The organism is Streptomyces sp. 2A115, assembly GCF_052245575.1.
GTDB lineage: Bacteria > Actinomycetota > Actinomycetes > Streptomycetales > Streptomycetaceae > Streptomyces.
The window spans coordinates 54,500-151,384 of record NZ_JBQQCG010000020.1 but is presented as its reverse complement, the minus strand read 5'-3'; the positions used below and the strand labels follow the sequence as shown (position 1 = coordinate 151,384).

The 96,885-nt window shown below is 69.7% G+C and carries 92 protein-coding genes, 1 tRNA gene and 1 riboswitch (1 of these 94 running past the window's edge); of the genes, 35 read left to right on the top strand and 58 right to left on the bottom strand.

Annotation, left to right across the window (positions count from 1 at the left end):
- The first annotated feature begins 84 nt into the window (after positions 1–84).
- The 4 genes from murQ to ACTWQR_RS19765 all read left to right on the top strand — a co-directional run bounded on the left by murQ (position 85) and on the right by ACTWQR_RS19765 (position 2,625).
- Positions 85–1,086, top strand: a complete 1,002-nt coding sequence (gene murQ, locus ACTWQR_RS19780; RefSeq protein WP_443228431.1) for an N-acetylmuramic acid 6-phosphate etherase — start codon at positions 85–87, stop codon at positions 1,084–1,086.
- Between the two features lie 163 nt (positions 1,087–1,249).
- Positions 1,250–1,837: a hypothetical protein gene (locus ACTWQR_RS19775; protein ID WP_443228424.1), complete on the top strand. Its 588-nt coding sequence runs from the start codon at positions 1,250–1,252 to the stop codon at positions 1,835–1,837.
- Positions 1,838–1,963: 126 nt separating this feature from the next.
- Complete coding sequence (locus ACTWQR_RS19770; RefSeq protein WP_443228423.1) at positions 1,964–2,236, top strand: hypothetical protein; 273 nt, start codon at positions 1,964–1,966, stop codon at positions 2,234–2,236.
- A complete protein-coding gene (locus ACTWQR_RS19765; RefSeq protein WP_443228422.1) occupies positions 2,233–2,625 on the top strand; it encodes a type II toxin-antitoxin system VapC family toxin in 393 nt (130 codons plus the stop codon). The genes ACTWQR_RS19770 and ACTWQR_RS19765 overlap by 4 nt, the downstream gene beginning before the upstream one ends.
- Positions 2,626–2,724: 99 nt before the next feature.
- On the opposite strand, the gene ACTWQR_RS19760 is transcribed toward ACTWQR_RS19765, so the two are convergent.
- A complete protein-coding gene (locus tag ACTWQR_RS19760; protein ID WP_443228421.1) occupies positions 2,725–3,291 on the bottom strand; it encodes a class I SAM-dependent methyltransferase in 567 nt (188 codons plus the stop codon).
- 214 nt (positions 3,292–3,505) lie between these two features.
- Here ACTWQR_RS19760 and ACTWQR_RS19755 point away from each other — a divergent pair, with 214 nt between their 5' ends.
- Positions 3,506–3,805 (top strand): Uma2 family endonuclease, encoded by a 300-nt coding sequence (locus ACTWQR_RS19755; protein WP_443228420.1) that lies wholly within the window; start codon positions 3,506–3,508, stop codon positions 3,803–3,805.
- A 95-nt stretch (positions 3,806–3,900) separates the two neighbouring features.
- Here the strand turns inward: ACTWQR_RS19755 and ACTWQR_RS19750 are convergent, their stop codons facing one another.
- From ACTWQR_RS19750 to thrC, 6 genes are all read right to left on the bottom strand, one after another.
- Positions 3,901–4,533 (bottom strand): hypothetical protein, encoded by a 633-nt coding sequence (locus ACTWQR_RS19750; protein WP_443228419.1) that lies wholly within the window; start codon positions 4,531–4,533, stop codon positions 3,901–3,903.
- A gap of 284 nt (positions 4,534–4,817) precedes the next feature.
- Positions 4,818–5,975, bottom strand: coding sequence for an NADH:flavin oxidoreductase (locus ACTWQR_RS19745; protein WP_443228418.1), 1,158 nt, complete (start codon positions 5,973–5,975; stop codon positions 4,818–4,820).
- Between the two features lie 204 nt (positions 5,976–6,179).
- Positions 6,180–7,808, bottom strand: coding sequence for a chaperonin GroEL (gene groL / locus ACTWQR_RS19740; protein ID WP_443228417.1), 1,629 nt, complete (start codon positions 7,806–7,808; stop codon positions 6,180–6,182).
- Positions 7,809–8,236: 428 nt separating this feature from the next.
- Positions 8,237–8,443 carry a cold-shock protein gene (locus tag ACTWQR_RS19735; RefSeq protein ID WP_007493268.1) on the bottom strand — a complete coding sequence of 69 codons (207 nt, stop codon included), beginning with the start codon at positions 8,441–8,443 and terminating at the stop codon, positions 8,237–8,239.
- A 456-nt stretch (positions 8,444–8,899) separates the two neighbouring features.
- On the bottom strand, positions 8,900–9,175 hold the full coding sequence (locus ACTWQR_RS19730) for a MoaD/ThiS family protein (RefSeq protein ID WP_362448042.1): 276 nt from the start codon (positions 9,173–9,175) through the stop codon (positions 8,900–8,902).
- A gap of 93 nt (positions 9,176–9,268) precedes the next feature.
- Positions 9,269–10,603 (bottom strand): threonine synthase, encoded by a 1,335-nt coding sequence (thrC, locus tag ACTWQR_RS19725; RefSeq protein ID WP_443228416.1) that lies wholly within the window; start codon positions 10,601–10,603, stop codon positions 9,269–9,271.
- 17 nt (positions 10,604–10,620) lie between these two features.
- A riboswitch (SAM riboswitch) is annotated at positions 10,621–10,777 on the bottom strand.
- Positions 10,778–10,976: 199 nt separating this feature from the next.
- On the opposite strand from thrC, the gene ACTWQR_RS19720 reads away from it, so the two are divergent.
- Together ACTWQR_RS19720 and ACTWQR_RS19715 are read left to right on the top strand one after the other, a co-directional pair.
- A complete protein-coding gene (locus tag ACTWQR_RS19720; protein ID WP_443228415.1) occupies positions 10,977–11,924 on the top strand; it encodes a glucosyl-3-phosphoglycerate synthase in 948 nt (315 codons plus the stop codon).
- Positions 11,925–12,075: 151 nt separating this feature from the next.
- Positions 12,076–13,482, top strand: coding sequence for an alpha,alpha-trehalose-phosphate synthase (UDP-forming) (locus ACTWQR_RS19715; protein WP_443228414.1), 1,407 nt, complete (start codon positions 12,076–12,078; stop codon positions 13,480–13,482).
- 74 nt (positions 13,483–13,556) lie between these two features.
- Here the strand turns inward: ACTWQR_RS19715 and otsB are convergent, their stop codons facing one another.
- From otsB to ACTWQR_RS19700, 3 genes are all read right to left on the bottom strand, one after another.
- Complete coding sequence (otsB, locus tag ACTWQR_RS19710; protein WP_443228413.1) at positions 13,557–14,411, bottom strand: trehalose-phosphatase; 855 nt, start codon at positions 14,409–14,411, stop codon at positions 13,557–13,559.
- Between the two features lie 60 nt (positions 14,412–14,471).
- Entirely contained in the window at positions 14,472–14,708 is a 237-nt protein-coding gene (locus tag ACTWQR_RS19705) for a DUF3263 domain-containing protein (protein WP_443228412.1), read from the bottom strand.
- Between the two features lie 64 nt (positions 14,709–14,772).
- Positions 14,773–16,044: an extracellular solute-binding protein gene (locus tag ACTWQR_RS19700; protein ID WP_443228430.1), complete on the bottom strand. Its 1,272-nt coding sequence runs from the start codon at positions 16,042–16,044 to the stop codon at positions 14,773–14,775.
- Positions 16,045–16,194: 150 nt separating this feature from the next.
- On the opposite strand from ACTWQR_RS19700, the gene ACTWQR_RS19695 reads away from it, so the two are divergent.
- The 3 genes from ACTWQR_RS19695 (at position 16,195) to ACTWQR_RS19685 (ending at position 19,401) form a co-directional block, all read left to right on the top strand.
- Positions 16,195–17,181, top strand: a complete 987-nt coding sequence (locus ACTWQR_RS19695; protein ID WP_443228411.1) for an ROK family protein — start codon at positions 16,195–16,197, stop codon at positions 17,179–17,181.
- Positions 17,181–18,329 carry an N-acetylglucosamine-6-phosphate deacetylase gene (gene nagA, locus ACTWQR_RS19690; RefSeq protein ID WP_443228410.1) on the top strand — a complete coding sequence of 383 codons (1,149 nt, stop codon included), beginning with the start codon at positions 17,181–17,183 and terminating at the stop codon, positions 18,327–18,329. Before ACTWQR_RS19695 ends, nagA begins: the two co-directional genes overlap by 1 nt.
- 142 nt (positions 18,330–18,471) lie before the next feature.
- Complete coding sequence (locus ACTWQR_RS19685; protein WP_443228409.1) at positions 18,472–19,401, top strand: 1-phosphofructokinase family hexose kinase; 930 nt, start codon at positions 18,472–18,474, stop codon at positions 19,399–19,401.
- 123 nt (positions 19,402–19,524) lie between these two features.
- On the opposite strand, the gene ACTWQR_RS19680 is transcribed toward ACTWQR_RS19685, so the two are convergent.
- Together ACTWQR_RS19680 and cdgB are read right to left on the bottom strand one after the other, a co-directional pair.
- Positions 19,525–20,496 carry a carbohydrate-binding protein gene (locus ACTWQR_RS19680; RefSeq protein WP_443228408.1) on the bottom strand — a complete coding sequence of 324 codons (972 nt, stop codon included), beginning with the start codon at positions 20,494–20,496 and terminating at the stop codon, positions 19,525–19,527.
- 119 nt (positions 20,497–20,615) lie between these two features.
- Positions 20,616–22,298, bottom strand: coding sequence for a diguanylate cyclase CdgB (cdgB, locus tag ACTWQR_RS19675; protein ID WP_443228407.1), 1,683 nt, complete (start codon positions 22,296–22,298; stop codon positions 20,616–20,618).
- A 367-nt stretch (positions 22,299–22,665) separates the two neighbouring features.
- Here cdgB and ACTWQR_RS19670 point away from each other — a divergent pair, with 367 nt between their 5' ends.
- Positions 22,666–23,235, top strand: coding sequence for a flavin reductase family protein (locus tag ACTWQR_RS19670; RefSeq protein WP_443228406.1), 570 nt, complete (start codon positions 22,666–22,668; stop codon positions 23,233–23,235).
- A gap of 174 nt (positions 23,236–23,409) precedes the next feature.
- Here the strand turns inward: ACTWQR_RS19670 and arfB are convergent, their stop codons facing one another.
- Positions 23,410–23,847, bottom strand: a complete 438-nt coding sequence (gene arfB / locus ACTWQR_RS19665) for an alternative ribosome rescue aminoacyl-tRNA hydrolase ArfB (RefSeq protein ID WP_443228405.1) — start codon at positions 23,845–23,847, stop codon at positions 23,410–23,412.
- A gap of 194 nt (positions 23,848–24,041) precedes the next feature.
- On the opposite strand from arfB, the gene ACTWQR_RS19660 reads away from it, so the two are divergent.
- Positions 24,042–24,617 (top strand): TerD family protein, encoded by a 576-nt coding sequence (locus ACTWQR_RS19660; RefSeq protein ID WP_363110851.1) that lies wholly within the window; start codon positions 24,042–24,044, stop codon positions 24,615–24,617.
- 295 nt (positions 24,618–24,912) lie between these two features.
- A complete protein-coding gene (locus ACTWQR_RS19655) occupies positions 24,913–25,425 on the top strand; it encodes a GNAT family N-acetyltransferase (RefSeq protein ID WP_443228404.1) in 513 nt (170 codons plus the stop codon).
- A gap of 24 nt (positions 25,426–25,449) precedes the next feature.
- Here ACTWQR_RS19655 and ACTWQR_RS19650 read toward each other — a convergent pair whose 3' ends face one another.
- Positions 25,450–26,907 carry a M1 family metallopeptidase gene (locus tag ACTWQR_RS19650; RefSeq protein WP_443228403.1) on the bottom strand — a complete coding sequence of 486 codons (1,458 nt, stop codon included), beginning with the start codon at positions 26,905–26,907 and terminating at the stop codon, positions 25,450–25,452.
- 7 nt (positions 26,908–26,914) lie between these two features.
- Between ACTWQR_RS19650 and ACTWQR_RS19645 the strand changes: the two genes are divergently transcribed.
- A complete protein-coding gene (locus ACTWQR_RS19645; protein ID WP_443228402.1) occupies positions 26,915–27,415 on the top strand; it encodes a hypothetical protein in 501 nt (166 codons plus the stop codon).
- 260 nt (positions 27,416–27,675) lie between these two features.
- Here ACTWQR_RS19645 and ACTWQR_RS19640 read toward each other — a convergent pair whose 3' ends face one another.
- A complete protein-coding gene (locus ACTWQR_RS19640) occupies positions 27,676–28,287 on the bottom strand; it encodes a dihydrofolate reductase family protein (protein ID WP_443228401.1) in 612 nt (203 codons plus the stop codon).
- Positions 28,288–28,480: 193 nt separating this feature from the next.
- On the bottom strand, positions 28,481–29,191 hold the full coding sequence (locus ACTWQR_RS19635) for a pentapeptide repeat-containing protein (protein WP_443228400.1): 711 nt from the start codon (positions 29,189–29,191) through the stop codon (positions 28,481–28,483).
- Positions 29,192–29,401: 210 nt separating this feature from the next.
- On the opposite strand from ACTWQR_RS19635, the gene ACTWQR_RS19630 reads away from it, so the two are divergent.
- On the top strand, positions 29,402–30,646 hold the full coding sequence (locus tag ACTWQR_RS19630; RefSeq protein ID WP_443228399.1) for an FAD-dependent oxidoreductase: 1,245 nt from the start codon (positions 29,402–29,404) through the stop codon (positions 30,644–30,646).
- A 195-nt stretch (positions 30,647–30,841) separates the two neighbouring features.
- Entirely contained in the window at positions 30,842–31,849 is a 1,008-nt protein-coding gene (locus ACTWQR_RS19625) for a zinc-binding dehydrogenase (protein WP_443228398.1), read from the top strand.
- Between the two features lie 67 nt (positions 31,850–31,916).
- On the opposite strand, the gene ACTWQR_RS19620 is transcribed toward ACTWQR_RS19625, so the two are convergent.
- On the bottom strand, positions 31,917–32,429 hold the full coding sequence (locus tag ACTWQR_RS19620) for a GNAT family N-acetyltransferase (protein WP_443228397.1): 513 nt from the start codon (positions 32,427–32,429) through the stop codon (positions 31,917–31,919).
- 97 nt (positions 32,430–32,526) lie between these two features.
- Here ACTWQR_RS19620 and ACTWQR_RS19615 point away from each other — a divergent pair, with 97 nt between their 5' ends.
- The 3 genes from ACTWQR_RS19615 (at position 32,527) to ACTWQR_RS19605 (ending at position 36,076) form a co-directional block, all read left to right on the top strand.
- Positions 32,527–34,038, top strand: coding sequence for an NAD(P)/FAD-dependent oxidoreductase (locus ACTWQR_RS19615; RefSeq protein ID WP_443228396.1), 1,512 nt, complete (start codon positions 32,527–32,529; stop codon positions 34,036–34,038).
- A 15-nt stretch (positions 34,039–34,053) separates the two neighbouring features.
- Complete coding sequence (locus ACTWQR_RS19610) at positions 34,054–34,782, top strand: alpha/beta hydrolase (protein ID WP_443228395.1); 729 nt, start codon at positions 34,054–34,056, stop codon at positions 34,780–34,782.
- A gap of 508 nt (positions 34,783–35,290) precedes the next feature.
- Positions 35,291–36,076, top strand: coding sequence for an AfsR/SARP family transcriptional regulator (locus ACTWQR_RS19605; protein ID WP_443228394.1), 786 nt, complete (start codon positions 35,291–35,293; stop codon positions 36,074–36,076).
- A gap of 166 nt (positions 36,077–36,242) precedes the next feature.
- Here the strand turns inward: ACTWQR_RS19605 and ACTWQR_RS19600 are convergent, their stop codons facing one another.
- The 22 genes from ACTWQR_RS19600 to ACTWQR_RS19495 form a co-directional block, all read right to left on the bottom strand.
- Positions 36,243–37,544: an acyltransferase domain-containing protein gene (locus tag ACTWQR_RS19600; protein WP_443228393.1), complete on the bottom strand. Its 1,302-nt coding sequence runs from the start codon at positions 37,542–37,544 to the stop codon at positions 36,243–36,245.
- Positions 37,545–37,593: 49 nt separating this feature from the next.
- On the bottom strand, positions 37,594–39,309 hold the full coding sequence (gene cydC / locus ACTWQR_RS19595) for a thiol reductant ABC exporter subunit CydC (RefSeq protein ID WP_443228392.1): 1,716 nt from the start codon (positions 39,307–39,309) through the stop codon (positions 37,594–37,596).
- The gene (gene cydD / locus ACTWQR_RS19590) at positions 39,306–41,042 is read right to left on the bottom strand and encodes a thiol reductant ABC exporter subunit CydD (protein ID WP_443228391.1); all 1,737 of its coding nucleotides are present in this window, start codon (positions 41,040–41,042) and stop codon (positions 39,306–39,308) included. Before cydD ends, cydC begins: the two co-directional genes overlap by 4 nt.
- Positions 41,043–41,124: 82 nt before the next feature.
- The gene (locus ACTWQR_RS19585; protein ID WP_443228390.1) at positions 41,125–42,144 is read right to left on the bottom strand and encodes a cytochrome d ubiquinol oxidase subunit II; all 1,020 of its coding nucleotides are present in this window, start codon (positions 42,142–42,144) and stop codon (positions 41,125–41,127) included.
- Positions 42,141–43,481 carry a cytochrome ubiquinol oxidase subunit I gene (locus ACTWQR_RS19580; RefSeq protein ID WP_443228389.1) on the bottom strand — a complete coding sequence of 447 codons (1,341 nt, stop codon included), beginning with the start codon at positions 43,479–43,481 and terminating at the stop codon, positions 42,141–42,143. Before ACTWQR_RS19580 ends, ACTWQR_RS19585 begins: the two co-directional genes overlap by 4 nt.
- A gap of 2 nt (positions 43,482–43,483) precedes the next feature.
- Positions 43,484–44,953 (bottom strand): acetyl-CoA carboxylase biotin carboxylase subunit, encoded by a 1,470-nt coding sequence (gene accC / locus ACTWQR_RS19575; RefSeq protein ID WP_443228388.1) that lies wholly within the window; start codon positions 44,951–44,953, stop codon positions 43,484–43,486.
- A 10-nt stretch (positions 44,954–44,963) separates the two neighbouring features.
- Positions 44,964–45,476, bottom strand: a complete 513-nt coding sequence (locus ACTWQR_RS19570; protein ID WP_443228387.1) for an acetyl-CoA carboxylase — start codon at positions 45,474–45,476, stop codon at positions 44,964–44,966.
- Positions 45,473–47,182, bottom strand: coding sequence for an acetyl-CoA carboxylase carboxyl transferase subunit alpha (accA, locus tag ACTWQR_RS19565; RefSeq protein WP_443228386.1), 1,710 nt, complete (start codon positions 47,180–47,182; stop codon positions 45,473–45,475). The genes ACTWQR_RS19570 and accA overlap by 4 nt, the downstream gene beginning before the upstream one ends.
- Positions 47,179–47,556 carry an antibiotic biosynthesis monooxygenase family protein gene (locus ACTWQR_RS19560; RefSeq protein WP_443228385.1) on the bottom strand — a complete coding sequence of 126 codons (378 nt, stop codon included), beginning with the start codon at positions 47,554–47,556 and terminating at the stop codon, positions 47,179–47,181. The genes accA and ACTWQR_RS19560 overlap by 4 nt, the downstream gene beginning before the upstream one ends.
- A 13-nt stretch (positions 47,557–47,569) precedes the next feature.
- On the bottom strand, positions 47,570–49,195 hold the full coding sequence (locus tag ACTWQR_RS19555; RefSeq protein WP_443228384.1) for an FAD-dependent oxidoreductase: 1,626 nt from the start codon (positions 49,193–49,195) through the stop codon (positions 47,570–47,572).
- Between the two features lie 25 nt (positions 49,196–49,220).
- Positions 49,221–50,456, bottom strand: a complete 1,236-nt coding sequence (locus ACTWQR_RS19550; RefSeq protein ID WP_443228429.1) for a ketosynthase chain-length factor — start codon at positions 50,454–50,456, stop codon at positions 49,221–49,223.
- Positions 50,447–51,712, bottom strand: coding sequence for a beta-ketoacyl-[acyl-carrier-protein] synthase family protein (locus tag ACTWQR_RS19545; protein WP_443228383.1), 1,266 nt, complete (start codon positions 51,710–51,712; stop codon positions 50,447–50,449). The genes ACTWQR_RS19550 and ACTWQR_RS19545 overlap by 10 nt, the downstream gene beginning before the upstream one ends.
- A complete protein-coding gene (locus ACTWQR_RS19540; protein ID WP_443228382.1) occupies positions 51,712–52,131 on the bottom strand; it encodes a cupin domain-containing protein in 420 nt (139 codons plus the stop codon). Before ACTWQR_RS19540 ends, ACTWQR_RS19545 begins: the two co-directional genes overlap by 1 nt.
- On the bottom strand, positions 52,128–53,150 hold the full coding sequence (locus tag ACTWQR_RS19535; protein ID WP_443228381.1) for a class I SAM-dependent methyltransferase: 1,023 nt from the start codon (positions 53,148–53,150) through the stop codon (positions 52,128–52,130). The genes ACTWQR_RS19540 and ACTWQR_RS19535 overlap by 4 nt, the downstream gene beginning before the upstream one ends.
- Before the next feature lie 49 nt (positions 53,151–53,199).
- Positions 53,200–53,532 (bottom strand): TcmI family type II polyketide cyclase, encoded by a 333-nt coding sequence (locus ACTWQR_RS19530; protein WP_443228380.1) that lies wholly within the window; start codon positions 53,530–53,532, stop codon positions 53,200–53,202.
- Positions 53,533–53,674: 142 nt separating this feature from the next.
- Positions 53,675–55,108: an amino acid adenylation domain-containing protein gene (locus tag ACTWQR_RS19525; RefSeq protein WP_443228379.1), complete on the bottom strand. Its 1,434-nt coding sequence runs from the start codon at positions 55,106–55,108 to the stop codon at positions 53,675–53,677.
- A gap of 357 nt (positions 55,109–55,465) precedes the next feature.
- Entirely contained in the window at positions 55,466–55,927 is a 462-nt protein-coding gene (locus ACTWQR_RS19520; RefSeq protein WP_443228378.1) for an SRPBCC family protein, read from the bottom strand.
- Positions 55,927–56,187 (bottom strand): acyl carrier protein, encoded by a 261-nt coding sequence (locus ACTWQR_RS19515; RefSeq protein ID WP_443228377.1) that lies wholly within the window; start codon positions 56,185–56,187, stop codon positions 55,927–55,929. The genes ACTWQR_RS19520 and ACTWQR_RS19515 overlap by 1 nt, the downstream gene beginning before the upstream one ends.
- Before the next feature lie 47 nt (positions 56,188–56,234).
- Positions 56,235–57,716, bottom strand: coding sequence for a methyltransferase (locus ACTWQR_RS19510; protein WP_443228376.1), 1,482 nt, complete (start codon positions 57,714–57,716; stop codon positions 56,235–56,237).
- A gap of 110 nt (positions 57,717–57,826) precedes the next feature.
- Positions 57,827–59,320, bottom strand: a complete 1,494-nt coding sequence (locus tag ACTWQR_RS19505; protein WP_443228375.1) for a DHA2 family efflux MFS transporter permease subunit — start codon at positions 59,318–59,320, stop codon at positions 57,827–57,829.
- A 187-nt stretch (positions 59,321–59,507) separates the two neighbouring features.
- Complete coding sequence (locus ACTWQR_RS19500; protein ID WP_443228374.1) at positions 59,508–60,089, bottom strand: PadR family transcriptional regulator; 582 nt, start codon at positions 60,087–60,089, stop codon at positions 59,508–59,510.
- Between the two features lie 170 nt (positions 60,090–60,259).
- Positions 60,260–60,333: transfer RNA gene (locus tag ACTWQR_RS19495), tRNA-Thr, on the bottom strand.
- A 252-nt stretch (positions 60,334–60,585) separates the two neighbouring features.
- Here ACTWQR_RS19495 and ACTWQR_RS19490 point away from each other — a divergent pair.
- From ACTWQR_RS19490 to ACTWQR_RS19480, 3 genes are all read left to right on the top strand, one after another.
- Positions 60,586–61,722, top strand: coding sequence for an ABC transporter ATP-binding protein (locus ACTWQR_RS19490; protein ID WP_443228373.1), 1,137 nt, complete (start codon positions 60,586–60,588; stop codon positions 61,720–61,722).
- A gap of 204 nt (positions 61,723–61,926) precedes the next feature.
- The gene (locus tag ACTWQR_RS19485) at positions 61,927–62,409 is read left to right on the top strand and encodes a hypothetical protein (protein ID WP_443228372.1); all 483 of its coding nucleotides are present in this window, start codon (positions 61,927–61,929) and stop codon (positions 62,407–62,409) included.
- 143 nt (positions 62,410–62,552) lie between these two features.
- Positions 62,553–63,284 carry a nucleotidyltransferase family protein gene (locus tag ACTWQR_RS19480; RefSeq protein ID WP_443228371.1) on the top strand — a complete coding sequence of 244 codons (732 nt, stop codon included), beginning with the start codon at positions 62,553–62,555 and terminating at the stop codon, positions 63,282–63,284.
- Between the two features lie 156 nt (positions 63,285–63,440).
- On the opposite strand, the gene ACTWQR_RS19475 is transcribed toward ACTWQR_RS19480, so the two are convergent.
- From ACTWQR_RS19475 to ACTWQR_RS19450, 6 genes are all read right to left on the bottom strand, one after another.
- Entirely contained in the window at positions 63,441–65,075 is a 1,635-nt protein-coding gene (locus ACTWQR_RS19475; RefSeq protein ID WP_443228370.1) for a DoxX family membrane protein, read from the bottom strand.
- 224 nt (positions 65,076–65,299) lie between these two features.
- Entirely contained in the window at positions 65,300–66,244 is a 945-nt protein-coding gene (gene rlmB / locus ACTWQR_RS19470) for a 23S rRNA (guanosine(2251)-2'-O)-methyltransferase RlmB (protein WP_443228369.1), read from the bottom strand.
- Between the two features lie 162 nt (positions 66,245–66,406).
- Positions 66,407–67,807: a cysteine--tRNA ligase gene (gene cysS / locus ACTWQR_RS19465; protein ID WP_443228368.1), complete on the bottom strand. Its 1,401-nt coding sequence runs from the start codon at positions 67,805–67,807 to the stop codon at positions 66,407–66,409.
- 121 nt (positions 67,808–67,928) lie between these two features.
- Positions 67,929–68,453, bottom strand: a complete 525-nt coding sequence (gene ispF, locus ACTWQR_RS19460; RefSeq protein ID WP_443228367.1) for a 2-C-methyl-D-erythritol 2,4-cyclodiphosphate synthase — start codon at positions 68,451–68,453, stop codon at positions 67,929–67,931.
- On the bottom strand, positions 68,443–69,195 hold the full coding sequence (ispD, locus tag ACTWQR_RS19455; protein ID WP_443228366.1) for a 2-C-methyl-D-erythritol 4-phosphate cytidylyltransferase: 753 nt from the start codon (positions 69,193–69,195) through the stop codon (positions 68,443–68,445). Before ispD ends, ispF begins: the two co-directional genes overlap by 11 nt.
- 389 nt (positions 69,196–69,584) lie before the next feature.
- Complete coding sequence (locus ACTWQR_RS19450) at positions 69,585–70,067, bottom strand: CarD family transcriptional regulator (RefSeq protein WP_003953493.1); 483 nt, start codon at positions 70,065–70,067, stop codon at positions 69,585–69,587.
- Between the two features lie 735 nt (positions 70,068–70,802).
- On the opposite strand from ACTWQR_RS19450, the gene ACTWQR_RS19445 reads away from it, so the two are divergent.
- On the top strand, positions 70,803–71,531 hold the full coding sequence (locus ACTWQR_RS19445) for a DUF461 domain-containing protein (RefSeq protein WP_443228365.1): 729 nt from the start codon (positions 70,803–70,805) through the stop codon (positions 71,529–71,531).
- A 92-nt stretch (positions 71,532–71,623) separates the two neighbouring features.
- Here ACTWQR_RS19445 and ACTWQR_RS19440 read toward each other — a convergent pair whose 3' ends face one another.
- Positions 71,624–72,304: a response regulator transcription factor gene (locus ACTWQR_RS19440; protein WP_033322296.1), complete on the bottom strand. Its 681-nt coding sequence runs from the start codon at positions 72,302–72,304 to the stop codon at positions 71,624–71,626.
- Entirely contained in the window at positions 72,301–73,626 is a 1,326-nt protein-coding gene (locus tag ACTWQR_RS19435) for a sensor histidine kinase (protein WP_443228364.1), read from the bottom strand. The genes ACTWQR_RS19440 and ACTWQR_RS19435 overlap by 4 nt, the downstream gene beginning before the upstream one ends.
- 289 nt (positions 73,627–73,915) lie before the next feature.
- On the opposite strand from ACTWQR_RS19435, the gene phoU reads away from it, so the two are divergent.
- Positions 73,916–74,593, top strand: coding sequence for a phosphate signaling complex protein PhoU (gene phoU / locus ACTWQR_RS19430; RefSeq protein ID WP_443228363.1), 678 nt, complete (start codon positions 73,916–73,918; stop codon positions 74,591–74,593).
- A gap of 229 nt (positions 74,594–74,822) precedes the next feature.
- Complete coding sequence (locus tag ACTWQR_RS19425; protein WP_443228362.1) at positions 74,823–74,975, top strand: hypothetical protein; 153 nt, start codon at positions 74,823–74,825, stop codon at positions 74,973–74,975.
- 217 nt (positions 74,976–75,192) lie between these two features.
- Here ACTWQR_RS19425 and ACTWQR_RS19420 read toward each other — a convergent pair whose 3' ends face one another.
- Together ACTWQR_RS19420 and ACTWQR_RS19415 are read right to left on the bottom strand one after the other, a co-directional pair.
- Positions 75,193–75,561 carry a hypothetical protein gene (locus tag ACTWQR_RS19420; protein WP_443228361.1) on the bottom strand — a complete coding sequence of 123 codons (369 nt, stop codon included), beginning with the start codon at positions 75,559–75,561 and terminating at the stop codon, positions 75,193–75,195.
- Positions 75,562–75,710: 149 nt separating this feature from the next.
- A complete protein-coding gene (locus ACTWQR_RS19415; protein ID WP_443228360.1) occupies positions 75,711–76,472 on the bottom strand; it encodes a phosphoglyceromutase in 762 nt (253 codons plus the stop codon).
- 198 nt (positions 76,473–76,670) lie between these two features.
- Here ACTWQR_RS19415 and ACTWQR_RS19410 point away from each other — a divergent pair, with 198 nt between their 5' ends.
- On the top strand, positions 76,671–77,924 hold the full coding sequence (locus tag ACTWQR_RS19410) for an MDR family MFS transporter (RefSeq protein WP_443228359.1): 1,254 nt from the start codon (positions 76,671–76,673) through the stop codon (positions 77,922–77,924).
- Between the two features lie 44 nt (positions 77,925–77,968).
- On the opposite strand, the gene ACTWQR_RS19405 is transcribed toward ACTWQR_RS19410, so the two are convergent.
- Complete coding sequence (locus ACTWQR_RS19405) at positions 77,969–78,436, bottom strand: DUF2000 family protein (protein WP_443228358.1); 468 nt, start codon at positions 78,434–78,436, stop codon at positions 77,969–77,971.
- 49 nt (positions 78,437–78,485) lie between these two features.
- Between ACTWQR_RS19405 and ACTWQR_RS19400 the strand changes: the two genes are divergently transcribed.
- On the top strand, positions 78,486–79,295 hold the full coding sequence (locus ACTWQR_RS19400) for an AraC family transcriptional regulator (RefSeq protein ID WP_443228357.1): 810 nt from the start codon (positions 78,486–78,488) through the stop codon (positions 79,293–79,295).
- Here ACTWQR_RS19400 and ACTWQR_RS19395 read toward each other — a convergent pair.
- The 3 genes from ACTWQR_RS19395 to mshA form a co-directional block, all read right to left on the bottom strand.
- Positions 79,274–81,022, bottom strand: a complete 1,749-nt coding sequence (locus ACTWQR_RS19395; RefSeq protein ID WP_443228356.1) for a glycosyl hydrolase family 28-related protein — start codon at positions 81,020–81,022, stop codon at positions 79,274–79,276. The genes ACTWQR_RS19400 and ACTWQR_RS19395 overlap by 22 nt on opposite strands.
- Positions 81,023–81,168: 146 nt before the next feature.
- Complete coding sequence (locus ACTWQR_RS19390) at positions 81,169–81,681, bottom strand: YbjN domain-containing protein (protein ID WP_443228355.1); 513 nt, start codon at positions 81,679–81,681, stop codon at positions 81,169–81,171.
- The gene (gene mshA / locus ACTWQR_RS19385; protein ID WP_443228354.1) at positions 81,674–83,011 is read right to left on the bottom strand and encodes a D-inositol-3-phosphate glycosyltransferase; all 1,338 of its coding nucleotides are present in this window, start codon (positions 83,009–83,011) and stop codon (positions 81,674–81,676) included. Before mshA ends, ACTWQR_RS19390 begins: the two co-directional genes overlap by 8 nt.
- A 369-nt stretch (positions 83,012–83,380) precedes the next feature.
- On the opposite strand from mshA, the gene ACTWQR_RS19380 reads away from it, so the two are divergent.
- From ACTWQR_RS19380 to ACTWQR_RS19370, 3 genes are all read left to right on the top strand, one after another.
- Positions 83,381–84,190 (top strand): class I SAM-dependent methyltransferase, encoded by an 810-nt coding sequence (locus ACTWQR_RS19380; protein ID WP_443228353.1) that lies wholly within the window; start codon positions 83,381–83,383, stop codon positions 84,188–84,190.
- A 389-nt stretch (positions 84,191–84,579) separates the two neighbouring features.
- On the top strand, positions 84,580–85,665 hold the full coding sequence (locus ACTWQR_RS19375) for an NlpC/P60 family protein (protein WP_443228352.1): 1,086 nt from the start codon (positions 84,580–84,582) through the stop codon (positions 85,663–85,665).
- A 638-nt stretch (positions 85,666–86,303) separates the two neighbouring features.
- Positions 86,304–87,695, top strand: coding sequence for a PP2C family protein-serine/threonine phosphatase (locus tag ACTWQR_RS19370; RefSeq protein WP_443228351.1), 1,392 nt, complete (start codon positions 86,304–86,306; stop codon positions 87,693–87,695).
- A gap of 122 nt (positions 87,696–87,817) precedes the next feature.
- Here ACTWQR_RS19370 and ACTWQR_RS19365 read toward each other — a convergent pair whose 3' ends face one another.
- The 4 genes from ACTWQR_RS19365 to ACTWQR_RS19350 all read right to left on the bottom strand — a co-directional run bounded on the left by ACTWQR_RS19365 (position 87,818) and on the right by ACTWQR_RS19350 (position 91,098).
- Entirely contained in the window at positions 87,818–88,159 is a 342-nt protein-coding gene (locus tag ACTWQR_RS19365) for a DUF2516 family protein (RefSeq protein ID WP_443228350.1), read from the bottom strand.
- 210 nt (positions 88,160–88,369) lie between these two features.
- On the bottom strand, positions 88,370–88,975 hold the full coding sequence (locus ACTWQR_RS19360; protein WP_443228349.1) for a hypothetical protein: 606 nt from the start codon (positions 88,973–88,975) through the stop codon (positions 88,370–88,372).
- A gap of 227 nt (positions 88,976–89,202) precedes the next feature.
- Complete coding sequence (locus ACTWQR_RS19355) at positions 89,203–89,784, bottom strand: helix-turn-helix domain-containing protein (protein WP_443228348.1); 582 nt, start codon at positions 89,782–89,784, stop codon at positions 89,203–89,205.
- A 525-nt stretch (positions 89,785–90,309) separates the two neighbouring features.
- On the bottom strand, positions 90,310–91,098 hold the full coding sequence (locus ACTWQR_RS19350) for a helix-turn-helix domain-containing protein (RefSeq protein ID WP_443228347.1): 789 nt from the start codon (positions 91,096–91,098) through the stop codon (positions 90,310–90,312).
- A 222-nt stretch (positions 91,099–91,320) separates the two neighbouring features.
- On the opposite strand from ACTWQR_RS19350, the gene ACTWQR_RS19345 reads away from it, so the two are divergent.
- The 5 genes from ACTWQR_RS19345 to ACTWQR_RS19325 all read left to right on the top strand — a co-directional run bounded on the left by ACTWQR_RS19345 (position 91,321) and on the right by ACTWQR_RS19325 (position 96,239).
- Positions 91,321–91,992, top strand: coding sequence for a DUF4097 family beta strand repeat-containing protein (locus tag ACTWQR_RS19345; RefSeq protein ID WP_443228346.1), 672 nt, complete (start codon positions 91,321–91,323; stop codon positions 91,990–91,992).
- Positions 91,993–92,061: 69 nt separating this feature from the next.
- Positions 92,062–93,096 (top strand): ATP-binding cassette domain-containing protein, encoded by a 1,035-nt coding sequence (locus ACTWQR_RS19340; RefSeq protein WP_443228345.1) that lies wholly within the window; start codon positions 92,062–92,064, stop codon positions 93,094–93,096.
- Positions 93,093–93,884, top strand: a complete 792-nt coding sequence (locus tag ACTWQR_RS19335; protein ID WP_443228344.1) for an ABC transporter permease — start codon at positions 93,093–93,095, stop codon at positions 93,882–93,884. Before ACTWQR_RS19340 ends, ACTWQR_RS19335 begins: the two co-directional genes overlap by 4 nt.
- A 118-nt stretch (positions 93,885–94,002) precedes the next feature.
- A complete protein-coding gene (locus ACTWQR_RS19330) occupies positions 94,003–94,158 on the top strand; it encodes a hypothetical protein (protein ID WP_443228343.1) in 156 nt (51 codons plus the stop codon).
- 1,136 nt (positions 94,159–95,294) lie between these two features.
- Positions 95,295–96,239 (top strand): nitroreductase/quinone reductase family protein, encoded by a 945-nt coding sequence (locus ACTWQR_RS19325; RefSeq protein ID WP_443228342.1) that lies wholly within the window; start codon positions 95,295–95,297, stop codon positions 96,237–96,239.
- A gap of 142 nt (positions 96,240–96,381) precedes the next feature.
- On the opposite strand, the gene ACTWQR_RS19320 is transcribed toward ACTWQR_RS19325, so the two are convergent.
- Positions 96,382–96,885 carry the end of a HelD family protein gene (locus tag ACTWQR_RS19320; protein WP_443228341.1) on the bottom strand. The gene runs 1,599 nt beyond the window's last position, so only the last 504 of its 2,103 coding nucleotides appear in the window; its start codon lies off the right edge, out of view; it ends in the stop codon at positions 96,382–96,384.

The window sequence follows — 96,885 nt, the reverse complement described above, 5'->3', positions numbered from 1 at the left end:
CGCGCCCCAAAAAGGCGGGGCGTGCTCACCCGCACCGGAGTATCCAGCACAGGAAATTTCCAGCACCAGAAAGAGCCACCGCACATGACCTCCAGCGCCGACGCCACCGACGCCTCAGCCCACTCCCCCTCCTCACCATCCGCCCCCGCCCCCTCTCCCTATCCCGACTACAGCGACCTGCGGGCCGAGTTGGAGACCCTGACCACCGAGGCGTTCCGTCCCGATCTCTCCGACATCGACCAGCTGCCCACGCTCGACATCGCGAAGATCATGAACGGTGAGGACGCGACCGTACCGGCCGCCGTCGCGGCGCGGCTCCCGCAGATCGCCGCCGCGATCGACGCGACCGCGGAGCGGATGGCGCGCGGCGGCCGCCTGATCTACGCGGGTGCCGGCACCGCCGGCCGCCTCGGTGTGCTGGACGCGTCCGAGTGCCCGCCCACCTTCAACACCGACCCGTCCGAGGTGGTCGGCCTGGTCGCGGGCGGACCGACCGCCATGACCACGTCGATCGAGGGCGCGGAGGACTCCAGCGAGCTGGCCACCGAGGACCTGTCCGCCCTGGACCTGAGCCCGGACGACGTGGTCGTCGGGATCTCCGCGTCCGGCCGCACCCCGTACGCGATCGGCGCGGTCGAGCACGCCCGCGCGCTCGGCGCCCTCACCATCGGCCTGTCCTGCAACGCGGACAGCGCCCTCGCCGCGGCGGCCGACCACGGCATCGAGGTCGTCGTCGGCCCGGAGCTGCTGACGGGCTCGACGCGCCTGAAGGCCGGTACGGCCCAGAAGCTCGTCCTCAACATGCTGTCGACGATCACGATGATCCGCCTGGGCAAGACGTACGGGAACCTGATGGTCGACGTACGCGCCTCGAACGAGAAGCTGCGGGCCCGCTCCCGCCGCATCGTCTCCCTCGCCACCGACGCCTCCGACGACGAGGTCGAGACGGCGCTCGCCGCGACCGACGGCGAGGTGAAGAACGCGATCCTCACGATCCTGGGCGACGTGGACGGCCCGACGGCCGCCCGCCTGCTGGAGGAGAGCGGCGGCCATCTGCGCGCGGCGCTGGCGGCGGCACTCCACTGACCGGACACGGCATGCGCGCTGCCCCGGCACCGCCGGTCCGTTGGCCGGGGGGACAGCGGCCCGCCCGTTGGCCGGAGGGACGGCGGCCCGCCCGTTGGCCGAAGCGTGGATGTCAGTGCGGCATGCGAGTCTGGGTAGGCCAACAGGAAGGGGTACGAGCACCGTGAACCACGCGCAATTGACCGCCCTGGGCCGCGCCCTGCGGGTGCTCGGCGAGCACGGCGACGCGTTGAACGGCGACACGCCCGACGCGAAGCTGCACGAGGTCAAGGCCGATCTGAAGCGGGCCCTGGATCTGCTGGAGGAGACCGTCACCAAGGCGGCGCCCACCACGCGCTGCGCCGAGCACCCCACTGGCCCGGTCGACGAGGACGCCCCCGACCTGTGCCTGCTCTGCGAGACCCGTCGCCGCATCGCCCGCCGCTCCAAGGTCAACGACTCGTTCCCGCAGGGCCGCCCGATGGCCCCGACCGAGGCCGTCGAGCGCACGAAGACCCGTTATGGCGTACGGGGCGACCGGCCCCAGCCCCAGCAGCGCTGGCTCCCCGAGATGTGGACCGGCCAGGCCTGGCAGCTCTGCGGCACGCCCCGCCGCGACAAGCAGGAAGCGGAGCTGTACCTCGCCGCGCAGCGCCGAAGCCCCCGCCCGAGCATGGCCTACCGCCTGGTCCACGAGTTCACGGACTACGAGGTGCTACGGATCTGGGGCACACCGGTGAAGATCGACATCGAGCCGATGGGGAACCTTTAGCTACGAACTCGTGACCCGCGGGCCAGCGGGCGGACCAGTCCTCTCCCACACCGCGCGGGTCACGAGCTCGTACGCACAGAATCACCCGGGCCCGCAAATAACAAACTTTTTGTTAAAGTGGGCGTCATGGCCACTTCCCCCGCGCCCGGCGAAGGCCCCGTCCGCCCGGTCTCCGTCTCGCTCCACGAAGGCACCATCGCGGCCCTCAAAGCACGTACCGGCAAGCGCGGCATGTCCGCCTACGTCGAAACCCTCATCCAGCGTCAGCTGGAACGCGACCGGCTGCGCGAACTCATCGAAGACGCGGAAGCCGAACACGGCCCGGTCGACCAGGCAGCGGTCGAAGCCAAGCGAGCGATCCTGCGCGGCGAAACGGCCAACTCCGCGGACGCCGCGTGAGCGGCACCCTCGTCCTGGACTGCGAGGGGCTGTCCAAACTCGTCCGACGAACACCCGAACTCACCGAGTGGCTGGCCGCGGCCGAGGCCGAGGACATCCGGGTCGTCACCAGCTCCGTCACCCTCGTCGAAGCCCGCGACCCGAAAACCAACCAGGCCCGGTTCGATCACGCTGTCTCCCGCGTGAACATCATCCCGCCCACCGAAGCCATCGCCCGCCAAGCGAGCAAGCTCCTCGCCGCAGCGGGACTGCACGGCCACAAGTACGCCCTCGACGCGATCGTGGCCGCCACCGCACTCGCTTCCCCCGCCCCAGCGACTGTCCTGACGTCGGACCCCGAAGATCTCCTCATACTGTGCGGCCCGGGAACCCGCGTCATCAAAATCTGACCCTCGAACGCCGAACCTCGCCATTCCGAACGAATCCCGGCCGGCGCACACGCCGCCCTCCGCCCGGGAGCGGAAGGTTTGGGACACGCGTCACTTCGATCAGGCCTGGTCACGGGCTGCGAGAGTTGTCCTGAAGCTTCCAATCACCTTTCTGGGCCAGGGCTGACGGCGCGCGAAAAGGACCGCACCCGGGACGCTCTCGTCGAGGTCGAGCAGCATGTGGGCCTTGACCGTGAACCCGGCATCGCGTAGCCAGGCCGCCACCTGGTCGGGGCGGCGGCGGTGGACGTGGACGTTCATCGGGTGACCGCCGTAGCCCTGCGTCTTCAGCGTCGGCTCGTCGCCGACGTGAAAGCCGAGCAGCAATGGTCCGCCGGGACGCAACACCCGGTGGAAGTGGCCGAAGACCGTGGGGACGGAGTCGTCGGGAATGTGGATCAACGACCAAAAGGCGAGCAGGCCGACGACCGAAGCGTCGGCGAGGTCGAGGTCCGTCATCGAGCCCACCTCGAACCGCGCGCCGGGGTGGTCACGCCGAGCCACGTCGATCATCACGGGTGAAAGGTCGACACCGAAAGCATCCACGCCCAACTCACGCAGGTGGGCGGTGACGTGTCCAGGTCCGCAGCCCACGTCCGCCACCGGCCCGCCGCCTGCGGCGTGCACCCTGACCGCAGGCCTCCCAACCCCGGTCCACAGCCCGGCCGCCCTCGTCCGCCGCCGCCTGACCAGCAAGCTCCCGCCAGAACGGGAGCCCGCTCCCCGCCCACCCCTCCGCGTACTGGAGTGCGCGAAGTGCGGCACGCCGGGGCGTCCGGAGGCCCTGCCGGGCGGCGTGTGCGGCCCGTGCCGGGGCGAGGCCGCACCACCCCCGCCTTCCGTGCCCCTGACCTCCACGGCGGCCGATCCCAAGGGCGTCCTCATGGTCGTCGAAGTCACCTCCCACGACCGCGACACCGACCGGCGCGACCGCATCGACAAAGTCCGCGGCCACGCGGAAGCAGGCATCCCCATTTATCTCCTCATCGACCGGGACAACGACACCGTCGTCGTGCACAACGACCTGAAGAACGGGACGTACCAGCAGAGCCCTTCATACCCGTACGGAGCCGTCGTCGAGCTCCCCGCCCCCGTGAACATCACCCTGGACACCGAGAAGCTCAAGGACTACGCGGACTGACAGCCCACGAGCCCGAAGGGTGCGCCCCCGGCCTCGGCCGGGACCACACCCTTCAGACCCTGCCGCCAGACCCGCCGCGTCGGTCAGTACAGCGCTCAGTACAGCTTGTCGACCGCCGTAACCGTGGTGGTCTTGAAGTCGGCGACCTGAGCGTGCTGGAAGTTGCCCATCTGTCCCCAGTCGACGACCGTCACGGTCCTGCCGTCCCGTCCGACCGAGAGCAGACCGATGTCGGAGGAGCCCCAGGAGGAAGCGGTGTGGACGCCGTAGACGTGGGCGCCCTCCTCGACGTTGAGCTTGCCGTAGTACTTCTGCGTCGCGGTGATGTCGGGGTCCTGCGCCATCAGCTTCTTGGCGCAGTCGGCGAGGTTCTTGCGCAGGAAGGCCGCGAATTCCTTGGCCCGCTGCTCGTCCCGCTCCACCACCGTGACCTGCACGGCGTTGGTGTCGTACTCGGTCCAGTAGCTGCGGTGGGAGGCGATGGACGGCAGCGCGTCGCCCACACAGATCGGCAGCGCCTCGGGCTGCCCGGCGGTGACCGGCCCGGCGTACCAAGGAGAGGTCGGGTGCGGCGGCAGCTCGCCCGGCTCCAGGAACCGGGGCGTGTCGGAGTCGGCGGCGGTGGTGGCAGCGGCAGCCGGGACGGCGGCCACGGCGACAGCGGCCAGGGCGGTCAGAGCGGTCACGGTGGCCAGGGCGAGTCGGTTACCACGAGTACGGACGTTCATGTTTCCCCCATGTCGGTCGTTCACAGCGTGCTGTCGGTCGAGTGAGGCGGTCGGCCCGTGCACTGCGCATCACGGGCACCTCACACCGGATAAGACCCCCGGCCACCCCCGCCCGTTGTACTCCGCCACGCCACGGATACGTCCCGAATGTCTCCGTCCGGCAACAGCGGCGCCCGCGCCCGGACGGCCTTCCGGCCTGCGTACGCCGAGGGCGGCACCCCTGCCGAAAAGGGGTGCCGCCCTCGGCGTACAGCGACGGTCAGCGGCCGTCAGCGGCCGTCACATCAGCTGAGCGAGCCCAGCGCCGTCGGCTCGTACGCCCCCAGCTCCCCGAACCGCCCGTCCAGCACCTTCGCCGCCCACTCCGGATCCTGAAGCAGTGCCCGCCCGACCGCCACCAGGTCGAACTCCTCGCCCTCCAGCCTGTCCAGCAGATCGTCGAGGCTCTTGACCTCGGCGCCCTCGCCCTGGAATGCCTTCATGAAGTCGCCGTTGAGGCCGACGGAGCCGACGGTGACGGTGGGCTTGCCGGTGAGCTTCTTCGTCCAGCCGGCCAGGTTGAGGTCCGAGCCGTCGAACTCGGGGAGCCAGTAGCGGCGCGTGGAGGCGTGGAAGGCGTCCACGCCGGCCGCGGCGAGCGGGGTCAGCAGGGCCTCCAGTTCCTCCGGGCTCTCGGCCAGCCGCGCCTTGTACACGGCCTGCTTCCACTGTGAGTACCGGAAGATGACGGGGAAGGTCGGCGAGACCGATGCCCGGACCGCGGCCACGATCTCCGCCGCGAACTTCGTCCGGGCGACGAGGTCCCCGCCGTACGCGTCCGTGCGGTGGTTCGTGCCCGACCACAGGAACTGGTCGATCAAGTAGCCGTGCGCGCCGTGCAGTTCGACTCCGTCGAAGCCGATCCGCTCGGCGGCGGCCGCGGCCTCGGCGAAGGCCTGGACGACGTCGTCCAGGTCGGCCGAGGTCATCTCCCTGCCCTCGCCCGCGGTGCCGTCGAGGCGCAGGCCGGACGGGCCGACCGCGGGCGCGTCCGCGAACGGCGGCTCCCCGGCGGACCGCACCATGCCGATGTGCCACAGCTGCGGCACGATCTTCCCGCCCGCCGCGTGCACGGCCTCGGCGACCTTCGCCCACCCGGCCAGCTGCTCCGCGCCGTGGAAGCGCGGGACCCGGTCACTCTGCCCGGCCGACTCATGCCCCACGTACGTGCCCTCGGTGACGATGAGACCGACGCCCGCGGCGGCACGGCGCGCGTAGTACGACGCCACGTCCTCCCCCGGAACACCACCCGGCGAGAAGTTCCGGGTCATCGGAGCCATCACGATCCGGTTCGGAACGGTCAGCCCGTTCAGGGAAACGGGCCGGGCCAGAATCCGGGCCGCGCGGGAGTCGGAGGCGATGACAGTCACGTAGGGGGCTCCTCGGAGAGATCGGTCAGGCATCGAGCGCAGAGGACATTCCGACAGGTATGTGCACATGCATCAACCTGTGCCTACGCGTCAACCGTCCTGCCTGTCCCGCGCATTCCACCGCCCCACCGCACACCTCTGTGACCCCGGACACGCCCGAGGGCGGCACCCCTGGATGGGGTGCCGCCCTCGGTCTGTCGTACTGAAGGACGAGCCTGATCCGTAAGACGAACGGGATCAGAAGTCCATGTCACCGCCCGGCATGCCGCCACCGGCACCCGCACCGGCCCCGGCCTTCTCAGGCTTGTCGGCGATGACGGCCTCGGTGGTGAGGAACAGCGCGGCGATGGACGCGGCGTTCTGCAGGGCAGAGCGCGTGACCTTCGCCGGGTCGATGATGCCCTCGGCGATCATGTCGACGTACTCACCGGTCGCGGCGTTCAGGCCGTGGCCGATGGGCAGGTTGCGGACCTTCTCGACGATGACGCCACCCTCGAGGCCACCGTTGACGGCGATCTGCTTGAGCGGGGCCTCCAGGGCGAGCCGCACGGCGTTGGCGCCGGTCGCCTCGTCACCCTCGAGGTCCAGCTTCTCGAAGACCGTGGAGGCCTGGAGCAGGGCCACGCCACCACCGGCGACGATGCCCTCCTCGACGGCCGCCTTCGCGTTGCGAACGGCGTCCTCGATGCGGTGCTTGCGCTCCTTGAGCTCGACCTCGGTGGCGGCACCGGCCTTGATGACGGCCACGCCGCCGGCCAGCTTCGCCAGGCGCTCCTGGAGCTTCTCGCGGTCGTAGTCCGAGTCCGAGTTCTCGATCTCGGCACGGATCTGGTTGACCCGGCCCGCGACCTGGTCGGCCGAACCGGCACCGTCCACGATCGTGGTCTCGTCCTTGGTGATGACGACCTTGCGAGCACGGCCGAGCAGGTCGACGGTCGCGTTCTCGAGCTTGAGGCCGACCTCCTCGGAGATGACCTCACCGCCCGTGAGGATGGCGATGTCGGCCAGCATGGCCTTGCGGCGGTCACCGAAGCCCGGGGCCTTGACGGCGACGGACTTGAAGGTGCCACGGATCTTGTTGACGACCAGGGTCGACAGGGCCTCGCCCTCGACGTCCTCGGCGATGATCAGCAGCGGCTTGCCCGACTGCATGACCTTCTCCAGGAGCGGGAGCAGGTCCTTGACGTTACCGATCTTGGAGTTGGCGATGAGGATGTAGGGGTCGTCGAGCGACGCCTCCATCCGCTCCATGTCGGTGGCGAAGTACGCCGAGATGTAGCCCTTGTCGAAGCGCATACCCTCGGTGAGCTCCAGCTCCAGACCGAAGGTCTGGGACTCCTCGACGGTGATGACGCCTTCCTTGCCGACCTTGTCCATCGCCTCGGCGATGAGCTCGCCGATCTGGGTGTCGGCGGCGGAGATGGAGGCCGTGGAAGCGATCTGCTCCTTGGTCTCGACATCCTTGGCCTGCTCCAGCAGGGCACCGGAGACGGCCTCGACGGCCTTCTCGATACCGCGCTTGAGAGCCATCGGGTTGGCACCGGCGGCTACGTTGCGAAGGCCCTCGCGGACCAGCGCCTGGGCCAGGACGGTCGCGGTCGTCGTGCCGTCACCGGCGACGTCGTCCGTCTTCTTCGCGACTTCCTTGACCAGCTCGGCGCCGATCTTCTCGTACGGGTCCTCGAGCTCGATCTCCTTGGCGATGGAGACACCGTCGTTGGTGATCGTGGGGGCGCCCCACTTCTTCTCGAGGACGACGTTGCGGCCCTTGGGGCCAAGGGTGACCTTGACGGCGTCGGCGAGCTGGTTCATCCCGCGCTCGAGACCGCGCCGTGCCTCCTCGTCGAACGCGATGATCTTGGCCATGTGAAGTGGTCCTCCCGGACTGGGGTGGAATCTCCAGGACCGCGCCCGCGCCCGCGACGGACGGCCTACCGACCTCGTGGTTCCTTGCCCCACCCGGCCTGCGGGCCTCACCGACCCGGTCCTCGTTATCACTCTCACCTTCAGAGTGCTAACGCCAATGATTAGCACTCGACCCATGCGAGTGCAAGCGGCTCACGATGATCCGCAGGTGGGAGTAGGGGCGCTCGTGAACACATCCGCGCGTACCCGGGCCCCCGCACGCGCTTACCCGGTCCCGTACGCGGGCATGTCGCCGGGCCTCCGAGATGCCGCCGGCCCTCACGGCATGCCGCCGGGTACGGGCCCTCCGACATGCCGAAGGGCCCGTACCCGGTGGGGTACGAGCCCTTCGAAAGAAGAACGTCGCTGCAGTAAAGTCGGCGCGTGCTTCAGCCGGTCGCCAGTCGGACCATGTCCGCCTGCGGCCCCTTCTGGCCTTGCGAGATCTCGAAATCGACTCGCTGACCCTCTTCCAGGGTGCGGTAGCCGTCCATCTGAATCGCGCTGTAGTGGACGAATACATCCGCACCACCGTCGACCGCGATGAAGCCGTACCCCTTCTCCGCGTTGAACCACTTGACGGTGCCCTGAGCCATGCCTAACTCCCCTATTACTGGCCCTTGCACAGACCCACACTTCATGGATCCGGGTCAGACCTCACCCCCCAACGGTTGGGGGTGTGCGCCGGAACGCGTCGACCGCGGCTGAATGTATCTGCCCAACTGCCGTCTGCAACAGGTCAATCGGACGAGAATTCTGGGCGCGGTCGATCGGGAATATGTGGAGGATCCGCAAAGATTCAGGGCAAGTCGGGCCCCATAAATGCCGTGAAAGGCTTAAAAACGCGGGACACTTTGGCTGCTTCTTGTCGGGCTTCGGGCGGGAACTCATATGCGCCCGTCATGCGGAGCGAAGCAGGTTCCCCAACTGTACCGCGCTCAACCATACAGAATTGCCCCCTCCGTTTCTCTCACGGAGAGGGCAATTCGATGAACTCTCAGTAACTCCAGTTACCGACGGTAATGATCAGCCTCCGGCACTGGACTCGACGGTCAGCCTCCGGCGACGGCCGGAATGATCGAAACCCCGGCCCCGTCCGGCGTCGCCGTCTCCAGCCCCTGCTCGAAGCGAACGTCGTCGTCGTTCACGTACACGTTGACGAAGCGACGCAGCTTGCCCTGGTCGTCCAGGACACGGGCGGCGATGCCCGTGTGGTTCTTCTCCAGGTCGGCGATGACCTCGCCGAGAGTCCCACCCTCGGCAGCCACCTCGGCCTTTCCGCCGGTGTAGGTGCGCAGGATGGTGGGGATACGAACGTTGACGCTCATGGGGTACGACCTCCGGTCGGATACGAGCGCCCCGTCAGGGGCGCGGGGAACTGCGCGACCAGCCCCCAGCGGCCCGCAGCGCAAGAACTACGACTAAGAAGCGAGCCCGGCCTCACGGAACGAGTCCAGGCTCGGACGAATGGTCGCGGTGAGCCCCGTGTCAGAAGCCACCGCGTCCAGGGTCTTCAGTCCGTCACCCGTGTTGAGGACGACCGTCGTCAGCGTCGGGTCCAGCAGACCATTCTCGATCAGCTTCTTCGCCACACCCACGGTCACACCACCGGCGGTCTCCGCGAAGATGCCCTCCGTGCGCGCCAGCAGCTTGATGGCGTCGACAACCTGCTCGTCGTTCACATCCTCCACGGCCCCGCCCGTACGACGCGCGATGTCGAGCACGTACGGTCCGTCCGCGGGGTTACCGATGGCGAGCGACTTGGCGATGGTGTTCGGCTTCTGGGGCCGTACGACGTCGAGCCCGGCCTTGTACGCCACCGACACCGGCGAGCAGCCCTCGGCCTGGGCACCGAAGATCTTGTACGGCTTGTCCTCGACGAGCCCGAGCTTGATCAGCTCCTGCAGACCCTTGTCGATCTTCGTGAGCTGGGACCCGGAGGCGATCGGGACGACGAGCTGGTCGGGGAGCTGCCAGCCGAGCTGCTCGCAGATCTCGTACGCCAGGGTCTTGGAGCCCTCCGCGTAGTACGGGCGCAGGTTGACGTTGACGAAGCCCCAGCCCTCGCCGGCCGGGTCACCGATCAGCTCGGAGCAGAAGCGGTTCACGTCGTCGTAGTTGCCCTCGATGCCGACGAGCTCGCCGCCGTAGACCGCGGCCATGACGACCTTGCCCTGCTCCAGGTCGTGCGGGATGAACACGCAGGAGCGGAAGCCGGCGCGGGCCGCGGCGGCGCCCACCGCGCCGGCGAGGTTGCCGGTGGAGGAGCAGGAGAGCGTGGTGAAGCCGAAGGCGCGGGCGGCCTCGATGGCCTGGGCGACGACGCGGTCCTTGAAGGAGTGCGTCGGGTTGCCGGAGTCGTCCTTGACGAAGAGCTTGCCCGGGTCGACGCCGAGCTCGCGCGCCAGGTTGTCGGCCTTGACGAGCTTGGTCCAGCCGGGGTTGATGTTCGGCTTCTCGGCCACGTCGGCGGGGACGGGGAGGAGAGGCGCGTAACGCCAGATGTTCGCCGGTCCCGCTTCGATGCGCTTGCGGAGTTCCTCGGTGTCATAGGCCGAGAAGTCGTACGCGATCTCCAGCGGGCCGAAACACTCCTCGCAGGCGAAGACCGGGCCGAGCGGAACGCGGTGCCCGCACTCGCGGCAGGAAAGCGCGGCGGCGGGGCCGAGATCAACGGCGTTCGCGGAATCGGCCGAAGCGGCGGAGGTGGTGGAGGTCACGGAGTTCGTGGTGCTTGCAACTGTCTGCGCAGCCATGGAGGCGAGGCCCTTTCTCCTCATCTTCCTCACGACGCACTTCGCCGTGAGACGGATTTGGCACCTTCCCGAGCCGGGAGCCTCGCGATGCTGATCGACAATGATCAGGCGAGACCGGCTGGAGGGTTGCCGGGGCTTCAACGGGCCGTATCCCTCTGCCCCTCTGGATGAGCGGTATTCAGTTGTTGATCGTTCGGCTGATCGTTCGCCGAGCTCTGGTTGATCCGTGAAACACGTCGATGACCCCCGACATGCGATGGTCATCAGCGTTGTCCAAGACTGTAACCGAAGGCCTGGATCGTGGAGAGAGCAGTCCGAACCGCGAGATGAAGATCACGCGCGACGCCGGTCCAACGCAAAGGGAGAGCCGCACGTGCTGGAAGACGTCGAGCGCTGGCTGAACACGCGCTCTTGGTCCGTGAGTGACCGCCCGATGAAGAAGCTCATAGCCGCGAAACGAGCCGCCAACTCCACGGTGAGCGTAGTCCTGCCCGCGCTCAATGAGGAGGAGACCGTCGGCGAGATCGTCGCCGTGATCCGCCGCGAGCTGATGACCAGGAAGGTGCCGCTCGTCGACGAGATCGTGGTGATCGACTCGGGTTCGACGGACCGTACCTCCGAGGTCGCCGCCGACGCGGGTGCCCGCGTCGTGCACCGGGACGAGATCCTGCCCCGCATTCCCACCGTCCCCGGCAAGGGCGAGGTGCTGTGGCGCTCGCTCCTCGTCACCAGCGGGGACATCGTCTGCTTCATCGACGCCGACCTGAAGGAGTTCTCGGCCGACTTCGTCTCCGGGATCGTCGGCCCGCTGCTCACCGAGCCGGGCGTCGACCTCGTCAAGGCGATGTACGACCGTCCGCTCGGCTCCGCCGCAGGTCAGGGCGGCCGGGTCACCGAGCTGATGGCCCGCCCGCTGCTGAACATGCACTGGCCGCAGCTGGCCGGTTTCGTGCAGCCGCTGGGCGGGGAGTACGCGGCCCGCCGCTCCCTCCTGGAGCAGCTGCCGTTCCCCGTCGGATACGGCGTCGAGCTCGGCATGCTCGTCGACGCCCTGCACCTCGTGGGCCTGGACTCCCTCGCCCAGGTCGACGTGGGCGTCCGCAAGCACCGTCACCAGGACGGGCAGGCACTGGGCCGGATGGCCGCCACGATCTACCGCACCGCCCAGCTGCGACTGGCCCGCGGGCACCTCATCCGGCCCGAGATCACCCAGTTCGAACGGGGCGAGAAGGGTTTCGTGCCGCGCACCCACTCCGTGGACATGGAGGAACGTCCTCCGATGGCGGAAATCGCGGAGTACGCGGAACGAAAGGCGGCGTAAAGGGGCCCGCGCCCCTACAGGGCCGGAGGCCCGACAGGGGCGCGGGGAACTGCGCGACCAGCCACATCCGCCCCCGCAGATGACCCACAACCTCCCGTATACGGCCGGGGTGAACGTTTGAGCGGATAGACGCTGGGCTAGATTTCGAGGCATGGCTTCCACCCAAGCGGCAAGCGTCCTCGTCGCGTCCAACCGCGGCCCGGTCTCGTACGCACTCGACGAGACCGGGGCGCTCACCGCCAAGCGCGGCGGGGGCGGGCTGGTCTCGGGGCTCTCCGCGATCGGGCCCGAGGCGGGGGCGCTGTGGGTCTGCTCGGCGCTCGGCGACGGCGACCGCGAGGCGGTCAGGCGCGGGGTCGGCGAGCCCGGCGTGCGGATGCTGGACATCGACGCCGACGTGCACGCGGACGCGTACAACGGCATCGCCAACTCAGCGCTGTGGTTCGTCCACCACATGCTGTACCAGACGCCGCTGGAGCCGGTCTTCGGCGTGGACTTCCGGCGGCAGTGGGCGGCGTACGAGACGTACAACCACGCCTTCGCGGCGGCGCTGGCCGAGGAGGCGGCGCCCGGTGCGGCCGTCCTCGTCCAGGACTACCACCTGACGCTGGTGCCGCGGATGCTCCGCGAGCTCCGTCCCGATCTGCGGATCGGGCACTTCTCGCACACGCCGTGGGCTCCGCCGGACTACTTCCGGCTGCTGCCCGACGACATCGCCGCGCAGGTGCTCGGCGGCATCCTCGGCGCGGACCGGGCGGCGTTCCTCACACAGCGTTGGGCGGACGCGTTCACGGATTGCTGTCACGCCGTGCTGGGTCCCGGGATTCCGTCGGGTACGCGGATCGGCGTGCACGGACTCGGGGCGGACGCAGACTTCCTGCGCGAGCGGTCGCACCGGCCTGACGTGGCCGAGCGGATGGCCGAGCTGCGGGAGCAGATCGGGACGACGGCCGACGGGAAGCCGCGGAAGACGATCGTGCGGGTGGACCGGACCGAGCTGTCCAAGAACATCGTGCGCGGACTGCTGGCGTACCGGGAGCTGCTCGACGACCAGCCCTCGTGGCGCGAGCGCGTCGTGCACGTGGCGTTCGCCTACCCGTCCCGCCAGGACCTGGCCGTCTACCGCGACTACATGACCGAGGTGCAGCGGCTGGCGGAGGAGATCAACTCCCAGTACGGGACGCCGGGTTGGACGCCGGTCCTGCTGAATCTGAAGGACGACTTCGCGCGCTCGCTCGCGGCGTACCGGCTGGCGGACGTGGCCCTCGTCAACCCCATCCGGGACGGCATGAACCTCGTCGCCAAGGAGATGCCGGTCGTGTCGGACGACGGCTGCGTGCTGGTGCTCTCCCGGGAGGCGGGGGCGTACGAGGAGCTGGGCGAGGACGCGATCACCGTGAACCCGTACGACGTCTCGGGCACCGCCCGCGCGCTCCACGAGGCGCTGACGATGCCGTTGGACGAGCGGGCCGAGAGGACGAAGCGGTTGGCCGCGGCGGCCACCGCTTTGCCTCCGGCCCAGTGGTTCCTGGACCAGCTGAACGCTCTGGACGCGTAGCGCTGTAGCGCTGCCGCGGCACCGATTGAACGCCGCGGGTGCGTGGGGGCTGAGCGCGCAGTTCCCCGCGCCCCTTACGGGGCCAGCTGAGCCGCGAGTCCCTCCAGCAGGCGTACGAGTCCCTCGGGGCCGTCGACCACCAGGTCGGCGCGGTCGGCGAGCTCGGTGACCTCGGTGCTGCCGCTGCACACCAGCAGGCCGGGTACGCCGTCGGAGCGGAGCTTTTCCACGGCGGCGAAGGCGGGCAGGTCGCCCAGGTCGTCGCCGCAGTACATGACCGACTCGGCGCCGACGTCGCGTACGTACTCGCTGAGGGCGACGCCCTTGTCCATGCCGGCCGGGCGCAGCTCGAGCACCATCCGTCCCGGTTCGACGATCAGGTCGTGGCGGGTGGCGAGCTCGGTGAGGGGTTCGCGCAGGGCCTCGAAGGCGGCCTGGGGGTCCTGGGCGCGGCGGGTGTGAACGGCGACGGCCCGGCCCTTCTCCTCGATCCACGTGCCCTGCCAGGCGCCGATCTCGTCCAGGAAGCCGGGGAGTTCGGCTCGGGCCGCGGCTACGCCGGGGTGCGGCGCGGGGGCGTGGACCGTGCCGGTGACCGCGTCCCAGCGCTCGGCGCCGTAGTGGCCGAGTACGACGAGGTGCTCCAGGCCCGGCACGCCCGCGAAGCCTCCGTAGCGGACCGCGACGCCGGCCGGCCTGCCCGTGACGACGGCCACCGACGCGACCTTCGGCGCGAGCGCGGCCAGCGCCGGGACCGCGTCCGGGTGGGCGCGGGCCTGTTCGGGGTCGGGGACGATCGGGGCGAGGGTGCCGTCGAAGTCGAAGGCGAGTACGGCCCTGTCGGGCCGCGCGACGATGGCGTCCAGACCGTCGCGGCCCGCCGGGGTGGTGGGGGTCGGGATCGACGAAGAGTCGGGGTGACTGGCCATACGGTGACCTTAGCTCTGGGTGTGGGGTTCTTCGCCCTCCTCACCGGTCCTCGCCCCTCCTCACCCCTCCCGCTCGGCCCGTCTCACGTCCCGCACCCTCCGCAAGCGGTTGACCGTCACCGGATCATGGGCCAGGGCCCGCGGCGCGTCCAGCAGGGCGTTCAGCAGCTGGTAGTAGCGAACGGGAGCCAGCGCCAGCTCCTCCCGTATCGCCCGCTCCTTGGCCCCGGGCGTGGCCCACCCGCGCCGCTCCAGGGCGAGCACGGCCCGCTCCTGCGGAGTCAGCTCTTCTTCCATGACTCGTCTTCCATGAACGGCACGGTAGCGGGCGCCACTGACACAGCAGCGCCCAAAGCCGCCCCTAACCGGCGGAGCTCTCCGCGGAAACCGCGGCCCGCTGCAACTGCCCCAGCGTCGCCTCCGGGTTCCCCTTCGGGCTCAGGGCCTTGCCGATCTGCGTCTTGATGTCCGCGTTGACCGACGCCCAGGACGTCTTGCCGACGGGATACAGCTCGGAGTTGGGCAGTTCGTCGAGGAACTGGACGAGGTCCGCGTCCTCCTTGGCCCCGGCCATCGTCTCGGAGGCGGACGTGGTGGCGGGCAGCAGGTCGTACTCGCGGGAGAAGGCGAGCACGTTCCTCTCGCTGTAGACGTAGTCGAGGAAGTCGCCGATCTGCTCGGCGTGACCGTTCTGCTTGAAGGCCATCATCCAGTCGGCGACGCCCATCGTGGCCTTTGACCGGCCGCTGATGCCGGGCATCGGCACCATGCCGAAGTCCACACCCTTCGCGGCGGCGGCCTTCATCAGCGTGGGATGCCCGTTGAGCATGCCGACCTCGCCGCGCGTGAACGCCGCGAAGGCCTGCGCGCGGTTGAGCTTCCCGGGCTCGGTCGGCCCGGTGAGCCCCTTCCCGACCAGCTCGTCCTTGAGCCAGGTGAACGTCTCGACGTTCTGCTCGGAGTCGATGCTGTACGAATCGACGGAGTCGGTGTAGCCGTCGCCGCCGCTCAGCAGCCACATCAGGGTCTCGGCCTGCGCCTCCTCGGGCCCGAGGGGCAGTGCGTACGGGATCTTCACGCCACTGGACTTGAGGGCCTGCGCGTCGGCCGCGAGCTCGCTCCAGCTCCGCGGCGGGGTGAGGTCCGCGTCGGCGAAGAGCTTCTTGTTGTAGAACAGCAGTCGCGTCGAGGAGGCGAACGGCATGCCGTACTGAACCCGGTTGACCTCCCCCGCCTCGGCGAGCCGCGACACGAAGTCGGCCTGGGTGGAGATGGAGAGCAGTTCGTCGGCCTTGTAGAGCTGGTTCTCGGCGGCGTAGTCGGCGTACGCGCCTATCTGCGCCATGTCGGGCGCGTTGCCCTCGGTGACCATCTTCTTGACCTTGGCGTCGACGTCGTTCCAGGAGTGGACGCTGACCTCGACCTTGATCCCGGGATGGTCGGCCTCGTACGCCTTGACAACCTTGTCCCAGTACCTCTGGGAGCTGTTCGCCTTGGAGTCCCCGTAGTCGGCCGCGACGAGTCTCAGCGTGACGCTGCCCCCGGATTCGCCGGAGCCGCCGCAGCCGCTGAGGGCCACCGTCATGCCCAGCGCGGACACCACCGCGATCAGACCTGTCACTCGCCGCTGCACCGCTGTCGTCCCCAACTCTGTCGTCGCACCGTCGCGTTCGCACATTCGTCGCACACTTCCGCGCGAAATTTCGATTCGCAATTTCGCCATAAGGTCTACACCACGCAAGTGGACTAGACCTCTCGGGGGTAAGGGGCGACACTGTACCCCGTGAGACACGTAATCGCCCTCGATGTGGGCGGCACCGGAATGAAAGCCGCCCTCGTGGGGACGGCCGGCGAGCTGCTGCATCAGGCCCGCCGCGCCACGGGCCGGGAGCACGGCCCGGACTCCGTGGTCGAGTCGATCCTCGCCTTCGCGGCCGACCTGCGGGCGTACGGCGAACGCCACTTCGGCGAGCCCGCGGCGGCCGCCGGCGTCGCCGTACCCGGCATCGTGGACGCCGAGCGCGGCATCGCGGCGTACTCGGCCAACCTCGGCTGGCGCGACGTACCCCTGCGGGAGCTGCTCAGCGAGCGGCTGTACGGGGTTCCGGTCGCCCTCGGCCACGACGTGCGCACCGGCGGACTCGCCGAGGGCCGGATCGGTGCGGGCCGGGGCGCCGACCGCTTCCTGTTCGTGCCGCTGGGCACCGGCATCGCGGGTGCCATCGGCATCGACGGCCGCGTGGAGGCGGGCGCGCACGGCTTCGCGGGCGAGATCGGCCACATCGTCGTACGCCCCGGGGGCGCCCCGTGTCCGTGCGGGCAGCGCGGGTGTCTGGAACGGTTCGCGTCCGCGGCGGCGGTCAGCCAGGCCTGGGCCGAGGCGTCCGGCGACCCGGCGGCGGACGCGGCGGACTGCGCCAAGGCCGTCGAGTCCGGAGATCCGAGGGCGCTGGCGGTCTGGCAGGGGGCCGTGGACGCGCTCGCCGACGGGCTCGTCACCGCGCTCACCCTGCTGGACCCGCGCACGCTGATCATCGGTGGCGGTCTCGCCGAGGCCGGGGAAACCTTGTTCACACCGCTGCGAGCCGCGGTCGAGCGCCGCGTCACCTTCCAGAAGCTGCCGTCCATCGTCCCCGCGGCGCTCGGGGACACGGCCGGCTGTCTCGGCGCGGGCCTCCTGGCCTGGGACCTGCTGGCCACCGCGGACCCGCTGTCCGCTCCGGAACCGCTGTCCACTCCCCCTACTGACTCCTCGGAGGTAACCACCTGATGGCCACGAGCCAGATGCTTCTCGCCGGTGCCAAGGTGGTGCTGCCCACCGGAGTCGTGGACGGCGGTCGCGTGATCGTCGAGGGCGCCCGGATCTCCGGGAGTGCCCCCGCAGGCGCACCGACCGTGGACCTGAAAGACCACTGGCTGGTCCCCGGGTTCGTGGACATGCACAACCACGGTGGCGGCGGCGCCTCCTTCACCTCCGGATCCGTCGAGGAGATCCTCAAGGGCATCCGCACCCACCGCCTGCACGGCGCCACGACCCTCGTCGCCTCGACCGTGACCGGCGACATGGACGGGCTCGCCCAGCGTGCCGGACTGCTCTCCGAGCTGGCCGAGCAGGGCGAGATCGCGGGCATCCACTTCGAGGGCCCGTTCATCTCGCCGTGCCGCAAGGGCGCCCACTCCGAGGAACTGCTGCGGGATCCGGACCCGGCCGAGGTCCGCAAGCTGATCGACGCGGCGCGCGGCCGGGCCAAGATGGTCACGCTCGCCACCGAACTGCCGGGCGGCATCGACTCCGTACGCCTGCTGGCCGAACACGGCGTGATCGCGGCGATCGGCCACACGGACGCGACGTACGAGCAGACCGTGGAGGCCATCGAGGCGGGCGCCACCGTGGCGACGCACCTCTACAACGCGATGCCCACCCTCGGACACCGCGAGCCCGGCCCGATCGCGGCCCTCCTGGAGGACGAGCGCATCACGGTCGAGCTGATCAACGACGGTACGCACCTGCACCCCGCCTCCCTCCAGCTGGCGTTCCATCACGCGGGCGGCGACCGGGTCGCGTTGATCACGGACGCCATGGACGCGGCGGGCTTCGGCGACGGCCGTTACATGCTCGGCCCGCTGGAGGTCGAGGTCAGCGAGGGCGTGGCGCGGCTGGTGGAGGGCGGCTCGATCGCGGGCTCGACCCTCACCCTCGACCGGGCGTTCAAGCGGTCCGTCACCATCGACGGGCTGCCCGTGGAAGACGTCGTCGCGGCCATCTCGGCCAATCCGGCCCGGCTGCTGGGCATGTACGACCGGGTGGGCTCGCTGGAGCCGGGTAAGGACGCGGACCTGGTGGTCCTGGACTCCGACTTCGACCTCAAGGGCGTGATGCGCCGGGGTGAATGGGTCGTAGAGCCCCAACTGGGCTGATTCACCCGGTTGTTGAGCACAGGGCGGAGAACGGCGGTTGGCCTGCGGGACTGGGCCGACCGCCTTCTCTTTGGCATGATCGGGCCTCCGGACAGGCAAGCGCGTTCAGACAGGCGCATTCTTTCGGGGGAGGTCGGCCCAGGTGATCCTCACGGTCACGCTGAACACCGCTCTCGACATCACCTATCGCGTACGGGCCCTGCGTCCGCACGCCTCGCACCGGGTCACCGAGGTGACCGAGCGGCCGGGCGGCAAGGGCCTGAACGTGGCCCGGGTGCTCGCGGCCCTCGGTCACGAGGTGACGGTGACGGGCTTCGCGGGCGGTGCGACGGGGCGGTCACTCCGGGACCAGCTCGCGCACACACCGGGCGTCGTGGACGCGCTGATACCGGTGACGGGCCCGACCCGCCGCACGATCGCGGTGGTCGACACGGCGACCGGTGACACGACTCAACTCAACGAACCCGGCCCGACGATCACCCCCACCGAGTGGTCCGCCTTCCAGGAGGCGTACGAGGACCTGTTGCGCTCCTCCTCGGCGGTGGCCCTGTGCGGCAGCCTGCCGCCGGGGGTGCCGGTGGGCGCGTACGCCCAACTGGTCCGCGCAGCAAGGTCATTGGCGGTCCCGGTGCTGCTCGACACCAGCGGCGAACCCCTCCGCAGGGGTGTCGCCGCCCGCCCCGACATCGTCAAGCCGAACACCGACGAACTGGCCGAACTGACCGGCGCCCACGAGCCGTCGCAGGCCACCCGCGACGCCCGCCGTCGCGGCGCCCACGCGGTCGTGGCCTCCCTGGGCCCGGACGGTCTCCTCGCCGCGACCGCCGAGGGCCACTGGCGCGCCACCCCGCCCGGCCCGGTCCGCGGCAACCCGACGGGCGCGGGCGACTCCGTGGTCGCGGGCCTGCTGTCGGGTTTGGTGGAGCACCTGCCCTGGCCGGCACGCCTGGCCCGCGCGGTGGCCCTCTCCGCGGCGACCGTACTGGCGCCGGTGGCGGGCGAGTTCGACCGCCCGGCGTACGAGGAGCTGCTGGGGAGGGTGTCGGTGACGGGGGAGGCTACGGCGGCGTGACGCTCCGCTGGGCGGAACGGAAAACTACGGGTTGTTTTTGAACTGCGGGCCGGTTGTGGCTGGTCGCGCAGTTCCCCGCGCCCCTGTCGGGGCGCTGGTCCCGCCCTGAATTCGCCAATAGGTCTAGCTCGTCTTCCAGCCCTTTTCCAGCCACAGCTGGTCGAGGTTGGCGTCGCACTGGTTGCCCTGGCCGCAGGAGATCGTGATGGTGTTGGTGCCCTTGTTGAGCTGGATGGACGCGTAGGTGTTCTGCCAGCCCTTCTCGTAGTCACCCTCCGGCGTGTTGGCGAAGTTCTTCATGTTGAGCGGGCGGGTCTGCGCCTTGGCGTTGACGGTGAGGGTGGCGTTGGCGTCCTTGCCGGGCACGCCGTAGCCGACGAACAGCGTGTACTTCCCGCCCTTGGCGATGTCGTTCACCGTCCAGGTGGCGGAGGCGCCGACCTGGTTGAAGCCCGCCACATAGACGCCCCCGGCCGCCTTCGCGCCCGAGATGTCGGCCGCGGTGACCGTGCCACCGGCCAGCTTCAGCGCCTTCGCGTCGATCTCCGGCAGCTTGGTCTCGTCCGCCGCGCCCTTGGACGCCGTCTCGCTCGGCTGGACGCTCTCGGAGGCCGACGGGACCGAGCCGCCTGCCGCGTCGCCGTCCTTGTCCCCGTCCGAGTCGCCGCCGAGCATGGCGACGCCGATGCCGACCACGACAGCGGCGACGACCGCGATGGCGCCGATGAGGAGGCCCTTGGTGTTGGGCCCGCGGCCCCGGCCGCCTCCGCCGTTGTCGGGCAGCGGCTGGTACGTGGTGGGCGCGCCGCCGGGGAACGTCTCGGGCGCGGAGTAGTTCGTGTTCGGCCGGCCGTACGCCCCCTGCTGCGGGGGTGCCTGCTGGCCGTGCGGGGCCTGGGCGTACTGCGCGGTCGAGGCGGTGGGCTGGCCGTACTGGCGCTCACCGACCGGCCGCACCCGATTGACCGAGCCGGGGTAGCCGTAGCCACCGCCGCCGCTCGGCGGCTGGGCTCCGGCGGCCTGCCCGTCCTCGTAGAGGTAGCCGAACGGGTCGTCGTCCTCGGGCGTGCTCGCGCCGTTGTTGCCGGGCGTCATCCCTTGGTCTCCTAGCGGGTGCGGTACAGATGCGGTATGGGTGGATCGAAAGGCGAGCCTACCCGCTCCAGCTGCCCCAAACGGGTGACACAGCTCGCATCGACTCGCTGACCTGCGGATCAGCCCGCGCGTCTGTGCGCTTTGGGACGAGACCGTTTCTCTACGTACATCCGCTCGTCAGCGGATTGCAGGACCTCGTCCGCCGTCATGCCGCAATGTGCCCATCCGATACCGAAGCTGGCACCGACCCGCATGGCGCGGCCGTCGACCCGAATCGGCTGGATGATCTCGTTGCGCAGCCGCACCGCGAGGTCCTGTGCGTCGGCCCGGCCGAGCCCGTCGGCGAGGACGACGAACTCGTCGCCGCCGAGCCGCGCGACCGTGTCGCCGTCCCGCACGGCGCCGCTCAGGCGCCGGGCCACCTCGATCAGCACCGCGTCGCCGGCGTTGTGTCCGAAGCGGTCGTTGATCGACTTGAAGCCGTCGAGGTCGCAGAAGAGGACCGCGAGCCCCTTGGTGCCGTCGTCCGTCTGCCCCTCGGGGGCCACGGTGTGCACGTGATGGTCGTAGGCGTCGAAGGCCTCGGGCCCGGGCCGGTAGTCGAAGCCGTGCCCGTTCGCGTCGTAGAAGGCGCTCGCACCGTGCTCGGCCGGCGCACCCCCGTACGCCGCGTCGATCGTGGCGACCACGCCCGGCTCCGTCGACGTGGGCCGGGCGCACAGGCGGGCACTGAGCCGGGAGCGCAGCTCGGCGGAGTTCGGCAGGCCGGTGAGCGAGTCGTGCGAGGCGCGGTGGGCGAGATGGAGCTCGCGGCGCTTGCGCTCCTCGATGTCCTCGACGTGGCTGAGCAGGAAGCGCGGCCCGTCGGCGGCGTCCGCGACCACGCTGTTGCGCAGCGACACCCAGACGTACGTACCGTCGCGGCGCCCGAGCCGCAGCTCGGCCCGCCCGCCCTCCGCGGATGTCCTGAGCAGGGTGCCGATGTCCTCGGGGTGGACCAGGTCGGAGAAGGAGTAGCGGCGCATCGCGGAGGCGGGGCGGCCGAGCAGGCGGCACAGCGCGTCGTTGGTCCGCAGGATCCGGCCGTGCTGGTCGCCACCCATCTCGGCGATGGCCATGCCGGAGGGGGCGTACTCGAAGGCCTGCCGAAAGCTCTCTTCACTGGCGCGCAGAGCCTGCTGTTCCCTTTCCAGCCTGACCAGTGCGCGCTGCATGTTGGCCCGAAGCCGAGCGTTGCTGATCGCGATGGCGGCCTGAAACGCGTACATCTGCAGCGCTTCCCGTCCCCAGGCGCCCGGTCGGCGTCCGTTGCGCGGCCGGTCCACGGACAGGACACCGATCAGTTCGCCGCAGGCGCCGCCCGCGACGCCCGGAGTGTGCATGGGGGCGAAGAGCCGGTCGGCGGGGTGCCACTCGTCCTCGAAGCGCGGTGCGGGCCCGTCGGTGTACCACTGCGGGACGTCGTCCTCGTCGAGGACCCAGCCCTCGGTGTGCGGTATGAAGCGCAGGTCGCCCCAGGCCTCGCCCATGTTCAGCCGACGGTCCCAGGAGGCGCGGGAGCCGACGCGTCCGGTGATGAGGGCCTCGGCGGCGGAGTTGCCCGCGAGGGCCGCGACCACGAGATCGCCGTCGGGTCGTACGAGGTTGACGCAGGCCAGCTCGTAGCCGAGGCCGTTCACGACTCCGTCGGCGACGGTCTGCAATGTGTCGGCCAGGCTGCGGGCCGTGTTCATGTCCGCCATGACCTGATGCAGCTGCCGCAGGGTCGCAAGACGGACGTACGGCTCCGACTCGGTCTCCATGCTCGCTCTCCCCGAGACCTCGACAGCAACTCCAGAGTTATCCAGGCTTCTCGTCGGTACTCATCGCTTACTGATCACGCTTACTGACCACGCCCACTGATCGCCTACCGATTGCAGCGTCCCCGCCACTGAATCACAGCGCGCTGCCCACTCGGTACACAGGGTCAACAAAATATGGCACCTGTGACTCAAGTCACAGCAGAACCTGAACAATTGAGTAGAGTTTCTGTGTTTTCGACGTGCGTTTACTGAACGTGAATTTGTGGGACATGTGTCGGCTCCTGGGCCACGTCCTCCGGTGGTCCTAGGACCCTGCTCGGGCGTTGGTCCGATGTGGCGTACGGGCACCGGAGACTAGCGTCTTCTCGTGCTGAACACTCCCTCTTCCACTCCTCTCGTCCCACCCGTGCATGCTGATGGGGTGAGCAACGACGAGTTCCGCGCCGCCATGTCCCGGCTGGCCGCGGGCGTGGTCCTGGTGACCGCGCACGAACCGCAGCCGGACCCTCAGGGCCCGAGCGGCGAGGACGTCGGCATGACGGCCACCTCCTTCATGTCCGTCTCCCTGGACCCGCCCCTCGTCCTGATCAGCCTGCGCGAGGGCTCCCGCATGGATGACCTCCTCGCCGAACAGCCCCACTGGGCCGTCTCCGTCCTCTCCGAGAGCCAGGGCCACATCGCGGGCCGCTTCGCCATGAAGAACCGCATCTCCGACCGCCTCCTCTTCGAGGACATTCCGTACGAACGGGGCGTGGCTTCCGGCGCTCTCCTGGTACGCGGCGCCCTGGCGACCCTGGAATGCCGAACGGAGCAGGTCATGACGGCGGGAGATCACACGCTGGTGATCGGGCGGGTACTGACGGCGGAGATGCCGGGGGGTGGCGGGGACGGGGGGCCGCTGACGTATTTCCGGGGGAAGTACCGGCGACTGGGGTAGGGGGCGGCGTCTTCGACCGCCGGATCAGACGCGTGCCCCTTCAGAGGCGCCCCGTAAGGGGCGCGGGGCTGTGACATATGCGGGTCCGCCACGGGGCGCGACCAGCCCCCACCGGCCCGCACACGCGGCGGAGCCGCATATCGACACAGCACCACCGTTCTCCCAGCGGAGCGCCTAGTCCCAGCCCCGACCGCCGCGGCCCCGCTTGGTGTCGGACCGCTGCTTCTTCTCGCGCAGCCGCCGCTCGTTGATACCGCGGGGAATGCGGGTGGCCCGGCGCGGCTTGGGCGGCGGGGCGGTGGCCTCGGCGAGCAGGGAAGCAAGTCGTACGGCCGCCGTCTCCCGATTCCGCCACTGCGACCGGTGCTCGGAGGCACGCACACTGACGACCCCGTCGACGAGCCGCCCGGCGAGGTTGGCGAGGGCCCGCTCCTTCCACACCGGCGGCAACGCCTCCGTCTTCGCGAGGTCGAACCGCAGCTCGACCTGGGAGTCGGTCGTGTTGACGTGCTGTCCGCCGGGTCCGGAGGACCGCGAGAAACGCCACATGAGCTCGGCCTCGGGGAGCGAGACGGAGCCGCGAATGACGTAAGGACCGGACATGGGGTCCATGGTCGCGTGTGTGACCGGCTCACGTCACCCGTTTTTCACCGCGCCTCCCCACCGCGAAGGTAAAGATAGTAAAGAGAGCTGGAACCTTGGTTCGCCTCACGGCGTTCATAGGGGTAGCTGTAGCTTCGTGCCCGTACGAAGCCCAAACGTACGGGCACCACGCACGTACGCAACGAGGGAAGGGACTCCCAACAATGGCTGTAAGCCTGTCCAAGGGTGGCAACGTCTCGCTCACCAAGGAGGCTCCGGGCCTGACCGCCGTCACCGTGGGCCTCGGCTGGGACGTCCGCACCACCACGGGCACCGACTTCGACCTCGACGCCTCGGCCATCGCGGTCAACCTCGAGGGCAAGGTCTACTCGGACGGACACTTCGTCTTCTTCAACAACAAGGAGACCCCGGACAAGACGATCGTCCACACGGGCGACAACCGTACGGGTGAAGGCGCGGGCGACGACGAGGCGATCAAGGTCAACCTCGCGGGCCTCCCGGCCGAGATCGACAAGATCGTCTTCCCGGTCTCGATCTACGACGCGGAGAACCGCTCGCAGAACTTCGGCCAGGTCCGCAACGCGTACATCCGCATCCTGAACGAGGCCGGCGGCGCCGAGATCGCCCGCTACGACCTCTCCGAGGACGCGGCCACCGAGACGGCCATGGTCTTCGGCGAGCTGTACCGCAACGGCGCGGAGTGGAAGTTCCGCGCGGTGGGCCAGGGCTACGCGTCCGGTCTGGTGGGCATCGCCCAGGACTTCGGCGTGAACGTCTGAGGTTCGCTCGCTCGTACGGGGCCCCGGCTGCGACATCCGTGTCGCGCCCGGGGCCTCGCTCTTCCGGTCCCGTACTTCGCGGATCTCGGCGTGCCTCACAAAGCGGCGTCACTTCGACATCACCATCGGGTACGGCGAGCGCTGGATCTCGGTGATCGAACGGTCGAACTGTGCGGCGTGGGAGAAGCCCGATTCGTGAGGGCCCCGCACGCACGAAAGCCGAGATCCGTCCGGATCGTTTCCCGCCGTCCGGCGGCCCGCGGCGAGTGAGGCGAGGTGGATTAGCCTGCCCCGCGTGATCCTCGAATCCCTCTCCCCCGCGGACAGCGCCCTCCCGGGTGAGCTGCTCACCGAACTCACCGCGCTCTACGCCTCCAACCGCGAGTTCTACGCCCTGAGCGGCGACTTCCCGGACCCGGACGACATCCGCCCGGAGCAGGTCGCCACCGCCCTCGCCGGCGAGTTCGTGCACCCGGACGTGGAGGTGCTGCTCGCGCGAAGCGCCGGACAGCTCGTCGGGGTGGCGATCACCCTCGCGCATCACCCCGATCCGACCGACCCGGACCCATGGATCGGCCTGCTCCTCGTGGCCGCGAGCGAGCAACGGAAGGGATACGGGAGGGAGTTGGCGGCACGCGTCGAGGAACGCTTCCGGGCCGCGGGGCGGGACGCCGTACGACTCGCCGCGCTCGACAACAACCCGAAGGCCCTCACCTTCTGGACGGCGCTCGGATACGAGATCATCGGCCACCGCAGGGATCGCCAACTGGGCCGCCCCTGCACGGTGTTGCGCAGGGTACTGCGCTGACTGGCCCGGAAGGAACGGACGAGCTCAAGGCTTGGCCGGCCTTCCCTCCCCGTACAGCCAGTCCTTCCAGATCCTCTCGAAGTCCTCGCCCGGCGCCTTCTTCTCCACGTACGCCGTGAACTCGGCCGTGTCCGCGTTGCCGTGGCGGTGGGCGGCCGCCCAGCCCTGGACGATGTCGTAGAACGTGTCGTCGCCGACCGTCTCGCGGATCTTGTGGAGGACCATGGCGCCCCGCTGGTACACCGGGCTGTCGGAGATGCGCGCGGCGCTCGGCGGTTTCGCGGGCGGGAAGGCCCAGACGGCGTCGTTGTCCGCTTCGCTGTCGTAGTAGTCACCTGCGTAGAGGGCGTCGAAGACGTCCTGGGCCGTATCGCCGGCGTGGTCCTCGTTCCACAGCCACTCCGCGTACGTCGCGAAGCCCTCGTTGAGCCACATGTCCCGCCAGGACTTGGGCGTGACGGAGTTGCCGTACCACTGGTGGGCCAGCTCGTGGACGAGGAGGTCGATGCCGGGGGCGCCGGGGAAGACGGGGCGGTTCTGGGTCTCCAGGGCGTACCCGGCGTCGCCCTCGCGCTCGACGATCGCACCCGTAGAGGAGAAGGGGTACGGGCCGAAGTTCAGCTCCGCCCACTCCGTGATCTCGGGGATACGGGCCAGCACCTCGGCGCTCGCCTTCGCCTGGCTCGGGTCCACGGCCACGTACGCCGGGAGACCGTCCGCTGTCTTCGAGCTCCGCGTCTCGTAGTCACCGACGGCGACCGTCGCCACGTACGTCGCCATCGGCTCCCCGACCCGCCAGGCGAAGGAAGTACGGCCCCGCTCCGTGTCCTCGCGCCGCAACTCTCCATTGGAGACGGCCGTCAGCCCCTCCGGCACCGTGACGGTGATGTCGTACGTCGCCTTGTCGCTCGGGTGATGGTTGCCGGGAAACCACGCCATCGAACCGGTGGGCTCACCGAGCGCGAGGGCACCGTCCGCCGTCCGCAGCCAGCCCTCCTCGGAACCGTCCGAGTCGGTGATCGTCTCCGGGGTGCCGGAGTAGCGGACGACCGTGGAGAAGGCAGCGCCCTCGTCCAGGTCCTCGTGCGGGCGGACGGTCAGCTCCTGACCACCGTGGTCGAAGCGGGCGGGCTCTCCCGCCACCTCCACACCAGTGACCCGCATTCCCTTGAGGTCGAGGTTGAACGCGTTGAGGTCCTGCTCCGCCCTCGCCTCGATCTCCGCCGTCCCTGTCAGCCGACGCGCCTTGGGGTCGTAGTCGAGGGTCAGGTCGTAGTGGGTGACGTCGTACCCGCCGTTGCCCGACTTCGGGAAGTACGGATCCCGTAGGCCGGACGTGCCCGCCGTGCTCCGCTCACCGCCGTCGCACCCGGTGAGGACCATGACGAGCAGGGCGGCCACGGCGCCCACGACGGCTGGGGCAGCGGGGACAACAGGCGCAGATCGGGGCACGCCGGTGATCCTATGGCGGCGTGACACCATCGCTTACGTGCTCGACATCGGCTACGCCCTCTCCTCCCGCTTCCCCGACCCCCCGCAGACCGACTACCGCCGGGCGGACGTCCACGCGCTGCGGCACGATCTGTTCTGCGGGGACGTGTATCTCGCCGACACGAAGGCGGACCGGGAGCTGTCCACAGCCTGGGGATGGGTACCGGTACTCGACTTCGCGTGGGCGCTGTGCGACATCGTCGAGCAGCTCGACCAGGACCCGCTGGGCAGCCGCGCCGCCCGTCCCCAGCACGCCGAACTGGACTTCACCGAGTCCACCGACCGCATGCTCTTCGAGCGCCGCTTCGGGTGGGTCGACATCGAGGCGGACTGGATGCCCGTCGAGGAGCCCCCTCTGACCTTCTCCCACACCGAACTCCGGCGCGAGGCCCGGGACTTCCTCCACGATCTCCTGGCCGACCTCACCGACATGCACGAGGCGCTCCGCGAGAACCCGGTGATCTGGACACTCGAGGCCCGCTTTCCCAGAGTCTCCTGACTTTCCCAGGGTGCACTGAGCTTGCCCTGAGGTGACGAGCCGCGAGGTCGGGCTCGTGCACGCCGGCCGCGTCCGCGCGTGGCGCTTCCGAGACATGACCGCGCGCGGCCCACGGCGGATGTCCCAGTGATCTCTCCGACGAACGCTGGGAGCTGACCGCGCCGGTCAGGTCGGCCGCCTGGCGGGCCGAGCGGTTGAGCACCACCGGCGCCCGACCGGCGATCACCGCGGGCCGTCGGGATCAGTTCGGCACGGAGGGCCTATGCGTCGGCCCCGTACGTCCCGTACTCCGGCCGTCCCGTCGATTCGTAGACGTGGACCGCCAGGCCGCGCGGTGTCGTCTCGTTGCGGACAAGGCGCAGGCCGGCCGGGGCGCCGCCGTCCGGGAACAGGCGTCGGCCGGTGCCCACGACCACCGGGGCGATCACGAGGCGCAACTCGTCGATCAGACCGGCGGCCAGCAGGGACTGGGCCAGCCGACCGCTGCCGTGGATCTGCAGCTCACGGCCGGGCTGCCGCTTCAGTTCGGCGACCTGGGCGGGGATGTCGCCGGAGAGGATCGTGCTCGGGTGCCACTCGGCCTTGGTCAGGCTGTGGGAGGCCACGTACTTCGGCAGGCCGTTCATGATGGGGCCGAAGGGGTGCTCGGTCATCTTCGGCCAGTCCCGCGCGAAGTTCACGTAGGTGCGGCGGCCGTACAGAAACGCGTCCGCCTGGCCGAGCCAGGTGGCGGCCAGCCGTTCGAACTCCTCGTCCAGATGCGGCACGAACCAGCCGCCCCGGGTGAACCCGTCGCTGGTGTCCTCGTCCGGGGACCCCGGGCCCTGGTAGACGCCGTCCAGCGTCAGGAACTGCGTCAGTGCCAGCTTCATCGCGCACCACTCTTCTCTCTTGGGGCAGGGACGTGTGCGTTCCTCCCCCTCAGACATCGTGGCGGGCGAATACTCATCGGTCGAGCGGTACCGATTCCGGGCTCTGATTTCCCCTGGCTCCGATTCCGGGCTCCCAGCGGCGCTCCCGGCGCAGCCGACCAGCCACGCTCGTGCACTCACCCCACCCGCCCTCTTACTCCTCCAACCCCGCCACCCGCACCCCCATCTCCGCCGCGAACACCCCCGCCAGGTCCAGCAACTGCGCCGGACTGATCACCGCCCCCGCGAGCCGATCAACCCCTCGCGCGAAGTCCAGCCCCGCCGCCCTCCGCAGGTCGACATCCACCAGCGTCACCCCGCTGAAGTCCGCCCCCTTCAGCACGCAGTCCACGAACTCCACCCGCTCCATCCGCGCACCCCCGAAATCCGGCTCAACGAGCACGCACCCCTCGAACACCACGTCCTTGAGCCGGGCCTCGCGCAGGTTCAGGTAGTCGATCTTCCCGCCCCGAACGACCACCCGTTCCAGCACGGCCGCGTGCACCTGCACCCCACCCAACCGAGCGTCGACCAGCTCCACGTCACGGAGGGTCGCCGAGGCGAGGTCGGTGCCGACACCCCGGATCCCGGTGAGAACGGAGTCCAGCACGCGCGCGTGATGCAGCCGCGTCTCGTCCAGCGCGCACCCCGTCAGCGCACAGTCCATGAACCGGGCTCCCGCGCCGTCCTGCCCCACGAAGTCCACCGCGCTGAACTCGAGCCCGTCATAGTCCCCGTCCGGCTCCAGCTCCCCACCCCCGTACGGCACAAGCGGTGGCAACCGCACCTCAGGCCGCCGCGCCCTCTTCACCCTTGCCCCCGCGCCTGCCCCTGCGCCAGTCCCAGCCGCCGCTCTCCTCGCCATTCCCCCATCCTGCACGCCACCACTGACAATCACCCTCGCCAGCCCCCTGACCAGCGAAGACTCCGCCGATGTCACATTCCGAGGCCCTCAAAGAGTCATAGATGCAAACGCCCGACGGAACTCAGGAACACAGAACTCAGGAACACGGAAACGCAGGAACACGGAAACGCAGGGACGCCGGAACCCGCAGCAGAGGGAGCCCACCAAGCCATGCACCGCATCACCATCATCGGCGGCGGCTTCGCCGGCCTCACCGCGGCCATCACCGCCGCCGAGGCGGGCGCCAAGGTAACCGTCTACGAAGCCCACCACACCCTCGGCGGTCGCGCCCGCACCGCCGAGGGGCCGTACAGGACGAACGAAGGCCCCCACGCCCTCTACAAGGGGGGCCCTCACTGGACCTGGCTCCAACAGCGCGACCTGATCGGCGAACTCGCTCCGCTCCCACCCCTGGAGGCGGCCCGACTCCGCCTCCGCCACAAGGGCGCGCTCCGCCGAACCCCACCGTTCGCGATGCTCAAACTCCTCCGCCGTACGCCCGAACAGGCCCCTGTGGACAAGGACTTCAGGACCTGGGCCACCGAAATCGCCGGAGAAGAGGGCGCGAACGCGGCCGCGTACTACTCCGCCGTCGCGCTCTTCCACCACGACCCGGGCTCCCTGTCCGCGGCCTTCGTACAGGAGCGTCTGCGCCGCGCCACAAAGCTGCCTCCGGAGGCGCACTACCCGCGTGGCGGCTGGGCGACCGTCATCGACCGGATGGCGGCCAGGGCCTGGAACCTCGGCGTACGCGTCGAAACCCTGGCCCGCGTCGACACGATCCCCGACGACCACGGCCCGGTGATCATCGCCACGTCCCTCGACGCCGCCCGGAACCTCCTCAAGGACAGCTCACTGACCTGGACGAGCGGCCGGACAGCCCTGATCGACCTGGCCCTGCGCGCCCTCCCCCGCTCTCGGCTTCTCCTCCACTCCCGACTTCGCTCGAGCGGGGGGACCCCCATGATCGCCGGGGCCCCCACCGGCGACGCGTTCGTCGTCTCCGACCTGGACGCGTCCGGCTGGATCGAACGGTTCACGGCCCAGGACCGCACCCTCGCCCCGGCCGGCGAGCAGCTCATCCAGGGGCAGATCCCGATCGCCCCCCACGAGTCCCGCGCCGACGGCATCGCCCGCGCCGAGGAACTGCTCGACCTCGCCTTCACGGACTGGCGCGACCGCGTCACGTTCCGCCGCGAGGCACTCGCGAACGGCCGCACCGGCGCCGTGGACCTCCCCGGCACCAGCTGGCGCGACCGCCCCCGGGTCGACCGAGGCGACGACGTCTACCTCGCGGGCGACCAGGTCGCGGCCCCCGGCGTCCTCTCCGAGGTGTCCTTCAACAGCGCCCTGGAGGCCGTGTCCCTCGCATTCAAGATCCGGGCCAGGGCGGGACTTGACCTCAAGCACGCTTGAGGTCAGAGGCTGGACGCACCACATCGAACCGAAGCGCACGGACACGGCGAACCGAAGGGCCGGACACGGCGAACCGAGCGCATCGAACCTCTGGGACCTTTGGGACCTCTGGGACCTCTGGGACCTCTGGGACCTCTGGGACCTCTGGGACCTCTGGGAATCAGTGGGACAGCCAAAACGATCGAGGAGCCGCCCATGCACGCCATCCGCCTCCACGCCTTCGGCCCGGCCGAGAACCTCTCGTACGAGCCGGCCGAGGACCCCGAGCCGGGCCCGGGCCAGGTCCGTATAGCCGTCACCGCGGCCGGCGTACATCTCCTCGACACCGCGATCCGATCGGGCATCCAGGGCCCGCTCCCGGAGCTGCCCGCCCTGCCCACGATCCCCGGCCGCGAGGTCGCCGGCACGGTCGAGTCTCTCGGCGAGGGCGTCGCGAACCTGTGGCTCGGCAAGCGAGTCGTGGCCCACCTGGGCTTCAGCCCGGGCGGCTACGCGGAGCTCGCCGTCACGGACGTCGACCGACTCCACGAGATCCCCGGGAATCTGGACTCCGCGCAGGCCGTCGCGATGATCGGCACGGGGCGTACGACGATGGGGATACTCCAGTTCGCCGAGCTCGGCCCCGACTCCGTGGCCGTCATCCCGGCAGCCGCCGGCGGCATCGGCACCCTCCTCGTGCAGTACGCGAAGCAAGCCGGCGCCACCGTGATCGGCCTCGCGGGCGGCCCGGAGAAGGTGGCCCGCGTCGAGAAGAACGGCGCCGACCTCGCCGTCGACTACAAGGACCCGAGCTGGCCCGACCAGGTCAGACACTTCCTCGGCGACCGGGCGGCGACCATCGTCTTCGACGGCGTGGGCGGCGACACGGCCCGCGAGGCCGTCGCTCTGCTCGACAACCCCGGCGACACCCGCACCGACGCCCCCCGCGGCAAGCACCTCGTCTTCGGCTGGTCCGGCGAAGGCCTGCACAACGGCACCCCGCTGATCGTCGAGGGCGTGACGGAACAGGTCCTGGGCCCAGTGATGATGCAGAAGGCGGGCGGCCCGAACCCCATACGAACCCTGGAACTTCGTGCCCTCGCCGAGGCCGCCGAGGGCCGCCTCACCCCGGCCGTCCAACGCTTCCCCCTCGCGGAGGCGGCAGCCGCGCACCGCGCGCTGGAGACCCGGGGCACGATCGGCAAGGTGGTGCTGGAGCCATGAGCCCAGCACGATGATCCCGGCGAAGGCCCCCGAACACGACGAACCGGCCGCCTCCCCGGTCCCCGAGTCAGTCCACTGACACCCCTGACAGTCCTGACCCCCCTGACTTCGCCGACCCGAGCTCACCCAGCGCACCGTCCGTCAGCCGGTACACCGTCCACTCGTCCTGCGGCCGCGCGCCCAGCGCCTCGTAGAAGTCGATCGACGGCCGGTTCCAGTCGAGCACGGACCACTCGAGCCGCTCGTATCCCCGCTCCACACAGATCCGCGCCAGCTCCCCGAGCAGCGCCTTGCCGTGCCCTCCGCCGCGCGCCTGGGGCCGTACGTACAGGTCCTCCAGGTAGATCCCGTGCACCCCACGCCAGGTGGAGAAGTTCAAGAACCACAGCGCGAACCCGACCGGCACACCCTCCCCGTCCTCCGCGATATGCGCGAACGCCGCCGGCCGCTCCCCGAAGAGCGCCTCCCGCAGCTGCTCCTCGGTGGCCCTGGCCTCCTCCGCCGCCTTCTCGTACTCGGCCAGTTCCCGGACCATGGAGTGGATCACAGGGACATCAGCGGGAGTTGCCGTACGAATCATGCGGGCAGGCTACGGCAGCCCTCCGGGACAAACAGCCGCCCAGGACAATGGAATCCGGAGGAGACACCCGCCACCTTGAACAGCTAACGTCCCGCGCATGAGCAGTACGGAGAACGCGGGAAGCGCGACCGATGCCACCCGCACGACCAGCGCGCCGCACCCGGCCGACCCGCCGCACCCGGCCGACGCGACCGATACGGCCCGGCCCACCGACGCGCCCCGCGCCGTCGTCAACGGCGGCATATCGTTCTGGTACGCGCGGGAGGGCCTCCCCACGCCCCGCGAGCCCCTCCCCGGAGACGCGAGCGCCGACGTCGTCATCGTCGGCGGTGGCTACACCGGCCTGTGGACCGCGTACTACCTCAAGAAGGCCGCCCCCTTCCTGCGGATCACCGTCCTGGAGCAGAGGTTCTGCGGCTACGGAGCCTCCGGCCGCAACGGCGGCTGGCTCTACAACGGCATCGCGGGCCGCGACCGATACGCCCGCCTGCACGGCCACGAGGCCGCCGTACGCCTCCAGCAGGCCATGAACGACACGGTCTCCGAGGTCGTCCGCGTCACCGAAGAAGAAGGCATCGACGCGGACATCCACCGGGGCGGCGTACTCGAAGTGGCTTACACCCCCGCCCAGTTGACCCGCCTGAAGGACTTCCACGAGACGGAACTCTCGTACGGCGAGAAGGACCGCGAGCTGTACGGCGCCCGCGAGACCGCCGACCGCATCCGCGTCGCCGACGCCGTCGGCTCCGGCTGGACACCGCACGGCGCCCGCCTCCACCCGGTCAAGCTGCTCAAGGGGCTCGCCGCGGCCGTCGAGGCACTCGGCGTCACGATCCACGAGTCGACCCCCGTCACCGAGATCAGACCCAAACACGCCGTCACCCCGTACGGCACCGTCCGCGCCCCCTACGTCCTGCGCTGCACGGAAGGCTTCACAGCCTCCCTCAAGGGCCAGAAACGCACCTGGCTCCCCATGAACTCCTCGATGATCGCCACCGAGCCCCTCACCCCCTCCCAGTGGGAGTCCATCGGCTGGGAGGGCCGCGAAACCCTCGGCGACATGGCCCACGCCTACATGTACGCCCAGCGCACCGCCGACGACCGCATCGCTCTCGGCGGCCGCGGAGTCCCGTACCGCTTCGGCTCACGCACCGACAACGACGGGCGTACGCAACCATCGACGATCAGAGCCCTGCGCGAGATCCTCGTCCGCTTCTTCCCCCAGCTCTCGGACATCGCCGTCACCCACGCCTGGTCGGGCGTCCTCGGCGTACCGCGCGACTGGTGCGCCACGGTCACCCTCGACCGCTCCACGGGCCTCGGCTGGGCCGGCGGCTATGTGGGCTCCGGCGTCGCCACCGCCAACCTCGCCGCCCGCACCCTCCGAGACCTGATCCAGCACGATTCCGGCCAGTCGGGGGCGACCGAGCTCACCACCCTCCCCTGGGTCGAACACAAGGTCCGCAAGTGGGAACCCGAGCCTTTCCGCTGGCTCGGGGTACACGGCATGTACGCGACGTATCGAGCCGCCGACCGCCGCGAAGTCACCACGCATGCCGCACAGTCGTCCCGGATCGCGCGTATCGCCGACCGGGTCGCGGGCCGCTGAGACAGGGGGATCCCCATGAGCACCGCAGTCACGGACACCGTCCGCTACACATCCGACGGCCAACTCCTCGACATCCACCGCGCCACCGCCCCCGACGCCCCCACGGTCCTCCTGTGGCACGGCCGCGGCCCCGCCGAGCGGGACGTCCTGGGCGCCCTGGCCGCGACGGTCGCCCGCCTCGGCGCCACCGTCATAGTCCCCGACTGGCACCCCGACGCCCCCGACGGCGGCCGCCCTCAGCTCGCCGCCTCCCTCCGCTTCACCTGGGACTTCGTACCGGACCCGGCGAAGATCACCCTCGTCGGCTGGTCCCTGGGCGGCCGCGCCGCCATGGCCACGGCCCTGCGCCCGGACCCCCCGGAGGGCTGGCGCCCGGCCGCCGTGGTCGGCATCGCCGCCCGCTACAACCAGCCCGAGCCGCTCCTCGGCCTGCCCTCCCCCATGGCCGTCTGCGCCACCGCCCCGCCCCTGCCCATCCACCTGGTCCACGGCACGGCCGACCGGGTCTGCGACTTCGCCAACGCCCGCGAGTTCCAGGCCGTCCTGGCCTCCCACGGCCGCCAGGCCCCCCTCACCGAACTCACCACCGACCACTCGGGTGCGGTCATGGCCGAATACGCCCCCGAACTGGGCCGCTGCCGTCCCGCCCACTCCGGCTCCTCGTACCGCGAGGGCCTCCGCACGGCCCGGGTGATCGCGGAGGCGGCGGGGCTGTCCGTGAAAGAGGCCCGGGTCGGCGGGTGACCGGGGCCGCCTGACAGTGGTCCGCGGGCACCGGTCGTCGCGGCGGTCACGGAGCCCTCTCACACAGAGGGCTTCGGGGTCGCTCTCCGCGATGTGCCGAAGGGATGTATCTCGGATGTGAACGGACCCGTAGGGTGAATGAATTACATAAACCTGCGGCCGTGCTTGTTTCCCTTCGATCATCGCCGCGGCTCGTTTGAATACCCGATATCCGGTGCATTCCTGTTTGCGAAGAATTTCGCATGGCCGCCACGCCCCACAATCAGAATTTTCCCAAGATTTTTCCAAGGCATGACCATGACCGTCGCCGACCAGCACACGGTCCGGACGCCATCACGGCCGGTCGCCCTCACGGCCGCCGGGCCCCGGCCCATTGGCGCAGACCATTCCGGCCGTGACGACTGTTCTCGCGCCCGCGAACGGCCGCACACCCCCGGACCATCGTGGAACCCTTTGAGATTCACCCGAAGCTGGGTATTCTTGAAAGAGAAACTTCACGGGGGGATCAATGAAGTTCTTACTGCTGGGTAATCTCGAAATCCGACATCCTGGGGACAGTTCTGTGTTCGTGACCAGACACAGACACCTCCAAGTACTGGCGAACCTGCTGTCCACACCGAACACCATCGTGTCGACCGAGCGACTCATGAGTGGACTCTGGGAGAACAAGGCACCCGCCTCCGCCCGGGGGAACCTGAAGAGTTACATATGCGACCTACGGAAAGTGCTCGGCAAGGTCGATGTGCCGATCGAGACGGTCAGCGGCGGATACCGCATCGTCCTCGACCCGGCGGACATGGACACCACGTCATTCGACCAGCGGTTGATGCTGGCCAACCAGGCGTCGATAGAAGGTGATCACGTTCTGGCGCTGGAGCACCTGCACGCGGCGCTCGGCTATTGGCGCGGGCCGGCGCTCGACGGGCTGGCCGACAGTTCGCATTTCCTCGGCTCGGTCGCGGCCAAGCTCAACGACAAAAGACTCACCACGATACAGCAGTTCGCCGGGACCGGCCTTCGGATCGGCATGCCGTCGATGGTGCTGCCCCACCTGCGGGACGCGATCGCCGAAGACCCGTTGCGGGAGAAATTGACCGCTTATCTCATGCTCGCCCTCTATCAGGAGGGCAGGCGGGCGGAGGCCCTCATGGCCTATCAATCGCTACGGGCCGCGCTGGTGAGCGACGTAGGGGTCGAGCCGTGTCGGGAGGTCGCGATTCTGCATCAGCAAATCCTCACCGACGATCCGCAGCTTGCCCGACCCGAGATGCTGGTCGGTGAATCCTCGCGGTAAAACGGTCTCCGCCTGGTGTGGACGGATGAATTCCGAATTCCGGTGAGTGTCACAGAGCACAGCCGGTCGATCAGTCGAACAGTTCGGGCAGGCGCTCGGCCGGGATTTCCCGGCCGAGCGCTTTCGCGTGGGCGACTGTCGCGTTCGGCGGCGACGGCGCGCCGGTTCATTGCCGGTCCATTGCCAGTTCCCGTGAGGACCACGCCGCCGCGGTGAGATTGTGGCCCTCCGACCAGACCCGCCCGGCCGCCACGCAGAACGCGCGCCGGTCGGCGACCGGGTCACCGGGACCCGCGGGCAACACGGCCACCACAGCACTGCTGCCGGTGATCACCGATCGGTGCCTGCGAGCGGCCGTGACAAGACCCTGCCCGGGACCGGTCTCCACCAGCAGGAACTCACCGTCGGAGAGCAACCGGTTGAGCGTGGGCCAGAACAGGACCGGCTCCATGACCTGACGCGCCCAGAACCACGGGTCGAGCGCCTTGTCCCGGTGCAGGCGGTCGCAGGTGTAGGCCGAGTAGAGCACCAGGTCGGGCTCCCGCAGCCGAACACCGGCCAGCACGTCCAGGCTCGACCGGGCGAGGCCCTCCATCGCGGGGTTGTGGAAGCCGAGTGTCGACGGCACCGTGACGACGTGGAAGCCGTTGTCCGTCAGCTTCTTCGAAACTTCGGCGAGTTCGGCGTCCGGTCCGGCGAGGACCGTCTGTCGGGGCGAGTTCACCGCGGCGATCGTCACCTGACCGGTGAGGAACGGGACGAGCCGCTGCGCGGGTGCGGCCACACCGAGCATCCCGCCCGGCGGCTGCCTCACCGCCGCTGCGGCCCGGTGCGTGATCACCGACACCGCGTCGTCGAGGGCGAACACACCCGCCACGACCGACGCCACGACCTCTCCCGCGCTGTGCCCCAGCAGCGCACCCGGCTCGACGCCCCACTCGATCAGGCAGCGTGCCATCGCGTATTCGACGCCGACGAGGAGCGGCTGCGACCGGGACACGTCATGAATCGACACGAGCGGCTCGGCGCTGAGCCAGTCCACCCGCAGCAGTTCGGCGTTGGCGACGTCGGTCACCCGCCGGATGATGTCGAAGTACTCGTCCATCGCGGCGGTGAACACCGGATCCCAGCCGTACAGACCGGCTGCCATCCTGATGTGCTGGCTGCCCTGTCCCGGGAAGAGCACCGCGACCGGCCGGTTCCTGGCCTCGTGTGCCACCACCGACGCCAGGCACTCGATCGCCGTCCCGGACGTGTCCGCCACCACCGCTGCCCGCCATCCGCCGTTGCCCGCCCGCTCGTGGTTCCAGCGGGCCACGAGCCCGCCGAACTCCTCGGGTGGACCCTCGGCGAGCCGGTGGACCAGTTCTGTCCGCTGCGCCATCAGATCGTCCGCATCGGCCCCGGACAGCAGGATCAGCAGCGGTTCGGGAGAGTCCTGGGGAGCGGCGTCGAACTGCTCGGTCACGTCGGTTCCTTTGCTCAGGGGTGGGGGAGAGGCAGTGATGCCCGTCGCGCTACTCGGCGGGGCCACACGCGCCGACGTGTCCGGGACCAACGACGGCGTCGGGTCCGCCCCGCCGTACGACACGGCCGGCGTCGAGGAAGACGACCTCGTCGAATCCGGTCAGGCCCTTGGTTCGGTGGGTGACCACCACGAGCGTTCGCGGGCCGGATTCGATGAGCAGGTCGTCCAGCACGGCCCGTGCGGTCGGCTCGTCGAGCCCTTCCGTCGGTTCGTCGAGCAGCAGGACGGGCGGGTCGGCGAGAAAGGCGCGGGCCAGCAGCAGGCGCTGGCGCTGCCCGCCGGAGAGGACCGCGCCGTCGGCGCCGACCGGGGTCCGCAGCCCCTTGGGCAGACTGTCGGCCCAGTCGAGCAGCCGCGCCCTGGCCAGGGCCACGCGCAACTCGGCGTCGGTCGCGTCCGGCACGGCGATGCGAAGGTTGTCGGCGACCGTGGTGGCGAAGACGTGCGCGTCCTGCGGCAGCCCGGACACCATCGCGGCCAGGTCGGGTTCGGCCCAGTCGGCGATGTCGGTCCCGGCGACATCCACTGATCCGGATGTCGGCGGCAGCGCCCCGCACAGCAGGCCGAGCAGGGTGCTCTTGCCCGCCCCGCTCGCCCCCACGACGGCGATCCTGCGGCCGGGCTCGACCACGAGGTCGACACCGTCGAGCGCGGCGCCGTCCTCACCGGGGTAGCACACCGTCACACCAGAGAGGGCGAGCCGGGGGGTCGACTCGGGCAACGGCCGACGCGCGGGCTCCGCCGCCCGCGGCGCCCGCAGCACGTCGGCGACGCGTCGAGCGGCCTGGCGGGCCTCGACGAACCGCAGCGCGGCGTCGACCAGAGCGGCAGCGGATTCGGTGACCGCCAGCGCGGTGAGCGCGAGGACGGGCACCATCACACCGTCCACGCCGCCGGCCGTGTCGGACTCGGCCAGGGCGACCCAGCCGACCAGCCCGGCGGTGAGGATCTGGACGGCGGTGGCGACGGCGATGCCGGTGCCGACCGCGTCACCCCAGCGGCGCTCGGCCCGGCCCAGAACGGCGGCGGCCCCGGTGGTGTCCGCGACGGCGCGCGCCGCCTGCCCGGCCATGGCCAGCTCGGCCGCACCCTCGATGAGGTCGTGCCCGCGCACCGCGAGGTCGGCCCGCAGTTCGGCGGTGGCCCGCGCGGACAACCGGGCCATGAGGACCGTGAGCGCGGGCACCGCGACGGCGACCAGGATCAGGCCGGCCAGCAGCACGAGCCCGGCGACCGGGACGAAGGCCCAGAGGAACAGCACACCCGCGGTACCCGCCCCGACGGCGACCACCGCGGGTACCAGGCACCGCAGCAGAAGATCCTGGACGAGGTCGACATCGGCGACCATGCGCGACAGCAGATCGGCCTCACGCGGCCCCTGGCCGGCCTTCGGACGCGTACCCGCGACGGCCTGGTAGACGCGAACCCGCAGCTCGCCCTGCGCACGCAGGGTGACGTCGTGGCTGAGCAGGCGTTCGACATAGCGCAGTCCGCCCCGGCCCACCGCCAGCGCCCGTACTGCGACGATGGCCACGGCCAGTACTTCGTACGACGGCATGCCGGCGGCGGTGGCCAGCAGCCAGGCGGCGATTGCCATCAGCGCGACGGCCGCGAAGTCGGCGGTGAGGGCGACCGCGGTGGCGGCGGCCAGTCTGCCCGGGCGCGGGGCGGCGGCACGCAGAGCGACGAGGACGGGGCTCATCATCGGGCCACCTCCGCGAACGGATCGGACACGATCGCATCGGACGCGAACGGCTCCGGCGCGAAGGGCTCCGGCGCGACCGAGCCGCCGCTGATCCGGATCACTCTGTCCACCGTGGAGAGCGGAGCCGGGCGGTGCGTGGCGAGCAGGACGGTCCGGCCCGTCATCAGCCGGGTGGCGGCGTCGAGGACGAGCCGTTCGCCGTCGAGGTCCAGCCGCGCCGTCGGTTCGTCCAGCACCACGACCGGGGCGTCGCGGATCAGGGCCCGGGCCAGGGCCAGGCGCTGACGCTGCCCCGAGGACAGCCGCAGCCCGCGCTCGCCGATGCGGGTCCGGTAGCCCTCGGGCAGTGTGTCGATGAACTCGGCCGCGTTCGCGGCGACCGCGGCGGCGATCACTTCGGCGTCCGTCGCATCGGGGCGGGCCAGGCGGATGTTGTCGGCGACGCTCCGGTCGAACAGGTGTGGCCGCTGCGGCACCCAGGCCACTCTGGACCGCCACAGTTCGAGGTCGATGTCGGCGAGGTCGTGCCCTTCGACCAGGACACGTCCGCTGGTGGGGCGGGTGAGGCCGAGCGCGAGGGCGAGCAGCGAGCTCTTGCCCGCGCCGCTCGGTCCGACCAGGGCGACCCGCTCTCCCGCCGCCACCGTGAACGACACACCGCCGAGTGCGGCCTCGGCACGGCCGGGGTGCCGCAGGACGACCTCCTCGAACTCGATCCGGAGGGGACCGTCGGGCAGTGACCGACGGGACCGGCGCGCGGCGGGTACGGGCGTGTCGAGCAGGGCGAAGACCTGTTCCGCCGCCACGGTTCCCTCGGCCGCGGCGTGGAACCTGGTGCCGAGGCCACGCAGTGCGAGGTAGGCCTCCGGAGCCAGGACCAGTACGAGCAGGGCTTCGGAGAAACGGGCGTCGCCGGTGAGCAGGCGCAGCCCCAGCGGCACCGCGACCAGGGCGACCGACAGCGTGGCGACCAGTTCGAGGACGAGGCCGGACAGGAAGGCCATCCGCAGGGTGCCCATGGTGGCGGCGCGGTGGCGCTCGGCCATCCGGCGCACCGCTTCGGTGTGGGCACTGGACCGGCCGAGCGAGCGCAGCGTACGCAGGCCGGTGAGGGCGTCGAGGAAATGGCCGCCCAGCCGGGACAGCGCACGGTACCGGCGCTCGGTGGCCAGGCGTGTGTGCCTGCCGACGAGGAAGCCGAAGACCGGCACCAGCGGCAGCGTCACGGCCACGGTCACGGCACTGATCACGTCGGTGAACGCGAGCCACACGACCACCGCGACCGGCACGGCCGTCGCGGTGATCAGCTGCGGGAAGTAGCCCGCGAGGTAGGGGTCGAGAGCGTCTAGGCCCTTGCCGACCATGGTCAGCAGTTCCCCACGCTGCCGGCCGGCGGTCCAGCCCGGGCCGAGGTCGTCGAGCTTGCCGAAGACGCGGCCGCGCAGTTCGGCCTTGATCCGGGCGGCGGCCCGCGCGGCGAGCACGTGACGCGCCCACACGAGCGCGCCCCGGCCGGCCGCGACGGCCGCCACCAGGACGAGTGCCCGCGCGGCGGCGCCGGGCGCGGCGCCGTCGACCCCGATCGCCAGCAGCCGGGACAGCGCCTCGGCCTGCGCGACGACCGACAGTCCGGCCAGCGCGGCGACGCCGATCACCGAGTACAGCGTTGACTTGGGCAGCAGTTCGGCCGACAGCAGCCTGGCCCGCACCGTCCGGCCGGTCGATCCGCTCACCGCTCCCCCTCGTCCGCGCGAGCCGAACGCCTCGCGCCCGCACAGCACGTCAACGACGTGGGTGAGACACATCGCCGAGTCACTAGAAGTACCCGACCGAGCCCTCGCGCACGCGGCCGCGTGCGATGCGCCAGGTCATGAACTGTGCGGCCATGAGCACCGGCAGCAGCACCAGCACCACCCAGAACAGCGGGTGCAGCACCGAGGCCTCGGCCGCTCCTTCGGTCACCGTCATGCTCTGCCGCTCACCGTGGCTGGACACGATCAGGTAGGGCAGCCTGCCGGCCCCGACGACGAGCGCCGCCGACAGCAGGACCAGCGAGCTGCCGATGAACGCGAACCGCGGCCTGCCGTTGTGGTTGAACACGTCCGACGCGACCGTCCCGGCCACGCCCAGCACGACCAGCCCGATCACCAGGCCGGAGTTGCCGACGGCGTCCTTCACCCCGTCGTCGAAGACGCCCGCGACGACCGACAGGAGGACGGTCAGCAGGGCGGCCGGGCCGAGCTTCTTGCCCAGAGCGGCCGCTCTGTCGGACAACGGGCCCTCCAGCCGGGCCGCGGCGAAGTTGGTGCCGTGCAGCGCGAACACCGCGACCGACGCCGGCACGCAGGCGAGGGTGAAGGGCTCGGCGAGCAGGTCCGCCGGGACGCGCAGCACCTCGTCGTCGCCCAGCGGCAGGGCGCGGAACATGAGCGAGCCGATGAAGCCCCACGCGATCGCCTGCACCAGACACGCGAAGGTCAGCACGGTCTCCCACAGCCTGCGCCAGCCCGGCGCGCTCTCCCGCAGCCGGAAGTGGAAGGACACCCCGCGCAGGCCCATCGCCGCGACGAACGGGATGAAGTACGGGAACAGACCGGAGAGCATGGTGCCCTCGAAGATCGGGAATCCCCCGACGAGCAGGCCGAGCGCCGCGATGATCCACACCTCGTTGGCGAGGAAGTACGGGCCGACCGCGTGCACGACGGCCGAGCGCTTGGCCGTGTCGCGGCCGAGCAGCGGCAGCACCAGGCCGACGCCTATGGTGCGGCCGTCCATGATCAGGTAGCCGATGAACAGCAGCCCGAAGAGACCGAGCCAGGCCGTTTGAATCGTCACCGGGAGCTTCCTTCCAGAACGGTGGCGTCGGGCTCGTCCCGTCGCGTGGGCTCGCCGTACAGCGGTTCGTCGTCGGTGGCCGGTGGTGCGCCCCGGCCGAGTTGCGCCGCGTCCGGGCCTCGCCGGGCTATGCGGAACAGCAGCACCCAGTCGATGACCGCGAGCGTGATCACCAGCGTGGCGAACACGATCAGAGAGGTCAGCATCGCCCCGGCGCCGCGCGGCGACACCGCGTCCTCGGTCTTGAGCACGTGGTAGATCGCCCAGGGCTGGCGACCGATCTCGCGGAAGATCCAGCCCGAGGCGCCCGCGAGGAACGGCAGCGGGATGAGCCCGACGAAGATCCTGAACGCCGTCTTCTGGAGCTTCGGCCGGCGCCAGAAGTAGTTCTTGATCGTCAGCAGCGCGACCACGCCGACCACCGCCAGCATCAGGATCGCCGAGTTCCGCATGATGAACTTGGCCCAGAAGGCGAAGGCCAGCGGCGGGACGTAGTTGCCGGGCCCGTACTGGGCCTCGGCCTCGGCCGCCTCCTGGCGCGCGAGGTCGAAGTCGCCGTCGAAGATGGCGCCCTTGATCGGCTGCTCCACGTTGACCAGGTCGATCATCAGGCCGCCGAGCAGCGCGGTCAGGAAGATGAACGGGATGGACGTGTAGAGCGAGATCCGGAACGACTTGAGGTAGACCTCGCGGTCCGGGTGGTCGGCGGGCTTCTTGAGGAGGTGCCACGCGCTGACGCCGAGCACGAAGACGAGACCGGTGGTCATCGCGGCGGTCGTCACATGCGGGACCGCGCGCCACATGTTCGGGTTGGACAGCAGGTCGCCGATGCTGGTGAGCACGGCCTTGCCGTTCTCGATCGTGTAGCCCTCGGGGTGCTGGAGGAACGCGTTGGTCCCGACCACGAGGATGACCGATGCCCACGCGGTGACCGCGGTGGCGGTGATCAGGGCGAGGTGCACCTTTCGGCTGACCACGTTCCAGCCGAAGATCCACATGCCGAGGAACGTCGACTCCAGGAAGAAGGCGACCAGCGTCTCGATGGACAGCGGCGAGCCGATGACGTTGCCCGCGAAGTGCGTGAGGCCGCTCCAGTTGAGGCCGAACTGGAACTCCATCACGATGCCGGTGGCGATGCCGACGGCGTAGTTGACCACGTAGAGCTGGCCCCAGAACCTGGTCATCCGCTCATAGGTCGGGCTCTTCTTCCGGTACCACTGGATCTGGCAGATCACGACAAACGTGACCAGCCCCAGGGTCAGCGCGACGAACAGCCAGTGGGCCACCGCGGTGATCCCGAACTGCGTGCGCGCGTAGAGAACTGCATCCCCGGACACGTCTACTCCATTGTCAGTCGGGCAGGCCGAGCGGTACGGCCGCCCGGTTGAAGATCTCCCGGGTCGGGTGCCGGATGAAGCCGGCGGTCCTGGCCACCGTGAAGTTGGGCGCCGCTCCGCCGGCCGGGGTCGAACTCCTTCGCCAGGAACGACGTGCGTGCCTGGCCCGCGGCGAACACGGGATCGGCCAGCACCCTGCGGTGGAAGTCGATCGTCGTGTGCACGCCCGGCCCGCTCACCCGCATCTCGGCCAGCGCGCCGTCCATCCGGGCGAGAGCGGTCCCGCGGTCGGGCCCCCAGGCGATGAGCTTGGCGATCATCGAGTCGTAGTGCGGCGGCACGGTCCCGCCGGGCACGCTGTGGGTGTCGACCCGGACCCCGATACCGCCCGGAACCCGGTACTCGACGAGCTTGCCGGGGGTCGGCGCGAAGTCCCGGTCGGGGTTCTCCGCGTTGACCCGGCACTCGATCGCGTGGCCGGTGAGCACGATGTCGGACTGGTCGAACGGCAGCCGCTCCCCCGCCGCCACCTTGATCTGCTCGGCGACGAGGTCCACCCCGGTGATCATCTCGGTCACCGGGTGCTCGACCTGGATCCGCGCGTTCATCTCCATGAACCAGAACCGGCCGTCGTCGTCGAGGAGGAACTCCACGGTGCCGGCACCCCGGTAGCCGACTGCCTTGGCGCCGCTCAGTGCGGCCTGGCCCATCTCATTGCGCAGCTCCGGATCCAGGGCGGGCGACGGCCCTTCCTCGATGAGCTTCTGATGACGCCGCTGCACCGAGCAGTCCCGCTCGCCCAGATGCACGGTGCGCCCATGCGCGTCGGCGAGGATCTGGAACTCGATGTGCCGCACCGAGGGGGCGTAGCGCTCGAGGTAGACCCGGCTGTCGCCGAAGACCGCCTGCGCGCCCGCCCGGGTGCGCCGGTAGGCCGAGCGCAGGTCGGCGGCCGACTCGACCACCGTGATCCCGCGCCCGCCGCCACCCGCGACCGCTTTGATCACGACCGGGTACCCGATGCTCTCGCCGCACGCGGCGGCCTCCTCGTAGGACGCCACCGGCTCCGGGCTGCCGGGCAGCATCGGCAGCCCGGCGCCGGCCATCAGCTTGCGCGCGGTGGCCTTGTCGCCGACCGAGCTCATGACCTCGGGCGACGGCCCGATGAAGGTCAGACCGTTGTCCGCGCAGATCCTGGCGAAATCCGGGTCCTCGGAGAGAAACCCGTAGCCGGGGTGCACGGCCCGCGCGCCCGTCTTCAGTGCGGCGCCGACGATGTTCGGCACATTGAGGTAGCTCCGGCGGGGCTGCGGGGGCCCGACGCACACGGCCTCGTCGGCGAGTTCCACGTGGGTGCTTTCGGCGTCGGCCTCGGAGTACACGGCCACCGTGCGCACGCCGAGCGCGCGGCAGGCGCGGATGACCCGTACCGCGATCTCGCCCCGGTTGGCTATGAGGACTTTGTCGAACACGGCGGTCCCCCTAGTTCCCCGGGTCGAGCGTGAACAGCCGCTGCCCGTACTCGACCATCTCGCCGTCATCGACACACACCGCGACGACCCGGCCCGCCCGGTCCGCGGTGACCGGGGTGAACAGCTTCATCGTCTCGATGAGCCCGACCTGCTGTCCCTCCTCGATCCGGTCGCCCACCTCGACGAAGGGGGCGGCCTCCGGGGAGGAACGCAGATAGAAGGTGCCCACGACCGGCGCGGCCACGGACGGTCCGCTGTGGACCGGCTCGGCGTCGGCGTCGGCCTCGATCTCCGTCTCGGCGGCCGGGGCGGTGGGCCCGGGCCGGGCGACGGGTGCCGCGAGGGCGGACGGGACGATGTCGTGGCCCCACTCGACCTCGACGACGCATCCGTCGACCCGCACCATCACCCGGCGCAGCGGGCCGGGCAGCTTCTTGACGATGTCGTGGACCGCGGCCCCCAGGTCCGGCACGTCGGCCCCTGGTTGCGGCAGGTCCACCGGGCTCTCGGCGATCGACGTCATCGCGCCCCCTCCTTCAGATCGGACTGGTGTTCAGGTGAGCCGATACCCGCGAACCGCCGGTACCGCTGCGCCACGAGGTCGTCGGGCTCGCACCCGGCCAGCTCGGCGAGGACCGAGGTCACCACCACGCGAACGGTGTCCGCCATGGCGTCCGGGTCGGCGCACGCCCCGCCCGGCGGTTCCGGCACGACGCCGTCGACCACGCCCAGCCGCAGCAGGCTCCGCGGCGTGATGCCGAGCTGCTCGGCAGCGCGCCCGGCGGACGACGCGTCCTTGAACAAGATCGTCGAGCAGCCCTCGGGGCTGATGACCGAGTAGTACGCGTTCTCCAGGATCAGCACCCGGTTGGCCACCCCCAGGGCCAGCGCGCCCCCGCTGCCGCCCTCACCGGTGACGATGGACACCACCGGCACCGGAAGGCCGGACATGTACTCGATACAGCGGGCGATGGCGTAGCCCTGTCCGCGCTGCTCGGCCTCCACGCCCGGATAGGCGCCCGGCGTGTCGATGAACGTCACCAGCGGAAACCCGAACCGGGCCGCGTAACTCATCAGCCGGCGCGCCCGGTGGTAGCCCCACGGCTGCGGCATGCCGAAGTTGCGCGCCGCCAGTTCGGCGATGTCGTGGCCCTTCTGGTGCCCGATGACGACCACGGTGCGACCACCGACCGAGGCGATGCCGCCGACGATCGCCTTGTCGTCGCCGTTGCCCGTCCGGTCACCGCGCAGTTCGACGAAGTCGTCGAAGACGGCTGCGCAGTAGTCCGCCGTGGTCGGCCGGCCGATGTCGCGGGCCAGTTTCACCAGGTCGGCCGCGGCGATCTCGCCCACCTGCCCGACGTCGGTGAGCAGCGGGCTCGGCTCCGGGTCGGCGACGGCCGTCGGCGCCGCGTGCATCCGCAGCAGCCTGGCCAGGTTCGCCCGCAGCGACTCCCGGGGCAGCACCATGTCCACCTGGCCGCTCTCGGCGAGGAACTCCGCGCTCTGGAACCTGGGTGGCAGCTCCTGACGGATGGTCTGCCGGATGATCTCCGGACCGGCGAACCCGATCCGGGCACCCGGCTCGGCGATGACCACGTCGCCCAGCGTGGCGAACGACGCCGTGGCGCCGCCGTACGTCGGGTCGGTGTTGAGGTTGACCGTCAGCACTCCGGCCTCGTGCAGCCGACGCAGTTCCTGGCCGGTCTTGGCCAGCTGCATCAGCGAGATCGCGCCCTCCTGCATCCGGGCGCCGCCGGAGGCGGAGATGATCAGCAGCGGAATCCGGTCGGCCAGCGCCCGCCGGGCGGCGCGGGCGATCAGCTCGCCCGCGACCGACCCCACACTGCCGCCGAGGAAACCGAAGTCCAGTGCCGCGACCACCAGCGGCAGGCCGCCTACGGTCGCGCTCACGCAGACCACGGCGTCGTGGTTGCCGCTGCGCAGCTGGGCCTCGGCGAGCCTCACCGGGTACGGCTTCGTGTCGGCGAAGCCGAGGAGGTCGACCGGCGCCAGATCGGCGTCGAACCGGCAGGCGCTGCCGTCGTCGAGCAGCATGCCGAGCCGCTCGGCGACGGTCAGGCGGGCATGGTGCCCGCACTCGTAGCACACCTTGAGCGTGCGCTCCCAGCGCTCGCGGTACAGCATCTCGCCGCACCCGGCGCAGCGGAGCCAGTCGTCGTCGGCCCCGCCGAACCGCGACACGCGCTCGACCGGCGCCGTCGTCATGCCCGATCCCCCTCGACGAGGTCACCGGCGACAAGGCCATCGGCGACGAGGTCGTCGGCGCTGTGCGTGTACGCGACATCGCAGAACACCGGCTCGATGTCGGCGATGGCACGGCACTCCCGGAAGTGCGCCTGCACGTCCGGGTGCGCCCGCATGGCGTCGAAGTCCTCCCGGCTGCGCCACTGGGCGTAGTTCACGACATGCCCGCCGTCGTGCCCGAGGTGCACGCTGGCCGAGACGTACCCGGGGAACCTCGTGATGACGTCGGTCGCCTCCAGGATGACGTCGTACATCCTGCGCTGGTCCTCGGGCTTGACCCGGAAGACGTTGATCAGCGTGTAGTAGCCGTTCTCGACGGCGATGACGTTCCCCATCGGTGCTGTCCCCCTACGCCCGGGCGGTGATCGTGGACAGCGCAGCCTTCAGCTCGGCGGCCGCGTCGGCCACCGCGCCGGTGGACCGGTAGCCGACGAAGCCGTCGGGGCGGACCAGGACCGCGCCCTCGGCCGTGATGCCGGTGTTGTCCAGCCAGGCGCCGTCCTTGTCGGCCAGCTCGGCGTCCGGTCCGATCCGGTAGGCCTTGAGCGGGACGCCCAGCTCGGCCGCCGCGGCACTCGCACCGTCCAGCCAGGACTGGCCGTTCTCACCAGTGAGCAGTACGAACGAGTCGGCGGCCAGTTCGACGGTGGAGACGCGCCCGCCGTCACGCTCCAGCCAGGAGTGCGGCACACGCAGACCGGGACGACCGTCGATGCGCAGCTCGGGCTCCAGCGCCTCGCCCGCCTCGCTGCCGACGAACGCGGCGGAGTGGTAGCGGTAACCGGTGCTGATGACGGTGGAGTTGCGCAGCTCCGGGTGGCCGCCGTCGCCGTTGGTGCGTGTCGTCTGACGCAGGTACGCCTGGTAGGCGGTGGCGGCGCCGACCGGGTGCCGCTCCGCCTCATAGGTGTCGAGCAGGCTCTCGCCGGCCCAGCCCTTCAGCACCGCGGCGATCTTCCACGCCAGGTTGTGCGCGTCCTGCATACCCGAGTTGGCGCCGTAGCCGCCGGCCGGCGGGTGCACATGGGCCGCGTCACCCACGAGGAACACGCGGCCGGCCCGGTAGGTCTCGGCGACCTCGTGCGCCAGCCGCCACTTCGACACGAGCTGCACGTCGATCGGCAGGTCCGTCAGGCCAGTGGCGGTCCTGACGTACTCCAGCGCCTTCTCCTTGGAGACCTCACCGTCGCCGTGCTGCTTCGGGTCCCAGAACAGGCCGAACACCCAGCGGGTGTCGTCGAAGCGGTGCAGCAGGCCGGACGCCTGGTTGAGCAGGTAGCAGATCAGGAAGCGGCGGCCGTTGACCACCGAGTCCAGGTCGGCGGCGAACAGCACCGACAGAACGGTGCCCATGGTTCCGTTGCCGGTCCGCCCGATGCCCAGGCCCTCACGGATCGGGCTGGCGGCACCGTCGGCGGCGATCAGATAGCGGGCCCGCACCTGGCGCTCGACGCCGGTCGCCCGGTCCTTGACGACAGCGGTGACACCGTCGTCGTCCTGCTCGTAGGAGACGAACTCGGTATTGAAGTGGATCTCCGCCCCGCGCTTGGCCGCCTCCCGGATCAGCATCGGCTCGATCCTGTCCTGGCCGCACCACACGGGCTCCTGAGGGCTGGCGCCCTCGACCTCGACAGTGCCCTCCTCCATGACGAAGGCGGAGCCGTCACCGATGTCGGCGACCCGCTTGGCGCCGAGGATCGCGCGCGGCAGCAGCTCGGGCGAGCTGTGGTCCTCGGACCAGTGCTTGCCGGGGACCAGGCGCAGACCCTGCTCCCGTATCTCCGGCTCCAGGCCGACGCCGTGCAGCAGCTCCATGGTGCGCGCGCTCACCCCCGCCGCCCGCAGCAGCACCGCGGTGCTCTCGTTGCGCTCCACCAGGTGTACGTCGACACCCTGCTGGGCGAGGAAAAGCGCGGAGGCCAGACCGTTGAGCCCCCCACCGACGACCAGAACGTTGGTCTGAACGGTTTCCATCGAATCCTCCATCGGAATCTCTGAGTCAGACCGCGCGCACGACGAGCGCGGAGTTGAATCCACCGAGACCGCGCGCGATGACGAGCGCGCAGCGAATCGGTGTCTCACGGGGTTGGCCGGCCACCAGGTCGAGGCCGTATGCGTCCGGGATGTCGACCGGCTGGGGAATCGCGGGGATCACGCCGTCGCGGATCATCAGCAGCGCGGCGACGGTGTCCAGCGGTGCGCCGCCGGAGTAGAGCCGTCCGGTGAGCGCCTTCGGCACGGCGACCGGTACACCGCCCGGGCCGAACACCTCGGCGATGGCGGTGGCCTCGGCCGCGTCGAGGTCGGGCGCCCCGATGGCGTCGGCCACCACCACGTCGACCTCGTCCGGAGCCAGCCCGGCGTCGGCCAGCGCGCCGCGGATCGCGGCGGGCAGGGTGCTCGGGCGCCCGGTGCGGGGGTGCGGATCGAACGTCGCCGCATAGCCCGCGATCTGCCCGTAGATCCGCTCAACGCCCCGGGCCCTGGCCTCGTCGTGGTCCTCCAGGGTGAGCAGGGCGCCGCCCTCGGCGGGCACATAACCGGCGGCCTGCCGGTCGAACGGCCGGTAGGCACGGGCCTCGTCGGCGACCTCGCTCATATAGCCGTTGGGTATCTGCGCGGCCATGCCCCAGGGACACAACGGCGCGTCGAGCCCCCCACACAGCGCCACCTTGAGGGTGTCGTTGGCGATCAGCCGCCGGGCGTGCGCGAGGGCGTCGAGCCCGCCGGCCTGCTCGGTCACCACGACCGAGCTGTGGCCCTTGATGCCGTGGTGGATCGAGATCTGGCCGGTGTTCACCGCGTAGAACCACGCGAACGACTGGTACGCGCTGACCAGATGCGGGCCGGTGCCCCAGAGCTTCTGCAGCTCCTTCTGGCCGAACTCGAAGCCGCCGCAGCCGTTCGCGGTGATCACGCCGACGTCGAACTCGTCGAAGTCGGACACCGTTACCCCGGCGTCGGCGAGCGCCCAGTCGGAGGCGGCGATCGCGTACTGCGTCACCCGGTCGGTCTGCGGGCGCAGCCGGCCGGGCACATGCTCCCGCACGGCGAAGTCGCGGATCTCGCCGCCGACCCGCACGGGGTACCGCTCGGGTTCCCAGCGGCTGAAGGGCGCGATGGCGCTGCGGCCCTCCAGGATCGCCGACCAGTACGCGTCGGCCCCGAGCCCGTTGGGCGTGACCGCCCCCAGTCCGGTCACGACGGTCCGGCATTCGGCAGTGGTCACTTCCAGCTCCTCGGTCCCTTGAGGACGGCCGCGCTCTGGAATCCGCCGAAGCCGCTGGCGACGCTGAGCGCGGCGTCGACGCGTCCGTCGCGGGCCGTCAGTGGCACGTAGTCGAGGTCGCACTCCGGGTCGGGGACCTCGAGGTTGGCCGTGGGCGGCACGGTGCCGTTGTCGATGGCGAGCGCGCAGGTGGCGAGTTCGATCGCGCCGACCGACCCGAGCGCGTGCCCGATAGCCGCCTTGATCGAGCTGACCGGCACGTCGAACGCCCTCGCGCCGAGGCTCTTCTTCATGGCAGTGGTCTCGTGCAGGTCGTTCTGCCTGGTGCCCGAGCCGTGCGCGCTGATGTAGCCCAAGGCGTCGAGGTCCAGTCGGGCCTGGTCCACAGCGGCCCGGATGGCCTCGGCCATCTCGTGGCCGTCGGCCCGCAGACCGGTCATGTGGTACGCGTTGGCGCGGGTCGCGAAGCCCGCCATCTCGGCGTAGACATGGGCACCCCGCCTGCGCGCATGCTCGTACTCCTCCAGTACGAGGACGGCGGCGCCCTCACCGAGGACGAACCCGTTGCGGCGCAGGTCGAACGGCTTGCACGCGTGCTCGGGGTCGTCGTTGCTCGGTGACGTCGCCTTGATCGAGTCGAAGCAGGCGACGGTGATCGGCGAGATCGGCGCGTCGGACGCCCCGGTCACCATCACGTCGGCGGAGCCCTCGCGGATCAGCTCGAAGGCATGGCCGACCGCGTCCATGCCCGAGGTGCACCCGGTCGAGACCACCGTGGCCGGGCCCTCCGCGCCCGCCGCCCAGGCGATCTCCCTGGCCAGCGAGGTGGGCACGAAGTAGTCGAAGATCCACGGTGCGGCCTTGGTGTGGTCGACCAGCCAGTCGGCGCCGGTGTTGCTCACCGCGGCGTACTGGCTCTCCAGGCCCATCGTGCAGCCGATGGCAGTGCCGATGCTGACACCGATACGGCCCGGATCGACATCCTCGGGGTCGATGCCGCTGTCCTGCATGGCCTCGCGCAGACATGTCAGGGCGAACTGCACCATGCGGTCGAACTTGTCGATCTCGTGTGCGTCGAAGCCCGCGGCGGCCGGATCCCAGTCGACTTCGGCGGCCATCCGGGAACGGTAGGCGCCGGCGTCGAACAGTGACACCGGACGGGTCGCGGTGCGGCCGGAGGTGATGAACTCCCAGAACTCCTTGCGGCCGACGCCGCCGGGAGCGCACACGCCGATGCCCGTGATAACCACCCTGCGCATCATCAGCCTCCTACTTGCGGCGGTATGTCGTCCGGGGCGGGGACGGGTTCGAGGTCCACGTGCCCCTGGTCCGGACTCGGTGCGAGCGGCGAAATGTGGTAGACGGCGAACATCCGGGCGTCTCCGTCGTTGCGGAACCGGTGCGCCTCACCGCGCTCGATGAACACGGCCTCGCCCGGCGAGACCCGGTGCTCGACGCCCTCGACCTCGACCTCCAGGACGCCCTCGGTGACACAGATGAACTCGTCGGAGAACGGATGGGCGTGCTTGGACACGTACTCGCCCGGCTCCAGGGCCATAACCCCCATGAAGCCCGACGTGGCCCCGACGCTCTTCGGCGTCAGCAGCGCCCAGTCCGAGCCCCCGAGTCGCGCGCTGGAGACGACGTCTGCCATGTCGACGACGCGGCACCGAGTGATCATGCGGCGGTCCCCGCCTCGGTCTGCTCGGCGGTCAGGACGTGGAAGGCCAGTCCGGGTACGGCCTCGTCGGCCAGGCCGCGCAGTCCCGCCGCGCCGAGCATCCGCTCGTAGGCCTCCCCGGAGTGCACATGGCCGCCGGTCGTCCAGGCCAGCATGAGGATGTCGAACAGGTACGGCGCCGGGTCCTCAGCCGGCAGCTTCTCCGAAGTGGTGAAGCCGACGAGACCGACGCGACCGCCGGGCCTGAGCACGCTCGCGCCGCGCCTGAGCAGCTCGAGTGCCTTCTCCTCGCTGAAGTGGTGCATGACGTTGGTGATCAGCACCAGGTCGTACGGGCCGCCGAGGTCGGTGGTGAACATGTCGCCGGCGATATGGCTCGTGCGGTCCAACACACCCATGCGAGTGGCGTGCTCCTTGGCGACCGGGAGTACGTTCTCCCAGTCCAACGACCAGACATGGGCGTGCTCGAAGGCCTGGGCCACCGAGTAGCCGTAGACGCCGTGGCCGCAGGCGACGTCGAGGACCTTCAGTTCCTCGCGGCCCCGGGCCCAGTCGCCGATCTGGTCCACCAGGATTTTGGCGGTCGGCGCCGCGACGACGTGCGCGTTGGCCGCGAAGTCCTCCCAGAACCCGTAGTTCGGGGTCTCGGCGTTGTCGTCAAGGACGGTGCCACCGTTACGGACGGCGTCGCCGATCTTGTTGACCGCGGCCCACTCCGCGTCGCCCGCGAACACCGACACCATGCCGCCCGCGTAACCGGGACGGGTGCTGACCAGCAGGTCGGCGGTGTCGGCCGGGATCCAGTAGCGCTCCTTGTCGGTCTCCACCACGCCGATCGCGGCGAGCGCGTTGAGCAGGATCCCGGCGCCACGCGGGGCGGTGCCGATGGCCTCGGCGACCGTCCCGGCGTCGACGGGCCCGTCGGCGAGGTGGTCGAACACGCCGAGCTGGATGCCCGCCTTGAGCACGCTGGTCTGCTTGTACGCCGTCATCGTCGTGAACAGCTCTTCGCGATTCATTTCCGCTCGCCTTCCCGGTTCGTACCTGCGGTGGTGGGGGACGCGACGATCACGTGATGTCCCAGTTGTAGAACTCGGCGGCCCTGGAGTCGTACGGGCTCTGCCAGTCGGGCACGATCGGCGTCAGCAGCGGCTTCAGACGCTCGGCGGTGTCGGCGAACAGGGGGTGGTGGCGCGAGTCGACGATGCGCCGCATCAGGTCGCCGTCCAGATCGTCTGGCGCCTCGACGAGGTGGAAGTACAGGCCGCCGTAGTGGAACAGGGTGCGGCGCACCGCGCCGATCTGCTCGGGCAGGCCGGTCTTGTCGTGCTCGGCGAAGATGTCCGCCACCTCGCCCGCGTCCGACGGCTTCATCCTCATGACCAGAAGTGCACGCTGCATGCTCTCCACTCCGTTTCGTGTCCGGCCGGACCGGACGCCGTTCACTCATGTCCGCGCTGCAGGGTCTTCGCGATCTCGGCCCGGTCGACCTTGCCGTTGAGGTTCAGCGGCAGCCGCTCCAGCCAGGTGTAGGTGCGCGGGATCATGTGCGGCGGCAGCACACACCGCGCACGCCCGCGTCGAGCTCCCCGGCGTCGGTCCGGGTCCCGGTGTAGACGGCCTCCAGCTGCTGTCGGCCCGCCGGCCGGGTCACCACGACGACGGCTTCCGCGACCGACGCCAGGGTCCGCAGGGCTGCCTCGATCTCGCCGAGTTCGACGCGGTAGCCCTGCACCTTGACCTGGTGGTCGACACGCCCCAGGTGGACGAGGCCGTCCTCGGTGCGCCGCACCAGATCGCCGGTGCGGTACCACAGCTCGGCCGGAATCTCGGCGCGCGCACCGCACGGAACACCGGTGATGCCGTCGAACTCGATGAACCGGCCGGTGTTGTTGCCGGCGTCGAGATAACCGGCGAACCGCTGTGGCCCGCGCACACACAGCTCGCCGAAGTCGCCCGCGCGGCCGTCCTCACCGATGAGGATCGCCTCGTGCCCCGGATACACCTCGCCGATCGGCACGGTGCCGTTGGCGGACCTCGGCCAGTGTGCCGCTCCGGCGGCAAGCCGGAACTGGGTGATGCTCAGCGTCAGTTCGGTCGGGCCGTAGAGATTCTCCAGCACGCTGCCGGGCGCGGCGGCCCGCCAGGCGGCCGCCTGGTCGACGGTCAGCGCCTCCCCGCAGAACAGGCTCCAGCGCAGACCGGGCATCGCGCCCGGCGCGAGTCGGCCGAGCTGAGCGGACATCGAGATCACCGACGGCACCGAGAACCAGTGCGTGACACCGGTCCTGGCCACGAACCGGGCCGGGGCAAGCAGCTCTCCCCGGCCCGGAACGACAAGCGCAGACCCGGAGCCCCACGTCGCGAACATGTCGAACACCGACAGGTCGAAGGTCTGGTCGAAGGTCTGGCTGACCCGGCAGCCGGGCCCCAACTCGTACCGCGGGATGACGTACCGCAGGAACGCGTCGACATTGCGGTGTGTGATGGGGACGCCCTTGGGGCTGCCGGTCGACCCGGACGTGAAGAGAATGTAGGCGGTGTCGTCGACATCGGCCGGACGCGGCTCCGCGACGGCACTCGGCCCGGCGGCGGCGCTCGGCCCGGCGGCCGGATCGTGCCGCACGACCGGCACGGAGACCTCGAGCGCGGCGTCCGCCAAAACGACCGGAATGCCCGCGGCGGCGATGACAGCCTCGGTTCGCGCGCTCGGCCAAGCCGGGTGCAGCGGCACCACGGCGGCGCCGATCCGCAGGATCGCGAGATAGCCGGCGAACGCGGTCAACGACCGGTCGGCGTGCAGGCCGACGACCTCCGGCGCGGACACGGCAGCGAGAACGTCCGCCGCGATACCACCGACAACGCGGTCCAACTCGGCGTAGGTGAAGGACTTCCCGGCCACCTCCAGCGCGACAGCGTCCGGGTACGCGGCCACGCTCACCGCGAACCACTCGTGCATCGTGCAGACGGCGGTCATGCTTCCTCCCGGCAAGTGGGCTGGTGAACCTGGACGGTGATACGGACTCGGAAGCCCGGTGGGCGCGACGGCGCAGGACGGGCAGCACAGGTCGGGACGGCACGGGGAGGCGGGGGCGGTCAGCCCACTCGGGGGAATGGGCTGACCGGGCCACGCGGCGCGGACCGGACCGCCCCTACCGCTCGGTGTCCGGCGGCAGGGGGCGGGTGCGCCGCGGGGCCGGCCTCGCCGGCTCGCGTATGAGTCGCGGACACCGGGCGAGGCCCGCGGAGGGAGGCCGCACAGGTCTGCGGCCCGGGGCGGGACGGCTGTCGGGAACCGGGCGGGCGAGCCGCTCCAGCCGTCAGGAGTCAGGCGTCAGGCGTCGACCTTGCGCGCGGCCGCCTCGATTTTGGACTTGATCGCGGCCATCTGGATCAGCGAGTTCTTGTTGATCCGCTCAGTGATGGCCTCGATGGTGAACGGCGCGTCGGGCTTGCGCTCGAAGTCCTGCTGCCAGCGCATACGGACACCGTCGGCCTCTTCGGCGTACTCCCAGTTGATCCGCATGTACTCGAACGGGCCCGTCTCGACACGATGCGCCCGCACGGTCCGGGCCTCCCTGTCCGAGGTCCGCTCACTCACCCAGCTCCACACCGACCCGTCCGGGTCGGGCACCATCGTCAGCCGGAAACGGACAGTGGCGCCCTCTTCGTTCAGGACCTCGATCGAGGCGTACTCGGTGAACAGGTTCGGCCACGACCGGACGTCGTTGGTCATGTCCCACACGAGGTCAAACGGCGCGTCTATGAATACAGAGTTGTCGGTCTGCGAAGACATCAGGCGGTTTCCTTTTCCTTCAAACCCATCGCCACCAGCTCGACGATCCCACTGAGCGACAGTTCGTGAGTGGTCTCCGGGAGAACGATCCCGAATTGGTCCTTAACCACGGCCTGGAGCTCGAGAATGCCGATCGAATCGACCCCAAGCTCGGCCGGATTACTGTCCCAGGCGCTCTCGATCACATCATCGTCCACACCGAGATTCGCGATGAGAATTTCCTTCAGCGCTTCCGCACCGAACTGCCCCGCCATCGTCATGAATTCCTCCTCCTGCGATCCGCGGAAAACAAACGGGACGAGCGAGATCAGACCGGCCTGGCCTCGAGGAGAGTCCAGTGGAAAACATTCGGCTGACCGACCAGTTCGAAGCCGCCGCGCCGCAACAAGGCAGTCCAGTCCTCGAAAGTGCGCTCACGCCCGCCGAACAGGACCAGCATGTCCACGTCCAGGAACTTGCCGTGGTCCCAGGCGTTGCCCGGGTCCAGGACCGAGTCGAACACCAGCAGGCGCGCGTCGGAGTCGTCGCCCATCCTCCGACGGATCTGCCTGAGGATGCCCTCGGCCTGCTCATCGCTCTGCCAGTGCAACACCGCCTTGAGCAGGTAGGCGTCATAGCCGGCGGGGACGTCGGCCCCGGTCAGATCGCCACCGTCGATCTGGACGCGGTCACGGACACCGAACTCCTCCAGCAACGGAGCAGCCTTGGCCACCACGCTCGGATAGTCGTACAGGTACGCCGTCATCTCCGGATTGCGCTTGAGGACCTGCGCGAGGAAGAACCCATCGCCACCGCCCAGATCGGCCAGGCTCGAGAAACGCTCGAAGCGGTACTGCTCCAGCTCCTCCTCGACGAACTGGCGGCTCCAGAACGACATGAACTGGTCGAAGAAGCGGCCGACCTCAGGATTCGCCGACAGGTACTCGGGGAACGACACGCCGAGCGTGCGCTCGAAGGAACGCTCACCGGTCTTGACACTGCGCAGAATCTCGTCGAACGGACGATGCGTCAGCTCGATGTTGTTGTACTTCACCAACGGCAGCACACCGTTGGCATTGTCCGAGCGCAGGCCGTCGGCCAGCGGGGTGAGGCCGAACGTTCGGGTCGGGCCTTCGACGAAGATGCCGACCGACGCCGCGCAGCGCATGACGCGGTAGAGCGAGTCCGCGTGGGCGCCGGTCTTCTCGGCGATCGTGTCGATGTCGAGCGGGCCGTCGGCGACGACATCGGCGACGCCGAGCTCACCGAGCGCGTAGACCACGCGAGCGAGCCGGCCTCCACACGCCAGGAGCAGCAACTGCTGAGCGTGGAGCGACGACGCGTCGTTGTGGCTCAGGTCGAACGCGTCCGCGTCGGGGGACATCTGTACAGTCATTGCGGTCCTCATTCCATCGTGCTCGCGAGATCGTAGAAGTCCGTTGATCGCGTCCAGAATCTGCCGGGGGGTACGCATTTCAGCGAGGATCTCCTCGGCGAGATCGAGCCCGTAACGCTGCTTGATCTGGCTGATGACCTCGAGCAATCGAATGGAGTCGTATCCGAGCTCCTGGAACAGGACATCGACCACGGTCACATCGAGTTCGCCCTCGTCGGGCTCACCTGCGTGGGTTTCGATCAGTTCGATGAGTTCCTCGAGCGTGAACTCACACTCGGTTTTTTCTCCAGGTCTGATGAGACTGGGCGGCTGATCTGCAAAAGCCATGACGGAAATTCCCCCGCTGGTCCTTCTTCGGCTTGGTGGAACAGTTCCACAGCCGTGTCCACCGACCATCCAGAGCAGGTTCGCCATAGGTCCTCAGCGGATACAGAGCCTGTCCGGCGAACCGCCTTGCCTACCGGAACAGCGCCCACAGGACGATGGGCCGGAGCCGACCGGCCCCGGCCCATCGAACGAACCGATCAAGCGGTCACCACACCGACATCCGCGTCGGCATCGCCACCAGCCTCGACGTCACCCTCAGCCTCGACCACGTCCTTCCGGACCGGACGCGTCACCTTCAGACTGGCCAACGCGACCACCGCGAACACCACGACGACCACGCTCAACGTCGGCACCATCGCATCGGCGAACGCGTCCCGCACGCTCACCCCATCGCCCTGAGCCGAGGCGAGCCGCCCCTCCAGCAACGCCCCCACGACCGCGGCACCGATCACGAACCCGGTCTGACGAATCGCGTTGAACGCCCCGGAGGCAGCCCCCCTGTCACTCTCCGGCACCTCGAACATCGCGATGGACACCAGCGGAGCGAACACCAGCCCCTGCCCGACACCCGCCATCAACACCCCGGGCATCATCAGCCACAAGCTGCTCTCGTCCCGCGCCATCAACACCACGTACCCGGCCGCCAGCGCGAAGATCACCAGCCCGGACACCAGGAACCACTTGCCTCCGGTCCGGTCGATGATCGGCCCCCCGATCCCGAAGACCGGGAACATCACCAGAGCGGCCGGCGCCAACGCCAACCCCGTCTGCAACGGCGACAGTCCAAGCACCGACTGCATGTAGATACTCAGCGTCACCCACATCGCGGTCAGCCCCAGCGAGATCGCCAGTCCCGCCGCCGACGCCAGCGAGAAATTCCGCATCCGGAACAGCGACAGCGGAACCAGCGCGTTCTTCCCCACCCTGGCCTGCGTGAACACGAACACCACCAGCAGCGCGACCCCGGCCGCGATCACCAGCGGAATGCTCACGAACCCGGTGACCGTCCCCCAGCCGTACCGCTCGCCCTCCAGCAGCCCGAACGTGATCCCCAGCAAGCCCAGACTCGTCAGCACGACCCCGGACAGATTGAGCGACGGCCGCTCAGCCAACCGCAGATCCGGCACATACCTCAACGTCAGCACGAACGCCACGACCCCGACCGGCACATTGATGTAGAAGATCCACGGCCAGCCCTCCCAGGTCACGAGCAGACCGCCCAGCGTCGGCCCGACGGCCGCGGCAACCCCGGCGGAGATACCCCACACGGTCCCGGCCACACCGCGCTTCTCCGGCGGGAACATCGCCATCATCAGCGTCATCGGCTGCGGCGTCAGCAGCGCCGCACCGACGCCCTGCACCGCCCTGAACAGAATCAGCTGCATCGGCGACGTCGCCAGCGCACACAGCAGAGACCCCACCGTGAACACCGAAAGCCCGATGAGGAACATCGTCCGCGCCCCCACGATGTCACCCAGGCGCCCGGCGGTGACGATCAGCACGGCGACGGCGAGTACATAGGCCGAGATGACCCACATGATCTGATCCAGCCCCGCACCGAGGTCGGCCATGATGCTGGGGATCGCCACGTTCACGATCGTCGTATCGAGAACGGTCACGAACAGCCCCGCACACAGGATCGTCATCGCGATCCAGGGGTTGCTCTGTCGTCTGGTGGCCTCGGAAGCCATCGGGCACCTCTCCATGGTCTGCGGTGCAGTACGGGAGCGGCTCCGGTCCAGGCCTTCCCCCCAACAAGAGATTACTCATGTGCGAGTGATTTTCCAAGAGTAACCGTGTGCGTCTAGTCGCGTGAACGAACGCGGACAGCAGAAAGGGCGGCCACCCGAAGGTGATCCGCCCTGATCAGCGCCGCTTTCAGCCAGTCGACTCAGCAGCCGACCGGGCCAACTCGGCCATCTCCTCCAGCACTTCCGGCAGCCGCTCCAACAGCTCGTCATGCCAGTCGAGCTCCGCACGAAGCCGGGTCTCCGTATGCCGAATAATGATCCGCTCCAACCCGGCGATATGCGGCGCCGCCGCACTCTGCAGATGACGCCACGACTCCAACTGACCCGCCACAGCCGCACGCCGATCCTCCAGAATCGCGCGCAACTCCTCCGCACTCATGTCCTGGGCGTTCTGCAACGCCAAGTCGATCGGGTCGGGGCGCAGCTTGGTGTCCCGCAGAACCTTCTCGCGAAGGAACCTGAGCTCGGTACGGCCCTCGTCAGTGATGGCATACACCGTGCGCTCCGGCCGGTTGCCCTCCTGCTCACTGCGCACGGCCGTGATGATGCCCTCGGCCTCCATCCGGTGCAGCACACCGTAGAGCGAGCCCGGCTTGATGTCGGTCCACAGTTCCGTGCGGTCGAGCTGCGCCATACGGCGGATCTGATGGCCGTGCATCGGCCTGCCCTTGGCGAGGGTCCCGAGGACGAACAGGCGTGTGCTACTCATGCCGACTAGTTAAACATGGGCGTCTCTGGGGCCCATTAGTCGGATTTGGCGGCGGAGTTGGAGCACTCCGACGGCTTCTCCACCCTGTCGAGTGCGAGGTGGGACGCACGGACCGGGCCGCACGCCAAGGGGCGACCTGCCGGATCCGGCGGGTCGCCCCTGGTGTCGAGAGCCCCCTGTCGGATTCGAACCGACGACCTACGCATTACAAGTGCGTTGCTCTGGCCATCTGAGCTAAGGAGGCCTGCACGCGTGCGTGCGGGGTGCGTGCACGCAGGCACGCCCGAGCAGTGTACCCACGTCACAGCGGGGTCCTGTCGAAAATTTCCTCGAACTTCACAGCCCCCGGAGTACTGACAGATCGAGTGAACGCGGGGTAGCGTCCTGACCCAGTCCGCTCACGTGGACTACACCACTACGGGCCGTTCCGTAGTGGCTCACCACCTTTACAACGGATCGTCCGGCACGTTCCTGCCGGTGAAGGGGGCCCCTCACCATGGCCACTGTCTCGTTCAACAAGGCGACCCGCATCTACCCGGGTGGCGACAAGCCCGCCGTCGACCAGCTCGAGCTCGACGTCGCGGACGGCGAGTTCCTCGTCCTCGTCGGTCCCTCCGGCTGTGGAAAGTCCACCTCCCTGCGCATGCTCGCGGGTCTCGAGGACGTCAACGCCGGCTCGATCCACATCGGTGACCGCGATGTCACGCACCTGCCGCCGAAGGACCGGGACATCGCCATGGTGTTCCAGAACTACGCGCTGTACCCGCACATGACGGTCGCCGACAACATGGGCTTCGCGCTCAAGATCGCCGGCGTCAACAAGGCCGAGATCCGCCAGAAGGTCGAGGACGCGGCGAAGATCCTCGACCTCACCGACTACCTGGCGCGCAAGCCGAAGGCGCTCTCCGGCGGTCAGCGTCAGCGTGTCGCCATGGGTCGCGCCATCGTGCGTGAGCCCCAGGTGTTCCTCATGGACGAGCCGCTGTCGAACCTCGACGCCAAGCTCCGTGTCTCCACGCGTACGCAGATCGCGTCGCTGCAGCGCCGTCTCGGCATCACCACCGTGTACGTCACGCACGACCAGGTCGAGGCCATGACGATGGGTGACCGGGTGGCGGTCCTCAAGGACGGTCTGCTCCAGCAGGTCGACTCGCCGCGCAACATGTACGACCGTCCGGCCAACCTCTTCGTCGCCGGCTTCATCGGCTCCCCGGCCATGAACCTGGTCGAGGTCCCGATCACCGACGGTGGCGTGAAGTTCGGCAACAGTGTGGTGCCGGTCAACCGAGAGGCCCTCAAGGCCGCCTCGGACAGGGGTGACACGACCGTCACGGTGGGCGTCCGCCCGGAGCACTTCGACATCGTCGAGCAGAACGGTGCCGCGGCCAGCTCCCTGTCGAAGGAGACCGAGGACGCCCCGGCGGGCCTCGCGGTCTCCGTGAACGTCGTCGAGGAGCTCGGCGCCGACGGCTACGTCTACGGCAGCTCCAAGATGGGCGACGACCTCAAGGACCTGGTCGTCCGTGTCAGCGGCCGCGCGGTCCCCGAGAAGGGCGCCACGCTGCACGTCGTGCCGCGTGCGGGCGAGACCCACGTGTTCTCGACGTCGACCGGTGAGCGCCTCACCGACTGACCAAATCCCGGAGATTTCACCCAGGTTGACGAAGAGGGCCCCGCAGGCTGCTGCGGGGCCCTCTTCGTTGTCGACAAATACCCCGGCAGATCGGTCATTTCGACACCTGTGCGTCAACATCAAACTCGAAAATGGGTGTTTACTCGTCCCTCGAATTGATTACTAAATGTCGCCAAATCATCACCCCGCGCTACCCTCACTCGCGTGAAGCACTCCACTAACCACTCGACGCGACACGGCCGTGGCCCCGCCGGCCGCCCGACACAGCACGGCCGCGGTCCGGCCCGCCGGATCGGCCGTACTCTCGCCCTCGTTCTGCCCGTCGTCCTGGTGCTGTCCGGGACTCTCGCGGTCACCCGAGTCAACTGGTCGGGGAACAGTTCCTCGGCCTCGGTGCTCGCCGCATCCGCCCAGGACGTCTCGAAGCGTGCCCCCTCCCGCGCCCCGCACGACGTGCTGCGCGACAAACTTCTGGTCGAGCTCCAGGAGAAGAACCCAGGGGTGGCCCTCACGCACCTCCAGGAGGCCGTGAACGGGCGGCCGTCGCTCGCCAGGCACTGCGTCTCCATCGCCCGCGCACTGGGTCGCGCCGCCGTCCGCACGTACGGCCCGTCCCGCGCCCAGTCGTACGCACGCCCGGTCTGCGACACATCCTTCGCCACGGGCGTAGCAGCCCAGCACAGCTGAGGGCACACGGCAGGGCGTGCGGGGCCCCGTCAGGGGCGCGGGGAACTGCGCGCCAAGCCCCCACCGACCCGGGGCCCACAAGGCCGCGCAGCCCACAGATCCCCACCCACTCATCCCGCGGGGCGCCACGTACAGTTCGGGTCATGACCGATCCGAACGCCGCGTCGCGCCCCGTTCAAGCCGTCGTCCTGGCCGGCGGCCAGGGCTCCCGGCTGCGTCCCTACACCGACGACCGTCCGAAGCCGATGGTCGAGATTCCCGGCACCGGGACCCCGATCATCGGCCACCAGCTGACCTGGCTCGCCGAGGAGGGCGTCACGGACGTCGTCGTCTCGTGCGGCCATCTCGCGGAAGTCCTCCAGCGCTGGCTGGAGTCGACCGACCTGCCCGTTTCCGTGACCACTGTGGTCGAGACGGAGCCCTTGGGCCGCGGCGGCGGCCTCAAGTTCGCCGCGAAGCACCTGCCTCACCCGGACCGCCCCTGGTATGCGACGAACGGCGACATCTGGACCCGTTTCTCGCTGCGTGAGATGGCGGACTTCCACACCGAGCGCGATGCGGTGGCGACCCTCGCGCTGGCTCGCCCCCGCATTCCGTGGGGCGCCGTCGAGACGGACGACTTCGGTCACATCACGGACTTCATCGAGTCCCCGCCGACCGCGTACGGGATCAACGCGGGCGTCTACGTCTTCTCCCCCGAGTTCGCCGCCCTGCTGCCCGACCGAGGCGACCACGAGCGCACGACGTTCCCCCGGCTGGCCCGCGAGCGCCGGCTGGCCGGCTTTCCGATTCCGCAGGGCGCGTACTGGCGTGCCATCGACACCGCGAAGGACCTCACGGAGGCGGCGAAGGAGCTGGCGGCGCTGGGGCGTTGAGGAACGCTGAGCAACGCATCCGTACGAAGCCCGGGCTCAGCCGCTTTCTCCCGTACGCCGATGGGGCCCCGCACTGGTGAAGTGCGGGGCCCCATCCACGTACCTGCCTGACGGTGATACCCAAGGTGCTACCCAAGAGGTACGACCCCGGGGTGCCTACCCCAGCAGGCCGCCCACCAGCTGGTCCGAGCCGCCGGAGCCGCCGGAGCCGCTGCCACCGTCCGAGGGGCCGCCGGAGCCGCCTCCCGAGCCGGTGCCGCCGGTGGTGCCGCCCGTGGAGGACGGGCCGGCGCTGGTGCTGGGGGCCTGCGGCGGGGCCGACTGCCGGGGTGGCACCTGGACGGCGCCCTGGGTCTGGCTCGGCCGGCCGGGGCCGGCGGTGGCGGTCTCGCGGGCCGTGCCCGGTGTGCTCGCGGCACCCGAGGGGCTCGCCGAAGTCGCGCCCTGCGTGGGCGAGTTGGCGGCCGAGGGGCTCTCCTTCTGCCGACGCTTGCCCGGTTCCTCCGGGAGCGGAGAGCCGGGCAGTTCGTTGCGCGGGGCCTCGCCGGGACCCGGGACGACCACGCGGTCGGAGTCGCGGACGGCGCCACCGAGCAACGAGCCGATGAGCAGCGTGAGTCCGACGACGATGGTCGCGACGAGTGCGCCGCGGCGCAGGACGCGGCGCCGGAGCTCCCAGATCTCGACGCGCGGTCCGAGCCTGCGCCAGGCCTCGCCGGCGAGGCGGCCGTCGATGGAGTAGACGGGGGCACCCGCGATGATCAGCGGGGACCAGGCGGCGAGGTAGATGATGTCGGGCGCGTCGTAGACGGGGACGGACTTCCAGCTGACGGTGAGCAGGAGCGCCGCCGACAGCAGGGCGCCGACCACGGCGGCGACCCGCTGCCACAGGCCCAGGACGGTGAGGACGCCGACGATCACCTGGAAGAAGGCGATGAGGAGTCCGGCGCCGACGGGGTGTTGGAGGGCGAACTCGCGCAGTGGCTCGGCGAGGGCCCAAGGATGCAGCGAATTCAGCCACTTGACCATGGAGCCGCGTTCGCCGCCGTCGAAGTAGACGGGGTCGCAGAGCTTGCCCATGCCGGCGTAGATGGAGATGAAGCCGAGGAAGACGCGCAGCGGGAGCAGGACGACGCCGAGGTTCATCCGGCGCCCGGGGTAGTACCCGTGCCGCACGGGGGCGGTGCCGTACCGCTTGGTCGGCCCGCCGTCCCCGTGCTCGCCGTCTCTCTCGTCCTCGTACGGGTCGTCGAGTTCGGCCTCCGCGTACGGGGGTTCCTCGATCTCCTCGTACGCACTGCCCGCTGAGCGCATCTGGGGCAGGAGGCGGGTTCCGGGGCCTCGGACGCTCGGGGTCTCCACGGTGGCGTCGATGTCGTAACCGAGTTGGTCGTCCTCGCCGACGCGCGGGATGACCTGCGTCGCGCCGGCGTCGCCCACCGGGTCCTGGGCGCCGTGTCGCAGGCTCGTGTTCCGCACGGCCTGTAGCAGCCGGGTGGCGCCGGTGTCGTCGGGGGCGGACTTCCCGCTCCAGACGACGGGCGCGCGGCGGCGGGTGCCTGCGGCGGTTCCGACGACGGGGATGCGCGCGGTGTTGTCGCCGGCGCTCGAGTTGCGCTCGGCACGTGGGGGCCGGGCCCGCGATGCCGTGCCCAGCTGCACGCGGAAGCTCGCATGATTGACGATGACCTGCGCCGGATCGCTCGGCACCTTCACCATGCTCAGCGCGGGAGCGTCGTCGAATCCCAACGAGCGGTCCCCCGTGGGTGTGCGGGGTGTTCTGGTGTCCACACTCAACTAACCGAGTGACATGTGGTTAGGACACTGCTTTGACTCGGCCGATCTGTCCGGACCGCGTCAAGATCACCTCGAACATCCGTAACGCCCTACCGGGACACGCCCTGACCATCCGGATCATCATCCCGATCACCATGCGGATCACGATCCGGATCACCATTCGGATCACCGTGCGGGGACGCGCTTTCGACCCGTCCCCGCACTCCGCCCGACAAGCCTCAGACTCGCCGCCGCGAGGCCTCGTACAACACAACTCCCGCCGCCACACCGGCGTTCAGCGACTCCGCGCCACCCGGCATCGGAATCCGCACCCGGAAGTCGCAGGTCTCGCCCACGAGTCGGGACAGGCCCTTGCCCTCGCTGCCGACGACGATGACGACGGGGCCCGAAAGGGCTTCCAGGTCGCCGACTTCGGCCTCACCGTCGGCGGCGAGACCCACCACGACGAGGCCTGCCTTCTTGTACGCCTCAAGGGCGCGGGTCAGGTTGGACGCGCGGGCGACGGGCGTGCGGGCCGCGGCGCCGGCGGACGTCTTCCAAGCGCCGGCGGTCATGCCGGCCGCGCGGCGCTCGGGCACGACGACACCGTGGCCGCCGAAGGCGGAGACGGAGCGGACGACGGCGCCGAGGTTGCGCGGGTCCGTCACACCGTCGAGCGCGACGATCAGCGGGTCCTTGCCCTCGTCGTACGCGGCGGCGGCGAGGTCCTCGGGGTGCGCGTACTCGTACGGCGGGACCTGGAGCACGAGGCCCTGGTGGTTGAGCCCGTTGGTCATGCGGTCGAGCTCGGGGCGGGGAGCCTCCATGAGGTGGATGCCGCCGCGCTCCGCGGCGAGCTGGAGCGCCTCGCGCACCCGCTCGTCGTTGTCGATGAACTGCTGCACGTACAGCATCGAGGCGGGCACGCCCTCGCGCAGCGCCTCGACGACGGAGTTGCGCCCGACGACCATCTCGGACGTGCCCTTGCCGCCGCGGCCGCCGCGCGGCGCGGGGCGGCGCACGGCCTGCTTCGCCTTGGCGGTGGTGATGCGGTTCTTCTTGTGCCCCTTGCGCGCCTCGGCGGGCGGGGTGGGGCCCTTGCCTTCCAGGCCCCGGCGTCGCTGGCCGCCACTGCCGACCTGCGCGCCCTTCTTGCCGGACATGCGGCGGTTGTTAGCGGCCATGACCTACCCGTCTGTGAGAAAGCGTGCGTGTGTACGTCTCTGAAAGTGTCGTGCGTCGTCGTACGTCTGTGTCGTACGTCTATGAAGTGTGCCGCCCGGATGGCCGGGCGGCACAATCGATCAAGGAATCGATCGAGGATCGGTCGTTGGGTCGGCGCACGCTCAGCGCGGGCCGAGGCTCCAGCGCGGCCCCTGGGGGCCGTCCTCGATGACGAGTCCGGACTGGTTGAGCTGGTCGCGGATGGCGTCGGCGGTGGCCCAGTCCTTACGGGTTCTGGCCGCCTCGCGCTGGTCGAGAACCAGGCGTACGAGACTGTCGACGACCCCGTGCAGATCCTCGCCCCGGTCGGACTCACCGGCCCAGTGCGGGTCGAGGGGGTCGAGGCCGAGGACGCCGAGCATGGCGCGGACCTCCGCGAGCCGGGCGACCGCCTCCTCCTTGTCGTCGGCGGCCAGCGCGGAGTTGCCCTGCCGGACCGTGGTGTGGACGATGGCGAGCGCCTGCGGCACGCCCAGGTCGTCGTCCATCGCCTCGGCGAAGCCGGGCGGCACCTCGGTCGCGGGCTCGACGGCTCCGCCGGCCTTCTCCACCACCCGTTGCACGAAGCCCTCGATCCGCGCGAACGCCGACTCGGCCTCGCGCAGCGCCTCTTCGCTGTACTCGATGGTGGAGCGGTAGTGCGGGGTGCCCAGGTAGTAGCGCAACACGATCGGCCGCCACTGCTTGACCATCTCGCTCACGAGGACCGAGTTGCCGAGCGACTTGGACATCTTCTCGCCGCTCATGGTCACCCACGAGTTGTGCACCCAGTAGCGCGCGAACTCGTCGCCGAAGGCCTTGGCCTGGGCGATCTCGTTCTCGTGGTGCGGGAAGATCAGGTCGATCCCGCCGCCGTGGATGTCGAATTCGCTGCCCAGGTACTTGTGCGCCATGGCGCTGCACTCCAGGTGCCAGCCGGGCCGGCCGCGCCCCCAGGGCGTCTCCCAGCTCGGCTCGCCGGGCTTGGCGGACTTCCACATGGCGAAGTCCCGCGGGTCCCGCTTCCCGGTCTCGCCGTCACCCGAGGGCTGACGCAGCTCGTCCAGATCCTGGTTGGACAGCGACAAGTAGCCCGGCAGCGAGCGCACGTCGAAGTAGACGTTGCCGTCCGCCTCGTACGCATGGCCGCGCTCGATGAGCGTGCGCATCATCTCGACCATCTCGGTCACATGGCCGGTCGCCCGCGGCTCGTAGGTGGGCGGCAGGCAGCCGAGCGCCGTGTAGCCGTCGTCGAACGCCCGCTCGTTCTCGTAACCGATCGACCACCACGGCCTGTTCTGCTCGGCCGCCTTCTTGATGATCTTGTCGTCGATGTCCGTCACGTTCCGGACGAACGTCACGTCGTAGCCGCGGTACTCGAACCAGCGGCGCATGATGTCGAAGTTCAGGTTCGACCTGACGTGCCCGATGTGCGGTGCGGCCTGCACGGTGGCACCACACAGGTAGATCGAGACGCAGCCCGCTGAGAGCGGGACGAAGTCACGGATCTGCCGGGCGCTGGTGTCGTGCAGGCGAATAGTCACCCCTCCAGGGTAGTGGGCGGTGGGCCGTGCCCCGCGACGGTTCGTGGGGTTTTCTTCGCCCGCGTCGCCCCTGCCCGGCCCCCGTCGCGGGCAGGGGCGACGGGAGCGAGGAACCCAGCCCTCAACCCACCCGTACAACCAACGCCGTAGCCACCGCCATCAGCCCCTCACCCCGCCCCGGAAACCCGAGCCCATCCGTCGTGGCTCCGGAAACCGAGACCGGCGCCCCCACCGCCTCCGACAGAATCTTCTGCGCCTCGTCCCGCCGCTTGCCGATCTTGGGGCGAGGCCCGACGACCTGGACGGCCACGTTCCCGATGGTGAACCCGGCGTCGCGGACGATCCGGGCAGCCTCAGTCAAAAGTGTGACGCCGGACGCACCCGCCCACTCGGAGCGTCCCGTGCCGAAGTGCTGCCCCAGATCACCGAGCCCGGCCGCGGAGAAGAGCGCGTTGCAGGCGGCATGCGCGACGACGTCCGCGTCGGAGTGCCCGGCCAGTCCGAAGCCCTCCCCCTCCCACTTCAGCCCCGCACACCACAACTCCCGCCCCTCTTCGAAGGCATGGATGTCGGTGCCGATACCCACCTGCGGCAGCAAAGGCATCCCGGCCCCAGCTCCGGCCCCCACTCCACTCTCAGAAGCCATCGTTCAGCCTCCTCCGCGCCAGGACCGCCTCCGCGAGTACGAGATCCAACGGACGCGTGACCTTGAACGCCTCCTCGTGCCCGGGCACGACCACGACCTGAAGACCGAGCTGCTCGACCATGCTCGCGTCATCGGTGACGTTGTCGGTGACGGTCTCGTGGGCGCGTACGAGAGTGTCGCGGTCGAAACCCTGAGGGGTCTGGACGGCGCGCAGCAGCGCACGCTCCGGCGTCGCGACCACGGGCTCTGGATCCCCGGGCGCGTCCGCCGGCTTGACCTGCTTGACGGTGTCCGCGAGGGGCAGCGCCGGCACGACGGCGGGAGCACCGTCACGTACGGCTTCGATGACCGCGTCGACCGTGTCGACAGGCACCAGCGGCCGAGCCGCGTCGTGCACGAGCACGATGCCGATGCCGGGCGGCAGCGCGTCGAGACCGAGCCGTACGGATTCCTGTCGGGTGTCGCCGCCGGCGACGACCAGGAAGTCGGTCCGCTCCGGCAGGGCGTGCGCGTCGAGGAGGGTCTTGACCTCGGCGGCTCCGTCGGGCGGAGCCACGACGACGACCAGGGAGACGGCACGGGACGCGGCCATGGCGCGCACCGCGTGGATGAGCATGGGGGTGCCATTCAGCGCGCGGAGCGCTTTGGGGGCGCCTGGCCCGAGGCGGATGCCCCGGCCGGCGGCCGGAATCACGGCTGCGGTAGGAGCCCCAGAAGGTGTGGGGCGCGAATCGTCAGACATCGGTTCCTGTCAGGTTTGTGTGCTCGGCCGACATGGGTATGGCCACAGCGTGCCGGGCGCGACGCCTTGACCGGACCCTTCCGTGACATCTGGTCGAGCCAGCTGCCCGGGCCCGGCACGCCAAGTATCGGGCCCAAGTATCGGGAGACGCTCCGACCGTTCGGTGCCCGGGTGTGAAGACGTCGACGAAGAAGACGAGAAGTAAAGTCAAGTAAGTCGCCGACGCCGAAGAAGACGTTGTGAACACGTCCTGGGCATGGGCATGCCGCAGCGCCCGGCGACAGCAATTACGGATTGTAATTACGCCATCGGGCACCGCGGCATTTCGTTACGCCGGACAGCTCGTTCCGCCTCTGGTCAAGAAAAGCGATCAGAGCGTGACGCGGGCGTCAGGACGCGAGGACCTCGTCGAGCAGGGCCTCGGCCTTGTCCTCGTTCGTGTTCTCCGCGAGGGCGAGCTCGCTCACCAGAATCTGGCGGGCCTTGGCGAGCATGCGCTTCTCGCCGGCGGAGAGTCCACGCTCGCGCTCACGACGCCACAGGTCACGGACTACTTCCGCAACCTTGATGACATCGCCGGAGGCGAGCTTCTCGAGATTTGCCTTGTAACGACGCGACCAGTTCGTGGGCTCCTCGGCATACGGCGCGCGCAGTACCTCGAAGACCCGGTCCAGCCCGTCCTGACCGACCACATCACGTACGCCGACGAACTCCGCATTGTCCGCTGGCACACGCACCGTCAGGTCACCCTGGGCGACCTTCAGCACCAAGTAGGTCTTGTCCACGCCTTTGATCTGGCGAGTTTCGATAGCCTCGATCAGCGCGGCCCCGTGATGGGGATAGACCACGGTGTCGCCAACCTTGAACGTCATGTGACAGGTACCCCTTCCGTGGCTATCCAGAGTAACACGGAAACGGCGCGTTCTGAATGGCGTTTTCGCAGGTCAGGGCACATCTCGGGGCTTGACAATCCCGACAGGAACGTGCTTCGGAGGGGCCGCGAAGGCGGGTATTCGCAGGTCGGAGCGGCTCTCCGAGCGAGGTGAAACGCGCACGTTACAACACCCCGGAGCCCCGCCCACGTGACTGAACGTCCGGATTTGTCGGGTTCCGAGCACCCCTCTTCCGCTACTCCGTTCGGTGACCGGAGTCGGGTACGAGACGAATCCGGAATTGATCACGACGGCCGAAGATCGACCGAAGATCAATTCCTCGGATCCCATGCATTCCTTACGGGAAATCCGCAAGCGCCCACCCGGGGGACTTACTGAGAGCTACTTATGTGAATGGCGGACCCTGTGCGCCCATTGGGGCCACGGAGGCGCTCGCGAGAGGCGCTCGCGAGACGCTCGATATCAGCGATCAGCAGAGGGACCAGAAGGCCGACCATGCGGCAGCGGCCGTCACCTGCGGTCCCAGCGCCGCCTGGCGCGGTGCCCGGTGGGGTGCCGGTGGAACGTATCGGCCGCTGCCCGGAGGGGCGTAGAGGCGGGTCGGGTGCGGTGGCGTGGGAACGGCTCGGTAACCTAAGGCCGCTGACTGACCCTTAGGGCGGCTTTATACCGGAGCCGCTCTGCTTCGCCCACGTTCAAGGAGTTGCCGCCGCCGTGAGCAGCAGCCTTCGACGCGGCGCCCTCGCCGCCGCCGCCATTGCGTTCTCGATCGCCTCGCTCGCCGCGTGCGGGGCCGGCAACCAGGCCCAGACGCTGGAGATCAAGCCGGACAACGCCGCCACCAGCGTCGGCGACATCAAGATCCAGAATGCCGTCGTCATCACCCAGCCCGAACTTGAGTCGACGGGCCCGGCCGTGGTCTCCGCGACGCTGTTCAACACCGGCCGCACCGACCAGACGCTGGACTCGATCACCGTCGAGGGCATCGGCAAGCCGGCCGAGCTCAAGCCCGCGAAGGGCTCCGGCGGGGTGACCGTCCCGGCCGGCGGTTCGCTGATCCTCGGCGGCAAGGGCAACGCCTCGGCCGTACTGGAGAGCAGCCGCGAGGCCTTCGCGGACGGTGACGCGCAGCCGGTCACCTTCACCTTCAGCACGACCGGTGACGTGAAGCTGCGGGCGTTCGTCGTGCCGGCCGAGGGCTACTTCTCCCAGTGGGGCCCGACCGAGATGCCCGAGGCGCCGGGCTCGGAGACGCCCGGGACACCCTCCGGGTCGCCGTCTCCGTCGAACTCGGTCTCGGGTTCGCCGTCCGAGCCGGAGTCCGGTGAGGCCGGTTCGGGTGAGGCCGGGACCGGTGAGGCCGGCTCGGGTGCCACGGACCCGGCGTCGTCCAGCGCGACGGCCACGGCCCCGGGTTCGAACGAGGCCGCTGCGGACCACTGACGACGTACGAGCACGTACTCGCACGGCGAAAGGGCGGTACCCCTCTCCGGGGGTACCGCCCTTTCGCCGTGCTCAAGATGTCCGGTGCCGGTTTACGGCTCGAACTTGTAACCCAGGCCTCGGACCGTCACCAGGTACCGGGGCGCCCCCGGATCCGGCTCGATCTTCGCCCGGAGCCGCTTCACGTGGACGTCCAGTGTCTTGGTGTCACCGACGTAGTCGGCGCCCCACACCCGGTCAATGAGCTGCATGCGCGTGAGCACGCGGCCGGCGTTCCGGAGCAGCATCTCCAGGAGGTCGAACTCCTTGAGGGGGAGGTCGACCTTGGAACCGGAGACGGTGACCACGTGGCGGTCGACGTCCATGCGGACCGGGCCGGCCTCAAGGGCGGCCGGGGTGACCTCCTCGGGCTCGCCGCGACGCCGCAGGACGGCCCGGATACGGGCGACCAGCTCGCGGGAGGAGAAGGGCTTGGTGACGTAGTCATCGGCTCCTATTTCGAGCCCAACGACCTTGTCGATCTCGCTGTCCTTGGCGGTGACCATGATCACCGGAACATTGGAGCGGCTGCGCAGCTGGCGGCACACCTCGGTGCCGGGCAGGCCGGGCAGCATCAGGTCGAGGAGGACGAGGTCGGCGCCGTTGCGCTCGAACTCGTCGAGTCCATCGGGCCCGGTGGTCGCGATCGCGACCTCGAAGCCCTCCTTGCGGAGCATGTAGGACAGGGCGTCGGAGAAGGACTCCTCGTCCTCGACGACGAGCACTCGGGTCACGGAAGGACCTCCGGGGCAGGATGCGATTCATACGGGGATGTGACGGTGGTCGTCCCGTCGGGCTGCCCGGCATCGTCCTCTTCGTCGAGGCCGGGCGTGTGGCCGGTCGCGCGGTCGCGGGCCGCACCCGCCTCCGGCAGCCGCAGGGTGAAGGTGGAGCCCTGACCCTCGGAGCTCCACACCGTGACCTCCCCGCCGTGCGAGGCGGCCACGTGCTTGACGATCGCGAGACCGAGTCCCGTACCACCAGTCTGGCGGGAACGGGCAGGGTCGACGCGGTAGAAGCGCTCGAAGACGCGCTCCTTGTCCTTGTCGGAGATCCCGATGCCCTGGTCGGTCACGGCGATCTCTATGAGGTCTCCGCCGGGCGCGGTCACCCGGCGCGCGGCAATACCCACCCGGGTGCGGGCGGGCGAGTAGTTGACGGCGTTCTCTACGAGGTTGCCCAGGGCGGCGGCCAGTTGACCCCTGTTGCCCCAGATACTCAGATCGGCGCTGCCGCCCGCCCGTCGCCCGCCACCACCCTGTTCGAGTCCTTCGGGCGCCCTCACGTTCGAGGCCATGGTGATCTGTTTCGTACCGGCCTGGTGGCGGCAGCGGTCGATCGCCTCGGCGACGAGTTCGTCCACACGTACGGGCTCGGCGTCCTCGAGGGGATCGTCGTTCTGGACCCGGGAGAGGTCGATGAGCTCCTGGACGAGGTTGGTGAGGCGGGTGGCCTCGATCTGCATCCGCCCGGCGAACCGTTCCACGGCCTCCGGTTCCTCCGAGGCACCCATGACGGCCTCGGAGAGGAGGGAGAGCGCCCCGACGGGGGTCTTGAGCTCGTGGCTGACGTTGGCGACGAAGTCGCGTCGTACGGCCTCGATGCGGCGGGCCTCGGTGAGGTCCTCGACGAGGAGCAGTACGAGGCGGGATCCCAGAGGCGCCACGCGGGCGGAGACGGCGAGGGCTTCGCCGCGGCCGGTGCCGCGCCGCGGCAGGTCCAGCTCGACCTGCCGTATTTCCCCGTCCCTCCGTGTGTCGCGGGCCATCTGGAGCATCGGCTCGACGGCGAGTTTCCCGCCTCGTACGAGACCGAGGGCGTACGCGGCCGAGCTGGCCTTGACCACGGCGTCGGCCTCGTCGAGTACGACGGCGGAGGAGCGGAGCACGGACAGGACCGTGTCCACTCCCGGCGGAAGCACCGGGTCCGTGTGCAGCGAGGTGCGGGTGGGCCGCTTCTGCTCCCGCTCGCTCCAGCGGAACGCCAGCGTGGCGATGACACCGGTGAGTACACCGGCGATCGCTGCCGCTGCGGCGACCGCCGCGTTCACGTCCATGGCCCCAGGTTAGGCACGCTGTAGGCCCCCGTCACAGCGGTCTGAGGGCCGACTCGAACACTCGTCGCCCAGAGTTCACCCTGGAGACCGTGCCGGTTCACTTCGTACGAGCCGGATCCACCCTGCGCCCACCTGGGAGAAGAGGTGGTGTCGCCCAGCGTTCACCAGGAGGCCAGCGATGGTTCATTTGAGGGGTCGGAAACCGACGCGTTCAAGCCGGATCGTGGGAGCGTGGGGTTCACGAGCCCCCTTTGAACCCCCGAAGCAGACGTAAGAGAGGGACATCCTGATGCGGGACGCGTACCACGAGGAACTTGACTCGATCGGCGAGGGCCTGGTCGAGATGGCCCGACTGGTCGGGTCGGCGATCGGTCGCGCCACGACGGCGATCCTCGACTCCGACCTGAAGCTCGCGGAGACCGTGATCGCGGGCGACCAGAGGGTCGACGATCTCCAGCACGAGCTCGAGGCACGGGCGATAGCCCTGCTGGCCCGGCAGCAGCCGGTGGCGACGGATCTGCGGATCGTCGTGACCTCGCTCCGCATGTCCGCCGACCTGGAGCGCTCGGGCGACCTCGCCCAGCACGTGGCGAAGCTCGCACGGCTGCGCTTCCCGGAGCGGGCGATCCCGCACGACCTGCACGCCACGATCCTGGAGATGGGCCAGCTCGCGCAGCGCCTGATGGCCAAGGCGGCCGAGGTCATCATCACCAAGGACGTCGACCTCGCCCTCCAGCTGGAGCAGGACGACGACGCGATGGACCTCCTCCACCGCACCCTCTTCCAGCACCTCCTTGACGACCGCTGGCAGCACGGCATCGAGACGGCGGTGGATGTGACGCTGCTCGGCCGCTACTACGAGCGGTTCGCGGACCATGCGGTGTCCGTGGCGAACCGGGTGGTGTACCTGGTGACGGGCGAGCACGCGGATGAGATTCAGGCCGCGCCCGGGGTTGAAGGGGCGTAGACCCCGGCGGTCGGGCGGGCGCCTACGGGGGTGGGAACGAACGGGTGTGGCGAGTGCGGCTTGTGGTCGGCTGGTCGCGCAGTTCCCCGCGCCCCTGAGGGGCCAGGCTGGTCCGGAGTCGGGGGCGCGTCGTTTCCTGGTGGGAGCGTGCGAGCCTCTGTGCGCCGTTGATGCGCCCGATGGGGTGGGGATGCAATGGGTGTAGGCACAAGCCTTCGAGGAGGGACCCATGGCCGAATCCCCCACCACGAACGACCCGACCGAGGCACCCGAGACCCAGCAGCCCGCCGAAATCAAGAGCCTGCCGCTCTTCGGCGCCTGCGGTTGCGGCTCGGGCTGCGGATGCGGGTGCCAGTCCGGCAATCCTTGCCAGTGCGGCTGACGGTGTACGGCTGGATGTCGTGCGGTTAGTTACGTACGGCTGAACGTCGTGCGGTTGGTCGCGTACGGCTGTCACCTACGGCTGATCACGTACGGCTGGGCACGTACGAACGTACGACTGCGAACGAACGCACGACTGCGAACGGGCCCCGCTTCAGGTGCGGGGCCCTTTCGTGCGAGCGGTGAGCGGCGCGCCCACGACGATCGCCGGCCGTCAGTCAGACACTCGCGTCGGGCGCCTTCTGCAGTGTCCGAGCCAAGAGCAGGGCGGCGGCCACTGCCCCCACGGCGCCGGCGGACCGGAAGCCGCGAGAGGAACGCCAGGACAGCACCGACCACTGCGACTGCGCGGACAACAGTGATCCCGTACTCAGCGCTGATCCGGCTGAGATCCGCGACAGGGCGGAACCGATCGAGCCGACCGACAGGGCGCTTCCGACCGAGGCGACGGACAGGGCCGAGCCGACGGACCCGATGGACAACACCGATCCCACCGAGCCGATCGACAGCACCGAGTCCTGCGACCAGAGGGACAACACGGAGCCCGAGGAGGTGTGACGCTTCGACGGTACGGAGAACTTGGTCATGAGGCCATCTTGCCCATGGATCCCGCGAGTTGGCGCGAGATCCCATGCGTTGGTTCGGCCGACCGGGCGGCGCCGCGGCAAGGGTCGCAGGTAGAGAAAAGCCCCCTACCAGCGGCGAGGCAGCAGGTAGGGGGCTTGACCGCGTCGGCTTACTTCTTCTTGCCCTGATTCTTCACGGCCTCGATCGCCGCCGCGGCCGCGTCCGGGTCCAGGTACGTACCGCCCGGGTTCAGCGGCTTGAAGTCCGCGTCGAGTTCGTACGACAGCGGGATGCCGGTCGGGATGTTCAGGCCCGCGATGTCGGCGTCCGAGATGCCGTCGAGGTGCTTGACGAGGGCGCGCAGGGAGTTGCCGTGGGCGGCGACCAGGACCGTGCGGCCGGTGAGGAGGTCCGGGACGATGCCGTCGAACCAGTACGGGAGCATGCGGACGACGACGTCCTTGAGGCATTCCGTCTGGGGGCGCAGCTCCGGCGGGAGCGTCGCGTAACGCGGGTCCTCGAACTGCGAGTACTCGGCGTCGCGGTCCAGCGGCGGCGGAGGCGTGTCGTACGAGCGGCGCCACAGCATGAACTGCTCCTCGCCGAACTCGGCGAGCGTCTGGGCCTTGTCCTTGCCCTGGAGGGCGCCGTAGTGGCGCTCGTTCAGGCGCCACGAGCGGTGGACGGGGATCCAGAGGCGGTCCGCGGACTCCAGGGCGAGCTGGGCGGTGCGGATCGCGCGCTTCTGGAGCGACGTGTGGACCACGTCGGGCAGCAGGCCGGCGTCCTTGAGCAGCTCACCGCCGCGGACTGCCTCCTTCTCGCCCTTCTCGTTGAGGTTGACGTCCACCCAGCCGGTGAACAGGTTCTTCGCGTTCCATTCGCTCTCGCCGTGGCGGAGGAGGATCAGCTTGTACGGTGCGTCGGCCATGGCCCCGAGCGTAATGGAACCCCCAGATCGCTCGCGCGGCCGCCCGGGAGTCGGACATGGGCCCGGCTGGGAGGTTGGACGATTGACTGTTTCTGTTAATTGAGTGGCCTCCCACAGCGACAGGTTTGTAAGTTCTGCTCAGCAGCTAAGCCACTTACATGCCGGCTAAGACACATACACGCCCGTGGGGGGATCCCGATGTCACTCACGTCCCTGAGACGTGCCGCCCGCGAGACCGTCTCGGGGCTCCCCCGCGAGTTCTGGTGGCTGTGGACCAGCACGCTGGTCAACCGGCTCGGAGGGTTCGTCGCCACCTTCATGGCGATCTATCTCACCCTGGACCGCGGCTACTCCGCCTCGTACGCCGGACTCGTCGCCTCACTCCACGGCCTCGGCGGTGTCGTCTCCTCCCTCGGCGCGGGCGTCATGACCGACCGCCTCGGGCGCCGCCCCACTCTCCTGATCGCCCAGTCGTCCACCGCCGTCTCCGTCGCGCTGCTCGGCTTCATGCACCACCCGGTCGCGATCGCCGCGGTCGCGTTCCTCGTCGGTATGGCGAGCAACGCGTCCCGGCCCGCCGTGCAGGCGATGATGGCCGACATCGTGAAGCCCGAGGACCGCGTCCGGGCCTTCTCCCTCAACTACTGGGCCATCAACCTCGGGTTCGCCGTCTCGGCCGCGGCGGCCGGGTTCATCGCCGAGTTCAGCTATCTCGCCGGGTTCCTCATCGAGGCGGGGATGACGATGGCGTGCGCGATCGTCGTCTTCGTGAAGCTGCCCGAGTCACGGCCGACGCGCACCGCGGCCGAGAAGGCGGCCCCGGAGGTCGGCCTCGGCACCGTCCTCCGCGACGGCCGCTTCATGAGCGTCGTCGGGCTGTCCTTCCTCATCGCGCTGATCTTCCAGCAGGGGTATGTGGGCCTGCCGGTGGCGATGGGCGAGGCCGGTTTCACGCCCGCCGACTACGGGATGGCGATCGCGGTCAACGGCGTCCTCATCGTCGCCCTGCAGATCCCGGTCACCCGCTTCATCGAACACCGGGACCCGAGACACCTCCTCGTCATCTCGTCCCTCCTCGCGGGGTACGGCTTCGGGCTCACCGCCTTCGCCGGCTCGGTCGGCGTCTTCGCGCTCACGGTCTGCGTCTGGACCCTCGCCGAGATCGTCAACGCGCCCACCCAGTCGAGCCTCGTCGTCCGCCTCTCCCCCACCCACGGCCGCGGCCGATACCAGGGGATGTACACGATGTCCTGGTCCGTGGCCGCCCTCGTCGCCCCGCTGATGTCCGGCCTCGTCATCGACCGGTACGGGGCGCAGTGGCTGTGGGGCACGTGCGCGGTGGTCGGTACTGCGGCCGCGACGGGGTACGGGCTGCTGATGCGGCGGCTGCCGGCGGACGAACCCGGCACGGAGGTTCCGGTGACGGCGAAGCCCGAGGTCAGCACGGCCTGAGCCCACCCGAGTCATGCCCGACTCGTGCCCGGCCCACGTCTGCGTCACGGATGCATCCGCGCCCCCTTCACCACCTTGTCCACACCGTTCCGCGGCCCGTACACCGCGAGCCCCACCAGGTCCAACTCCCCCGTGGACACGGCCCGTACGGCCGCCCGGTTGTCGCGGTCGTTGCCGGTGGAGAACAGGTCGGAGGTGAAGAGCGAGCGGGGCAGTGCGCGCGAGACGGCGCGGCTGTGGGCCGCGGTCAGCGTCTCCTTGGTGCCCTCGAAGATCAGCACGGGCTGGCGGAACATCGGCAGGTAGGCGGTCCCGTCCGCGTCGGCGTACGGCTCGCCGACCACTTCGGGGACGGCCGATCCCAGCCCGCTCACCAGGAACGCGGTCACGTTCAGCCGTTGCCAGGGCTCCAGGTCCTCGCGCAAGAGGACGGCGATCTTGGTGTCGAAGCGGATGGGGGCCTCGATGTTCTGGGCGGGGGCCTGGTCGTTCTCAAGGGTCTCGCTGCTCATGCCTTGAGACTGCCGACCGTCGTACGACCCCGTCTTGTACGTTTCTTGCATGGTGGCCCAGCGTGAAGTCTCCGCGTGGCGCCCGCGCGTACCGGGCGTCGTGGAGGTCTTCCACGCCCGCTTCACGGAGTACGCGTATCCGATGCACGTACACGACGCGTGGACGCTCCTGATCGTCGACGACGGCGCCGTACGGTACGACCTCGACCGGCACGAGCACGGCACCCCGCACGACACGGTCTCGCTGCTGCCTCCGCACGTGCCGCACAACGGCTCCTCCGCGACCCCGGACGGCTTCCGCAAGCGCGTGATCTATCTGGACGCGACGCAGCTGGACGAGAGCCTGATCGGCCCGGCGGTGGACGGCCCCGACCTGGTGGACCCCGTGCTGCGCAGGCGGGTCGGGCTGTTGCACACGGCTCTGGAACACCCCGGCGACGAGCTGGAGGCCGCCAGTCGACTCGCGCTCATCGGCGAACGCCTGCGCGGCCATCTACGTCCCCGGCTCCTCGACCGGCTCCCCGACGACCGGCCGGGTCCCGCCCGCGGAGTGGCCCACAGCCTGCGCGAACTTCTCGACGCCCGCCTCGTCCAGGGCCTCGCCCTGGACGAGGCCGCCCAACTCGTGCACGCCCATCCGGCCCACCTGGTACGGGCGTTCAGCGGCACCTTCGGCATCGCCCCGCACCAGTACCTGATGTCCCGACGGGTCGACCGCGCCCGCCGCCTGCTGCTCGACGGACATCCGCCGAGCGAGGTGGCGGCCGCGACCGGCTTCTACGACCAGTCCCATCTCACCCGCCACTTCAAGCGGTTGGTGGGCGTCGCCCCGGGGCGCTACCGCGTCAGGTCGCGCTGAGCCTCGTACAGGTTCCGCGGGCGTACGGCGTCCGTGGTGCCGTACAACTCCAGTCGGCCGTGCGGGTCTCCGGTGAAGTCGGGTACGTCGATCTGGTCGAACTCGGTGACTTCGTTGATGCCGACGGTGGCGCTGTACGGGGCGAGGCCGTCGATCTTCATCAGGCCGGCGCGGGCGTTGGTGACCCGGATGTTCCAGTGGGTGAAGCGTGCGCCGAAGAGGGGCCCGGCGCTCGCGTCCCCGCCGTGACGGCCGTTGTTGGTGACCGTGATGTCGGTGCGGACGTTCGCGAAGGGCATGCCGCGGTGGGAGTCGAAAGTGCCCATGCGCATGTCGCCGCGCGACCAGACGTTGTAGGAGGAGAGGCCCTCGACGTTGATGCCGTGGAGTTGGGTGCCGGAGGGGGCGGGGGTCGTGCGCTGCTCGATCGTGAAGTCCTCGATGAGGTTGTCGTGCGAGCCCTCGCGGCAGAAGTACGGGTGGTGTGAACCCCGGCCCGCGACGCGGGTGTTGCGCAGGGTGCAGGCCGAGGCGGCCACCAGGCCGAAGCCGTTGTCCGCGTGGCGTACGACGATGTCGTCGGCCCAGCAGTCGTACGCGCACTGGAACGTGACGCCGTTGTGGCCCCGGTCGAGGAGGTGCGGGGCCTGCGGGGTCTCGACGGCTTCGAGGGTGAGGCCTTCCACGCCCGCGCCGGTCAGTGCGGGGACGTGGGTGGTGAGACGGGGGTCCCACTCGGGGCGTACGTCGAGCGGGAGCGGGCGCTCGAGGGTCACCTTTTTGCCCTGCACGCGCGTGACGCGCACGGGCCACTCGTACGGGACGTAGCTGGTCAACTTTGTCTTGTCGTCCCAGTAGTACGCCTCCGGGCCCGGGCCGCCGCCCGCCATGTGCTCCAGGAGGGTGTGGCCGGCGTCGTCGGCGAGGCGGAGGAGGACGAGCCGGCCGGGTCTCAGACGGGAGGGGTCGGCGACCTTGACCGACCATGAACCGCGAGCCGCGGGCTCGACCGTCGTGAGCGTCTCCCACTCGTCGCGCTTGTTGCCCGTCCAGCCCTCGAAGGGCCACGCCTTGGCTCTGATGGCGGTCGTGAGACTCGTGAAGCGGCCCGTCGGGCAGAGCCAGATGAGCCCGCCGGCCCAGGACCAGGACGACTTGTCGCCGCCGTAACGGGACCCGTAGACGCCGATCAGCTCGGAGAGGTTCCTGGTCGCGTACAGCTTCGTACGGCCGCTGCCGGCGCCGCGCAGGACGACGTTCGAGTGGCCGACGTGGATCAGGTCGTCGATACGGTACGTGCCGGGCGGGACGAGAACCGTGCCGCCGCCGGCCCTTCCGGCGGCGGCGACGGCACGGTTGATCGCGGGGGCGGAGTCGGCCGAGCCGTCCCCCGTGGCGCCGTACGCGCGGACGTCGGCCACGACGGGGCGGCGGGGGAAGTGCGCCGCCCCGGCGCGGTGGCCGGCCCTGCCGACGTACGGGATCTGCGGGTGCGAGAAGGGGGCGCGGGTGAACTCCCGCCATAAGGCGGGCACTTCGCCCGTGGGCTGTCGGCCGCCGCTCGTACGGACCAGGGGTCCGTTCTGCCAGGAGGGGGCCGCGGTCCGCCGGGAGGGGGCGGCCGCCGCCGGTCCACCGGTCGCGGCGCCCGTCGCGGCTACGGCCGCCGCGGCTGTCGCGCCGCCGAGCAGGGACCGCCTGGTGATGCCCTCGCAACCATTGCTCATGTCCGAACCGCCTTCCAGGAATGGGAGTTTCCATGGATGTGAATGACGTTCAGATGTGCGTTAGATGTGCGTGGGCGGTGAGCATGCCACGGGGCACCACTGGGAGGAAGAGGTCGCGCAGCGGTTAATTGATATGGACCATTGAGTCAGTCGGCGGGACGCTGAGTCAGATGGGTGAACGCGTCCAGGTTGCGCGTGGACTCGCCGCGCGACACCCGCCAGGCGTATTCCTTGCGGATCGCGGACGCGAATCCGAGCTCCAGAAGGGTGTTGAAGCTGCCGTCGGCGGCCTCCAGGACCGAGCCGAGCAGGCGGTCGACCTCGTCGGCGGTGACCGCGGCCAGTGGGAACTTGCCCGCCACATAGATGTCGCCGAGCGGGTCGATGGCGTAACTCACGCCGTAGAGCTTGAGGTTGCGCTCCAGGAGCCAGCGGTGCACGCCGGCCTCGTTCTCGTCCGGGTGCCGGATCACGAAGGCGTTGAGCGAGAGGGAGTGCCGGCCGACGATCAGAGAGACGGTCGTCGACAGCTTGCGGGTACCGGGGAGCTTCACCACGAATTTCCCGGGCTCAGGGCTCTCCCACTCGAGTTCGGCGTCCTTGAGGACCTCCTCGATGACCTGCGCCGCCCGCTGTTCGCCAGCCTGTACGTCAGCCATGGTGGGAGCGTACGTGACGCCGGTGCTCGTGCATCGCCGCCGTGTAGACGTCCGCCGTGGCCGCGGCCGCCGTGTCCCAGCCGAAGGACTTGGCGTGCCAGGCGGCGGCCCCGCCCATCCGGTCCGCGAGCGCGGGATTGTCGGCGAAATCGCCCAGCACGCGCGCGTAGTCGACGGGATTGTGGCCGGGCACCAGGAAGCCGGTCTCCTGGTGGCGTACGGCGACGGGCAGGCCGCCCACCGCGGCCGCGAGCACCGGCGTGCCGGCCGCCTGCGCCTCTATGGCGACAAGCCCGAAGGACTCGCTGTAGGAGGGCATGACGAGGACGGACGCGGCCCGGAACCAGTCCGCGAGCAGATCCTGGCCGACCGGCGGACGGAACCACACGACGTCGGCGATCCCGAGCCGGGCGGCGAGCTTCTGCAGGCCCTCGGGCTTGGCGAGACCGCTGCCACTCGGACCGCCCACTACGGGAACGACGATCTTCGAGCGGAGCTCGGGGCGCTCTTCCAGGAGGACGGCGACCGCGCGCAGCAGGACGTCGGGCGCCTTCAAGGGCTGGATGCGGCCCGCGAAGAGCGGTACGAGGGCGTCCTGGGGAAGGCCGAGGCGGGCGCGGGCGGCGGCGCGGCCGTCGGCCGGGCGGAAGCGGTCCAGGTTTACGCCGGGGTGGACGACGGCGACCTTGCCGAGCTCGGCGTCGTAGTGGCGTACGAGCTCGTCGGCCTCTTCGGAGGTGTTCGCGATCAGGCGGTCGGCGGCGCGGACGATCTGGGTCTCGCCGATGACACGGGCGGCGGGCTCGGGAGAGTCGCCATCGGCCAGTGCGGCGTTCTTGACCTTCGCCATGGTGTGCATCGCGTGCACCAGGGGGGCGCCCCAGCGCTCGGCGGCCAGCCAGCCGACGTGCCCGGAGAGCCAGTAGTGCGAGTGGACGAGGTCGTAGTGGCCGGGTCGGTGGCCGGCCCAGGCCTGCATCACACCGTGCGTGAAGGCGCACAGCTGGGCGGGGAGCTCCTCCTTGGCGAGGCCCTCGTAGGGGCCGGCGTCGACATGGCGGACCAGGACGCCCGGCGCGAGCTCCACCGTGGGCGGGAGGGCCCCCGTCGTCGCGCGCGTGAAGATCTCGACCTCGATGTTGATCGCGGCGAGGCGCTGGGCCAGCTCCACGATGTATACGTTCATGCCGCCCGCGTCGCCCGTACCGGGCTGGTGCAGCGGTGAGGTGTGCACGGAGAGCATCGCGACGCGCCGTGGCCTGCGATGCAGCCTCAGCCTCGACGGGGCCACCGTGGATCGGCGCCCCAGCCTGCTCACGTACTGGCTCACGTGGCGTTCCTCCTTGCTGCGACTTACGCGGACCGTGCTGCGGGCATGCCGGACGGAGGACGTGGAGCGCCCTCCAAGGCTTGAAACACCGGAGCACTCCGCTCCATTTCCTCTTTGCTGAATCATTACCGCAGGTCGCTCAACCGTTCGAGCGCGGAATGCGTGGGGCACCCAGCCCGTCGTGGGGGTCCCCCCGCTCATGGGGGTCCCCCCGCTCGAGCGAAGCCGAGAGTGGGGGAGAAGCCGAGAGTGGGGGAGTTCGAGGACGAGGCCGTTCAGGCCGAAGCGGGGGTCTGGGGGCGCAGCCCCCGGGGAGGGCCCGCCCCGGCACCGGGTGCCCTCCACAGGCGGGCGCATACCCTTGCACCCATGACAGCCCGCGCAGCGACCCCCGTGGGAACGGTGACGCGCGGGACGACCAACCCGAACCGGCTGCGGCGCATGGACCGCTGGATCGCCGCCGTCCACGGCGCCGAGCTGCGCAGGGCCGGCGACCCCTTGGCAGTCGACCTCGGGTACGGGGCGGCTCCCTGGACCGCGGTCGAGCTGCTGCGGCGACTGCGGACCGTCGCTCCACGCGCGCGCGTGGAGGGCGTGGAGATCGAACCCGCCCGGGTCGCGGCCGCGCAGCCCTACGCGCGCGAGGGGCTCGCGTTCCGGCACGGCGGCTTCGAGATCCCGCTGCCGGAGCGACCGTCACTGATCCGCGCGGCGAACGTGCTGCGGCAGTACGACGAGGCGGAGGTCGCGGACGTCTGGTCACGGCTGTGCGCCCGCCTCGCGCCGGCGCACGCCAACTCGCGCGGTGGGCTCCTCGTCGAGGGCACGTGCGACGAGATCGGCCGTCGGCACGTGTGGGTCGCGCTCGGTCCCGAGGGTCCGCGCACGGTCACGTTCGCCACCCGCCTCGGCTCCCTGGGCCGCCCGTCCGACCTGGCCGAACGCCTCCCCAAGGCCCTCATCCACCGCAACGTTCCGGGTGAGCCCGTGCACGCCTTCCTGCGCGACTTCGACCGCGCGTGGGCGGCCGCGGCGCCGTACGCCTCGTACGGCGCCCGGCAACGCTGGGTCCGGGCCGTACACGACCTGACGGCCGACTGGCCGGTCGCGGACGGCGTGACGCGCTGGCGGCAGGGGGAAGTGACCGTGCGGTGGGAGGCGTTGACGCCCCGCCGGTAAGCGCTGCCCGTAAGCGCTGCCAGCGATCCGCAGGGAAAGGCCCTGCCCGTAAGCGCTGCCAGCGATCCGCGGGGAAAGCCCTGCCAGTGATCCACAGGGGATGCGGGAAATGCGCGGACTGCGGGGAACGTGCGGGGGAACGATCTCGGTGCGTCGTTCGTCACATTGGCGGGGAAGGCGGGGGAGATCATCACCGAGTGGGCAGTGAGGGACGGGGACGGGTCGTAAGAAGAGGGGTCGCAGGAGGGGTCCGCGAGGGGACGGGCCATACGGGGGAACGGAGTTGGGCAGGAGCCTGTCCACCTCTGTCACATTGCACGTCGGCATGGCACCATCCCCCGAAGTGTCCGTAAGTTACTGACGGTAAATCAGCTTTGGGGTGACGGAGCATGGGATCGGGCAAGCGGACCCTGACCACGGCGACCATGGCCCTGGCCTGCGCGGCGGCCATTCTGTCCGCGCCGGGAGCGGCCTTCGCGAGTCCGACGCCGACACCTCCTTCCACGCCACCACCGACTCCGGCTTCAACTCCCGCGAGCGACGAGGACCTTGAAGCGATCCGCAAGAAGCTGGACATGCTCTACCACGACGCGGCGGTCGCCACGGACGCCTACAACGCGGCGGAGGAGCAGACCGATCAGCAATCCGCGCAGATCGTCGGGCTCGCCCGCGAGATCGTCGAGGGCAGGGCGAAGCTGGACCGGCTGAAGGACCGCGCCGGTGCCGCGGCCCGCGCCCAGTACCGCAGCGGGGGCCTGCCGCCCGAGGCCCATCTGATGCTCAGCGACGACCCGCAGGAGTTCCTGGACGGGGCGGGCCGGATCCGTGAGGGCGCCCAGGCGACCAAAGGCCTCCTCACCGAAATGACTCGCACCCAGGAGGACTTGGAGCAGTACGCGCAGGACGCGGCGGCCCAGTGGAAGAAGCTGGAGGCCAACCGCGAGGCGAAGGCCGCGGCCAAGAAGAAGGTCAAGAAGCAGATCGCCGCCGCGCAGAAGCTCGAGTCGCAGCTCGAGAAGGACGAGAAGAAGCGCCTGGCGAAGCTCGAGCAGGAGGCCGCGCGCAAGTCACAGACGGCCTGGCTGGGCTCCGGCGTCCTCGACGAGATCAGCGGCAAGGCGTCCGCCCAGGGCAAGGAGGCCGTGGAGTACGCGACGGCACAGATCGGCAAGGCGTACGAGTGGGGAGCGGAGGGTCCGGAGACGTTCGACTGCTCCGGCCTGACCTCGCAGGCGTGGGCGGCCGCCGGGCAGGGCATCCCGCGCACCTCGCAGGAGCAGTGGAAGCAGCTCGACCGGATCGACGTCGAGAGCATGCGCCCGGGCGACCTCATCATCTACAACGCCGACGCCAGCCACGTCGCGATGTACATCGGCGACGGCGCGATCGTGCACTCGCCGCGGCCGGGGCGGACGGTGACGGTCGCGGGGGCGGGGTCCATGCCGATACTGGGGGTGGTACGTCCCGGTACGTGAATCGACGTCCCGGTACGTGAGTCGACGTCCCGGCGCGTTGGGTCGTACGAGTCCGACCGTGAGGCAGCGGGTTGCGGCAAGTGGGTCGTAGGTACCGGCCAGGGGCTCGCGCCTTCCGACCCGGCCTCCCAACCTCGGCCTTCCAACCCCGGCCTTCCAACCTTCCGACAAGTGAGGGCTGCTCGTGACGTCGGCCGAACGACGGATGTCCGTAACGCGAGATGTCCGTAACGACGGATGTCCGTCACTCCGAATGTCCGTCACTCCGGATATCCGTCACTCCGGATGTCCGTCACTCCGGTCGGCGAATGTCCGTAACGCCCGTTGACGGATGCCCGTAACGCCCGTTGAGCGAAAGTTGTCCGCATGAGCGCACTCGCCGGCGTGATGTGCCGCACGTGACGCTCGGCACTTTCCGGGCGTCCGCTCAACCCCGGGCGGGTGACGTACGTCATCCCGGACACGAGCGCACCGTGCCCAATTGCGGTAGGCAATGCGGCATATGACGCTGGTTGTTTTCCACGCTCCGTGCCGTTCGCCATTCCTATATGGCGGCGCCTGACGCTATGGTCCCCGTCGGTGGGTCGAGGACCCCCCTGACTCACCACGCCCTCGGGGGGAGGGAAGGAACCCAGACGATGCCCGTACCCGTACCGCGGCAGAGAGCGATCCCCGCCGTGGAAGGTGGTCAGGCTCACGCCGCGTCTTCAACCGGCGGTCCGGCGAACGCCGCGTCCGCGCCCGGCGCCCTGTCCGGCCAGTCACTGCCCTCGACGAGGGGCGGCACCGGCGGCACCGTCCACGGCGGCAACGCCCTGAGCAGCACCGCCCCGCTGACGCTGCTCGTGATCGAGGACGACCCGGCCCGTTCGCTGAGCGTTCCCCAACTGCTCGACTCGGCCGGCAAGCCGATCCGTATCCGTACCGCCCGCAACCTCACCGAGGCCGAGCGGCTGCTCACCGACGACGTCCAGTGCATCCTGCTCGACCTCGCACTGACGGCTCCGGGCCGGGTGGCCGCCAAGGCGAAGGAGGCGGCAGGGGCGGACGGCGCGCACGACGAGCTGGCCACGCTCAAGCACGTACTGCGGCTCGCGCCCCGGCACGCCGTCCTCGCACTCACCGCGTCCGAGGACGCCGAGCGCGGCGCGGAGGCCGTGCGCGTCGGCGCCCAGGACTACCTCTTCCGCGACGAATTGGACGGCCGGCTGCTGAGCCGCGCGATCCGGTACGCGGTGGAGCGCAAACGCTCCGACACGGCCGAGCGACGGCTGACCGAGTCCCGGCTGCGCGCGCAGGAGAACGCGCGCCTGGAGCGCGGACTGCTTCCCACGCCCCTCCTGGAGGGTTCCTCGCTGCGGTTCGCCGCGCGCTATCGGCCCGGGCGCTCGCGGGCGCTGCTCGGCGGCGACTTCTACGACACGGTCCGCACGCCCGACGGCACCGTGCACGCCATGATCGGCGACGTCTGCGGTCACGGGCCCGACGAGGCGGCACTGGGCGTGGAGCTGCGGATCGCCTGGCGCGCGCTGACGCTGGCGGGCCTGTGCGGCGACGAGCTGCTCTCGACGCTCCAGCAGGTCCTGGAGCACGAGCGCGACAACGACGAGATCTTCGCGACGCTCTGCACGGTGGACATCGCACCGGACGGCCGCCGCGCGGGCCTGTGCCTGGCCGGGCACCCGTCTCCGCTGATCGCCCGCCCGGGCCGCGTCGCCGAACTGCTGCCATACACGAACAGCGGCCCGGCGCTCGGGCTCCTGCCGAACGCACGCTGGCCGCGCCAGCAGGTTGAGCTGGGCGGCGCGTGGAGTCTGATGCTCTACACGGACGGCCTGATCGAGGGCCGGATCGGCAAGGGCAAGGAGCGGCTCGGCCAGGACGGGATGGTGGACATGGTCCGCCGCCAGCTGGCGCAGGGGCTGCAGGGTGAGGAGCTGCTGCGGGCGGCCGTGAACGAGGTACGGGAACTCAACGGCGGCGAGCTGACGGACGACGTGGCGGTACTGCTGCTGGACCGCGTCGCCTAGCGAGGCCTGTTGGGCTTGCGTTGGGCTTGCATCGCCTTGGACTTGCGTCGCCTTGGACTTGCGACCCATTCGGGCTTGCAGACCCGTTGGCGCTTGCCGACCCGTTGGGCGGCTGTCGAGGTTCAGCGCCCGCCGTTGTAAGGCCCGTACGGACCGTCGCTGCTGCTTCCGCCGCTGCGCCCGCCCCGGCCGCCGCCCGAGACCTCCCTGAGCGCGGGCCGGACGTCCACGAAGAAGACGATCGTGGCGATGAGCCCGGCGATCTGCAGGAAGATGATCGGCACCAGCAGGTTCACGGCGACCGTGACGCCGAGAATGATCAGCCAGAACATTTTGCTCTGCTTGTTCGCGGCACGGTACGCGTCGTCGCGGGCCAGGCCGGCCATCACGAGCGCCACCACCCCGAGCGCCAGCATGGCGAGGAAGATCAGCGACATGAAGCCGCCGAATGCCGACATCAGCACTTAGCCCACCACCCGAGTCGAGTCGTCTCTACGCCGTCACCGTACCCGCAGAACGGGTCGGGGACTCCGATAGTGCCCGGAGTCCCCGACCGTTGTAATCAACCTGTACGCGAACTGCTTCCGCGGAAGCGCCGCCTACTTGGTACGTAGTGCTTGGTACCTCGTGCTTCGTACCTCGTGCTTCGTATCTCGTACTTCTTGTCTCGCCTCTTACTTCGCGGGCGGCGTCGTCTTCTTGGCGGTGGCGGTGGTAGTGGTGGTGGTCTTGCGGGCCGGAGCCTTCTTGGCCGCGGTCTTCTTCACCGTGGCGGGCTCGGCCTTGGCCTCGGCGGGCTTCTCGTCCTTGACCTCGACCGGCTCCGGCTTCGGCTCGACGGCCACGGCCAGTTCCTCGATCTCGTCGGCAGCCTCGCCGCGCCAGGTCTTCACGGTCTGCTCGCCGTGCTCGGCGACCTTCTCGTACGTCTCGCGCGCCTTCACGGCGTACTCGGCGGCAACGCCGACACCGCGCAGGGCGAAGTCCTGAGCGCTCTCACCGATCTTCTTCAGGTCGGTGTCCAGCGTGCCGATGAACTCGGTCACCCTGGTCTGGATGGTCTCCTGCGCCTCCTTGGCGCGGGTGGTGGCCTTCTCCTGCACGGCGTTCGGATCGATGCCGCGCACGGCCTCGATGCGGGCCGGCGCCTCGGCACGCAGCTGCTCGACGATGCCGGGCACCTTCTTGGCCTGCTGGATGGCGAGGTCGGCGGTGCCGGCGGCGAAGTACAGCGGGGTCGGGTCGCTGAGGGTCTTGCGCAGGTCGTCAGTGATGGCCATGGCGATGGTCCTCCCGGAATCGCTATCGCTTGAAGCGTGAGGGTTTTTGGGTTGGTTCCTGCTCCGCGGCCGACCGGGCCGCTCCATGCGGTGCTCGGCCGGATCGCGGAGGACAGCTGGTCTTACAGTCCGTACGGTTCTTGCAGGTCGTACGGTTCTTGCAGGTCATGCAGGTCATGCAGGCCAAGTGGATCGTGCGGTCATCGGGTCGTACGGGGTCATTCTGGTCACCCCGACCGTTCCGACCGCTCCGACCCGTTTCGACCGCTGTGGCGGCGCTGGCGGTTCTGACCGGCGGCACTGCCGTCGGCCGGATGGGCCGAGTCGGCAGGCCCGACCGGGTCGACCGTGCGGCCCGGATCAACGGCGGTGTCCTGCTCATCCGTCGTACCTGTTACCGGTACGTCGTCCGCGTCTGGCGCGCCGACCAGATCGCCATCGTCATCGATCGCCTTGATCTCGAACCCGTTCTCCTTGCGGAAGGACTCGTAGATCTGGAGCAGCACCTGCTTCTGCCGCTCGTTGAGCGTCGGGTCGGCGAGGATGACGGCCCGCGTCTCCACCTCGTCCCGGTCCCGCTCGGCGTCGAGGATCCCGGCCCGCACGTACAGCGTCTCGGCGGAGATCCGCAGCGCCTTGGCGACTTGCTGCAACACCTCCGCGCTCGGCTTGCGCAGCCCGCGCTCGATCTGGCTCAGATACGGATTGGACACCCCGGCCGCCTCGGCGAGCTGCCGCAGACTCAGCTGCGCGTTGCGCCTCTGCTCCCGCAGGTACTCCCCGAGATTGCCGACGTTGAGCGATGCCATGCCTCCACCCTGCACCATCCGTGCTAACTATTGCAAGCAGGCGCTTGCAATAGTGCGCTATGCCACTCGAGCGGAATGGTGGGACCGAGCACGACAGGTGTCGTATTCGCAGGACTGCTGTCGTTGTCCCGTCTCACGCCACCTGCTCCGATGCCGCTGAAGCTGGACGACCCTGAGCCCCAGTCTCACTCAATCCGCTCCGTGGCGCACTCGGCTCCCCGGCCGGCGCGTCCACGTCTCGGCGAACCTGCCTCGTTCGGCTGCATGTCCCAGCGAACCCGCCCGGTGTCGGCGAAGACCCGGGCGAGTGGGGTCACGGCGCCCCAGCGGCGGACGGCCACTCAGCCCGCGGGACACACGGGCCGGGACGGTGCTGATCAGCAGGCCCAGTCCACGAGCCTTGTGAACGGCAACCGGCCACCCGCCACCAGCAGGAAGCCTTCAACGAGGCCGAGCCATGTCGACTACCGCGCCGGGAAGACCCTCACCATGAGCGAGATCGATATGCAGGCGCACACGTCCGGCTCACTCGTCGCCGGTATCGGCCAGGACGGCTGTCCATCCGCGATCCGGGGCCGGCTGGGCGGTGCCGCCTGAGGGCGTTCCGGCTTTCGCGTGGAGGACGTCGCGGGCCTGCTCCGCGGCGCGGGTCACGCTCTCATTGACGAAGTCGAGGAAGCGGGCGACGTTTTCGAGGCGGGTGGCGGCCGGGGTGTCGGGGCCGAGGATCCCGACGCCCTGGCGCGCGATCTCGATGACCCGGGCGGTGGATCGGGCGCTGGCCATCATCGATTCGTACCAGATGTCGTCGTCGACGACGTAGCGCTCGCGGCGGCGTTCGTCGCGTTCCCGGCGGACGAAGCCCTGACTGTCGAGGAACGCGATCGCTTTGGAGATGGATGCCGGGCTGACCTGGAGGCGCTGGGCGAGTTCGGACGCGGTGAGGCTGCCCGCGTCGGTGAGGGTGAGGCAGGCCAGCACCCGGGCCATCATCTTGGGCATGCCCGAAGCCATGAGGACGGTGGTGAACGTCTCCTCGAACTCGTGCACGGCCTCGGCGTCGCGGCCGTGGGCCTGCGGGGGCGCCTCCGTCCCCCGGGGCACGGTCCGCCTGCGCCGGTGGGCGCGGTGTTCGGTGGCCCGGTGGGCCAGGTCTGCGCGGTAACCGGTGGGGCCGCCGTTGCGCATCACCTCACGCGTGATCGTCGAGGTCGGACGGTCGAGACCTCTGGCGATCTCCGCGTAGGCGAGGCCGTCGGCCAGCCCCGACGCGATCTGCTGGCGTTCCTGCTGGGTGAGCCTGCCTCCCGGCATCGCGGTCTCCTTCGTGCTCCGTCGATATCTCCAGTATAGCGTTCACCTTCAATCCATTGCAACGAACAGGCAGCTGCCATTGCGTTAATCGCGAAGGTCATTGCAATAATTTCCTAGCTGTGACCTGCGATATCACTGATTATGCGCAACGACTTCGTTGTCAGATCGGTGAATGCAACGTAGCGTTTCTGTCATCGGAAACAACGAGCCGAGGAGAGCACGATGCAGAACTTCGACACCCCCGCCCCGATCTCCGCCGTCCTCGACATCCCCGCGGGACGCATCCGGTTCATCGCCACCGACCGGGCCGACACCACGGTCGAGGTCCTGCCCGCAAACGCCTCGAAGGGCCGCGACGTGAAGGCGGCGGAACAGACCACGGTCGAATACGCCGACGGCATCCTGCGGATCGACGCCCCGGCGGCGAAGAACCAGTACCTCGGCCCCTCCGGATCCATCGAGGTGACCATCCAGCTGCCCGCCGGCTCCCGCATCGAGGCGAAGGCGGCCAGCGCCGAGTGCCGGGGCGTCGGACGGCTCGGCGACGTCGTCTTCGAGGGCGCGCACGGCACGATCAAGATCGACGAAGCCTCGAGCGTGCGCCTCACCGCCGCCGCCGGTGACGTCTCCATCGGCCGCCTGGGCGGTCCCGCGGAGATCAGCACCCAAAAGGGCGACGTCCACATCGCCGAAGCGGTGCGCGGCACGGTCGTGCTGACCACCCAGATGGGCGACGTGTCCATCAGCGCCGCCCACGGAGTCTCCGCCTCCCTGGACGCCAGCACCGGTTACGGCCGGATCCACAACGCGCTCAAGAACACCGACGGCGCCGCCGCCGGCCTGAACATCCGCGCGACCACCTCGCACGGCGACATCACCGCCCGCAGCCTCTGACCCGCGGCCTCTGACCCGCGGCCTCTGACCCGCGGCCTCTGACCCGCGGCCTCCAAGGGAGCACCCATCATGACCAACTTGGCCATCGCGGCGACCGGGCTGCGCAAGTCCTACGGCGACAAGGTCGTGCTCGACGGCGTCGACCTTGCCGTCCCCGAGGGAACGATCTTCTCGCTGCTCGGCCCGAACGGCGCCGGCAAGACCACCGCCGTCAAGATCCTCTCCACCCTCATCTCCGCCGACCCGGGCACAGGCGACATCCACATCGGCGGCCACGATCTGGCCACCGACCCCCAGGCGGTGCGGGCCGCGATCGGCGTCACCGGCCAGTTCTCCGCCGTCGACGGCCTGATCACCGGCGAGGAGAACATGCTCCTCATGGCGGACCTGCACCACCTGTCCAAGGCCGAAGGCCGGCGGGGCGCCGCCGAGCTACTGGAGCGCTTCGACCTGGTCGAGGCCGCGAAGAAGCCCGCCTCCACCTACTCCGGCGGCATGAAGCGCCGCCTGGACATCGCCATGACGCTGGTCGGCAACCCCCGGATCATCTTCCTCGACGAGCCGACCACCGGCCTCGACCCCCGCTCCCGCCACAACATGTGGCAGATCATCCGCGAGCTGGTCTCCGACGGAGTCACCGTCTTCCTCACCACCCAGTACCTGGAGGAGGCCGACGAGCTCGCCAACCGCATCGCGGTGCTCAACGACGGCAAGATCGCCGCCCAGGGCACCGCCGAGGAGCTCAAGCGGCTGGTCCCCGGCGGCCATGTCCGGCTCCGCTTCTCCGACCCGGCCGCGTACCAGAGCGCCGCCTCCGCTCTGCGCGAGGCCACCCTCCCCCACTCTCGGCTCCGCCCGAGCGGGGGCACCCCCATCGACGAGGCGCTGACACTGCAGATCCCCAGCAGCGGCAGCCAGCGCGAGCTGCGCTCCATCCTCGACTGGCTGGACTCCGCCGGCATCGAGGCGGACGAGCTGACCGTGCACACCCCCGACCTCGACGATGTGTTCTTTGCTCTGACCGGCACCGGCCCGCAGCCCGGCCTGCCCAGCCAGTCCAACCCGCCCAGCCAGTCCAACCCGCCCAAGGAGGCTGTCCGATGAGCTCCCTCTCCCTCGCCGTGCGCGACTCGTCCACGATGCTGCGCCGCAACCTGCTGCATGCGCGGCGCTACCCGTCCCTCACCCTGAACCTGCTGCTCACGCCGATCATGCTGCTGCTGCTCTTCGTCTACATCTTCGGCGACGTGATGAGCGCGGGCATCGGCGGCGGCGGTGCGGACCGCTCCGCATACATCGCGTATGTCGTCCCGGGCTTACTGCTGATGACCATCGGCAGCACCGTGGTCGGAACCGCGGTGTCCGTCTCCAACGACATGACCGAGGGCATCATCGCCCGCTTCCGCACGATGGCGATCCACCGCGGCTCCGTGATCATCGGGCACGTCATCGGCAGCGTGCTGCAGTCGGTCATGGGCGTGGTCCTCGTCGGCGCAGTGGCCGTGGCCATCGGCTTCCGGTCCACGGACGCGACCGCCCTGGAGTGGCTGGCGGCGTTCGGGCTGCTCGTGCTGTTCGCCATGGCGCTCACCTGGATCGCGGTCGGCATGGGCCTGATCAGCCCGAACGCCGAGGCCGCCAGCAACAACGCGATGCCGCTGATCCTGCTGCCGCTCCTCTCCAGCGCCTTCACCCCGGTCGACTCCATGCCGGGCTGGTTCCAGCCGATCGCCGAGTACCAGCCGTTCACACCCGCCATCGAAACCCTGCGCGGCCTGCTGCTCGGCAGCGAGATCGGCCACAACGGGTGGCTCGCCATCGTCTGGTGCCTCGGTCTCGCGGTGCTCGGCTACTTCTGGTCGACCTCGAAGTTCAACCACGACCCGAAGTAACCGCCATGACAGCGCGGGCCGCCTCCCGCAACTCGTCCCACCCCAGGGCGGCGTACTCCGACACCGCGTCGGCGTACGCCGCCCCGTCCTAGGAAGCGAGTGCGGCAACCAACAGGTCGTGCGTTTGCTGATCAAAGGCAACGAGCCTGACCTGTTCAACGCGCGCCGACGAGGATCGGAGGGCCTTGACGGCGATGTGCGCTGCCTGTTCTGCCGGGAACCCGAGAGCGGCCGGATCACCCAGATCTACGCAATGGCAAACCCCGGAAGCTGACGCGGCTGGCAGAACCGGCCGAACTCGCCAGGTGAGCCCACTGCCGCTCTGGAGTCGTGAGTGTTCCGGACGGTGAGAACCGCTCGGAACACTCACGACGCACAGTCGCATCGGAGTACGGGGCCGCGCCCCGGCTAGGCGCTCGTACGGGTGCGGCTGCAGCCGAATCGGGTTGATCCACCTGCACCAACGGGCCGTACCTGGCCGGGAGTTGGACTGACGCGAACCGCAGGACGCTGGGCCTGGGGCTGCTCCTGCGCGATCTGTGCACCGGCCACCAGGAGTTGCTGTCTCCGGGGCAGGTCGGCGAGCCCGTCACCGTGGGGCCGGCGGCACTGAGCGCGGACGAGAGAAGAACACCGCCAGGACCATGCCCTGCGCGAAGGCCGTTCCGCTGGAGATCTCGAAGGGGTTGAACCATGACCAGGTCGACGGCGGTGCTCGATTCCGGCTGCCCCGGCCTGGTGCCCGATGACACGAACCTGACCGGGGATGTGTTCGTCCGCACCATGCGCTGAGCAGCCGGGCGCGGTCATCGCCTCATGCGCTCGCGGGACTGCCGAAGTCCGATACCCCGTCCGGCGTCCGGCGCGACCGCCATTCCGCGGCTTTCGTACGGGACGAGGAATTCCCCATTGCGTCAACTCCTGGATTCCCTTAGCCTTTTCGCTGTGACTGCCGGGTCGGCCATGGGCCAAGAGCGAGTAGGGTTCCCGGCCTCCGCGTGAGGTCGGGGCGGGCCAGAGGGCCGCCCTTTTTGAGTTGGCGCACTGAGGACTGCTGCGCTGCGACGTTGCCACGCGTGTGATTCCGCGTACCCGCACGTCCGCCCCACCTCACCCACGCACAGCCCAGTCCAGTCCAGTCCAGCCCGGGGTCCGACCCAGCCCCGGCCCCGGCCCCTGGCCTGCGCTCACGCGATGTCGCCGCCCGGACCGAATCTCCGTACCGAATCCCCCTGCCCAATCCGCCTGCCCAATCCGCCTGCCGGGAATTCGCCCATCCCCACCGCCTTACCCAGCACCACCTCTACCAGCACCGCCTTTACCAGCACGGCCGCGCGCACATTCGCCCCGTGGCGATTCCCCATGCCCTCACGTGGCAAATTCCGAACATCACCGAGAAGAAAGAAGAGAATGCCCAACGACTTCAACCAGCAGGTCATCGAGGAGTTCCGTGCCAACGCCGGCCAGGTCGGCGGCTATTTCGAAGGCGCCCGGCTGCTCCTGCTGACCACCACGGGAGCCCGCACCGGCAACCGGCACACCACTCCGGTCGGCTACTACCCCGACGGCGGCGACAGTGTGCTGGTCATCGCCTCGGCCGCCGGTGCGCCGAAGCATCCGGCCTGGTTCCACAACCTCGTCGCGCATCCCCAAGCCACCGTGGAGACAGGGGTGTTCACCTACGAGGCCCGGGCCGAGGTCCTGGCGGGAGCCGCACGCGACGAGGCCTTCGCCCGCGCCGTCGAGGCCGACAGCGGCTGGGCGGAGTACCAGGCGAAGACCACCCGCGTCATCCCGGTGGTCGCCCTCCACGAGATCGCGAGCGGCGGCCCGCCGAACGTGAACGCGAACTCAATGGGCCAGGCCGTCAAGGCAGTCCACGACGCGTTCCGCCGCGAACTCACCCTGATTCGCAAGGAGATCAGGGAGAGCCGGGGCAGCGGAGGTAACGGGGGTAACGGGGGTAACGGGGGTAACGGGGGTAACGGGGGCAGCGAGGAGAGCAAGGAGAGCACCGTCGCGGGGCTCGGTCTCGGCGCCCAGCTCCGCGTCAATTGCCTGACCTTCTGCCAGGGCCTGCACAACCACCACACCGGCGAGGACATGGCAATGTTCCCGTTCCTCGCCGACCGCCACCCGGAACTCACCCCGGTACTGGACAGGTTGGGCAAAGAGCATGAGCAAATTGCCGCTATCGTACAGGAGTTGAAGAGCGTCCTCACCGCCGACTCCGTGGATCCACAGCGCGTACGCCAGGAGGTCGAGCGCCTCACCACCGAGCTCGAGGCCCATCTTACGTACGAGGAAGAGCAGTTGATCCCCATCCTCGACGCTCCCGCCGCCCCGGCCCACTAGCGAACCAGGCCGCCAGACGGTCAAGCCCGGCAAGCGCCGAACTTGCCTACGGGGGGAGGGGAGCTGGAGATGCCGAGCCGTCCATGGGCACTCAGCTCACCGGCACGCTCCTTCCCCCTGTGCTCCCTCGCCTCCCCTCCCCTCACCCGAACGGCAACGGCCGCGCATGCACCACGTCCAGCCGCGACACCGCCCGCGTCAACACCACATACAGCCGATGCAACCCCCGCACCTCCGCCTCCGCGATCGCCGCCGGCTCAACGGCGACGACATGGTCGTACTCCAACCCCTTCGCCAGCCCAGCCCCCAACACCGCGACGCGCGCGCCGAGTTGGTCGGCCCCGGCCGCCTCGATCCCCGCAGCGCCGAGCGCCTCCCGCACCCGTACGACATCCGCGTCGGCCGAAATGACCCCCACGGACCCTTCGTGCACGAGCGCCCCCCGCACGGCCTGGACGGTCTCTCTCATCACGTCGTCCGTCCGCCGAATCCTCAACTCGCCGTCCCGCCGAAGGGATTGCCCGGCCGGCACCTCCACATCCAGCCGCGCCAGCAGCCGATTCGCCAGCCGGACCACCACCTCCGGCACCCGGAACCCGACCGACAACGGCACCACCACCGCCTCGGGCTTCCCCAGATGCCCGAG

Bases quoted from the DNA above. Each gene is read 5' to 3' on its own strand.
- ACTWQR_RS19505 (WP_443228375.1), bottom strand. From the start codon at position 59,320: ATGGCTTCCGAGGCCACCAGACGACAGAGCAACCCCTGGATCGCGATG.
- ACTWQR_RS19615 (WP_443228396.1), top strand. From the start codon at position 32,527: ATGAGCAGTACGGAGAACGCGGGAAGCGCGACCGATGCCACCCGCACG.
- ispF (WP_443228367.1), bottom strand. From the start codon at position 68,453: ATGGCTTCTGAGAGTGGAGTGGGGGCCGGAGCTGGGGCCGGGATGCCT.
- ACTWQR_RS19555 (WP_443228384.1), bottom strand. From the start codon at position 49,195: ATGGAAACCGTTCAGACCAACGTTCTGGTCGTCGGTGGGGGGCTCAAC.
- arfB (WP_443228405.1), bottom strand. From the start codon at position 23,847: ATGGACCCCATGTCCGGTCCTTACGTCATTCGCGGCTCCGTCTCGCTC.
- ACTWQR_RS19530 (WP_443228380.1), bottom strand. From the start codon at position 53,532: ATGCAGCGTGCACTTCTGGTCATGAGGATGAAGCCGTCGGACGCGGGC.
- accA (WP_443228386.1), bottom strand. From the start codon at position 47,182: ATGACGACGGCGCCGGTCGAGCGCGTGTCGCGGTTCGGCGGGGCCGAC.
- ACTWQR_RS19415 (WP_443228360.1), bottom strand. From the start codon at position 76,472: ATGGCCGACGCACCGTACAAGCTGATCCTCCTCCGCCACGGCGAGAGC.
- ACTWQR_RS19345 (WP_443228346.1), top strand. From the start codon at position 91,321: ATGCAGAACTTCGACACCCCCGCCCCGATCTCCGCCGTCCTCGACATC.
- ACTWQR_RS19350 (WP_443228347.1), bottom strand. From the start codon at position 91,098: ATGCCGGGAGGCAGGCTCACCCAGCAGGAACGCCAGCAGATCGCGTCG.
- ACTWQR_RS19535 (WP_443228381.1), bottom strand. From the start codon at position 53,150: ATGAATCGCGAAGAGCTGTTCACGACGATGACGGCGTACAAGCAGACC.
- ACTWQR_RS19560 (WP_443228385.1), bottom strand. From the start codon at position 47,556: ATGGGGAACGTCATCGCCGTCGAGAACGGCTACTACACGCTGATCAAC.
- ACTWQR_RS19750 (WP_443228419.1), bottom strand. From the start codon at position 4,533: ATGAACGTCCGTACTCGTGGTAACCGACTCGCCCTGGCCACCGTGACC.
- ACTWQR_RS19375 (WP_443228352.1), top strand. From the start codon at position 84,580: ATGGGATCGGGCAAGCGGACCCTGACCACGGCGACCATGGCCCTGGCC.
- ACTWQR_RS19395 (WP_443228356.1), bottom strand. From the start codon at position 81,022: ATGAGCAATGGTTGCGAGGGCATCACCAGGCGGTCCCTGCTCGGCGGC.
- thrC (WP_443228416.1), bottom strand. From the start codon at position 10,603: ATGGCTGCGCAGACAGTTGCAAGCACCACGAACTCCGTGACCTCCACC.
- ACTWQR_RS19450 (WP_003953493.1), bottom strand. From the start codon at position 70,067: ATGACGTTCAAGGTTGGCGACACCGTGGTCTATCCCCATCACGGGGCC.
- ACTWQR_RS19355 (WP_443228348.1), bottom strand. From the start codon at position 89,784: ATGGCATCGCTCAACGTCGGCAATCTCGGGGAGTACCTGCGGGAGCAG.
- ACTWQR_RS19410 (WP_443228359.1), top strand. From the start codon at position 76,671: ATGTCACTCACGTCCCTGAGACGTGCCGCCCGCGAGACCGTCTCGGGG.
- ACTWQR_RS19770 (WP_443228423.1), top strand. From the start codon at position 1,964: ATGGCCACTTCCCCCGCGCCCGGCGAAGGCCCCGTCCGCCCGGTCTCC.
- ACTWQR_RS19660 (WP_363110851.1), top strand. From the start codon at position 24,042: ATGGCTGTAAGCCTGTCCAAGGGTGGCAACGTCTCGCTCACCAAGGAG.
- ACTWQR_RS19360 (WP_443228349.1), bottom strand. From the start codon at position 88,975: ATGGCCATCACTGACGACCTGCGCAAGACCCTCAGCGACCCGACCCCG.
- ACTWQR_RS19435 (WP_443228364.1), bottom strand. From the start codon at position 73,626: ATGGACGTGAACGCGGCGGTCGCCGCAGCGGCAGCGATCGCCGGTGTA.
- ACTWQR_RS19500 (WP_443228374.1), bottom strand. From the start codon at position 60,089: ATGAGTAGCACACGCCTGTTCGTCCTCGGGACCCTCGCCAAGGGCAGG.
- ACTWQR_RS19335 (WP_443228344.1), top strand. From the start codon at position 93,093: ATGAGCTCCCTCTCCCTCGCCGTGCGCGACTCGTCCACGATGCTGCGC.
- groL (WP_443228417.1), bottom strand. From the start codon at position 7,808: ATGGCCAAGATCATCGCGTTCGACGAGGAGGCACGGCGCGGTCTCGAG.
- phoU (WP_443228363.1), top strand. From the start codon at position 73,916: ATGCGGGACGCGTACCACGAGGAACTTGACTCGATCGGCGAGGGCCTG.
- ACTWQR_RS19400 (WP_443228357.1), top strand. From the start codon at position 78,486: ATGGTGGCCCAGCGTGAAGTCTCCGCGTGGCGCCCGCGCGTACCGGGC.
- rlmB (WP_443228369.1), bottom strand. From the start codon at position 66,244: ATGGCCGCTAACAACCGCCGCATGTCCGGCAAGAAGGGCGCGCAGGTC.
- ispD (WP_443228366.1), bottom strand. From the start codon at position 69,195: ATGTCTGACGATTCGCGCCCCACACCTTCTGGGGCTCCTACCGCAGCC.
- ACTWQR_RS19745 (WP_443228418.1), bottom strand. From the start codon at position 5,975: ATGCCTGACCGATCTCTCCGAGGAGCCCCCTACGTGACTGTCATCGCC.
- ACTWQR_RS19730 (WP_362448042.1), bottom strand. From the start codon at position 9,175: ATGAGCGTCAACGTTCGTATCCCCACCATCCTGCGCACCTACACCGGC.
- ACTWQR_RS19620 (WP_443228397.1), bottom strand. From the start codon at position 32,429: ATGATTCGTACGGCAACTCCCGCTGATGTCCCTGTGATCCACTCCATG.
- ACTWQR_RS19340 (WP_443228345.1), top strand. From the start codon at position 92,062: ATGACCAACTTGGCCATCGCGGCGACCGGGCTGCGCAAGTCCTACGGC.
- nagA (WP_443228410.1), top strand. From the start codon at position 17,181: ATGGCCACGAGCCAGATGCTTCTCGCCGGTGCCAAGGTGGTGCTGCCC.
- ACTWQR_RS19515 (WP_443228377.1), bottom strand. From the start codon at position 56,187: ATGACGATGGCGGGGCAGTTCGGTGCGGAAGCGCTGAAGGAAATTCTC.
- ACTWQR_RS19680 (WP_443228408.1), bottom strand. From the start codon at position 20,496: ATGACGCCCGGCAACAACGGCGCGAGCACGCCCGAGGACGACGACCCG.
- ACTWQR_RS19540 (WP_443228382.1), bottom strand. From the start codon at position 52,131: ATGATCACTCGGTGCCGCGTCGTCGACATGGCAGACGTCGTCTCCAGC.
- ACTWQR_RS19380 (WP_443228353.1), top strand. From the start codon at position 83,381: ATGACAGCCCGCGCAGCGACCCCCGTGGGAACGGTGACGCGCGGGACG.
- ACTWQR_RS19640 (WP_443228401.1), bottom strand. From the start codon at position 28,287: ATGAAGCTGGCACTGACGCAGTTCCTGACGCTGGACGGCGTCTACCAG.
- ACTWQR_RS19705 (WP_443228412.1), bottom strand. From the start codon at position 14,708: ATGGAAGAAGAGCTGACTCCGCAGGAGCGGGCCGTGCTCGCCCTGGAG.
- otsB (WP_443228413.1), bottom strand. From the start codon at position 14,411: ATGGCCAGTCACCCCGACTCTTCGTCGATCCCGACCCCCACCACCCCG.
- ACTWQR_RS19735 (WP_007493268.1), bottom strand. From the start codon at position 8,443: ATGGCTCAGGGCACCGTCAAGTGGTTCAACGCGGAGAAGGGGTACGGC.
- ACTWQR_RS19525 (WP_443228379.1), bottom strand. From the start codon at position 55,108: ATGACCGCCGTCTGCACGATGCACGAGTGGTTCGCGGTGAGCGTGGCC.
- ACTWQR_RS19325 (WP_443228342.1), top strand. From the start codon at position 95,295: ATGCCCAACGACTTCAACCAGCAGGTCATCGAGGAGTTCCGTGCCAAC.
- ACTWQR_RS19625 (WP_443228398.1), top strand. From the start codon at position 30,842: ATGCACGCCATCCGCCTCCACGCCTTCGGCCCGGCCGAGAACCTCTCG.
- ACTWQR_RS19510 (WP_443228376.1), bottom strand. From the start codon at position 57,716: ATGGCGAACCTGCTCTGGATGGTCGGTGGACACGGCTGTGGAACTGTT.
- ACTWQR_RS19570 (WP_443228387.1), bottom strand. From the start codon at position 45,476: ATGACGTCGATCGCCGAGAGCCCGGTGGACCTGCCGCAACCAGGGGCC.
- ACTWQR_RS19370 (WP_443228351.1), top strand. From the start codon at position 86,304: ATGCCCGTACCCGTACCGCGGCAGAGAGCGATCCCCGCCGTGGAAGGT.
- ACTWQR_RS19420 (WP_443228361.1), bottom strand. From the start codon at position 75,561: ATGACCAAGTTCTCCGTACCGTCGAAGCGTCACACCTCCTCGGGCTCC.
- ACTWQR_RS19405 (WP_443228358.1), bottom strand. From the start codon at position 78,436: ATGAGCAGCGAGACCCTTGAGAACGACCAGGCCCCCGCCCAGAACATC.
- ACTWQR_RS19635 (WP_443228400.1), bottom strand. From the start codon at position 29,191: ATGGCGAGGAGAGCGGCGGCTGGGACTGGCGCAGGGGCAGGCGCGGGG.
- ACTWQR_RS19425 (WP_443228362.1), top strand. From the start codon at position 74,823: ATGGCCGAATCCCCCACCACGAACGACCCGACCGAGGCACCCGAGACC.
- cdgB (WP_443228407.1), bottom strand. From the start codon at position 22,298: ATGGAGACCGAGTCGGAGCCGTACGTCCGTCTTGCGACCCTGCGGCAG.
- ACTWQR_RS19605 (WP_443228394.1), top strand. From the start codon at position 35,291: ATGAAGTTCTTACTGCTGGGTAATCTCGAAATCCGACATCCTGGGGAC.
- ACTWQR_RS19610 (WP_443228395.1), top strand. From the start codon at position 34,054: ATGAGCACCGCAGTCACGGACACCGTCCGCTACACATCCGACGGCCAA.
- ACTWQR_RS19630 (WP_443228399.1), top strand. From the start codon at position 29,402: ATGCACCGCATCACCATCATCGGCGGCGGCTTCGCCGGCCTCACCGCG.
- ACTWQR_RS19520 (WP_443228378.1), bottom strand. From the start codon at position 55,927: ATGTCTTCGCAGACCGACAACTCTGTATTCATAGACGCGCCGTTTGAC.
- ACTWQR_RS19545 (WP_443228383.1), bottom strand. From the start codon at position 51,712: ATGATGCGCAGGGTGGTTATCACGGGCATCGGCGTGTGCGCTCCCGGC.
- murQ (WP_443228431.1), top strand. From the start codon at position 85: ATGACCTCCAGCGCCGACGCCACCGACGCCTCAGCCCACTCCCCCTCC.
- ACTWQR_RS19390 (WP_443228355.1), bottom strand. From the start codon at position 81,681: ATGGCTGACGTACAGGCTGGCGAACAGCGGGCGGCGCAGGTCATCGAG.
- ACTWQR_RS19480 (WP_443228371.1), top strand. From the start codon at position 62,553: ATGACCGATCCGAACGCCGCGTCGCGCCCCGTTCAAGCCGTCGTCCTG.
- ACTWQR_RS19715 (WP_443228414.1), top strand. From the start codon at position 12,076: ATGGCTTCCACCCAAGCGGCAAGCGTCCTCGTCGCGTCCAACCGCGGC.
- ACTWQR_RS19490 (WP_443228373.1), top strand. From the start codon at position 60,586: ATGGCCACTGTCTCGTTCAACAAGGCGACCCGCATCTACCCGGGTGGC.
- cydC (WP_443228392.1), bottom strand. From the start codon at position 39,309: ATGATGAGCCCCGTCCTCGTCGCTCTGCGTGCCGCCGCCCCGCGCCCG.
- ACTWQR_RS19650 (WP_443228403.1), bottom strand. From the start codon at position 26,907: ATGGTGTCACGCCGCCATAGGATCACCGGCGTGCCCCGATCTGCGCCT.